Genomic DNA, 115,106 nt, shown 5'->3' on the forward strand with positions numbered 1-115,106 from the left:
CGCGATGTACGACGCGGTCCTGAAGCGGGCGAAGACGGATCCGGCGTTCGCCGCCCGCGTGGACGAGTCCGCGCGCCGCATCGCGCAGGCCAAGTCCGGGGACTGACCCGCGGGAGGGCCCGAACCGGCCGGATCCACCCGCGCGGCCGCGCCTTCCGAGGAGTCGTGCAGCGGGCCCGCGTCCGCCGCCGGCCGGATGTCGGGCAGACTCGGGGGATGGGTGATGCGGCGCGGCTGATGGACGCCATCCCGGCGCAGGCGTCGCCGGATGCCGTCTACGACGCGTTCGTCGGCTGGACGACGGGGCGCGGGCTGTCGCTGTACCCGGCCCAGGACGAGGCGATCATCGAGCTCGTGTCGGGGGCGAACGTGATCCTCGCCACCCCGACGGGCACCGGCAAATCGCTCGTGGCGGTCGCCGCGCACGCCGCCTCCCTCGCCGCGGGCGGCCGCTCGTACTACACGGCGCCGATCAAGGCCCTGGTGAGCGAGAAGTTCTTCGCGCTCGTCGAGATCTTCGGAGCCGACAAGGTGGGCATGGTCACCGGCGACTCCGCCGTCAATCCCGACGCGCCGATCGTGTGCTGCACGGCGGAGATCCTCGCCAACATCGCGCTGCGCCTGGGCGCCGACGCCCCGGTCGACCAGGTCGTGATGGACGAGTTCCACTACTACGGCGACCCCGATCGCGGGTGGGCGTGGCAGGTGCCGCTGCTCATGCTCCCGCGCGCGCAGTTCCTCCTCATGTCGGCGACGCTCGGCGACGTGACCCCCATCGCCGACGACCTCCGCCGCCGCACCGGCCGGGAGACCGCGCTCGTCACCGGCGTCGAGCGCCCGGTGCCGCTGCACTTCTCGTACGAGCGGCGGCCCGTCCACGACGTGCTCGAGGGCCTCATGGAATCCGGCGAGGCGCCGGTCTACATCGTCCACTTCTCGCAGGCCGCCGCCCTGGAGCGGGCCCAGGCGCTGACGAGCGCGCAGATCACGACGCGCGCGCAGCGGGATGCGATCGCCGCCGAGATCGGGGCGTTCCGCTTCACGACGGGCTTCGGCAAGACGCTCTCCCGCCTCGTGCGGGCCGGCGTCGGCGTGCACCACGCGGGGATGCTGCCGCGGTACCGCCGGCTGGTCGAGACGCTCGCGCAGAAGGGCCTGCTGCGGGTGATCTGCGGCACCGACACGCTCGGGGTCGGCATCAACGTGCCGATCCGCACCGTGGTCATCACGGCGTTGTCGAAGTACGACGGCACGAGGATGCGGCAGCTCACCGCGCGCGAGTTCCACCAGGTCGCCGGACGCGCGGGGCGTGCCGGCTACGACCCGTACGGCAACGTCGTCGGGATGGCCCCCGACTGGGAGATCGAGAACGCCGTCGCCCTCGCCAAGGCGGGCGACGACGCCGCCAAGCGCAAGAAGATCGTCCGAAAGAAGGCGCCCACCGGTGTCGTCAACTGGGGCGAGGGCTCCTTCGAGCGACTCGTCGCCGCGCCGCCCGAGCCGCTCGAGCCGCACCTGCAGCTGTCGGCGGCCATGCTCATCAACGTCATCGGGCGCGGGGGAGACGTCTTCGGCAACGTCCGCGCCCTGGTCTTCGACAACCACCAGACCCGCGCCCGCCAGTACGAGCTCGCCCGCCGGGCGATCGCGATCTTCCGCACGCTCGTGGTCGCGGGCGTCGTGGTCGCGGATGCCGACGGGATCCGCCTGACCGTCGACCTGCAGCCCAACTTCGCGCTCAACCAGCCGCTGTCGCCGTTCGCGCTGGCCGCCATCGATCTGCTCGACCCTGCCGCCGGCTCGGGGACCGGGGACGCCGACGGCGGGATCGGCACCGGCCACTACGCCCTCGACGTCGTCAGCGTCATCGAGGCGACGCTCGACGACCCCCGCGCGATCCTCGGCCAGCAGGAGTTCCGCGCGCGGGGCGAGGCGGTCGCCGCCATGAAGCGGGAGGGCATCGAGTACGAGGAGCGCATGGCGCTGCTCGAGCAGATCACCTGGCCGAAGCCGCTCGCCGAGCTGCTCGACCAGGCGTTCGAGACCTTCGCCTCGAGCCAGCCCTGGGTCCGGGACTTCGCGCTGAGCCCCAAATCGGTGGTCCGCGACATGTTCGAGCGGGCCATGTCGTTCGCGGAATACGTCTCGTTCTACCAGCTCGGTCGCAGCGAGGGGCTCGTGCTGCGCTACCTCAGCGACGCCTACCGCGCCATCCGTCAGACCGTTCCCGCCGACGCGCGCACCGACGAGCTGCTCGACATCATCGAGTGGCTCGGCGAGCTCGTCCGGCAGGTCGACTCGAGCCTCGTCGACGAGTGGGCGAGCCTGGTGAACCCCGCTGCCCAGCCCGACGCACCGGTCGTGCCGCCCGCGCCGCCGTCGGTGCTCACCAATCGCCGCGCCTTCACCGTGCTCGTGCGCAACGAGCTGTTCCGGCGGGTGCAGCTCGCCGCCCTCCAGGACGACGACGCCCTCACCGAGCTCGATCCCGGCGTCGACTGGCCGGCTGCGCTGGACCGCTACTACGACGAGCACGACGCGATCCTCACCGGCGGCCCCGCGCGGTCGCCGCGGCTGCTGTCGATCGAGGAGGAGCCCGACCTCTGGCGCGTCGAGCAGACCATCGACGACCCCGAGGGCCACCACGACTGGCGCATCCGGGCCGAGGTGGATCTGGCGGCCTCGGTCGAGGAGGGCGCCGCCGTGGTGCGGGTCACCGAGGTCCTGCGGCTGGGCTGAGGCCGCGGGCACCCGTGCGCGAGCGGTGGCGGACGGGCATGATGGGGCGATGGCCACTTTCCTCGCGTTCCTGCGCGCCATCAACCTCGGCAGGACGCGAGTGTTCCCCAAGGGCGACATCCAGCGGGTCGTCGCCGAGGCCGGCTTCGAGAACGTCGAGACGCACATCAACACCGGCAACGTGCGGTTCGACTCGCGGATGCGGTCGCGCGCCAAGATCGAGGCGACGCTGGAGCAGGCGTTCGCCCGCGACCGCGGGTTCGAGGTGCCCACGATCGTCTTCTCCACGGCGGAGTTCACCGAGATCGGCCGGCACGCCGACGAGCTCGCGGCCGCCCATCCCGGGCTCGCCCGTCACTACGTCTACCTCCTGAAGGACGAGCTCGACGCCGCCGCGCACGAGGCGGTGACGGCGGCCGCCACCGAGAAGGGCGAGATGATCGTGCGGGGCCGCGGTGCGCACGCCCTGCTGCGCCCGGGCTACCAGAACGGGCAGGTCGATCCGCTGGGTGCGGCCAAACGGCTGGGTGTGGCGACGAACCGCAACGTCACGGTCATCCGCACCCTCGTCGACAAGTGGTGCTGACGGCATCCCCCGGGCGACGCCCCGAGGCCCGCACTGTCGGACGGCGCGGCTATCGTTGTCCGGGTGAGTGACGGCGGCTGGAGCGACGACCCCTACGCCGACCTGGTGTGGGATCCCGACGAGCAGGCACCCCCGCCCGACCCCGATGCGCCGCTGCCGCCCGATCCCGCGTACGACGGCTATGCCGGAGCCCTCGCCCGCGCCACCCGCGCCGGGTCGGGGCCGGCGACCGCCGGGCGGAGCGCGGCCCCGGTGGCGGTGCAGCAGGCAGCCGTCCTCTCGCTGGAGCGGCGCGACCACACCGGCGCCGATCCGCGCGCCGTGCTCAAGGAGGTCTTCGGCTACGACGACTTCCGCGGCGACCAGGCCGACATCGTGGCGCAGGTCGTCGGCGGCGGCGACGCCGTCGTGCTCATGCCCACCGGCGGCGGCAAGTCGATCACCTATCAGGTGCCCGCTCTCGTGCGGCCGGGCACGGGACTGGTCATCAGCCCGCTCATCGCCCTCATGCACGACCAGGTCGATGCGCTGATCGCCAACGGCGTGCGCGCCGCCTTCCTCAACTCCACCCAGTCCCCGGGCGAGCGCGCGGGCGTGGAGCGCGCGTTCCTCGACGGCGAGCTCGACCTGCTCTACGTCGCTCCGGAGCGCCTCAGCGTGCCCGCGACCACGGCGCTGCTCCAGCGCGGGCGGCTGAGCGTCATCGCGATCGACGAGGCGCACTGCGTGAGCCAATGGGGCCACGACTTCCGTCCCGACTACCTGGCGCTCGGCGACCTCGCGGACCGCTTCCCGGGCGTGCCCCGCATGGCCCTCACCGCCACCGCCACCCGCGCCACCCACGCCGAGCTCACCGAGCGGCTGTCGCTGTCGACCGCGAAGCACTTCGTCGCGAGCTTCGACCGCCCGAACATCCAGTACCGCATCGAGCCGAAGGTCGATCCCCGGCGGCAGCTGCTCCAGTTCATCCGGCGCTTCGACGGCGACGGTGCGGCCGGGGCGGGCATCGTCTACGCGCTCAGCCGCAAGTCTGTCGAGCAGACCGCCGACTACCTGCGCGGGCAGGGTGTCGACGCGCTGCCCTATCACGCGGGCCTTCCCGCCGAGGTGCGCGCCGCGAACCAGTCGCGCTTCCTGCGCGACGACGGCGTCGTCATGGTCGCCACGATCGCCTTCGGCATGGGGATCGACAAGCCCGACGTCCGCTTCGTCGCGCACATCGACCTGCCGAAGTCGGTCGAGGGCTACTACCAGGAGACCGGTCGTGCCGGCCGTGACGGCGAGCCGGCGATCGCCTGGATGGTCTACGGGCTCGGCGACGTGGTGCAGCAGCGCCGCCTGATCGATCAGTCTCCCGGCGACCGCACGTTCAAGATGCGCCTCGGGCAGCACCTCGACGCGATGCTCGCCCTCTGCGAGACGGTGGCGTGCCGCCGTCAGAACCTGCTCGGCTATTTCGGCCAGGAGTCGGGTCCGTGCGGCAACTGCGACACCTGCCTCGAGGCGCCCGACACGTGGGAGGGTCTCATCCCCGCGCAGAAGCTCCTCTCGACGATCGTCCGCCTGCAGCGCGAGCGCGGTCAGGCGTTCGGCGCCGGCCATCTCATCGACATCCTCCGGGGCGGATCGACCGAGCGGATCGCCCAGCAGGGACATGACAAGCTCGCGACCTACGGCATCGGCGCCGACCTGTCGGATCAGGACTGGCGCTCGGTGGTCCGTCAGCTGCTGGCTCGCGGCATCCTCGTCGCGCAGGGGGAGTACGGCACGCTCGCGCCGGGGCCGGATGCGGCCGCCGTGCTCCGCGGCGAGCAGTCCGTCCCGCTGCGACGCGACGTGCTCGGCCGTGCCACGACCACGCGCGTCCGCAAGGGGAGTGTGCCCGAAGCGGTGGCGGAGGGCGACCGCGACCTGTTCGAGGCGCTCCGCGCCTGGCGCGCGGAGCAGGCGCGGGAGCAGGGCGTGCCCGCGTACATCGTGTTCGGCGACGCGACCCTGCGTGCCCTGGCCGACAAGCGTCCTCGCACCGCCGACGACCTGAGCGGCATCACGGGGATCGGTGCGAAGAAGCGCGAGGCCTACGGCGACGCGGTCCTCGCCGTGATCGCCTCGGCCTGACGGCATCCGTCCTCGGTCCATTCACCGGCCGTGGAACTGAGTCCCACACAGCGCGGGTGTGGGTTTCACACAATCGGCATCGGCCGGGTCGGGGACCGGCGTTGTGCGAGTCGTCCAACGCAGTTGGCCGGGCCTTGTGGACCTCCTACCGTCGACAGTGACCTTTTCTGTCCGCCGACGCCGAGAGGTACGCGATGACCGACGCCGCCGTCCGTCCCACCAAGCCCGCCACCAACACGCGCACGCCCGCCGGGGGCGCGCCCACCGCCGCGCACTCGGCGGCCGAGGCGCACGAGCCGCGCATCGACGTGGCCGCGGTGGAGAACGCGCTCCTCGGCACGTGGGCCGAGACCCGCCGCAGCGCGCGCGAGCTGATCAAGGACCCGGTCTTCTGGCGGATCGACGGCCAGCCGATGGCCGACCACCGCGAGCGCGTGCTCAGTCAGCTGCACCTTCTGGTCGACAACGACGGATCCCGCCGCGCGTTCCCCGCCGAGTACGGCGGGCTCGACGACAACGGCGCCAACCTCGCGGGCTTCATGGAGCTCGTCCTCGCCGATCCGAGCCTGCAGATCAAGTCGGGTGTGCAGTGGGGGCTGTTCGGCTCGGCCATCTACCAGCTGGGCACGAAGGTCCACCACGACCGCTGGCTGCGGGACGTCATCAGCCTCGAGCTGCCCGGGGCGTTCGCCATGACCGAGACCGGCCACGGATCCGACGTCGCCGCCATCGGCACGACCGCCACCTACGATCCCGCCACCGAGGAGTTCGTCATCCACACGCCCTTCCGCGGCGCGTGGAAGGACTACCTGGGCAACGCCGCCCTGCACGGCAAGGCCGCGACGGTGTTCGCGCAGCTGATCACCGGCGGCGTGAACTACGGCGTCCACTGCTTCTTCGTCCCCCTGCGGGATGAGACCGGCGCATTCCTCCCGGGGATCGGCGGCGAGGACGACGGCGTGAAGGGCGGGCTGAACGGGATCGACAACGGTCGTCTCCACTTCGACCACGTGCGCGTCCCGCGCGAGAACCTCCTCAACCGCTACGGCGACGTCGCCCCGGACGGCACGTACTCGAGCGAGATCCCGACGCCCGGCCGCCGCTTCTTCACGATGCTCGGCGCGCTCGTGCAGGGCCGCGTGTCGCTCGACGGTGCCGCGACCACGGGCACCGCCCTCGCCCTCCACATCGCGGTCACCTACGCCAACCAGCGCCGCCAGTTCGACTCCGGGTCGGGATCCGACGAGGTCGTGCTGCTGGACTACGGCAAGCACCAGCGCCGCCTGCTGCCGCGGCTCGCCCAGGTGTACGCCCAGTTCTTCGCGAACGACGAGCTGCTGCGGAAGTTCGACGGCGTCTTCGGCGGCACCGCCGACACCCCCGAGGAGCGCGAGGACCTCGAGACCCTCGCCGCCGCGCTGAAGCCGCTGTCGACCTGGAACGCGCTCGACACGATCCAGGAGTGCCGCGAGGCCTGCGGCGGTGCCGGCTTCCTCGCCGAGAACCGTCTCGTCGGCCTCCACCAGGACCTCGACGTGTACGTCACGTTCGAGGGCGACAACAACGTCCTCCTCCAGCTGGTGGGCAAGCGCCTGCTGTCGGACTACGCCCGTCAGTTCAAGGGCGCGGATGCCGCGAAGCTCGCCGGGTTCGCCGCCCGCCAGACCGCCGGCAAGCTGTTCCACGGAGCAGGTCTCCGCCAGCTCGGCCAGACCGTGGCCGACTTCGGCTCGACCGCCCGCTCGGTGGAGCTCGGCCTGCGCGCCGACCAGCAGCACGACCTGCTCGCCGGACGCGTCGAGCAGATGGTGTCCGACATCGCCGCGCGCCTGCGTCCCGCCGCCAAGGCCTCGCCGGCCGAGGCCGCCGTCATCTTCAACGCCAACCAGTCGGAGCTCATCGAGGCGGCGCGCGCGCACGGGGAGCTCCTGCAGTGGGAGGCGCTGACCGACGGCGTGAACCGCATCGAGGACGAGGGCACGCGCCAGGTGCTGACCTGGCTGCGCGACCTGTTCGGCCTGAGCCTCATCGAGAAGCACCTCGCCTGGCACCTGATCAACGGCAGGCTGTCCACCCAGCGCGCCGCCGCGGTCACCCGCTACATCGACCGCCTGTGCCTCCGGCTGCGGCCCCACGCGCAGGATCTGGTCGATGCGTTCGGCTTCGCCCCCGAGCACGTGCGCGCGCCCATCGCCTCCGGCGCCGAGCAGGCGCGTCAGGACGAGGCGCGCGCCCACTACGCGGCGCTCGCGGCCTCGGGCGAGGCCCCGGTGTCGGAGAAGTCGCTGAAGAAGAAGTAGGACGCGCGCGGGCAGCGCCGGGACGCGACGTGCCGTTGGTCACGGAGCGGTAACGATCGCGGTGCGGATGTACGTCGGCGGCCGTCCGCGGACACTTCACGGTGAAGGCAGTGCGCTGCCGGGCGCCCGTTCGGCTTCGAGGCGCCGGTGGCGGCCTTCACGGGGGACCGTCTCGGGTGGGCGGTCCCCCATCTTCGTGCTGTCGTCGACCCTCGCTACCCTGACGGGGTGACGCACGACCTCCGCACCGGCCCCGACGGCATCGACCGCTGCGCGTGGGTCGGTGACGACCCCGAGTACCGCCGGTACCACGACGAGGAGTGGGGGCGGCCGCTGCACGGCGACCGTCCGCTGTTCGAGAAGATGAGCCTCGAGGGGTTCCAGGCCGGGCTCAGCTGGATCACGATCCTGCGCAAGCGGCCCCGGTTCCGCGAGGTGTTCGCCGGGTTCGAGCCGGCCGTGGTGGCCGCCTTCACGGCCGACGACGTCGAGCGCCTCATGCAGGACGTCGGCATCATCCGCAACCGCGCCAAGATCGAGGCGACGATCTCCAACGCGCGCCTGGCGCTGGCGATGGCGCCGGGAGAGCTCGATGCGCTGATGTGGTCGTTCGCGCCCGCGACGCACGAGCGGCCGCGGAGCTTCGCCGAGGTGCCGGCGACGACCGCGGAGTCCGACGCGATGTCGAAGGCGCTGCGCAAGGCCGGCTTCCGCTTCGTCGGTTCGACGACGATGTACGCGCTCATGCAGTCCGCGGGGATGGTCGACGACCACGTCGTGGGGTGTCACCGCGCGGGGTGAGCGCCGCCGGCGCCGCGAGCTTGCCCGCGGCGCCGCGAGCTTGCCCCCGGCGCCGCGAGCTTGCCGGCAAGCTCGGCGCGCACGGGGCAAGGTCGGCGCGGGCGGGGCAAGCTCGGGGTGTGTCCGGGGTCGGTGCCAGGCTGTAAGGTCACACCGACCCGACGACCAGGACGGATGCCATGCCCACCACCGCGCACCCCGCCGACAGCCACGACCGCATCCGGGTCGTCGGCGCCCGCGAGAACAACCTCCAGGGCATCGACGTCGAGATCCCCAAGCGGAGGCTCACGGTCTTCACCGGCGTCAGCGGATCGGGCAAGTCGTCGCTCGTGTTCGGCACGATCGCCAACGAGTCCCAGCGCCTCATCAACGAGACCTACCCCACCTTCGTCCAGCAGTTCATGGGTCAGCTCAGCCGACCCGAGGTCGATGCGCTCGAGAACGTGAGCCCGGCCATCATCGTCGACCAGGAGCGGATGGGGGCCAACGCGCGCTCGACCGTGGGGACCGCGACCGACGTGCACGCGATGCTGCGCCTGTTGTTCAGCCGTCTGGGCCAGCCGCACGTCGGATCGCCGCAGGCGTTCTCGTTCAACGTGCCGTCGGTCTCAGGGGCGGGCGCGGTGACCATCGCGGTCGGCAAGGACAAGGGCAAGAAGGAGCGGCGCTCGTTCGAGATCACCGGCGGCATGTGCCCGCGATGCGAGGGTCTCGGTGAGACGAGCGAGGTCGACGTGGACGAGGTCGTCGACCGCTCGCTCTCCCTCAACGGCGGCGCGATCCGGGTGCCCGGCTACAGCGCCGACGGCTGGATGGTGCGCATCTTCGCGGAGTCGGGCTTCGTCGACGGCGACAAGCCCATCGCCGAGTACACCGAGCAGGAGCTGCACGACTTCCTCTACCGGGACCAGACGAAGGTCCGCGTCGCGAACACCAACATGACCTACGAGGGGCTCATCCCCAAGATCACGAAGTCGATGCTGCAGAAGGACCGGGAGTCGCTGCAGCCGCACGTGCGCGCCTTCGTCGAGCGCGCGGTCAAGTTCCTGCCGTGCCCGGACTGCGGCGGCACCCGCCTGAACGAGGGGGCCCGCTCCTCGCGCATCGCGGGCAAGAACATCGCCGAGGTCGCCGCGATGCAGATCACCGACCTCGCCGACTGGCTCGCCACCGTCGACGCCCCCGAGGTCGCACCGCTGATGGCGGGGCTCCGGCAGACGGTCGCCTCCTTCATCGACATCGGCCTCGGCTACCTCTCCCTCGACCGCTCCAGCGGCACGCTCTCGGGCGGCGAGGCGCAGCGCACCAAGATGATCCGCCACCTCGGGTCGAGCCTCACCGACGTCACCTACGTCTTCGACGAGCCGACGGCGGGACTCCACCCCCACGACATCCAGCGGATGAACGCCCTGCTCGGGCACCTGCGCGACAAGGGCAACACGGTGCTGGTCGTCGAGCACAAGCCGGAGGTCATCGAGATCGCCGATCACGTGGTGGACCTCGGACCGGGGGCCGGACGCAACGGCGGACGCATCATGTTCGAGGGCGACGTCGCGGGCCTGCGCGCATCGGACACGCTGACCGGCCGCCACCTCGATCACCGGGCTTCGCTCAAGCCCGCGACGCGGACCGCGACCTCGCACCTGCAGATCCGCGGGGCCACCCAGCACAACCTCAAGAGCGTCGACGTCGACATCCCGCTCGGCATCCTCACCGTCGTCACCGGTGTCGCCGGGTCGGGCAAATCCTCGCTCATCCACGGCAACGTCCCCGCCTTCGACGACGTCGTGGTGGTCGACCAGGCGCCGATCAAGGGATCGCGCCGCAGCAGCCCGGCAACGTACACCGGCATCCTCGACGCCATCCGCTCCGCGTTCGCCAAGGCGAACGGCGTCAAGCCCGGTCTGTTCAGCGCGAACTCCGAGGGAGCGTGCCCGGCCTGCAAGGGTCTCGGCGTCATCATCACGAACCTCGGCTTCACGCAGAGCGTCGAGACGCGCTGCGAGCTGTGCGAGGGCAGCGGCTTCAGCGACGACGTGCTCGAGTACACCCTGGAGGGCAGGAACATCGCGGAGGTGCTGGCGATGTCGGCCTCGGAGGCGGCGGAGTTCCTGCCCAAGAGCCCGGCGCACGCCACACTCGCGCGCATGGTCGACGTCGGGCTCGGCTACATCACGCTCGGCCAGGCCCTCAGCACCCTGTCGGGCGGTGAGCGCCAGCGACTGAAGCTCGCGATCTCGATGGCGAAGAAGGGCGCGGTGTACGTGCTCGACGAGCCGACCACCGGCCTGCACCTGGCCGACGTCGACAACCTCCTGAGCCTGCTCGACCGTCTGGTCGAGGCGGGCAACTCGGTGATCGTCATCGAGCACCATCAGGCGGTCATGGCGCACGCGGACTGGATCATCGACATCGGCCCCGGTGCCGGCCACGACGGCGGCACCGTGGTCTTCGAGGGGACCCCGGCCGACCTGGTCGCGGCGGGCTCGACCCTGACCGCTCAGCACCTGGCCGCGTACGTCGGCTCCTGACGCGCGAACCGACACGTTGCCGCCGAGCCGACACGCCCCGACCGCACGCGAGGTGTCGGCTCGGCAAGAGCGTGTCGGCTCGGCAGAGGACGCCTCGCAGACGGGCCGTGAAAAATGGGGAGTTCTCCCCTGCCTCCGGGCTCGGTGCATCGCGATCGCTGACGTAGGCTGACTCTGTCCGCCAACAGTGAGCGACTGATTCAGCGATCAGTTCCCGACGCCACGCCGAAGAACAGCCCGGGGGGAGCCGAGCCCGATGAAGTCCTTCGCGTGGCTTCGCGCGCGTCCGCGCACGCTCGCATCCGTCGGTGTCGTGGGCGCCGTCGCGGTGACCCTCGGCACCCTCGCGTTCGTCTACGAGGGCAATCCCACCACCGAGGTCGACCTCCACGACGGCGGCGTGTGGGTGACCAAGCAGTCGAGCATGCTCGTCGGTCACTTCAACCACGAGTCGCGCGTGCTCGACGGCGGGCTGCGGACGGCCACGGCGACCTACGACGTGCTCCAGTCCGGATCGCGCGTGCTGGTCGTCGACGAGACGACGGTCACGGCCGTCGACCCGGCGCGGGTCACCCTCGGCGGCAGCACCGACCTGCCGGCGGGTGCGCGGGTCGCCCTCGGCTCGGGATCGGTCGCCATCCTCGGCCCGGGCGGCCAGCTCTGGTCCACCGACTTCTCCGCCGTCTCCTCGTTCGCCCCCGAGACCGTGGATCCGATCGCGGAGCTCGGCGACGGCGCCGTCACGGCCGTCGCCACGGACGGGACCGTGTATGCGGCCTCGGCCGAGAAGGCCTCGCTGCTCGCCTTCGGCGACGCCGGCGACGGCACGGTCACCGTGTCGGGAGAACGCGAGCTCGAGGGTGTCGAGAAGGATCACACCCTCCAGCTGACCGCCGTGGGCCACGTGGCGTTCGCGCTGGACGCCGACACCGGCACGCTCTACGGCAGCGACGGCACCCGGGTCGAGGTGCCCGCCGACGCGGTGCTCCAGCAGGCCTCCGACGCGACCGACGCCGTCACGCTCGCGACCCCGACGTCGCTCCTGCGGGTGCCGCTCGGCGGCGGTGAGCCCACGACGGTCGAAGTCGACGCCGCCGAGGGCACCGCGGCCCAGCCGGTGTTCGTCGCAGGCTGCGCCTACGGCGCATGGTCGGGCACGGGGCAGTTCGTGCGCGACTGCCCGGGCGAGGCCGACGACCTCACCGAGACGATCTCCGGCCTCGACGAGACGAGCGTCCTGCAGTTCCGCGTGAACCGCGACGTCGTCGTGCTCAACGACGTCTTCGGCGGTGCGGCGTGGATGGCCAGCGACAGCATGCAGCGCGTCGACAACTGGCAGGACATCACCCCGCCCGAGGGCGAGGGCGAGGAAGAGGAGGAGACCACCGAGGAATCGGTGCAGACCACCCTCCCCGAGCGCACCGAGGACAACACGGCGCCGATCGCCAACGACGACCAGTACGGCGTGCGGCCGGGCCGCACCACCGTGCTCCCGGTGCTCGAGAACGACACGGACGCCGACGGCGACGTGCTCGTCGCGTCGGTCGAGCGCGAGCCGTCGTTCGGGACGATCGAGCCGATTCACAACGGCGCGGCCCTCCAGATCACCGTTCCCGAGGACGCCTCGGGGTCGACGACGTTCACGTACGAGGTCGACGACGGACGGCAGGGCACCGACACGGCGTCGGTGACCGTCACGGTGCGGCCGCTGGATCAGAACTCCCCGCCCGTGCAGCGCCGCAAGACCTCGGTGCCGGTCGAGACGGGCGGCACCGCGTCGTACAACGTGCTGTCGGACTGGATCGATCCCGACGGCGACGACATCTTCCTGCTCGCCGTCACCCCCGACGGCGGCGACGAGGCCGACTTCACCTCGGACGGGCAGATCACCTACCGGGCGATCGGCGGGGTGCAGGGCCGCAAGGAGGTGCCCGTCTCCGTCTCGGACGGCACCGACACCGGAACGGGCGTCGCCGTCTACGACATCCGCCCCCTCGGGACGACGCAGCCGATCACCAACGCCGACCACGTCGTGGTGCGCGCGGGGCAGTCGATCACCGTCACGCCGCTGGCCAACGACACCAGCTCGGGCAGCGAGCCGCTGCGCCTGACGCGCGTCGACGAGGTCGAGGACGCCCGGATCGTCGCCGACTTCCCCGACAAGACCTTCACCTTCACCTCGACGAAGGTGGGGACGCACTACGTGCAGTACCTCGTCTCGGCGGGCCCGAACTCGGTGCCCGGTCTCGTGCGCGTGGACGTGCTCCCCGACGAGGAGAACGACCTCCCGCCGGTCGCCGTCCGCGACATCGCGCTCCTGCCCCAGGGCGGCGACGTGCTCGTCAACGTGCTGGGCAACGACTCCGACCCCGGCGGGGGCATCCTCGTCGTGCAGTCGGTGAGCGTGGAGCCCGGCAGCGGCGTGGCCGCGGCCGTCCTCGGCCATGAGACGGTGCGCATCACCGACCAGAGCGGTCTGGATGGTCAGGTGCGCGTCGCGTACACCATCTCCAACGGCGTGGCCTCCGCCACCGGGGAGATCGTCGTCATCCCCGTGCCGGCGCCATCTCGGCTGCGGCCGCCGGTCGCCGAGCCCGACCAGGCGGTCGTGCGCGTGGGCGATGTCGTCACGATCCCCGTGCTCGACAACGACTACCACCCCAACGGCGACACCATCCACGTCGCCGACGAGCTCGTCGAGACGGTCGACCCGGAGGACGGCGAGGCCTTCGTGGCCGAGGACACCGTCCGCTTCCGTGCGGGGACCGAGGCCAAGACCGTCAACCTGACCTACGACGCGGTGGACTCGACGGGGCAGCGCGACGCCGGCTTCGTCCGCATCCAGATCCTCCCGATGAACGAGGACGGCAACGCGGCGCCGCGCCCGCGGGATCTCACGGCGCGCGTGCTCGGCGGGTCCAAGGTGGAGATCCCGGTGCCGCTGGACGGCATCGACGAGGACGGCGACTCCGTCGAGCTCGTCGGTCTCGCCTCCGCGCCCGCCAAGGGACGCATCGTGGAGACGAAGGTCGCCTCGTTCGTCTACGAGGCCTTCGAGGAGTCGATCGGCGTCGACACCTTCACGTACCGGGTGCGCGACCGCCTCGGCAAGGAGGCCACCGCCACCGTGCAGCTGGGGATCGCACCGGTCGCTTCGGCCAACCAGGCCCCCTACGCGGTCCGCGACGCCGTCATCATGCGGCCCGGGCGCCAGGTCGCCCTGCCGGTGCTCGACAACGACTCCGACCCGGACGGCGACCAGTTCGGCTTCGCCGCGAACGCCGTCGAGCTGCCCGAGGGCGTCTCGGGGCTCGACGCGGAGGTCTCGGGCCGCTACCTGCTGATCACCGCGCCCGACGAGCCGATGCAGACGAGCGTGAACTACACGATCGCCGACGAGCGCGGCCTGGAGGCCACCACCTCGGTGCAGATCACCGTCGACCCCGACGTGCCGCTCCTCCCGCCGATCGCGCGCGACGACCGCGTCCTGGCCGAGGACGTCACCGAGCAGGGCACGGCCGACATCGCGGTGCTCGAGAACGACGACGACCCCGACGGCACCCGCAGTGCGCTCGAGGTGACTCTGGGCACCGGCGGCGGATCGGCGCAGGTGCGTGCCGACGGCATCGTGCGCGTGACGCTCACCGACGAGCCGCAGCTGATCACCTACACCGTGACCGACGTCGACGATCAGTCGGCATCCGCCTTCCTCCGCGTGCCGTCGCTGGATGCGCTGCCGCCGAGCCTCCTCTCGACCGAGGCCCTCGTGGTGGACAGCGGCGAGACCGTCGAGCTCCCTCTGGCCGAGTACGTCACCGCGGCGGGCGGCAAGAAGGTCGTCATCACCGAGGCCGGAAAGGCCAAGGCCGCCCATTCCAACGGCGCCTCGCTCGTGAAGGACCAGACGACGCTCGTCTACACGTCGAAGGACCGCTACTTCGGCGCGGACGCCCTCACCTTCGAGGTGACGGACGGCACGGGTCCCGACGATCCCGACGGCCGCAAGGCCACGCTGACGATCCCGATCACCGTCCTTCCTCCCGAGAACCAGCCGCCGACGTTCGTGGGCGCCTCGCTCTCGGTGGCGCCCGGCGAGGACGCGGCGCGGCTGAACCTGCGCGAGCTCGTCACCGACCCCGATCCCGGCGACGAGGAGAACATCACCTTCGACCTCGCGAACGGTGCGCCGGCGGGTGTGCGGGCGACGATCGACGGCGGCTCGCTGCTGGTGGCCGCCGACGCCGATGTGGCCAAGGGGACGACGTTCTCGCTCCAGCTCCGTGCGACGGACGGGCAGACGACGCCCGTCGAGGCCGCCGTCACCGTGACGGTGACCGCTTCCACGCGCGAGCTCGCGAACGCGAACGACGACATCGTCGCCCAGGCCGACCAGGGCGTGATGGTGTCGGTGCCGGTGCTGAACAACGACGTGAACCCGTTCCCCGACACCCCGCTGAAGGTGGTCGGCGTCGAGCAGGAGTCCGGGCAGTTCCAGTCCGTCCAGGTGAACGGCGACCGCATCGAGGTCACGAGCGCTTCCGACTTCGTCGGCACGCTGGTGGCGCGCTACACGGTCGAGGACAAGACGCAGGATGCGGACCGCCGCGTGGAGGGTCGCGTCCGCGTCACCGTCCAGGGCCGCCCCGACGCTCCCGGCAAGCCCACCGTCACCGCGGTGGAGAGCCGCACCGTCGTTCTCTCCTGGACGCCGCCCATCGACAACGGGCGCCCCATCACCGGCTACACGGTGACCTCGGTCGCGGGTGGGTACTCCAAGGCGTGCCCGTCCACGACCTGCACCCTCGACGGGCTGACGAACAACGTCGAGTACAACTTCGTCGTCACGGCCACCAATAGCGTGGGCACCTCCGACCCTTCGGTGCCGTCCGAGACCGCGCGCCCCGACCAGCGTCCCGACCAGCCCAACCCGCCCACGCTCGCCTTCGGCGACCGCAGCCTCGACGTCTCGTGGACGGTGCCGCGCACCGAGGGCTCGCCGGTGGAGAGCTACACGCTCGAGATCTCCCCCGCCCCGCCCTCCGGGGTCACCCAGAAGACCGGCGTGACGCAGACCCGCATCACGTGGGACGGACTGGAGAACGGCGTCGCCTACCAGGTGCGCGTCCGCGCGCACAACCGCGCCCCCGAGCCGTCGGACTTCAGCGGCTGGTCGGCGACGGAGATCCCCGCCCGCCAGCCCGACGCGCCCGCCGCGCCGACGACCGAGCGGATCGACTCGGTCGGCTCGCAGAGCCAGATGCGGGTGTCGTGGAACCAGCCGGCCAACAACGGCGACGCGATCGCCGGGTACCAGCTGCGGGTCCTGCAGGGGTCCTCGGTGGTGCGCACGATCGACGTGGCCGCCGGTCAGACGAGCCAGGCCGTGACGGTGGACAACTCGACCAGTTCCTACACGTTCAGCGTGCGCGCCTCCAACAAGGCGGGCTGGGGCGAATGGAGCCCCGCCTCGGCGCCGCGTCAGGCCGCGGGCACGCCGTCCGCGCCGACCGCGGTCGCCGCCACCGAGGGCGACAACCGCGTCGGCGTCACGTGGACCGCGGGATCGCTCAACGGCGCGAACGCGAGCCAGGTGGCCTACCAGTACTCGGTGAACAACGGCGGCTGGCGCGGCGACTGGGTCGCCGGCGGGAACGGCGGCTCGGGGACGATCGGCAACGGGCAGGTCGACAACAACGGCACCTACTCGATCCGCGTGCGCGCCGTGTCCACCGTCGAGGGGGTCACGAACGAGGGCGACCCGTCGGCGGCGTCGAACCAGGTCCGCCCCTACGGGCAGATCGGCAACCCGACGGCCCGGGCGACCGCGAACGGCACGACCATCACGATGACCTGGTCGTCGCCGGCGCGCAACGGCCGCGACGTCACGACGGAGATCCGCACGGGCGACGGCCGCGGGTGGCGGACCGTGTCGGCCAGCGGCACCGAGAGCTACAACGTCGGCTACAGCACCACGCGCACGATCGACGTCCGCACGAGTGCCGCGGGCAGCACGACCACCACGGCTTCCGACTCTGCCCGGACGCAGGATGCGCCGCCGCCGCCGTCTCCGCGGGTGTGGGTCACGAAGGGCAGCGGCGGGCCGCAGGCGTGCGCGAACGGCTGCTACTACTTCCGGGTCAACACGGAGAACTTCCCCGGCGGGAGCTACCGCGTGGACTGCTACACGTCGAGTTCGAACAAGTTCAACTCGTACGACGGGCCGTTCAACATCCCCTCGAACGGGTCGGTGCAGCTGCAGTGCTGGCACGGCTCCGATGACGTCGACGTGTGGGTCGACATCAAGGGCTGGGGCGGCGCGGTCGACACCGAGAAGCGATTCTGGGCTCGATAGTCCGCACGAGAACGACGAACCGACGACACCGACGACACCGACGAGAAGGACGCAGACAGATGAGCATGACCCCCGAGCAGGCGGCCTGGTTCCGCGACACGTTCGTGCGACTGGTGGACAACGTCGACCAGGCCCTCATGGGCAAGCGCGAGGTGGTGGGGCTGGTCCTGTCCGCGATGCTCGCCGAGGGTCACGTGCTGCTCGAGGACGCCCCCGGCACCGGCAAGACCAGCCTGGCGAAGGCGCTGGCCGCGAGCGTGCAGGGCACGTCCAACCGCATCCAGTTCACGCCCGACCTGCTGCCCTCCGACGTCACCGGCGTGACGATCTACGACCAGCAGAACCACAAGTTCGAGTTCCACCGCGGACCCGTCTTCGCCTCGATCGTGCTCGCCGATGAGATCAACCGCGCCTCGCCGAAGACGCAGTCGGCGCTGCTGGAGGTCATGGAGGAGTCGCGGGTCACCGTCGACGGCGTCGCGCACGAGGTGGGTCGTCCGTTCCTGGTCATCGCGACCCAGAACCCCATCGAGCAGGCGGGGACGTACAAGCTGCCCGAGGCCCAGCTGGACCGCTTCATGGTCAAGACCTCGATCGGCTACCCGTCCCTGGCCGTCGCCGAGCGGATCCTCGCGGGGGCGGTGGACCGCAACCCCTCGGCGAGCCTGCGCCCCGTCATCACGACCAAGGCCGTCGCCGACATGGCCGATCTCGCCGCCACCGTCCACATCGACCCGGCGGTCGCCCGCTTCTCGGCGCAGCTGGTGGAGGCCACCCGGGCCGACGAGGGCGCGCGGCTGGGCGTCTCGGTGCGCGGATCGATCTCGATGATGCGCATCGCGAAGGTCTACGCGGCCGCCCAGGGCCGCCACTACGTGGTCCCCGACGACATCAAGGCGCTCGCGGTGCCCGTGTGGGCGCACCGCCTGGTGCTCGACGCCGAGGCGGAGTTCTCGGGCGTGACGGCGGATCGGATCGTCCAGAACGCGCTGGGCGCGGTCGAGGCGCCGCTGGCGAGGGCCACCGCCTGATGACGGTCACCCGGGACTCCGCCCTGCCGACGCGCGCCGCGCCTCGGCGGATCGGCGTGCCCGGAACGCCGCAGCCCCCCGCCCCGGCCGATGCGCCGGCGGCCACGACCTCCGTCACCGCCGAGCAGTCGCGCGCCGCCCGCTGGCGGGAGGATGCGCTCGTCTGGCTCGCCGTGGCGGGGCGTCACGGCGCGCGGGTCGCGGCCGTCGTGCGTCCGCTGGGCTGGGTGGCGCTCGCGCTGGCCGTCGTGCTCTGGTTCGCGGCGATCACCTACGGCTGGATCGAGGCGATGGTGGCCGCAGCGGTGGTGACCGCCGTCCTCGTGCTCAGCATCCCGTTCCTCTTCGGCCGCACCGCCTACGCTGTCGACCTCGACCTGACCCGCACCCGCGTGGTCGTCGGCGAGCGCGCCGTCGGCGCCCTCACCCTCACCAACGGCACCGGCCGTGCGCTGCTGCCGTCGGAGGTCGTGCTCCCCGTCGGCTCGGGCCGCGGCGTGTTCGACGTGCCGCGCCTGGCGGCGGGGGAGTCCCACGAGGAGCTGTTCGCCATCCCGACCTCCGCCCGCGGCGTGCTCGCGGTCGGACCGGTGAGCGTGCTGCGCGGCGACCCGCTGGGGATGTTCGAGCGCACGCACGACCGCCGGCAGGCGGTGGAGCTGTTCGTCCACCCGCGGACCACGTCCCTGGACGGGCTCTCCCTCGGGCAGATGCGCGACCTCGAGGGGCTGCCCGTCCAGCAGCTCGAGCGCGACGACGTCTCGTTCCACGCGCTGCGCGAGTACCAGCCGGGCGATGACCTGCGCCACGTGCACTGGAAGTCCACGGCGCGCACCGGCGACGTGATGGTGCGTCAGTACGAGCAGACGCGTCGGTCGCACTTCGTGGTCGGGCTCTCCAGCCACCCCGACGAGTACCGCGACCCCGAGGAGTTCGAGCTCGCGATCTCGGTGGCCGGCTCGGTGGGGCTGCGGGCGCTGCGCGATTCGCGCGTGCTCGACGCCCGCACGCAGCACGGGGCGCTGCGCGCCGACACGGGCCGGCGCTTCCTCGACGGCCTCGCGGCGCTCGAGCCGTCGCGACCGCGCGACGGCGGCGTGGTCGCCCTTGCCGGTGCGATGGCCGTCGGCGCGCCCCAGGCCGCCGTCGCCGTGCTCGTCTGCGGATCGGCCGTGGACGCCGCCGACCTCCGGCTCGCCTGCTCCCGCCTGCCCTATGGCGTGCGGGTGCTCGCGGTGATCGCGGACGCGCGGGCCGACGCGCCGTCCCTGCGCCGCGTGGGCGACGCCGACGTCGTCACGCTCGGCGCGCTCGACCAGCTGGGCCGCGCCGTCCGGAAGGTGCTGTCGTGAACCGTCCGATCGTGCGCCTCGGGATCGACCTGGCCGCCGTGGCCGCGCTGCTGGCTGTCGCCGTGATCGGGTTCGGACCGACCTTCGACGGGCCGCAGTACCTCGTCGCCGGCTTCGGGGCGATCGTCGTGGGCCTCGCGATCGCCTGGCTGGGGCAGTGGCGCCGCTGGGGCGTGCTGCCGGTGGCCGGCGTCACCCTGGCCGTGTACTTCCTGCTCGGCGGCGCCCTCGCGCTGCCGCACACCGCGTTCCTCGGGGTGATCCCGACGATCGAGACGTGGCGGCAGCTCGCCCTGGGCACCGTCACCTCGTTCAAGACCCTGCTGACCACGGTGCCGCCGGTGGCCGCCTCGGACGGCCACCTCATCGTCCCGTTCCTGCTCACCCTCGTGGCCGCCGTCCTCGCCGGGTCGCTGGCGCTGCGCGTGCGTCCCGCCGCGTGGGCGCTGCTTCCCGCCCTCGCGCTGACCGCGCTCCAGATCCTCCTCGGGGCCTCCCAGCCGGCCGCGCCGCTCGTGCAGGGTCTCGTGTTCGCGGCGATCGCGGTGGTGTGGCTCGCGCTGCGGCAGACGTGGGACGCCGACTCGGCCGCCCAGCGCATCGACAACCCCGCGGCGACCCCGTCGCGCCCGCTCCGCGCGCGCCGGCTGATCGCCGGAGGCGCCGTGCTCGCGATCGCCGCGGGCGTCGGCATCGGCACCGCCGCCTTCGCGACCCCGCCTGCGCAGCGCTACATCCTCCGCGACTTCGTCGTGCCGCCGTTCGACATCCACCAGTACCCGAGCCCGCTGCAGTCCTGGCGCGGGATCATCCGCGACGACGCGGACTCGACGCTGTTCACGGTGGGCGGTCTTCCCGACGAGGCCCGTGTGCGGCTGGCGACGATGGACGCCTACAACGGCATCGTCTACAACGTCTCCGACGACGGGGCGGGCTCCTCGAGCGCGTTCACGCCGGTCCGCTCGAACATGTCGCCGACGGCGACGGGCACCGAGACCACGGTGCGCATCGACATCGCCGACTACCGCGGCGTCTGGCTGCCCGATGTCGGCGCGGTCACCGAGATCGCCTTCGACGGCGACCGCGCGGGCGAGCTGCGTCGCAGCGCCCACTTCAACGACGCGACCGGCACCGGCATCGTGACCGCGGGTCTCACCGGCGGCGACGCCTACACGCTCCAGACGCGGGTGTCGGAGGTGCCGAGCGACAGCGCGCTCGCCGATGCGCAGTTCGCGCCGCTCACGATGCCCAAGCAGGAGGGCGTGCCGGAGTCGCTCTCCAAGCTGGCGGCCGAGAACCTCGGCGACGCGGAGACGCCGATCGAGCGCGTGCGTGCGCTGCAGGACTGGCTGAGCACCGACGGCTACTTCAGCCACGGTCTCGCCGACGACGTCTACTCGCCGTCCGGTCACGGCGCGGCGCGGATCTCGATGCTCTTCGGCAACGAGCAGATGATCGGCGACGACGAGCAGTACGCGGTCGCGATGGCCCTTCTCGCCCGGCAGCTGGGCATCCCCGCCCGTGTCGTCATGGGCTGGTATCCCGACGAGGACGAGGCCGATGCCGGCGTGTTCACCGCGACCGGCGACAACCTCCACGCCTGGGTCGAGGTCGCCTTCGACGGATTCGGCTGGGTGCCGTTCGATCCGACCCCCGACGAGGACAACGAGCCCAACGACCAGAACACGAAGCCGCAGGCAAACCCCAAGCCGCAGGTGCTGCAGCCGCCGCCGCCCGCGCAGGAGCCCGCCGACCTGCCGCCGACCATCGCCGACGACCGCGAGCAGGACGACGACAAGGAGCCGGGTGTCGACTGGCTCGGCCCGATCCTCCTCTACGGCGGGATCGGCCTCGGCCTCGCTGCCCTGATGATGGCGCCGTTCATCGTGCTCGGCCTCATCAAGGGCGCCCGCCGCGCGCGACGCCGCGCAGCGGAGCGGACCGCGGACCGCATCTCGGGCGGGTGGGACGAGCTGGTCGACAACGCCGTGGACCTGCGGACGCCGGTCGTCCCGGGGGCCACGCGCGCCGAGAGCGCGCAGATCGTCGTCACCCGCTTCGACGAGCCGCGCGTCGCCACCCTCGCCACCTGGGCGGACGCCGACGTCTACGGCCCCGGCGACCCGTCGCCGGAGGAGGTCGACGCGTTCTGGGCGCAGGTCGACGAGCTCGTCGGGGGCATGCGCCAGCAGACGCCGTGGTGGCGGCGCCTCGGAGCGCGCCTCAGCCTGCGCTCGCTGCGACGGGGTCGGCGGTCGTGACCGCCGTGCTGCCCTCCGACACCCGCCCCCGGGACGCGGTGCTGCGGGAGCTGCGCGGCGGCGACACGGTCGCCGACGTCATCGGCGGCGTGCCCGCGTTCGGACCTCGCGCCCTGGCGACGCTGGTGTGGGACGACGGCGTCCGTCACGCGGTGCGCACCCCCACGATCTTCGGGCGCAACCCGGGCGCGGTGCCGGGGTGGCAGGTGGCCGCCGTCCGGGACGAGACGCTGTCGCTGTCGCGCACGCACTTCGCGATCGGCGGTACCCTCGGCACCGTATGGATCGCCGACACGGGCTCGTTGAACGGCACCGACATCGTGCGGGACGGCGAGCAGCACCGCGTCGCCCCGGGCGAGCGGTGGATGCTGCGTGCAGGTGACATCCTGGAGGTCGGCGATCGTCGGGTGAGCATCGAGGGGGTGTGATGGCGGAGTCTCCCATCACGGTGCTCGTCGGCGCCGCCACCCACGCGGGCCTGCGGCGCGCGGTCAACGAGGATTCCCACCTCGCCGAGGCGCCGCTGTTCCTCGTCGCCGACGGGATGGGCGGGCACGACGCCGGGGCGGCTGCCAGCGCGCTGGTCGTCGAGGAGTTCGGCCGGCTCGCCGGGGCGACGAGCCTCGGCATCCAGGACATGCGCGAGGCGCTGCGGCGGGCGCGCACCCGCGTGCACGCCCTCGAGGCGGGCCAGCGCGCGGCGGGCACGACGCTCAGCGGCGTCGTGATCGCCGACGTGGGCGGCGTGGGCTACTGGCTCACGGTCAACGTCGGCGACTCCCGCACCTACCGGTACTCCGGCGGGGTCCTGGAGCAGATCAGCGTCGATCACTCCGTCGTGCAGGAGCTCATCGACGCCGGCGAGCTCGCCGCGGCCGATGCCGTCCACGACCGCCGGCGCAACGAGATCACCCGGGCGATCGGGGCGGGAAGCGATGGCGAGCCCGACTTCTGGCTCGTCCCGGCCGAGCCCGGCGACCGTATGCTCGTCTGCTCGGACGGGCTTTCGGGCGAGCTCGACGGCGAGCGGCTGCGCCGGGTGCTCGCCGAGACCGCCGATCCGCAGGAGGCCGCGACGCGTCTGGTCCACGAGGCGATGGTGCGCGGCGGGCGCGACAACATCACGGTCGTGGTCGTGGACGCCGTGACCGTCCGCGGGCACGACGAGGTCCCGGTCGACACCGCGCAGGCCGCGGCGCGCGACGAGGAGATCGACAGCGACACCCGGCCCAGCGGCCGGTCGCAGGGTTCGGGGAGGACCGATCATGGCTGAGGTCAGGTACGTTCCGGCGGCGGGGAGCGAGGGATGGCGTGCCGCCGTGTCGGCGCAGGCCATCGCGGTGCTCTCGCCGGCGGTCACGCCGCAGACCGCCGAGGCCGTGTGGCGGCGTCTCGACGGCGGCGGCATCGGCGCACTGGTGGAGGCCCTCACGGGCGCCTTCGGCACGTCGCTGACGGCGATCCCGCCCTTCGCGCTCGTCGTGGTGGAGGACGACGGGGTGCGCGTGGCCGTGCGCGGTCCGCTCGCTGTGGTGATCGAGAGCGGGTCGGGTGCGACCGAGGTGTCGGGACGCGGGGTGGCCACCTGGGCCGAGCGTCTCGTCCCGCGTCCGCATCGTGTGACGGTCGCGCCGGGGGTTCCGGACGGCGCGGACGGTGCCGGCGACGTCGACGACGCGCTGTCCCTGCCGATCGCCTCCGGCGTCGTCCCCGTGGACGGCATCGTGCTGACGATCGGCGTCCCGCGCGCGGCGGCGTCCCCGTCGGCCGCCGCTGCGGATCCGGCCGTCGTCGACGAGCCCGCTGTCGCCGCCGAGCCCGCTCCGCTCCCGGAGCCGTCGGGGCCCTTCGCCCCGTTCGCCGCGCAGCCCTCCGACCCGGCTCCCGCGGAGCCGGTCGTGCCCGCCGAGGCCCCGCCGGCGGCGCCGGCCGAGACGGAGACCACGGCCGCGGGCGAGCCCTCGGGCGCCGACACGTGGATCCCGTCCCTCACACAGCTCCCTGCCGACGACGTGCCGGCCGACGACAGCACGATCGCCACGCCGCGCCGCGGCGGAGCGGATGTGGCGGCGACGGTCGTGCGCGACGCCGTCTCGGTCGATGCGGCCGGCACGCCCCCGGCCGGCGATCACGACGGCGCCACCATCTCGGTCGCCGAGGCGCGCCGGCTCCGCGCCGCGCAGTCCCCGTTCGAGCCGGCACCGGCGGGCGCGAACCCGTTCGAGCCGGTGGGCGACGTCCCGCCGCGGTCCCCTGCGCGCGGCCGGGTGCGGCTGTCCACGGGGCGCGTGGTCGAGCTCGAGCATCCGGTGGTCATCGGCCGCCGCCCCCGCTCCACGCGCGCCTCGAGCACGGAGCTGCCGACGCTCATCGCCGTGGAGAGTCCCGAGGGCGACATCTCCCGCAGCCACATCGAGATCCGTGCGGAGGGCGAGCACGTGCTGGTCACCGACCTCGCGACCACCAACGGCACGGTCCTGCTGCGCGGCGGTCAGGATCCGGTGCGGCTGCACCCGAACGAGCCGACCATGGTCGTCACCGGCGACGTGCTCGACCTGGGCGACGGCGTCACCGTGACCTTCGAGGATCTTCCGTGAGCTCCAAGCGCACGCCCGCCCCGCCGCCGCAGCTGCCCGGGTTCACCTTCCTCGAGGTGCTCGGATCCGGCGGCTTCGCCGACGTCTACCTCTTCGAGCAGCATCTGCCCCGGCGCAAGATCGCCGTCAAGGTGCTGCTCCCCGAGAAGATGGCCGGCGCCTCCACCGAGCAGTTCACTGCCGAGGCCAACGTCATGGCGCTGCTGTCGACGCATCCGGCGATCGTCACGATCTATCAGGCGGGGGTCTCCGACGACCACCGGCCCTACCTCGCCATGGAGTACTGCCCGAAGCCGAACCTGCAGGTCCGGTCGCGGGCGGCCGCCCTCTCGGTGGCCGAGGCGCTGCGCATCGGCATCCAGGTGGCGGCTGCCGTCGAGACCGCGCACCGGGCCGGGATCCTCCACCGCGACATCAAGCCCGCGAACATTCTCGTGACGGAATACAACCGTCCGGCTCTGACGGACTTCGGCATCGCGACCACCGCGGGCAGCGTCGACCCGTCCTCGGGCATGTCGATCCCGTGGTCGCCGCCCGAGTCCTTCGCCGACGTCCCCGAGTTCGGCGTGCGGTCGGACGTCTGGGCCCTCGGGGCGACGCTGTTCACCCTGCTCGCCGGGCGGTCGCCGTTCGAGGTGCCGGGCGGCCGCAACGGCGGCGCCGAGCTGATCCAGCGGATCGAGGGACAGTCGCTCGCCCGGCTGGAGCGCGCCGACGCGCCCGAGTCGCTGCAGCTCGTGCTCGAGCGCTCGATGTCCAAGCGACCCGCCGATCGCTACGAGAGCGCGGTCGCGTTCGCCCGTGCGCTGCAGAAGGTCCAGATCGAGCTCGCGCACTCGGTGACGCCGATCGACATCCTCGACGACTCCCCGGACGCCGACGACGAGGACGACGACGACGGCGAGCTCACCCGGGTCCGCGGGATCGTGAGCATCGACCCGCAGACCACTCCGGCCGCGGGCCGCACCCGCGAGCGCATGGTGGACTTCGCCCCGCCGGCCGCGGGGACCAGCGCGGGGACCACCGCCACATCCCCCGACGAGACCGTCGCCCGCGTGGCGGTGCCGCGGTACGTCGAGCCCGATGTGGCCGCCACCGTCGTGCGGTCCTCGCCGCCCGCGATCGGCGCACCGCCGGTCGGGCCGGCACCGGTGGCCCCGGCGCCTACCGGCTCTGCTCCTGGCGGGGCGGCAGCGACCGCGGCCTTCGCCCCTCTCACCGCAGGTCCCGCGACCCCGGCCGCGCCGTCACCGGCGGAAGCGGGCACTCCCCGCTCCCGCGCCGGGCTCTGGATCGGGCTGGCCGCCGGTGCCACCGCGCTGGCGGTCGCCGGCGTCGTCGCCGGGGCGAGCCTGCTCGCCCCGCAGGCCGCGCCGACCCCGACGACTCCCGCCGTGGTCGACCCGCAGGATCCCGTCGACGGGTACGTGCCCCCGGTGGCCGACCTCACCGGCACCGTCGAGGGCGACCGGGCGGTCTTCACGTGGACCAACCCCGAACCGGCGGAGGGCGACGGCTACGTCTGGTACCCGTACACGCTGGAGGGCGAGGGGGAGCAGGGTCTCGTGGACACCGAGACCGTGTCGCTTCCCGTCGACGCGTCGGGTCGCACCTGCATCGCCGTCTCGCTCCGGCGCGAGGACGGCACGACCGGCGACGAGCTGCGCGCCTGCACCCCCTGACGGCTCCGTCCGCCGCAGCCGAGCCGACAAGTTCCTCCCCAAACCACACGCTTCAGCCGGTTCGCCGCGTGTCGGTTCGCGCGGAGCGTGTCGGTTCGGCGGGCGTCGTCGCAGCGCCGAGGTCGACGGGTCGGGTCAGCTCCGGCCGTGGCCGAGCACCTTCACGATCACGCCGCGGCGGCGGAGCTCGGTGAAGGTCCGCGTCTCCTCGTCGACGTCGCGGCCCAGCGCGTGCTTGTCGGCCACCACCACGACGTCACCGGACTCCAGACGGCCGAACAGGCGTGTGAGACGCTCCGACCAGCTCTCCCCGGTCTCGGGCGCGGGATGGCGGAAGCCCTCGATGGGAACGCCGAACTGGGCGAGCGCGTCGCGCTGCGCGATGACGCTGGGAAGGTCGTCGCGGGCGACGACGAGGCCGACCAGGCGCGATCCGGCGGGGCGGGCGGCCCACCAGTCGGCTCCGGAGATGATCACCGGCACCGCCTCGGTGGTCGCCGGCAGCGACACGGACTCGGCGTAGTCGGCGGGGGCGCGGTCAGCGGTGGACATCGACGCTCCTTTCGGCGGTGGGCTCCATCCTCGCAGGTCTCGCGCACATCCTCGTGCCCGCGTTCTCGCCGGGTATCCCCGCCGCCGGCTCAGTCGCCGTCGCGCAGGCGCAGCTCCAGGCTCAGCTGGTCGGCATCGAGCTCGGCGAGCGTGTGACGCAGCGAGCGCGTGCTGAACGCGCCTCCCGAGCTGAGCGCGGTGAGGCGCACCCGCATCGCCTCGATGAGCGCCAGCCGCAATTCCAGCATGTCGGCCATCAGCGCGCTGGACTCCTCCGAGGGCGGCTGGGCGTAGCGCCTGCCGACCTTCTCGATGAGCGACGGATCGAACGCCGAGCCGTCGCGGCGGCGCAGGGCCGGATCCTGCAGGGCCGCGGCGGCGGCCTCCCGCAGCTCGGCGTCGATCCGGTCCTGCTCCGCCGCGTCCATCGGGCCGTCGCCGGGCTTCTCGAGCCGGACGAGACGCACGACCCACGGCAGGGTGAACCCCTGCAGCATGAGGCTGACGAGGGCGACGACGAAAGCGATGTAGACGAGCTCGGGCCGCGTGTCGACGCTCTGCGGGATGGTCTGGGCGGCGGCCAGGGTGACGACGCCGCGCATGCCCGCCCACACGATCACGGTGCCGTGCTTCCACCCGAGCGGCGACGCCTGGTAGTAGTCGAAGTCGGCCAGGGCGCGCGAGACGCGCTCGCGCATGGAGTCCAGGCGCCGCTGCCGCCGCTCCGGCGACGACGGACGTCCCCGGCGCTGCGCTCTGCCGTCCTGTCCACGGCGCTCCGGCCACCCGTTCGCCTCGATCTGGTCGAGACGGGCGTCCATCGCCTCGAACTGCGTGCGGCTCATGCGCCGCGCGCGGCCGCGGCCCGCCCACAGCAGGAACGACACGTAGGCGGCGCGCACGAGCAGCACGATGAGCAGTGCGGCGAGCGCGACGAGCGTGGGCAGCGCGATGCCCTCGTGGCGGCTGATGACGTCGGTCACGATCTGCTTGAGCTCGAGGCCCATGATCAGGAAGATGGCGCCCTCGAGCACGAGCTCGACGGTGCGCCAGTTGACCTCGTCCGACAGACGCTGCTCGGGGGTGAACCACCTCTGCGCCCCCTGTCCCGCCACGATGCCCGCGACGACCGAGGCGACGAGGCCGGAGCCGCCCAGATGCTCGGTGGGAAGATACGCCAGGAACGGCACGGTGAAGCCGATGGCGGTGCTGGCGGCGGAGTTGCCGACCCAGGACCGCAGCCGCATGGCGAGGAGGCCGATGAGACCCCCGACGACCGCGGCCACCACGACCCCCCACGCGAAGCTCCCGACGGCGGAGCCGACCGAGAACGAGCCGGCGGCGACGGCGAGCAGCGCGGTGCGCAGGAGCACGAGCGCGGTGGCGTCGTTGAGCAGGCTCTCGCCCTCGAGCATGGTCGTCACGCGGGGGGAGATCCCGAGGCGCTTGGCGATGCCGGTCGCCACGGCGTCGGTGGGGCTCAGGATCGCGCCGAGGGCGACGCCGAGGGCGAATCCCACCCCGGGCAGCACCATCGAGAAGAACCACCCCAGCACCAGGGCGGTGATGACGACCAGCACGATCGCGAGCCCCGCGATGGGGGTGAAGTCGCGCCGGAACTCGATCGCGGGGAGGCGCACCGCCGACGCGTACAGGAGCGGGGGCAGCACGCCGACCAGGATCAGCTCGGGATCGATCTCGGGGACGTCGACGAAGGGCAGCAGCCCGACGGCCAGCCCGAGCGCCACCAGCAGGAGCGCGCCGGCGACACCGAGCTTCTGCGCGAGGGCGGTGACCACCGAGACGGCGACCACGCCGATCAGGATGACGAGCAGCAACTCCACAGCGCGAGACTACCCGCGCGCGGCGGTCAGATCACGCCGAGGGCGCGCACCGCATCGCGCTCGGCGACGAGCTCCGCCACCGACGCGTCGAGTCGCCGCCGGCCCCGCTCGTCGAGCTCCAGGCCCTCGATCACCCGGTAGCCGTCGCCGTCACTGGTCACGGGGAAGGAGCACACGAGCCCTTCCGGCACGTCGTACTCGCCGTGCGAGACGAGCGCGGCGGAGGTCCACTCCGTGCCGTGCACGGCGTCGCGGACGTGGGAGATCGCGGCGTTCGCGGCCGACGCGGCCGAGGAGGACCCGCGCACCCGGATGATCTCCGCGCCGCGCTGGGCCACGCGCGGGATGAACACGTCGTCCAGCCACGCGCGCGCCGCGTCCGCGCCGCCGAGGCGCTCGGCGAGGGCGTCGGGCACGGGACGCCCCGCGACGGTCGCATGCGCGACGTCGGGGAACTGCGTGGCGGAGTGGTTGCCCCAGATCGTGACCCCGTGGATGTCGGCGACGGGAGCGTCGAGGGCGACGGCGAGCTGGGCGAGCGCCCGGTCGTGATCGAGCCGCGTGAGGGCCGCGAAGCGCTCGGCGGGGATGTCGGGGGCCGACGCCGCCGCGATCAGCGCGTTGGTGTTCGCCGGGTTGCCGACCACGAGCACCTGCACGTCGTCGGCGGCCACGGCGTTCAGCGCGGCCCCCTGCGGTCCGAAGATGCCGGCGTTGGCGGCGAGGAGGTCGCCCCGCTCCATGCCCGCCGTGCGCGGACGCGCACCCACCAGCAGGGCGATGCTCGCGCCCTCGAACGCCGTGCGCGGGTCGTCGGTGACGTCCACGCCGCGCAGCAGCGGGAAGGCGCCGTCCTGCAGCTCCAGCGCGGTCCCCTCGGCCGAGGCCAGGCCCTGCGGGATCTCGAGGAGGCGCAGGCGCACCGGCCTGTCGGGTCCGAGCATCGCCCCTGACGCGATGCGGAAGAGGAGGGCGTAGCCGATCTGACCGCCTGCGCCCGTGACGGTGACGGTGGTCGTCGAGCCGGTCGTGGCATCCATGATGCGAGCCTATGCCCGCGCCCGCGCGTGTGTCTCCTGCGCTGTGCGGACCCCCGGTCCCGCGACGGGGACCTGGGCGGTACGGTGAACGGCATGACGTTCAACAGCAACGCGCAGGTCGGTCAGACCACCGCGCGGCGACGGGGCGGCGGCGCGATGGTCGCCGGAGGCGCGGGCGTGGCGGGCCTCGGCGGCATCGCCCTGCTGCTGCTGAGCCTGTTCACCGGCAACGACCTCACCGGGCTCCTGGGCGGCGGGGGCTCCGCCGCACCGGGCACCGAGACCGTCATCGAGGACTGCGACACCGGCGCCGACGCCAACGAGAACGACGACTGCCGGCTGGTCTTCGGCCAGGCGGCGCTCGACACGTACTGGGAGGGGCAGGTCGACGGCTACCGCGCGCCGCAGCTGATCGTCGTCGACCAGCAGACCTCGACGGCGTGCGGCACCGCCTCGAACGCGACCGGCCCCTTCTACTGCCCGCCGGAAGAGACCATCTACGTCGATCCGACCTTCTTCGGCATCCTGCGCGAGCAGTTCGGGGCGCAGGCCGGCTCCCTCGCGCAGCTCTACGTGCTGGCCCACGAGTACGGCCACCACATCCAGCAGCTGATCGGCGTCTTCGACCAGTACCCGAGCAACGGCTCCGGCCCGACGAGCAACGGGGTCCGCACCGAGCTGCAGGCGGACTGCTTCGCCGGGGCGTGGGTCGCGGCGATGGAGGACCAGAAGGACGAGAACGGCGTGCCGTATCTGAAGCCGGCGACCGATGCCGAGCTCCGCGACGCGCTGAATGCCGCGGCGACCGTCGGCGACGACCACATCCAGGAGCAGTCGGGCGGTCAGGTGAACCCCGAGAGCTGGACCCACGGGTCCAGCGAGCAGCGGCAGCGCTGGTTCACGAACGGCTACCGGGGCGGGCTGGAGCAGTGCGACACGTTCTCGGGGGACGACCTGTGAGCGACCCCGCCGAGGCGGCTCACGCCGGTCCGCCGCACCTCGACGGCATCCTCTATCCGCCGCTGCGGCCCTACGAGACGGGTGAGCTGCTGGTCGGCGACGGCCAGCGCGTGTACTGGGAGCAGTCCGGCAACCCCGAGGGCAAGCCGGTCGTGTTCCTGCACGGGGGTCCCGGGGCGGGCACCTCGCCGTGGCACCGGCGCTTCTTCGACCCGGACCGCTACCGGATCATCCTGTTCGACCAGCGCGGCTGCGGCCGCAGCACCCCCCACGCGAGCGCGCCCGACGCCGACCTCCGCTTCAACACGACCTGGCATCTGGTCGCCGACATGGAGCTCCTCCGCCGCAACCTCGGCATCGAGCGGTGGCAGGTGTTCGGCGGATCGTGGGGGAGCGCGCTGGCCCTCGCCTACGCGCAGGCCCACCCGGAGGCCGTCAGCGAGCTCGTGCTCCGCGGGATCTTCACTCTGCGGCGCCACGAGCTGGAGTGGTTCTACGAGGGCGGCGCCTCGGCGCTCTTCCCCGATCTGTGGGAGGCGTTCATCGCGCCGATCCCGCCGCTCGAGCGCTCCCGGCTGATCGAGGCGTACCACCGGCGGCTGACCGATCCCGATCCGGCGGTGCACGAGCCGGCCGGAGTCGCCTGGACCACCTGGGAGGCGTCGACCCTGACGCTGTACCCCGATCCGGATCTCGTGGCGTCGATGGCGGAGCCCGCGGCCGCTGTGGCGTTCGCCCGCATCGAGAACCACTACTTCGTCCACGAGGGGTGGTTCCGCGAGGGACAGCTCATCGACGACGCCGGACGCATCCGCCACATCCCCGCCGTCATCGTGCAGGGCCGCTACGACGTCTGCACCCCGATGATGACGGCGTGGGACCTCCACCGCGCCTGGCCCGAGGCCGAGCTGGTCGTCGTGCCGGACGCGTCGCACTCGGCGACCGAGCCCGGCATCGCCGCGGCGCTGCGGGCCGCGACCGACCGCTTCGCCGCCGGCGACTGACGGACCCTGCGTCTCGTCTCGTCTGCGTTTCGTCTCGTCTGCGTTTCGTCTCGTCGCTACGCTCCTCGCTCAACGACCTCGGAGTGCCGGTCGTTGAGCGAGCGCAGCGAGACGAGACGCCCGTGCCCCGTCGTCCGCTAGACTGGAGGAACTTGCAGCGCCGATCGTGGCGCTTCTCGCGTCGTAGAACGCTTCCCTCGCCGCCGGTCCCGTACCGAAGCCGGCCGACATTCTTCGTACGGCGAACCCGTTCGTGCAGCCGCACGACGGGCCACCGACCGGGCGCCTCCCCCTGACCACAGGACCCGTGCGCTCAGAAACCACTCCATGACTGACACTTCCTTCCGCACGCTCGGCGTGCCCGCCCCCCTGCTCGAGGTCCTGAAGGCCGAGGGCAAGACCGAGGCCTTCCCGATTCAGGTCGACACGCTCCCCGACACGCTCGGTGGACGCGACGTCCTCGGACGCGGCAAGACCGGCTCGGGCAAGACGCTCGCCTTCTCGATCCCGATGGCCGCCCGGCTCGGCGGCGCGCTCGCCGGCGGCGCTCGCCGTCGCGGCCGGATCCTCGGCCTCGTGCTCGCTCCCACCCGTGAGCTCGCCACGCAGATCAACGCCACGCTCGCCCCGCTCGCGGCCGCGTACGGCCTGAAGACGACGACCATCTTCGGCGGCGTCAACCAGAGCCGTCAGGTCGCAGCGCTCCAGGCCGGCGTCGACATCGTCGTGGCCTGCCCGGGCCGCCTCGAGGACCTGCTCCAGCAGCGTCACCTCACCCTCGACTCGGTCGAGATCACCGTCATCGACGAGGCCGACCACATGGCCGACCTCGGCTTCCTGCCGGCGGTCACGCGCATCCTCGACAAGACGCCGCGCGACGGTCAGCGGATGCTGTTCAGCGCCACGCTGGACAACGGCGTCGACAAGCTCGTCAACCGCTTCCTGCAGAACGAGGTGCTGCACTCGGTCGACGAGGCCAACTCGCCCGTCGCCGCGATGACGCACCACGTGTTCCACGTGGAGGGCGCCGACGCCAAGAAGGAGCTCGTCCGCACGCTCGCCTCGGGCACCGGCCGCCGCATCCTCTTCATGCGCACCAAGCACCACGCCAAGAAGCTCGCGCAGCAGCTGACGGCGCAGGGCATCCCCTCCGTCGACCTCCACGGCAACCTCTCGCAGCCGCAGCGCGACCGCAACCTCGCGGCGTTCTCGTCGGGCGACGCGAAGGTTCTCGTCGCCACCGACGTCGCCGCCCGCGGCGTGCACGTGGACGACGTCGAGCTCGTCATCCACGTCGACCCGCCCATGGAGCACAAGGCGTACCTCCACCGCTCGGGCCGCACCGCGCGTGCCGGCGCCGAGGGCTCGGTGGTCACGCTCGTGCTGCCCGGCCAGGAGAAGGACGTGAAGGACCTCCTGCGCAAGGCGGCGATCACGGTCACGCCGATCCGGGTCACCGCCGAGTCGGCCGAGGTGGCCGAGCTCGTCGGCGAGGTCGCGCCCTACGTCACCCCCGCGCCGAAGGTCGCCCCGCAGCGCGGCGGCGGACGCAGCCAGGGAGCCAACGCCCAGCGCAAGCGCGCGGCGCGCGACGGCCAGGGCCAGTCGGGCCAGGGCCAGTCCGGCCAGGGTCAGTCCGGCCAGGGTCGTCCGCGGCGGGATCGCGGCGGACGCCCCGCCGGCGGCCAGGCGGCGGCGCACACCGACCGCGCTCCCCGTCAGTCCGATCGGTCGCACGCCTCGGCCCGTCCGGCGCAGCAGCCGGCCGCCTCGGGCAACGCCCGCACCGCGGGACGCCGCGCCAGCCAGCAGGGCGGCAAGCTGACGGTCGGCTCGGTCGTCCGTCAGAACGGCGGCAACCGCCGCGGCGGCCACTGACCCCGGCGGGTCACGCATCCCGTCTCCGCGTTTCGTCTCTGCGTTTCGTCTCTGCGTTTCGTCTCGCTCCGCTCGCTCAACGACCGGTGTCATCCTCCCGGTCGTTGAGCGAGGAGCGCAGCGACGAGTCGAAACGCAGAGGAGCGCAGCGACGAGTCGAAACGCAGAGGAGCGCAGCGACGAGTCGAAACGCCGTCGCCGGCGGGTCAGGCCCGGAACGCGCGCAGCAGGGTGACGGCCATCTTCGCCCAGTCGCCGTCGATCCGGAACCGCGTGAAGCCCTCGCTCACCGCCGCGCCCGTGCGCGACGTGACGAACCACGGCGGCTTCGGCAGCACCGACAGTCCGCCCCGCAGCCGCTGCGCCCGCGCGGTCGACAGCGAACGCGGGAAGGGACGGAACGGCCCCCGCACGACCGTGCGCTCCACGCGATCGAGCAGGAACGCGTTGTGGACCACGCCGATGCCGCTCGGCGCGTCATCGACCGTGCCACCGGGGAACGCGCCCCACGTGGCGGTCGGGGTGAGGAAACCGAACGCGGTCCACGCGTTGATCGCCACGGTCCCGTAGCGCAGATCCGCCATCGCCCGCTCGAAGCCGTCGCCCAGGGCACGCTGCGTGACGGGATCGACGAGCACGTTGGCGCCGAGCGTCCCCATGAGGCGCTCGTTGGCGTGCGCGACGGCGGCGTCGACGAAGTCCTGCCCGAGCCCCGCCACCGAGACCACCCCGAGCACCGGGGCGAAGTACTCGGTCTGCTCGACCGCGGCCGCCTCGGCGGCGTCCGCGACCACGAGCGCCCGGGTGCCGTCACCGCACCACGCGGCGTCCGGATACGCCGCGCGGGCAGCGTCCATCCTCGCCTCGCTGCCCGGGTACCAGACCGTCCGCTGCGGGGCCCGGTCGTACGCGGTGCGCAGCTCACGGAGGAACGCGTCCCGCTGCGACCAGTCGGAGCTCACGATCACGACCTGTCCGGCGATGCAGTTGTGGCCCGCGTTCTGCAGGCGCATCGTCACGACGTGCTCCGCCTGGAAGCGCAGGTCGGCGTCGGACCAGTCGCCGGGCACGACGATGATCGGCGACACCCCGCCGAGCTCGGCGGTGATCGGCACGGTCAGTCCCGGGACGATCGCGCGGAAGGTCGCCTCCGAGCCGGTGACGTGCACGTGATCGATCGACGGATGCCGGGTCAGGTAGGCGCCGACGTCGCCGCCGCCGCGGACGATCCGCAGGAAGCCCGGCTCGATGAGCGGGGCGAGAGCGCGCTCGAACACCGGCACGAGCGCGTCCTGCGTGGGGTTCACCTTCAGGATCGCCGTGCGGTTGGCCGAGAGCAGCTCGTAGAGCACGTCGAGGAAGGGGATCGAGCTGACGTTCCCGGCGCCGAGCACCACGCCCACCCCGCCAGGCTCCTCGGGATGCCGCTGCGCGAGGCCGGCCGACCCCCGGGCGTCGGCGACCGACGTCCCGGGCTCCAGCCACACCTCGGTGGAGTAGCCCGACAGCAGGAGCCGGTCGGTCGCCGTCAGCGGCGAGGTGCGGACGGCCACGCGGCCGCCCGGGGCGCGACGGATCGCGGCACGGGCGATCGGGCTCTCTCCCCGGGCCAGTGCCCCCACCGTGTCGGCGTAGGCGTCGAGGGCGACCAGGGCGGCGTAGGGCCCCGAGAGCCATTCCTCGCCGCGCAGGGGGTGGCCGGGCCCGAGTCCCTTGGAGGTCGCCGCGACATCGGCCCACTCGTCGGCGACGGTGGCGACCGACGCCCGGATGCGCTGCAGCAGCGTGCGCCGCTGCCCGAGCGTCAGCAGCGCCCAGGTGCGCCCGCCGGCCGCGACCGCGGCGATCGCGAGGTCGAGCCCGGCCCGCACATCCTCGGCGAGTCCGTGGTCCGACGGCGATGTGGGCGTGGGCGGCGTCGTCGCGGGCGTGGACTTCGCGGGCGTGGTCACGGCGCACTCCTTCGGGGCGGAGACCCCAGCATACGGCGACGGCGCGGCATCCGGTCTCAGGGGGTCCGCGACTCGATGTCGCCGCGTCGCAGCCGGTAGCCGCCGAGCGTCACCAGGCTTGCCGCGACGAGCACCGCGGGTACGACGCTGAAGCTCAGGACGATGCCGGCGATCGCGCTGTCGGGCTGAGTCGCGGCGGCGCCGGCCATCCGCTCGACGTAGCCGGTGGAGGCCAGCACGACGGCCAGCGCCGTCGCGCCCAGCGCGAAGCCCGTGGTCTCGCCGGCGGTCCAGACGCCGCCGAAGGCGCCGGCCCGCCCGGGTCCGTGACGGGCCGCGTCGTGCGCGATGACGTCGGGGAGCATCGCCATCGGAAGGGACTGCATGCCGGCGTAGGCGATCCCCGCGAGGGCGACCGAGCCGTACAGCCACGGTCCCGGTGCCCACAGCGCGCCGACCGTCGTGAGGGCGGCGACGGCGAAGACGACGCTCGCCCCGGCGAACGCCCGCTCCTTGCCGATGCGGCGCGCGAGCACACCCCAGGCCGGCGCGGCGAGGAGCGCGGGGGCGATGAGGGCGACGAAGAGGAGCGTCACGGCATCCTCCGACCTCAGCACCCAGGTGGCCAGGTACTGCGCCCCGGCGAGCATGAGGCCCGTGGCGAGCGCCTGCAGGACGAAGGTGGCCAGCAGCGCGCGGAACGGGCGGCTGCGGCGCAGCGCCTCGCCGGCGGCGCGGAAGTTGTCGCGCGCCCCGCCCCCGGGGGTCGAGGCATCGGCCCCGAGCCGGCGCGGCGCCTCTTCGCCGACGCTGGTCGCGATGAGCTCGGCGGCCTCGGCCGCGCTCGTGCCGGCGGCTGCCATCGCCGATCGCGTGCGCGAGGTGCGCGCCGCGACGCCCGTCGCGATGAGCATGCCGAGTCCGATCACGACGCCGGCGACGATGCCCATCAGGAGGTAGCCCGTCGTCGGATCCCCGGTCAGGCGCCGCAGGACGGGCCCACCGGCCCCGAAGAGCAGGATCGCGACGGTGAGCACCACGACGCGCCAGGTGAGGAGCCGGGTGCGCGCGTCGTAGCCGTCGGTGAGCTCGGCGGGCAGGGCGATGTAGGGAACCTGGAACAGGCTGAACGCCGTCGCCGTCGCCATGAACGACAGCAGGACCCACACGGCGCCGGCCGCCGGGGCCAGTCCGGGCGGCACGGCGAAGGTCAGGGCGAACAGGACGGGGAGGGCGAGCGCTCCCACGAGCATGAGGCGACGCCGCGTGCCGTGGCGCGCCAGGTCGGTGTCGCTCCAGGCGCCGACGACGGGGTCGATGATGACGTCCCACACCTTGGCGGCCGTCACGATCACACCCGCCAGCAGCGCCGTCACGCCCAGGCTGTCGGTCAGGTAGTACGTCAGCACGAGGCCCGGCAGTGTGGCGAACCCGCCGGTGCCGATCGAGCCGAGCGCGTAGCGGGCGATCGTCGCGCGTCCGAGATCGGGCGAAGTCGGGCGGGGGGAGGCCGGGGGAGCAGCGTCGCTCATGGCGTCAGCCTAGAGGGCGCGGCGGGCGGGACGGCGATCCTGGAGGGCGAGGCCGCCGCCTCGGCGGGCGTGCGCCGCCGGCTCCTCCCCAGGTGAGGTCGCCGGGGCGTCATCCACGCGAGGGCCGTCGACCGGGTCTTCGCCGGTGCCGGCCTCGTGTTCACGCCCGCCCGGTGACGGTGTCCCAGGCATCGGCGACGGCGCGCATGCCCGTGACGACTTCGGTGAAGGAGGTGCTCAGCGGCGACAGGCCGATGCGCAGGCCGCCGGGATCGCGGTAGTCGGGCACCACGTCCTGGCGCCACAGGAGCGCGGTGACCTCCCGCATCGCGGGATGCTGGAGCGTGAGGTGTCCACCCCGCTCCGCGGCCTCACGCGGCGAGGCGACCGTCACCCCGCGCCCGGCGAGCAGCTCGTCCGCAGCCCGCAGCGCGAAGCCGGTGAGCGCGATCGACTTCTCGCGGATCGCGTCGATGCCCGCCTCCGCGATCATCTCCAGGGTGTCGCGCATCGCCAGCATCCCGACGATCGGCGGCGTGCCGGAGAGGAACCGCCTCATGCCCTGCGCGGGGACGTACTCCGGTCCCATGGCGAAGACGTCGGCCGCGCCCATCCAGCCCTGGATCGGCTGCGCCAGCGCCTCCTGGTGGCGCTCCGCCACATACGCGAACGCGGGCGAGCCCGGCCCGCCGTTGAGGTACTTGTAGGTGCAGCCCACGGCCACGTCGGCGCCCCACTCGTCGAGATGCACCGGCACGGAGCCCGCGGAATGACACAGGTCCCAGAGGATGAGCGCGCCGGCGTCGCGGGCGATGCGCGTGAGCGTCGCCGCGTCGGCCAGATGACCCGACCGGTAGGCGACGTGCGAGAGCAGCACGACCGCGGTGCGAGGCCCGACGGCGCCGCGCAGCAGATCGGGCGTGACCCCGGCGGAGAGGTCGACGTCGACCCATCGGACCGTTCGGCCGCGCTCCGCGGCGATCCCCTCGACGAGGTAGCGGTCGGTCGGGAAGTTGTCGCGATCGACCACGATCTCCACGCGTGCGGGATCGATCGAATGCTGCGCATCGAACGCGGCCCGCAGGAGCTTGTAGAGCAGCACCGTCGTCGAGTCGCCGACCACGGTCTGACCCGCCGCGGCGCCGAGCGCGATCCGCCCGATCTCATCGCCGATCGCGAAGGGCAGCTCCATCCACCCCTCGTCCCAGCCGCGGATCAGCCGCCCGCCCCACTCGTCGTCGACGAAGCGCGCCAGCCGGTCGGCCGTGGCCCGGGGAGGGCGCCCCAGGGAGTTGCCGTCGAAGTACACCAGCGGCGCCGCGGACGCCACGAAGCGATCGCGGAACCCGCCGAGCGGGTCGGCGGCATCGAGGGCGGCGGCCTCGGCGGTCAGCGTCGCGGCGGTCTTCACGCCGTCAGCCTAGAGGCCGGTCCGGGCGGGATCAGATGAGGGCGAGCTCGCGGAGCTTCGCGGCCACGTCGTCGTTGGTCGGCTCGACGTGGTGGGTCGCGTCGGGGTAGACGACCACCGGGATGTTCATCCGTCCCGAGATCTCGCGCGCCACCTCGGCAGCGGCGGGCTCCGCCTCGAGGTCGACATAGGTGTACGAGACACCGAGATCATCCAGCTGCGCCTTCGTGCGGCGGCAGTCACGGCACCAGTCGGCGCCGAACATCGTGAGGGTCTTGTCGTGCGAAGTCATCCCTCCATTCTCCCCGCTGTGCACAGGGTCGGGCGCGTTCGCCCGTCGTTCAGGTCGACGTGCGACGATAGACGGCACTGCATGTCGGCGCGGCCGCGGCAGCTCGACCGTTCCAGCACGACCACGGGGGAAAGCCATCGACCTGTCGATCATCGTGCCGACCTACAACGAAGCTCCGAACGTCGCGGAGCTGGTCCGTCGCGTCGCCGTCGCCGTCGAGCGCCTGGACGCGGTGCGCGACGCCGAGATCATCTTCGTCGACGACAGCACCGACGACACCCCCGACGTGATCCGCGAAGTTGCCGCCACCTCCTCCCTCCCGGTCCGTCTCATCCACCGCACCGTCCACACGGGCGGACTCGGCGGCGCGGTCATCGAGGGGATGCGCGCGGCCGCCTCGGACTCGTGCCTCGTGATGGACGGCGACCTGCAGCATCCGCCCGAGGAGATCCCCGCGCTCGTCGAGCGCTTCGGCGCCGGCGACGTCGACGTCGTCGTCGCCTCGCGCTACGCCGGCGGCGGCACCGCCCACGGGCTCGCCGACCGCACCCGGGTGCTGGTGTCCAAGGTCTCCACCGCGATCACCAAGTCGATGTTCCCCGTGCGGCTGCGCGACATCACCGACCCGATGACGGGGTTCTTCCTCATCTCGCGCTCGGCGATCGACCTCGACGGGCTTCGCCCGCGCGGCTTCAAGATCCTGCTCGAGATCCTCGTCCGCCGCGCCTACCGCGTCGCGGAGATCCCGTTCCACTTCGCCGACCGGCACGCCGGCGAGTCGAAGGCGTCGGTGCGCCAGGGAGTGCATTTCCTCACCCAGCTGACGGCGCTGCGCTTCGGGAAGATGTCCCTGTTCGCCGTCATCGGCGGACTCGGGGCGGTCGCCAACATCCTCATCGTCTGGGCGCTCACCCAGTGGGGCGTCGACTACATCGTCGCGGCGATCATCGCGGCCGAGGCCACGATCATCGGCAACTTCCTGCTCATCGAGCGGTTCGTCTTCTCCGACATGCGCGGCCAGGCCTCGGGGGTGTGGTCCCGGTTCGCGAAGTCGTTCGCCTTCAACAACGCCGAGGCGGTCATCCGCATCCCGATCGTCGCGCTCATGGTCGAGTCGGGACACATCTCCGCCGTCGTCGCCACCGCCATCACGCTCGTCGTGGCGTTCGTCGTGCGCTTCGTGTTCCACTCGCTCGTGGTCTACGCACCGCGCAAGGCGGGGCCGACGACCCCCGTGCGCGCCACGATGGAGAAGCTCGACGAGCAGGCGATGCAGCCGGGCGAGCTCTGATCAGGACGCCGTCGCGTCGGTCGCGGCGACGGCGCGCTTGACCCGCAGGGCCCGCCCCGAGATCGAGACCACACGGAAGACCGCGGCCTCCAGGGGCGTGTCGATGTCGAGGGGGTGGATGGACACCTCGATCTCGTTGCCGTCGAGGAGGAAGATCCCGCGGTGGGGCGCGAACGTCACCACCGAGTAGGTGCGGGTGCGGGCGCGACCCCGAGGGTCGTCGTCGGCGCCGGCGAGCGCGGCACGCAGCGCATCGTCGTCTTCGACCACGTCGGCCGCGCGGCGCGTGACCGGGAGAAGGGCGATGACCTGCCCGATGAAGAGCTCTTCACCGGGCAGGTCTGTGGCCATCATGCAGGCCGCTCGTCGACTCGGCCGTCAGGCCGAGGCCGCACGTTCGTCGTAGTCGTGCAGCGTCTCGGCCGTGACGACCTCGAGAGCGCGCCGCAGCTGCGAGCTGGACGTGTGGGCCGTGTACGGGAAGTACACGACCTCGACCCCCACCTCTGCGAACTCGCGCTCCAGACGCAGCCCCTTCTCGGTGCCACGCCAGTCGTCGCCCTTGAAGAAGTGCGTGAAGCCGACCTGACGCCAGACGTCGAGCTTGTCGGGCACGTCTTCGACGTGGACGTGATCGACGTAGCGGACCGAACGGACGATCTCCGCCCGCTCGGACGTCGGGATGAACGGCTGGACGCCCTTCACCTCGCGCAGCATCTCGTCGCTCACGACACCGGCGATCAGCAGATCGCACTGCTCCTTCGCATGGCGAAGGATATTGAGGTGCCCGACGTGGAACAGATCGAACGCCCCAGCGGCATAACCAATGCGTGTAGCCATGACTTCCCCCAAAGTCTCAGCGGTATCAACGCGCAGACCCCCCAGCCTGCACTACCCCGCGCTCAGTGTATCCACAAATCCCACTCGCGTGGGAGAGCGGATTCCCGCGGCCCTCAGCCGCGGACGGTGGCGTGGTGCTCGCGGTACCACGCGACGGTGCGCTCGAGCCCCTCGCGGAGGTCGATCTGCGACCGCCATCCGGCATCCGACAGCCGCGACACGTCGAGCAGCTTCTGCGGCGTGCCGTCGGGCTTCGAGGTGTCCCACTCCGTCTCGCCCTCGTAGCCGACGACCTCGGCGATCGTCTCCGCGATCTCGCGGATCGTCACGTCGCTGCCGGTTCCCACGTTCACGTGCTCCGGGCCGTCGTAGTGCTCCAGGAGGTGCAGCAGCGCGGCGGCGAGGTCGTCGGAGTGCAGGAACTCGCGTCGCGGCGTCCCGGTTCCCCAGTTCGTCACCGACGGAGTCCCGGCCGCAGCGGCCTCGTCGTACCGGCGGATGAGCGCGGGGAGCACGTGAGAGCCCAGCGGCGAGAAGTTGTCGTTCGGCCCGTAGAGGTTCGTCGGCATCGCCGAGATCCACGGCAGGCCGTCCTGACGGCGCACCGACTGGACGTGCATGATCCCGGCGATCTTCGCGATCGCGTAGGCGTCGTTGGTCGGCTCGAGGTGCCCCGTGAGCAGGGCGTCCTCGCGGATGGGCTGCGGCGCGAACTTCGGATAGATGCACGAGGACCCGAGGAACAGCAGCCGCTCGACGCCCACCTCCCGGGCGGCGTCCATCACGTTCGTCTGGATGCGCAGGTTGTCGCTGAGGAAGTCGACCGGATAGGTGCTGTTGGCGAGGATGCCCCCCACCTTCGCGGCGGCCAGCACGACGTAGCGCGGGGCGTTCTCGCGGAAGAACGCGAACACCGCATCGCGGTCCTTCAGATCCAGCTCGGCGGAGCGGCGCCCGATCAGGTTGCCGAACCCGGCGCCCTCGAGCGCCCGCCACACGGCGCTTCCGGCGAGGCCGGAGTGCCCGGCCACGTAGAAGGGCGCATCGCGGTCGAGGGGCCCCGGCGTGAACTCGACCCCGTCGCTCATGACAGCGGCCAGCCGGCCAGCGGCACGCGGTCGATCCACGGCGACCCGGCGTGCTCCAGGGCCTTGATGTCGGCGTCGACCATGAGGCGGGCGAGATCCAGCGGACCGACCGTCGCCTTCCAGCCGAGCTTCTCCTCGGCCTTCGACGGGTCGCCGATGAGGGCGTCCACCTCGGTCGGGCGCAGGTAGCGCTCGTCGAAGCGGACGTGGTCCTCCCAGTTGAGGCCCGCGTGCGAGAACGCCGTCTCGAGGAACTCCCGCACCGTGATGCCGACGCCGGTGGCCAGCACGAAGTCGTCGGGCTCGTCGACCTGCAGCATGCGCCACATGCCCTCGACGTACTCGGCGGCGTATCCCCAGTCGCGGATCGCGTCGAGGTTGCCCATGTAGACGTGGTCCTGGCGCCCGGCCTTGATCGCGGCGACCGCGCGGGTGATCTTGCGCGTCACGAACGTCTCGCCGCGGCGGGGCGACTCGTGGTTGAACAGGATGCCGTTGGTGGCGAACATCCCGTACGCCTCGCGGTAGTTCTTGGTGATCCAGAAGCTGTAGAGCTTCGCCGCCGCGTACGGCGAGCGCGGGTAGAACGGCGTGGTCTCGCTCTGCGGCGGCGGCGTCGCACCGTACAGCTCCGAGGACGACGCCTGGTAGAACCGCGTGTCGATGCCCGACATGCGCACCGCTTCGAGCACGCGGATCGAGCCGGTGCCCGTCGTGTCGGCGGTGTGCTCGGGCTCGTCGAACGAGACCCGCACGTGCGACTGGGCGGCGAGGTTGTAGACCTCGTCCGGGTTGATGCTGGCGAGCAGCGTCGTCAGCCGGGCGCCGTCGCTGAGGTCGCCGTAGTGCAGGAACAGCTTGGCCGACGGGTCGTGCGGGTCGACGTAGAGATGGTCGATGCGAGATGTGTTGAACGTCGAGGCGCGGCGGATGAGACCGTGCACCTCGTAGCCCTTGCCCAGCAGCAGCTCGGCCAGGTACGACCCGTCCTGCCCCGTGATGCCCGTGATGAATGCGCGTTTGGTCACGTGTGACCCTCCTGTGGATTCGATCGTGCAACGGTCGACCGGATGCGCGCCCCCTGCGCGGGCCGTCCCCGAAGCCCCCTGCAGGCGATACTAGCGGGCGTTCTTACCCGCTCGGAGCGGGAGCCCGCTCGCGCACCGAGATGAACAGCAGCGAACCGATGAGCATGACCAGGATGCCGGTGGCCTGCAGCCACGATCCGCGCAGCAGGATCAGCAGGTAGAACGGGAACACCGCGCCGGCGATCTCGACGATCGGCGAGGGGTTGCCCTCGCGGAAGCGCACATCCAGACGGCCGAGGAAGTACGCGAGAACGAGCGAGCCGACCACCACGCCGATAAACCCGAAGCTGAGCAGGAGCTCGGCCCAGATCGGTGCGGACAGGTTGGTGAAGCCGTACTCGCGGAACTCCGCCAGCAGCACCCCAGAGCCGGTGGGCTTGTCGCGCCAGATCGACCGCGGCACCCAGAAGAAGAGGATCCCCAGGAACTGCCGGGCGAAGCGGAAGGGCATGGTCGCGTCGTAGAGGATCGCGTTCGACAGCTGGCCGAACGCGTCGTAGTCGCCGTTGCCCTCGTACTCGGCGAGGAAGCCGGTGCGCTCGTTGTTGACGACGTTGAGGCGCCGGAACATGTCGGCGATCGGGAAGAGGAACAGCAGGCCGAAGACGATCCCGAGCATCATCACCGACGTCCGCACCCGGGTGCGGAACGCGCCCAGCGGGCCGAGGAAACTGCCCCACACGACGCCGAAATGGTAGCGGGCGCTGGAGATCGGGTTGGTGATGAACATCGCCACCAGCGTCGTGATCCACGCGATCCACCGGGGCCCCTTGCCGGTGGCCCCGCGTGCGAAGTGCCACCAGCCGTGGGCGGCGATGAGGATCGGGAAGCTCGACACCGCCCCGATCATGGCGTTGGTCGTGGGGTCGGGCCAGCGCGCGTTCTCGACGAGCGAGAACTCCGCGCGGCTCGAGAAGAGCACCCCCACCCCGAGGCTGGCCACGTAGTACGCGGATGCCGCGAGGGCGACGAGGGTGAGGATTCCCAGGCGCCCGCGGCTGATGCCCAGGCGCTCGGTCGAGGCCGCGAAGGCGACCTTCCGGCGATGCGCCAGGGCGAAGCCCACCGCGAACGACGCGATCCCGAGCACCCCCGTGGCCGCCGTGACCATGTCGAGCTGGGGATCGAGGCCCGCCGTGGTGGTCGCCATCGCGTCGGCGCGCAGCTGCACCGTCGGGGCGAGGCCGAAGAACACGTAGGCGAAGAGCCAGAAGATGAACTCGAACATGCGGCGCTCGCCGCGGGCGATCAGCACGGCCAGGCGGATGGCGGCGACGAACAGGACGCCGAAGGTGACCGTCCACGCCGAGCTGCGCCCCGAGTCCGGGCTCGTGAGCACGAAGATCGGGACGACGATCCCCAGCGCGATGAAGGCCAGGAATCCGAGCACGAGGACGAGCGTGCCCTCGCGGTGCTCCGCGGTGCGCGTCTCGGTGGTGGTCATCCGTGGTCCGTGTGGGGGGTGTCGTCCGGGCCCGGCGCGCCATCCGCATCGGGCCCGCGGCGCTGTTCGCGCCGTCGCGCCCGAGTCTCCCACACGAGGCCCACCACCACGCTCAGCGCGACGGCCGCGGCGAAGCCCCAGGCGGCGCCGGCGGCCGCCATCGCGAACGCGAGCGCCATCGGCAGCACCAGCGTCGCGCCGGCGAGGAACCCGCGCATCGCCGTCGAGGACGTGTGGCGGGCCGCGGCGCGGAAGTGCGCGAGGAGCGCCGTGTAGGCCACCATCGCCAGACCCTGCACGGCGTACGGCCAGCGGAGGTCGGCGGCGACGTCCCACGTCGCGCCGAGCACCAGGCGCCCGATCTCGTCGGGCAGCAGCAGCACGACGCCGCTCCAGACCACGCAGATCCCGGTGAGGATCAGCGCGGTCTCGCGCAGGCGCGACCGGTAGCGCCGGCTCCCGCGACTGCGCACGAGGTCGGGGACCACCGCGATGCGGACCGCGTTGAAGGCGGTGTTGAGCGGGGAGAACAGCAGCGACGCGCCGCGGAGGGCCGCGACCCCCGCGACTCCCAGGGGTCCCGCGAGGAGGAACCACACGACCGTGTTCGACAGGTTGAGGCTCGCGTACTCGCCCGAGAACCGCACCGCGATGTCCCGGTTGGCGACGATCCAGCGCGCCCCGGAGACCGGTCGCGGCAGGACCCGGGCGTAGGCGATCGCGACGATCATCGCCACCACGCCGCCGGCGGTCCAGGCGGCTGCGACGGTCCAGGCGGGGGCCGAGACGGCGACCAGCCACACCATGACCGGCAGGGCGACGACGGCCCAGACCGCATCGGAGACCAGCGCATGCCCGGACCGGGCCCGCGCGATGAGGATGTAGCGGACGATGTCCTGCACGAACACGAGCGGACCCGCGACGGCGAGCACCGTCCACATGAGGGGGTCGCCGCCCGCCAGCAGCCCGCACACCGCGAGCGCCACCGCCGAGACCACCCCGACGGCCACCGAGACCCCTGCCGCGGAGTCGTCGACGCCGGCGGGGCGCTCCCCGGCTTTCGAGAAGCGCACGAGCAGCACCTCGCCGACGAGCGCGCGCTGGAATCCGAGGAAGAACAGCAGCAGCACGTAGCCGAGGCTGAAGAGGCCGAACTCGGCGGTGGTCGCGACGCCGGCCACCAGCGCCACGAGGGCGAAGTTCGAGAGGCTCGAGACGATCTGGTCGAGGATCGTCACGTAGCGCGAGTGCGCGAAGCGCTTCACGGCTGCACGCGCCTCACGACGGGTTCGATCGGCGCTCGCGATCCTCCCGCCGCAGGGTGCGCCACCACTTGGCCAGCAGCATCGAGGTCGTGCCCACCTTGGCGAGCGCCGCCAGCGCGTAGATCACGACGAACACCGGGACGACGGCGGTCAGGAGGTACAGCCAGCACGTGACCCCGTAGTCGACCGGCAGCATGAGCGCCGAGCGCAGCCGCGAGCCGGAGGTCACCTGCGTGCGCGGGGCGCCCGTGGTGAGCTTCTCGAAGAGGCTTCCCGCGAAGAAGGTCGCCGAGGCGGCCACGACGAACACCGTGCACAGCGTGAAGGCCAGCCACGCCGGGACGGCCTCGGTCCGCAGCAGGAACGCGAGCGTCGCGATGTGCAGCAGGACGATCCGGATGCCGTCGATGACGTGGTCGAGCCACTCCCCGGCGGCCGACCCACCCCCGCGCAGCCGCGCGAGCTGGCCGTCGGCGGAGTCGAAGAAGAAGCCCACCACGAGCGCGACGCCCACCAGCGCGCTCGCCAGGCCGCCCTCCGCCCACACCAGGAGGTACAGGATGCCGGCGAAGGTGAACAGCGCGCCGATCGCGGTCAGGTGGTTCGGCGTGATGCCGTGCGGCGAGGCGGCGGCGATCACGCGCCCCACGGGGCGGTTGACGGCCAGCGTGTACAGCGGAACGCCGGTGCGGCGCTTCTGCGCGGCACGCAGCAGCTCGAATCGTTGGCGGAACGTGGACGCGGTCGTGTCGGTCATCTCGTGCTTCCCCTCAGCACTCGCTTCCCCCCGCTCGGCGGCGCTCGCTCACGCGGCGACCCCCTTCACGGAGAGGTGACGGGACGTCGCTCCCCGGCGGACGGCCCACCGGCATAGTATCCGTCGAGCAGGTCGCCGATGCGCGCGATCGAGAATCCCGTCTCGATCGCCCGTCGTCCGCGGGCGCCGAGGGCGCCCCGCGCGGACCCGTCGCGCACGAGCGCACCGATCGTCTCGGCGAGGGCCTCGGCCGTCTCGGGACCGGCCTCCGGCGACGGCGTCGCGGCCCCGGCGGCCGCCCCCCGCTCCGGGAAGGTGGCGACGGCGTCGCCCAGCCGGTCGGCGATGTGGCACGTCTCGGAGATCACCGTCGGCGTGCCCACCGACAGCGCCTCGAGCACCGACATGGGGAACGGCTCGCTGAAGCTCGGCAGGACGTAGACGTCGGCGCGCGCCATCCGGTCCCGCCCGGCGCCCGGGGGCACCGCGCCCTCGTAGCGGATGCGCTGTCCGTGCTCCCAGGCGGCGATGCGGCGCTGCAGCTCGGCGAGGTCTCCCTCGTCGGGCCCGACGACCACGAAGTCGGCGTCCACGCCCGCCGCCAGCAGCCGGTGCGCGGCCTCGGCGAACAGCAGCACGCGCTTGCGGGGCTGCAGGCGGGCAAGGAAGAGCACCTCCGGGCGGGCGGAGGCGTCGCGGGCGATCGGCGACGGCAGCGACACCCCGTTGGGCAGGTCGACGATCCTCACCCGGGGCTCGACGGCACGCAGGCGCCCGGCGTCGGTGTCGGTCAGGGCGAACGTGCCGGTCGCCCCGCGGAGCACGGGACGCACCCAGCGGTCGAAGATCCGCGCGCGCACGCGTCCGTCGGGCTTGACCATGCCGTGCGGCTGCAGGAACAGACGGGGGCCGCCGGCCGCGCCCCGCAGCGCGTGCGCGACGGGAAGCGTGATGAGGTCGCGCGCGAGGTGGACATGGACGACGTCGAACTCGCCGCGACGGCGCAGGAGCGCGCGGCGCAGTCCCGGGGCGACGAGGCCGCTGAAGCCCGCCCCGGGCACGACCTGGCGGGCGGGGAAGAGGTGGACGGTCACGCCCTCGGGGGCGAACCGCGCCTCGCCGTCCCATCCCGCGAAGACCTCCACGTGGTGGCCGCGCCGCGCGAGCTCGCGCGTCTGCTCGCTCATGACCGCCAGCGGACCGCCGAAGGCGCCGTCCGCGCTGATGTAGGTGAGGACGTGCGCGATCCTCATTCGGCGCCGGTCTCGACGTCGGACGCGGCGTCCGTCTCGAAGCGCTGACCGACGACCACGGCCGCGGGCGCCGAGACGATCGCGTTCTCGGGCACGTCGCCGCGCACCACGGTCAGGGGCGAGATCACGGCCGAGCGCCCGATGTGGGAGCCGCCCAGGACGACGCAGCGCGACGTGACCCACACGCCGTCCTCGATGACGATGGGCTTCGTGATGAGGCCCATGTCGGTGCGGAACGCGTGCGCTCCGGTCGTCATGTACGTCTCCTGCGAGATGGACACGTCGCTGCCGATGGTGATCCGGTCGCGGTTGTGGAACCACACCCCATCGCCGATCCAGCACCGGTCGCCGATCTCCAGGTTCCACGGCGACTTCACCCGCAGGCGGGGCCGCATGACGACGCCCGTGCCGATCTTCGCGCCGTAGCGGCGGAGTGCCCAGGCGCGCAGGGCGGAGCTGATCTGCAGCCGGTTGGAGACGAGCAGGAGCTCCACGAGCGACCAGCTGAACGTCACCCACTTCGGCTTTCGGAGGGGCTCGGGGGCGCCCGGCGCCAGCGAGAGGTCGATGACGCGTGTGGGTACCATCCCTCTTTTGTACCGACGCGTCGGCGTCGGCGCCAGCCGAGGGGCGGCTCCCGAGGCGGATCGGGAGCCGTGCGGCGAGGTCAGCCGCCCAGGCCGCGGAGCACGCGCACGGCGATCGCGCCCTGCCCGTCGGCGTCGATCCTGCCCTGGTCGTCGACCTCTTCGTCGGTGACGGCGGACGGGGAGAGCAGGCTCACGAAGCGGATGTCGGCGTCTGCGGCGGCGGCCTTCAGGATGCCCTCGATGGTCGTCACCTCCGGCGTCGCCGGGGAGGTGGCCGCCGGGCCCACGACGACGATCTGCGCCGACGGCAGTCCGACCTGGAGGGCGGTGAACACCGCGACGGCGCGGTCGCGCAGCTCGCTGCGGGAGACCGACGCGTCGGCGACGTCGGCCGAGATGATCACGAAGTCGGCGTCGGAGGCGACCGCGTCGGGCACGGCGTCGAGGATGCTCGGGCAGAAGTCGGTGTCGCAGGGGCTGACGTCGGCGCCGGTCGCGAAGCCCGCCCCGTCGACGGACAGGTCGACCAGCACCGCGTCGAGGTCCGAGGCGACGAGGTCCTGCCAGGTGCGGCTCACGCCCTCCTGCGCGCGGGCCGCGGGGTCGTCGCCGAGAAAGGCGACCGTGGTCACGGCGGGGTCGGGATTCACCGCGCTCGGCGGCGTGACGCCCGAGCCGTTGCCCTGCGCGGAGACCGAGTCCACGGCGTACACCGCGGCCGCGCCCGCGACCACGGCGAGGAGCAGCACCCCGCCATAGGCCCAGAGCCGGGACCGGCCCCGAGTTGAGAACGTCGCCATGGGCACTATCCTGACATAGCCCGCCACGGGTCTCAGGCGACGGGGATCGCTGAGACCGGGCCGGACACGAGGGAGGGGGTGCGGGGTGATCCGTACGGAGACACTCGCACTGTTGCGTTCACGCTGGCTGACGATCGTCGTCTTCGTGCTGGTCGCGATCATCGTGGCGGCCGCGTACGTCGCCTTCAGTCCCCGCGAGTACAGCGCGAGCACGCGCCTGGTCGTGAGCGCCTCCACCAGCAGCAACGGCTCCGACCTCGCGCAGGGCGGGACGTTCGCCCAGCAGCAGGCGCGCAACTACGCGAACATCGCGACGAGCGACGTGGTGCTGCAGCCGGTCGTCAACGCCCTGGACCTCGACATGACCGTCGCCGCGCTGGGGCGCAAGGTCTCGGCCACCATCCCGCTCCAGACCTCGATCATCACGATCGAGGTCACCGACTCCAGCCCGGAGCGCGCCGCGACGATCGCCAACTCGGTCACCACCAGCCTCGCCAACGCGGTGGGCAGCCTGGTGCCCGCCGACGCCGACGGCCGCGCCCCCGTGAAGACCGAGATCGTCCACCGGGCCACCGTGCCCTCGCGGCCCTCGTCGCCCAATGCGACGGTCGCCCTCGGCGCCGGGGCCCTCCTCGGGCTCGTCGCGGGGATCGCCTACGTGATCATCGCCCGCCGGGTCTCCTCGCGCGTGCGCACCGCCGGCGAGGTCCGCCGCCTCGCTCACGCACCGGTCATCGGCACCGTCCGCGAGGACGACCCCCGCGTGCGCGGCGTCATCACCGACTCGACGAGCCGTTCCGTGCGGGCGGAGGAGTTCCGGCAGATCCGCACCAACATCTCCTTCCTCCAGGCCGGCAACGCGCACAAGGCGTTCGTGGTCACCTCCTCGGTGCCCGGCGAGGGCAAGAGCACGGTCTCGTCCAACCTCGCCGCCAGCCTCGCGTCGATGGGTCGCTCGGTCTGCCTCGTCGAGGCCGATCTGCGCAAGCCGTCGCTGGCCGGGGTGCTCGACCTCGAGGGGAGCGTCGGCTTCACGACGGTGCTCGCCGGCGAGGCGACCCTCGACGACGCGCTGCAGCCGTGGGGGAGCTCGGGGCTGCAGGTGCTCCTGTCGGGGGAGCTGCCGCCCAACCCGAGCGAGCTGCTGAGCTCCGAGGCGGCGACGGAGATCATCGCCGAGCTGCACGAGCGCTTCGAGGTCGTCATCGTCGACTCGCCGCCCATCCTGCCGGTCACCGACGCGGCGATCCTGGGCAACCTCGTCGGCGGGGTCATCCTCGTCGTCGGGCTCGGCCGCGTGCGCGAGCGCGAGCTCGCCGGCACCGTCGAAGCGCTCGCCGTGGCTCACACGCCGCTGCTGGGCGTGGTCACCAACTTCGCGCCGGCCAGCGCCGGCGACGTCTACGGCTACGGCGCCCCGCCCGAGCCGCGTGCCGCGGTGACGGTGCCGGCCGCCGCGGCGGCGGAGACCGAGCGGTAGCCCGCCATGGCGGCCCGTGGCGGCATCCTCGTGGTGTGCACGGCGAACCGGGCCCGGTCGCCGATGGCGGAGCTGATGCTGGCGGCGACCTTCGCGCATGACCGCACCGACGTCGAGGTGCGCTCGGCGGGCACGCGCGCGGAGGAGGGCGAGCACGTCACGCGGCACACCCTGCAGCTGCTGGAGGGCCGCGGGATCGAAGCGGCCGCGTTCCGCTCGCAGCCGCTCACCGCGGAGCTGGTCGCCTGGGCCGACGTCGTGCTCTGCGCCGAGCGCGCCCACCGGGCCGACGTCGTCCGGCTCGTCCCCCGCGCCCACCGCAAGACGTTCACCCTGGCGCAGTCGGCGCGACTGCTGGCGGTCGCCGACGTCCCGCGCGGTGCGTCCGCGGCGGAGCTCGCCGACGCCCTCGCCTCGGCGCGAGGGGTCGTGCCGCAGAGCCCCGACGACGACATCGCCGATCCCGCCGGCGGCACGACGACCGACTACGGGCGTGCGGCCGACCGCATCGCGTCGGCCGTGCGGGCGCTGGGCGAGGCGCTGCGCGTCCGCGGCTGATCCCGCACCGACGAGGACCCCGGGACGACTTCCGCGCCCGCACGACGACGCCGCCCCGGGGATCCCCGAAGGGATCCGGGCCGGGGCGGCGTGCTCGTGCGGCGCGGCGCTCAGTCGCGGCTGGTCGCCGCCGCGTACAGCAGGTTGACGATCTCGGGCGACGAGACGACCGGCTCGTCGGTCGTGGCGGTGGCGAAGACCGAGCCGCCGCGCGCCGCCGAGGCGGACACCTTGCCCGTGCGCAGCGGCACGGTGTGGGCGCTCAGGCCGGCCGGCGCGTCGATGGTGTGCGTCGCCGAGCCGACACGCAGGGTGACGGTGGCCGGCTCAGTGAGCATCGTGACGACCTCGACGGTGTCGCGCGGTGCGGTGGTGTTGCCGCCGAGCGTCGCGTTCAGGGTCACCGGCGGAAGGAGCGCGGCCGCCTTGTACGACTGGGTGCGGTGGGTGACGATGATCTCGTCGCCGCGCAGGCCCGGAGCCTTGCCCGTCTTGAACCACGAGGCGTAGTACGCGCTCAGGTCGAGGAACGCGGAGCCGTGCATCTCGGACGCGGCGAAGCTCGTCGCCTCGCTGTAGTCGTTCCACGTGATCAGCTGCGCGAAGTCCGCGTCGTTCGAGATCGCGCGCTTCCAGGTCGCCCGCAGCGTCTCCGTGTTGGCGGCCTCGGCGTAGACGCCCGACTTGTGCCGCACGTCCTGCACGGCGATCGGCTCGATCCACTTCATGCCGAGCGCGTGCGCGAGGTCGGTGCGGTCCGTCGCCGTGGCGGCGGAGTCGGGGGAGCGCTTGCCCCAGTTGCTCGCCGCGTAGGTGAACGGCGCGAACGTGCGGAGGTTGGCCTCGGAGGAGTCGAGGAACACGGCCACGAACGCCGCGGAGACGCCGTGCGTGTTCTTCAGCGCCGCCATGATGTCCTTCCACCAGGACGCGGGCTTGCCCTCCGCCTTGAACGAGGACAGCAGCACGCGACCGTCGGACAGCTTGTACGCGGCCTTCGACTTCATGAGCGGGGCGATCGCGGCGGCGACCGTGGCCGGCGAGGCCTTCGCCACGCTCGAGGTCGCATCGATGTTCGGGATCACCGTGAAGCCGTCGGAGCGGCCGGCGGCGGCGTTGGTGAGTCCGACGGTGCGGTCCCAGTTGCCGCCGGACAGGCTCAGCACGTCGACCATGAAGCCGTCGACCCCGGCGGCCGCGGCGTCGTCGATCTCGGCGTTGAAGTCCTTGGTGCGCCAGTCGCCGCTCAGCGGCGCGCGGGTCTCGGGACGGTCGCGCAGCAGCCCGCTGTACGCCGCGTGCTTGCCGTTCTCGCCGCCGACGGTCAGGTAGTTGCGCGCGTAGTAGTCGCTGTCGGCCGACAGGTTGTCGAACGAGACCGGGTACGGCGGGAAGTAGTGCGCGAAGACCTTCTTGGCGCTGGCTCCGACCCCGGGCACCGAGAACGGCAGCTCGTCGCTGCCCGCGGAGGGCGGCGTCGTGGCGGTCGGCGTCGGCGTGGGCTTCGGCGTGGCCGTCGGGGTGGCGGTGGGCGTCGGCCGCGGCGAGGGCGTCGCCGTCGCGGTCGGCTTCGGCGTGGGCGTGGGCTTCGGCGTGGCCGTCGGGGTGGCCGTGGGCTTGGGCGTCGCCGTCGGCGTGGCGGTCGGGGTCGGCCCGGGGGTGGAGCTGCTCGTCGTGTAGGTGATCGTCAGCTTCGGCGGGGCGGAGCGCAGGTTGATGAGCGTGCCGACGGCCGGCTGCGAGTAGCGCAGCTCGAAGGAGGTCGCCCCCGTGGTCGACAGGGCGCCGGAGGTCGCGAGGGGGATCGAGATCGTGCGGCCCGCGACCGCCTTCACGGTGCTCGTGCTGACCGCCGCGCCCAGGCGCGCCGGACGGTTCGCGTTGGTGAGGGTCTTCGGCGACCAGGTCGTCGCCGCCGGGTAGACGAGCACCCCGCCCTTCGTGGCCTTGGTGGAGCGGATGTTCAGCGACAGCGTGGCGGCCGTGATCTTCGCTCCGTCGGGGAGGGAGGCGGTGGGGAACGTCAGGTAGCCGGCGTCGGCCGCGTACGTCGTGCTCAGCCAGTAGGCGTTGCTCTTGGCCGTCTTCGGCGCGCGCGTCGTCGTCCATCCGCCGGCGGTCGCGGTGAGCTCCACCGTCTGCGTCGTGGTGGCCGCCGAGGCCGGCGAGGTGATCTCGTTCACGACGGCGGGCGCGAGCAGCGCGGCGGCCGAGAGCACGGCCAGCACGCGCGCGGCGCGGCGACGGCGGCGGTCGCGGGCCGTGAGGCGTCGCGAGCGGTCGCGGAGGGTGTCGGTGGGTACGGTCGGGGTGGGGGTGTGGCTGGGGGCCATGGAGTCATCCGCTTCGAGCGTCTCGGCACCACGCGGTGTGGGATCGCGGTGCCGGAGGTGGGCAGGTTCGGGTTGCTGTAGCCATCGCTGCTGGGGGGCGGAGCATAGTGCATCGTGCGATGGTGTCCGATCAGTGTGGCTCGGCTCCGGAGCGCGGTCAAGTTCCTTTATGAGAGTCCTCTCACGAATTTCCTCCGCAACGACTTCTCGACGAGTGGTATACGGATGGCATCGAGGTGTGCTACGTTCTCCGGCGTACCGTTTGGTCACTCGACCACGCCGATCATGGGGAACGGCGGATACGGTGCACGTTCGCCGTACCGGTTAGGGGTAACCGAGGCGGACGGGGGGAATCTGGGGAATCGGGGAACCGATGCGTACACGCATCTTTGCCAGCGCTGTTGCTGTCTTCGCACTTGTCGTAGGGGTCGTCGTCGCCACGCCGGCGTCACCCGCACAGGCCATCACACCGGGTGTCACGTTCAGTGCGGACAATCTCGGCACATGGCAGACCAACGGCGTCGTGCGCGCCGTGGCCGCCTCCCAGGGGAAGGTGGTGGCGGTCGGCGAGTTCACGCAGATCCGCCCGGGCGCGGGGATGAGCGGAACCGCTCGGAACGTGGCCGGCGTCGCGATCTTCGAGGCCGACACGGGTGCACCGTCCACCTGCCAGCTGCCGGCGGCCCTCAGCGGCGGCACGGCACGCCTGTACACCGCCGAGGCGTCGCCCGACGGGTCGACCGTGTTCATCGGCGGCAACTTCAACAGCATCGGCGGCGTGTCCCGCACCCGCATCGCCGAGATCAACGTGCAGACCTGCGCGGTGACGAGCTTCAACGTCAGCGGTCTCTCCTCGTTCGTGTACTCGCTCGAGGTCACCGCCGACGCCGTGTACTTCGGCGGCCTCTTCCAGACCGTCGCCGGCCAGCCCCGTCGCAGCTTCGCCAAGGTGAACCGCGCCGGCGTGCTCGACCCGAACTGGGTCGCCGACGCCGTGGGCAACATGGAGACGCGTCCCGAGCCCGGCATCGAGTGCCGCACCACGGCCGACGCGAACTCGCGCGGCCTCGCCATCGCCGCCTCGCCGGACGGCTCGAAGATCGCGCTCGGCGGCTCCTTCTACACCGTCAACGGCACCAACACCCACAGCATCGCGATCGTCGACGCCGCCACCGGCGCCGTGACGCGGGCGTACCCGAGCAACCCGCTCAACTGGGGCGACGGCAGCAACTTCATCCACCCGTGCTCGATCACCAAGGCGATCGTCAGCGACGGCACCTCCTTCTACATCGGCAACGAGGGCAGCGGCGGCGGCGTCTTCGACGGCGCAGCCCGCCTGAGCTGGTCGACCGGCAACCAGGAGTGGCGCGACACCTGCCTCGGCGCGGTCCAGGCGCTCCAGCTCGACAACGGCAAGCTGTTCCAGGCGCACCACCACCACGACTGCTCCTCGATCGGCCTGTACCCGGACGGACGCCGCATCTACCTGAGCGTCACCGACACGCAGGATCCGCAGCAGAAGCAGCTGGGCTGGTTCCCGACGCTCAACGACGGCACCGGTGAGGGCATCGGCGGCCGCGGCCTCGCGGTGGCCACCAAGAACGGCCAGAAGTACCTGTGGGTCAGCGGCGAGTTCACGTCGGTCAACGGCGGCGCGCAGCAGGGCCTCACGCGCTTCGGCACGACCGACACCGGCAACCCGCCCACGCCGACCATCAACGTCCGCGCGGTCACACCCGGTGCGCTCCAGATCGTCGCGCGCTCGGTGTACGACCCGGACGACTCGCCGCTGCAGTACATCCTGTACCGCAACAACGTCCAGCTCGGCGACCCCGTCAGCGTGGAGACCAGCTGGTGGACGCGTCCCCAGGTGACCTTCGTCGACTCCACCGCGACTCCCGGTGTCAGCTACTCCTACCGCGTCCGCGCGGTGGACGCCGCCGGCAACCAGAGCGCCCTCTCGGCGGCGCAGAACGGCGTGGCATCCACGACGGCGTCGAGCTACGCGGCGACGGTGATCGAGGACCAGCCCGACCTGTACTGGCGCTACGACGACTCCGGAGCCTGGGTCATCGACCGCTCCGGCAAGGTGGGCTCCGCCAAGAACGGCATCGCGCAGAACGGCGTGACCTACGCCGCCGGCGCGATCCCCGGTGACGGCAGCAGCAGCGCGGTGTTCGACGGCGCGAGCCAGTACGTCTGGAACGACCAGATCGCGACCGGACCCTCGACGTACACGATCGAGACCTGGTTCAAGACGGCCTCCACCACCGGCGGCTCGATCGTCGGCTACGGCAACGGTCGTCCGCGCACCGACAACGGCAACGACACGATGAGCGGCAGCTACGACCGCATCGTGTACATGGAGAACGGCACGGGCCGCATCCGCTTCGGAATCTACAACGGCTCCGTGCGCACGCTGCGCTCCGACCTCGCCTACAACGACGACCAGTGGCACCACGTCGTGGCCACCCAGAGCAGCGCCGGCATGCGCCTCTACATCGACGGCGCCGAGGTCGGTCGCAACAACGTGACCAACGCGCAGGCGTACTACGGCACGTGGCGCGTCGGCGGCGACAACCTCAACTCGTGGCCCGACAACGGCGGCAGCAACAACACCGCGTCGCGCTTCTACGACGGTCAGCTCGACGAGACGGCGATCTACTCGACCGCGCTGAGCCAGAACCAGGCCATCGAGCACTTCCTCGCCGGCGGCGGGGAGATGGACCTCAACGAGGCACCCGCGGACGCCTACGGCGCCGCCGTGTTCGGCGACAACCCGACCTCGTACTGGCGCTTCGACGAGGCGAGCGGCTCGGTCGCGGAGGACTCCTCGTTCCTGGGCGCCCGCGACGGTGTCATCGGCTCCGGCGTGACCCGCTTCACCGAGGGGACGAAGATCCCCGGTGGCGCGGTCACGACGCCCGGCACCAACAACAGCGAGGGCAGCGGCCTCATCCGCACCGGGCTCGTCGCGGCACCGTCCGAGTACTCGGTCGAGTTCTGGGTGAACACCACCACGACCGTGGGCGGCAAGATCGTCGGCTTCGAGAACAGCCCGACGGTGAGCGGCAACTCGTACGACAAGCAGATCTACATGCTCAACGACGGGCGACTGCGGTTCGGCATCTACAACGGCGCCGTGCAGTCCGTGACGACCACCTCGGCCCTCAACAACGGGCAGTGGCACCACGTCGTGGCCACGCAGAGCTCCGCGGGTATGCGCATCTACGTCGACGGCGCCCTCCAGGGCTCCAACGGCGTGACAAACAGCGAGACCGGTGACGGCTACTGGCGCTTCGGCGGCGGCAACCTCGGCGGCTGGCCGGACGCCTCGAGCAGCCACTACTTCGCGGGCAAGCTCGACGAGGCGGCGATCTACCCGGCCGCGCTCACGTCGGACGCGGTGGTGAACCACTACGCGATCGCGCTGCAGGACTCGACGGCGCCGACGGTCCCGACCAACGTGACCCACACCGGCACCACGGCGGCCCAGCTCAGCTGGTCGGCATCGGCCGACGCCAACGGCGTCAGCGGCTACCGCATCTACCGCGGGTCGTCGGCGGGCTTCGAGATCGAGCCGAGCGCCCTCGTGGGCGACGTGACGACGACCTCGTGGACCGACCCGAACACCACGCCGGGGACGCGCTACTACAAGGTGACGGCCTACGACATCGCCGGCAACGAGAGCACCTCGGGCTCCGCCCTGCAGGTCGTCCTCGCCGACGTCACCGCGCCGTCCACGGTGTCGGGTCTCACGACCTCCGTCGCCGGCGTCGACGTCGCCCTCACCTGGAACGCGGCGACCGACGACGTCGCCGTCGACCACTACGAGGTGTACCGCTCCATCACGCCGGGCTTCGCCATCGCCGACGGCACCCTGATCGCCGAGCCCTCGACGGCGGGCTACACCGACGTCGCCGTGGGCGAGGGCCAGTGGTACTACCGCGTGGTCGCCCTCGATGCGGCAGGCAACGTCGGCGGCGCCAGTGCCGCGGTCGGCGCCCTCGTCGACGTCGACACCGACGCGCCGAGCGTGCCCACCGGCCTGGAGGGCACCGCGGCAGCCGACGGGACCGTCGCGCTCGAGTGGACCGCGTCGAGCGATGACGTGGGAGTCGTGGGCTACCGCGTCTACCGCGGCGCGACGGCCGGCTTCACGGCCGACGCCGACTCGCTCGTCGCCGACGGCGTCACCACGACCGAGTGGACCGACACGGCCACGACGATCGGCACGCGCCACTACAAGGTCGCCGCGTACGACCTCGCCGGCAACGTCAGCGCCGCCAGCGACTCGGTCTCGGTGACGGTGGCCGACACCGAGAACCCGACGACCCCGACGGGTCTGACGGTCACGGCGACCGGCTCCGACGCCACCCTGCAGTGGACCGCCGCCACCGACAACATCGCGGTGGACCACTACGCGGTGTACCGCGGCACCTCGGCCGGCTTCTCGATCTCGGGTCTCACCCCGATCGCCGAGCCGACCACGGCCACCTACACGGACGAGGACCTGGCCGACGGCCAGTACTTCTACCGCGTGGTCGCGGTCGACGGTGCGGGCAACCGCAGCGCCGCCACCGGTGCCCAGGGCGTCACGATCGACACCTCGGAGCCCGTGGAGCCGGTCACCCTGACGGCGAACGTCCTGGCCGACACGATGGTCGCCCAGAGCGCGGCCAACACGGTCTACGGCGCGAGCAACCAGATCTCGGCTCGCGGCGGGTCCACCGGTCAGATCGAGTCCTACCTGCGCTTCGCCATCCCGGCGGCTCCCGCGGGGACCACGCTCACCGGTGCGACGCTCCGCCTGACGACCTCGACGGACTCGACGGCCAACTCCACCGGCACGCACCAGCTCTCGATCCTGACCGGGTCGTGGGCCGAGGCGACGACGACCTGGAACAACCGTCCGACCTCCGGCTTCGGGGCGACGATCGGGCAGCTCAGCGGCGCCACCGCGCTCAACACGACCTACACGGTCACGCTGGACGCCGAGGCCCTGGCCTCACTCACCGGCTCGGAGGTCTCGCTGGCCCTGCGCACCACGTCGGCGGACAACGTGCGGCTCGTCTCGAAGGAGGGCACCGGCACCACCCGCCGTCCCGTCCTCGTCCTCGAGTACACCCCGGGCGAGGGCCCGGTGGAGCCGGAGCCCGACACCGCGGCTCCGAGCGTCCCGACGGGGCTCGAGGGGACCGCCACGTCGGCGGGCGCCGTGTCGCTGACCTGGTCGGCGTCGACGGACAACGTCGCAGTGACCGGCTACCGGGTCTACCGCGGAACGTCGGCCGGTTTCACCGCCGCCTCGGCGAACCAGGTGGGCACGCCCGGCGGCACCTCGTTCTCGCAGACCGGCGTCGCCGAGGGCACCTGGTACTACCGGGTGGCAGCGGTCGACGCGGCCGGGAACGTGAGCGCGGCCTCCGCTTCGGCGTCGGTCGTGGTCCCGCCGGCGCCCGAGGAGCCCCTCGAGCCGGTGACCACCTCGGTGGTGGCTCTGAAGGACGCACTGGTGGCGCAGTCGGCGACCGGCACCAACTACGGCGCCGCGACCTACCTGTCCACGCGCGGCGGAACCTCGGGGGCGCTGCAGAGCTACCTCGCGTTCGAGCTGCCCGCGGCCCCGGAGGGACGCGTGCTGACCTCGGCCGTGCTGCGACTGCGGACGACGTCGGACTCCACGTCGGGCTCGACGGACGCGCACGACGTGCGTCTCGTGGCCTCCGACTGGACCGAGGCGTCGCTCACCTGGGCGAACCGTCCCACCGAGGCCGGCGCGACCGTCGGAAGCCTCACCGGGCTCACGGCGATCAACACGACGTACGAGCGCGAGCTCACCGCGTCGACGCTGGCCCCGCTGAGCGGTACGACCGTCGGGTTCCTCGTGACCGACAACGGCACGGACAACCTGCGGTTCTGGTCCAAGGAAGCCGGCACCGCCGGCAACCGCCCCACTCTCGTGCTCACCTACACGGCCGCTCCGTGAGCTGAGCACACGACCCCCCATCGATGAGGGACGAGCCGCCCCGGGCTCCCCTCGTCGATGGGATCCGGACGGCCACGGCCGCCCGCGCGAGCACCCCCGGCTGCAGAAGGGGGTGCTCGCCCGTTTCTGCAGCAGAGTCCGGCGACCCTACGCGATCTCGACGGCGCGGCCCGTCACGGTGATGCCGCCGGCCACGGGGATGGCGACCTCGAGAACCCCGGGGCGGCCCACGTGGGCACCCTGGTGGATCGTGACCGATGCCGGAGGCGCCACGAGACCGCCGGCCCGCAGGTAGGCGCCCACGGACGCCGCTGCCGACCCCGTGGCGGGGTCCTCGGTGATGCGCCCGACGGGAAAGAGGTTCCGTGCCGTGATCTCCCGCAGCACGCCCGCACGCGGCGCATGCAGCACGGTGACGGTGCCCCGCCAGTCCTGCGCGTCCATGAGGGCGCGCACCCGCACGGGATCGAACGTGAAGGAGTCGAAGATCTCCGGATCCGCCAGCGCGATGACCGGATGCCGGTTGCCGGCGAACGCGAGCGCCGGCGGCATCCGAGGGTCGAGGTCGCCCCGGCCGATGCCGGGTTCGTCGAGGACCTCCGCCAGCACGTCGGCGGGGAGCTCTTCCACGTACGGGTCGACACTCGTGAACGACGCGGTCACGCCGTCGTCGACCCGGGCGGTGCGGATCGACACGGGGCCCACAGGGGTGCGGAAGGTGAGCTCGCCCGGCGCGGACAGCCCGCGCTCGACGAGGGCGACGGCCGTCGCCACCGTCGCGTGGCCGCAGAACGGCACCTCGGCGATCGGGGAGAAGTAGCGGATGGTGAGACCGTCGGCATCGCGGCCCGTCACGAACGCCGTCTCGGCGTAGTCGACCTCGGCCGCGATGCGCTGCATCGCGTCGTCGTCGAGCGCCTCCGCATCGAGCACCACCCCCGCCGGGTTCCCTCCCGAGGGGTCGGTGGAGAAGGCGGCGAGACGAAGAATCTGCGGCATGCGATCAGGATGCCCCATCCGCGCGCCCCCTGGACCGGACCGGAGGGGTCCGATCGTCTCCTGGTGGCCCTGGTGGCCCTGGTGGCCCTGGTGGCCCTGGTGGCCCTGGTGGCCTGCGGCGACCCGTGGCGACGGCGAGGACTACCGGCCGGTGGCGGTGACGGTGTCCAGCACCCGGGCGAAGCCGTCGATGGCGGCGTCCTCGGTGAGGACGCGCTGCCGATACGCCTGCCCGTTGCGACCGAAGCCCCGGGCGCGCTCCGGATCGGCGGCAAGGCTCTCGGCCGCGTCGACGAGGGCGCCGGGGTCGGCCGGCGGCACACAGGGACCCGCCTCGGCGGCGCGCATCTCGTCGTAGGTGGTGCTGCCCGTGTCGACGGCCGCGATCACCGGGAGTCCCGTCGCGAAGTACGTGGTCATCTTGCTCGGCACCGACATCTCGGTCAGCCCCGGCCGCTCGTTGACGAGCAGCGCGTCGGCCGACCCCAGCACGGCGAAGAAGTCGTCGTCGTCGAGCGGGTCGATGAACTGCAGGTGGGGATTGGGTCCCAGCGCCTCGAGGGCCGCCCGCTGGTTGCCGTCGCCCAGCAGGACGAACCGCACCGCCGATCCGCGGCGGTGCGCCTCCTGGGAGGCGAGCACGACGGCCTCGAGCCCCTGCTTGGCGCCCATGGCGCCCGCGTGCAGGACGACGATGTCGTCGTCGCTCCAGCCGTAGCCACGACGCACCTCGACGCTGCGGCGGTCGTGGAGATCGGGCACGTGCGACCAGTTGCGGACGACGTCGATCGGACGCTGCACGGCGAGGTCTTCGGCGAACATCCGGCGGAACCGGTCGTGGATGACGACGACGCGGTGCGAGGCATTGGCGAGCCCGCGCTCCCACCGCTCGATGAGGCCCGAGCCGAGCCCGCCGCCGGTCTCCTTGACCCCGAGCGTGTAGATGTCCTGCACCCACGTGACGACCGGCACGCGACGCGCCCGCGCGCGCACCGCGACGATGCGCGAGGCGAGCAGTGCCGGGCTCACGACGACGACGGCGTCGGGGTCGCCCCAGCGCGTGAACGCCGCCCGCAGGCCGAAGGTGACCTCGTGAAGCGCCCGGGTGAGCGCGTTGTGGCGGCGCGGCACGAAGTGGTGCACGCGGCGCAACCGCACCCCCTCGACGACGTCACGGCGCGGCAGCCCGCGGTGCTCCGCGGGAATGCGCCACCACGGGTAATGGGGGTGGCCGGTGACGGCCGAGACGTCCCAGCCGCGCGCCGCCAGCCCGGTCGCCATGCCGGCGGTGTAAGGACCGATCCCGGTCGGTTCCGGGGCGTAGTTCACCCCGACGAACAGGACGGAGCGTCGCGTCGAATCTGCCGGCATCGCCTCAGTATGCGCCATCGGGACGGATCATGACCTTGACGGTGCGCCACATGAGCACCAGGTCGGACATGACCGACCAGTTCTCGACGTAGCGCAGGTCGAGGCGCACGCTCTGCTCCCAGGACAGGTCGCTGCGACCGCCGACCTGCCAGGGGCCGGTGATGCCGGGCTTGATGTACAGGCGGCGGAACACGGTGCCGTCGTAGGCGGTGACCTCGGACGGCAGCGGCGGACGCGGTCCGACGACGCTCATGTCGCCGAACAGGACGTTGAGGAACTGCGGCACCTCGTCGAGCGAGTACTTGCGCAGGAAGGCGCCCACGCGGGTGACGCGCGGGTCGGAGCGCATCTTGAAGAGCGGTCCGGCGCCCTCGTTCTCCGAGACCAGCGCGGCCAGCTCCGCCTCGGCGGTGGTGCGCATCGAGCGGAACTTGACCATCTTGAACTCGCGCCCGTCGCGGCCTACGCGCGACTGGCGGAAGAACACCGGTCCCGGCGAGTCCAGCTTGATGGCGATCGCGATGACGAGGGCGAACGGTGCGAACAGCGCCAGCGCCGCGAACGAGCTGATGATGTCGAGCCCGCGCTTGATCACGTACGCGCCGCCCTGGAAGGTCGGGATGGTCACGTGCAGCATCGGCAGGCCCTCGACGGGGCTCAGCGACATGCGCGGCCCCGCGACGTCGGCGATCTGGCTCGTGAGCACCAGCTCTGCGGCGGTGCCCTCCAGCTCCCAGGCCAGGCGCTTCACGTACGTCGGATCGCCGGCCGGCTGGCTGGCGACGACGATCGTGTCGGCGTACAGCGCCGATGCGGCGCGCGTGACGGCGTCGGGCCCACGCGTGACGGAATACGACACGTCGCCCACGGTGAGGTGGTCGATGTCGTCGTCGAGCACGGCCGTCCCCACGACCTGGTACCCGAGCTTCCCGTCCGGGCCCAGCGCCCGGATCGTGTACTCGACGTCATCACGCGCGCCGACGATCAGCGTGCGCGACGCGTAGTGACCCTGTGCACGCTGGCGCATGAGCCACCGGCGCGCACGCCAGCGGCACAGGATCAGGGCGACGAGCCCCACGGGCAGCGCGAAGTACAGCTGCTCGCGGAGCCCGTCCCACTCGAACAGCACGAAGACGATCGCCAACGTGCCGAATGCGAGACCTGTGGCATGGGCGACGCGAGCGTACTCGGTCGCGCCTGTGCCCAGGATCGCGGACGCGCGGGTGTTGAAGAGGCTGAGAGTCAGCATCCAGAACACCGCGGTGCCTGCCGAGATCCGGGCGATGAGCCACGGATCGTCGGCGAGCGTGTTCGGTGCCGTGAACAGCAGCGGAGCCACCGTCGCGACGAAGCACGCCAGAGAGATGACGGTCGCGTCGATCACGCGGAGGCGCATGCGATAGCGACGCTCCCACTGCAACCGGCTGACGACCGCGGCGGACGCGCGTGGCGCCACCGATGCCTCCCGCCGCACCGACAGCGAACCGATGCTCGGCAGCTGAAAGAAGGGTGCGACGTCGTCGATCGCGCTCATCGCACGATCCCCATGGCGTTACCGAACTTGCGCATTGTGCCCCCCAGCAACATGCGACAACCACCGTCGACCCGAATCGACGAAGGTATCTTTCCCCCGGAACGCTGAAATCCCCCCGGATACGCGCGACGACCCCACTCGTTTCGCGCTGCGTTCGGTCTCACTCTAGCGCTATGACGGGGGCGATGCGAGGGACGAACGTAAACTCCGTGTAAACCCGTGTTCAGATTGGGGCCATCCGGTTCGCCCCGGTAGCCGCGCGCGGACGGGTCGTCAAGGCCCTCAACGGAGCGTGCCGGGCGACCTAGGTTCTCTAGAGCGCGGCCCACTCCGCGCGCGAGACGGGGGACGCCGATGACGGACACACTGCCGGGTCGGATTCCGCCGGTGCGCGGCCGCCGCACCCTCGCCCACCCGCCGGGCTCGTCGACGCCGGTGCCCGGAGTGATCTGGGAGCGCATCGACACCGAGGCGTATGCCGTGTCGGTCGACGGGTGCACCGTCGGGTTCATCGACGTGGTCGGGACCGTCTTCGTGTCCCTCGCCGGACATCGCTACGACCGCGCGGTCGAGGTCGCCCAGTCCCTCGTGTTCGAGAGGGCCGTCGCCTCGCTGGCCCCGCGGCGGGACTCGTCCTCCGCCCACCGCGCCGGCCGGGATTAGGCACCTGCGGAGTCGGAAGTCAATCCCCTCGCCCGCGCGCGAACCGTGTCGCATCCTTCTGGCTGGACGTCGATGACCGCCGTCCGGAAAGCACCGCCCATGAGACACCACCAGCTCGCCCTGGATCCGCTCACCGACACGACCTGGCGGCTCTGCGATCGCTCCTTCGCCGCGTGTGACGCCGACAACGTCGTCGCGTACATCGAGGCGCTCCCCGACGGCCGGTACGAGGCCGTCTGGGTCTCGCACGGCGCCGGCGTGGGGGTGTTCGCCACCCTCGACGACGTCGTCCAGCGCGCCGCCGAGATCGTCGCCCCGCGCCGGCCGCGCGGCCCGGTCAAGCCCGTCCCGATCGCCCATCGCCCGCCGCCGCTCGCGGCGACCTGAACGACTGTCCGTGAGTCACGCCCCGTCGACCTTCGGCATCGAGGAGGAGTTCGTCCTCGTCGACCCGCGCACGCTCGGCCCCGTCGACCTCGGCCTCGAGGCGGTCGCGCAGCTGCGCGGCTCGTGCCCCGGCGTCGTCGTGCGGGAGTTCTTCCCGTCGCAGATCGAGTACGCCACCCCGGTGTGCACCGATGTCGAGGGGGCCCTGCACGATCTCAGGGAGTTCCGCACGCGGCTCGCGGCGTGGGCGTCGGCGGCCGGCGCGCTGGTGGCCCCGTCGGGGACGCCTTTCACCACGGACCGCCGTGAGCCCGCGCACGAGGGGCGCTACGCCGCGATCGCCCGCGACATCGGGGGACTGACCGTCGAGCACCAGCTCAACGGGCTCCATGTGCACGTCGGCATCCCCGACCCCTCCGACGGAGTGCGGGCCTCGAACTTCCTGCGGCCCTGGTTCCCCGTCCTGCTCGCCCTCGCCGCCAACTCGCCGTTCTGGCTCGGGCAGGACACCGGATTCGGCAGCTGGCGCGCGATCCACAGCCGTCGGTGGACGACCCACGGCGTCCCCCCGTGGTTCGCCGACGCCGCCGACTACCACGCCGCCCTGGAGCGCCTGACGGGCGTCGGCGCCACGTCGGACCCGGGAACGATCAACTGGGTGGCGCGCCTGTCGGCTTCCCACCCCACCCTCGAGGTGCGGGTGTGCGACGTGCAGCTCGACCCGCGGGCCTCCGTCGCGCTGGCCGCCCTCATCCGCGCCCTCGTCGAGCTGGGGCGGCGGAGCGAGACGCCGCGGGCCGAGCACTACGAGGGCTGGGACGCCGCCCTCTGGCACGCGGCGCGTCACGGCACGTCGGGCACGCTCGTCGACCCGGCATCGGGTCGCCTCGTGCCGGCGGCGGCGGTGCTCGAGGCGCTGCAGGACATCGTGCGGCCGGTGCTCCCGGACGCGGATGCGCGCCTCGTGGAGTGCTTCCTCGCCGAGCACGGCCGGGTGGGCGGAGGGGCGCAGCAGCAGCGTCGTGCGCACTCCCGGGGACGGCTGGCGGCGCTCTACCGCGACCGGGTCGCCGGGTGACCGCCGCGTGACGACCCGGGGCTGACGGCGCTCAGCGCGGTTCGGGGTCGTCGTCGCGCGCCCAGGCGATCGCCACGAGGCGCCGGAGCACGCCCAGGTCGATGTCGTCGAGCTTCTTCACGTACACGCAGCCGGCTCCCTCCGTGTAGGCGCCGAGCTCCGGGAGGAGGCCGGCTCCCTCGGGCAGGTCCTTCAGTCCGTAGAGCGACAGCTGTGCCTTGCGCGGCGAGAAGGCCACCTTCGGCCAGCGGCCGCGCCGCCTCGGATCCGAGGGCGAGATGTAGCGGTAGCTGCCGTAGCCGACCATGGACGGGCCCCACAGCACGGGCTCGGTGCCGGTCACCTCGCGGAAGATCTCCGCGAGACGCAGTCCGTCCTCACGCCGGCGCGCGGGGGTGGCCGCATCGAGGAAGGCGTGCACGTCGGCATCGGTCGGTCCGGTCTTCGGTTCGCTCATACGCTCATCCTCGTCCAGCGCGGGCGCGCGGGGAACCCGTCAGCGCGGGGGCTGGAGCAGGGCGGCGAAGGTGCGCAGCGTCGACTCCAGGCCGAGCGAGGGTTCGAGCAGCCACTGGATCTGCAGACCGTCGGAGGCCGCGATCAGCAGTGCCGCCAGGTGCGCGGCCGGCACGTCGTCGCGGATGCGCCCGGCCTCCTGGTCGGCGGTGAACTCCGCGGTCAGTCGCGCCCGGATGCGCTCGAAGCGATCGGAGAAGAACCTCGTGCCCACGTGGTCGTCGCCGTCCAGGGCGGCGGCGACCAGGGTCGAGTACAGCTCGACCAGTCCCGGCACCTCCACGTTGGCCATGGCGGCGTGGACCATGCCGTCCACGCCCCGGTGCGGTTCGGGCTCCGCGGCGGAGCGCTGGGCCTCGGCGTGGGCGTAGACGGCCACCAGCAGCTGCTCCCGCGAGTCGAAGTAGTGCAGGAGGGCGGCGTGGGAGACCCCCAGCGCCTCGGCGATCCGGCGCAGCGACGTGCCGTAGGCGCCGCGTTCTCGGAACACGTCGATGGCGCGGTCGAGGATCTCCTGCCGGCGGGCGACGCCCTTGGGCTGAAGGCCCTGACGCCCGAGGGCCGGGTCGGGGACCGGCCGGTCGGGGTCGGGGGCGGACGCGCTCATGGACTCAATGTAACCCAGCCGCGGAGAAAAACCTCCAAGTGGAGGTTTTTCTGTTATCGTCGGACGCAACGCCGGCCCCGGCGCTCGACGACGACGTACGAAGGAACACCCATGGCCCTGCCCGCCGCTTCTGTGCAGCTCTATTCGCTGGCGAAGGAGTTCACCGCCGACCCGAACGGATCGCTCGACCGCCTGGCGGCGATCGGGTTCGCGTACGTCGAGGCCTTCGACTTCGTCCGCCGGCCGGCCGAGATCCGCGCCGCCCTCGACGCGAGCGGGCTCCGCGCGCCCACCGCTCACGCCCCGCTCCTCTCCGACGAGCTCTGGACGCCCGACGGGGCCATCCCGACGCCTTCGCCGGAGGTGGTGTTCGAGGCGGCCGCCACGATCGGCGTGCAGACCGTCATCGACCCCTTCGTCGCCCCCGAGCGCTGGCTCACCGAGGACGGCGTCGCCGACATCGCCGACCGCCTCAACCGGGTCGCGGAGACCGCCGCATCATTCGGACTCACCGTCGGCTACCACAACCACGCCCAGGAGTTCGTCGCGTCCTTCGGCGACCAGACCGCGTACGAGCGGTTCGTCGCCCTCACCGACGAGCGCGTGCAGCTCGAGCTCGACCTGTTCTGGGCCCTCACCGGCGGCCAGGACGTCCCGGCCCTCGTCGCGCGTCTGGGCGACCGGCTCACCGCGGTGCACGTGAAGGACGGCGTGGTGCCCGCCTCCAACCCGTGGGCGCCCGGCGCCCCCTCGTTCGGCTCCGACAGCCTCGACCAGCGCCACGCGGGCACCGGCGACGTCCCGCTCGCCGAGGCGCTGCGCGCCGGCACCGGCATCCGCTACGCCGTCGTGGAGTACGACCACGCGCCCGGCGACGTCTTCGCCGACATCGCCGCCAGCTACGCCTTCCTCCGCGACGGGGGGTTCGTCGCGTGAGCCGCCTCGGAGTCGGCGTCATCGGCGCCGGTGTCATCAGCCAGACGTACCTCGAGAACCTGACGTCGTTCCCCGACGTCGACGTCGTCGCGGTGGGGGACATCATCCCCGAGCGCGCGCAGGCCAAGGCCGAGGAGCACGGGGTTCCCGCGTGGGGCACCGCCGACGACGTGCTCGGCGACCCGCGCGTCGACCTCGTCGTGAACCTCACGATCCCGCAGGTGCACGTGGAGGTCTCCGCCGCCGCCGTCGCCGCCGGCAAGCACGTGTGGACCGAGAAGCCGCTGGGCCTCGACCGTGCCGGCACACAGGAGCTGCTGCGTGCCGCGGACGCCGCCGGCGTGCGGGTGGGGTCGGCCCCCGACACGATCCTCGGACCGGGGTTCCAGACCGCCAAGCGCGCGATCGCCGAGGGCGTCATCGGGACGCCGCTGTTCGTGCAGACGGCGTTCCAGACGCAGGGTCCCGACCTCTGGCACCCGGAGCCGGCGTTCCTGTTCGCCGAGGGCGCCGGTCCGCTGCTGGACATGGGCCCCTACTACTTCTCCGCGCTCGTCAGCCTGCTCGGGCCGATCGCCGGGGTCGCCGCCCGCGGGTCGCGCTGGCGCACCGAGCGGCACATCCACACCGGTCCCCGCGCGGGCGAGTCCTTCCCCGTCGAGGTGCCCTCGACCGTGCAGGTGCTCTCCTCGTTCGAGGGCGGCCAGCACGGCACCCACCTGCTGAGCTTCGACTCGGCGCTGGAGCGTCACGGGGTGATCGAGATCCACGGCAGCGAGGGCACGATGATCCTCCCCGACCCGAACCGCTTCGAGGGCCGGATCGCCTACGTGAAGCCGCTGGGCGTCTTCCGCGACGGCATGCGCACCGAGCAGGAGTGGATCGAGATCGAGCAGCAGGGGACCGTCGTCGGGCGGGGCCTCGGCGTGCTCGACATGGCTCGCGCCATCGCTGCCGGTCGCCCGCACGTCGCGACCGGGGAGCTCGGCTATCACGTCCTGGACGTGATGCTGTCGGCTCAGGAGTCCGCCTCGACCGGCCAGTACCTCGAGATCGCGAGCACCGTCGCCGACGTCCCGCTGCTGCCGGAGGGCTTCGACCCCTTCGCCGCCGAGCTGGGCTGACACCCGTGAGCGCGGCCGGGCGGGGGTGCGACCCGCCCGGCCGCGTCGGCCGGCGTTTGGGGACGGCGCTCGGGGATGCGCCGAAGCCGGCCGGAGAGGGGCCGGGCCGGAGCCCGGCGCCCACGACCGACGCTTACGGAATGGCTGTGTAGGTGAGCGTCAGCGTCGGACGGAACGACGCATTGGTGGCCTCGCGCGTCCAGAGACGCACGTTGTCGGTGCCGGCGCTGCTCGACAGCCGCAGCGACACCGAGGTGCCGGCGCGGTCGGCGAGCTGAGACGCCTGCAGGTCGACCGTGTACGCGGTGCTGACCGCCGTCGCGCCGGAGAGCTCGCCGAGAACGCTCGAGACCACCCCGGTGGTCGGACGGTTCGCCCACGTCAGCGTCGCCTCGTCCCACGTCGCGTCGATGATGCGCAGCTGGTGCGCGTCGGCCGACCCGGCGGTGGGATCGCTGGAGGTGCGCACCGACAGGGTCGCCCCCGTCAGCGCCATCCCCGCCGGCGCCGCAGGCAGCGGGAACCGGAGGAACGACTCGATCGCGGTGTCGAAGCGCGACGACAGCTGGGTGGAGGTCCCGTAGACGAACGCCGGGTTCACCGCCGCCGCCATCGTGTCGGCATCCGCGACGACCGTCCGCGTCGTCGTCGCCGGGGCGATGGTGGCGCTCACGGCGGCCGTCGGTGCGCTGACGTTGCCCGCCGCATCGATCGCGGTCACGCGGTAGTACCAGGTGCCCACCGCCAGCGAGGTGTCGGTGTATCCGGGCGTGCCGACCGTGGTGACTCGTGAGGACGCGTCGACGCTGAAGTCCGGCGTCGTGCCCCGATGCACGGCGTATCCGGAGACGCCCCCCGCGTCCGTCGACGCGCCCCACGAGAGCGCGATGTCGTCGCCGCCCTGCACCACGGCCGAGAGGCCGGTCGGCACGGTCGGCGCCGTGGTGTCGGGATCGATCGTCGCCGAGGCGGCGTCCGACGCCGGTGACCAGTTGCCCGCCGCGTCACGAGCACGGACGCGGTAGAACCACGTGCCCACGGCGACGTCGGACTGCGTGAACGACGTCGTCGTCACGTCCGAGGCGACGAGCGTCTCGGAGGACAGCGCGAAGTCGGCCGTCGTCCCACGGTGCACCTCGTAGCCGGTGACGCCGACGGCGTCGGTCGACGCCGACCACGAGACGGCCACGTCGTCGCCGTTCTGGACGGCGGCGGTCACGCCGGTGGGAGCGGTGGGCGCGGTCGTGTCGGGCGGGACCACCGAGGCGGTCGCGGCGACCGAGGGCGCCGAGACGTTGCCGGCCGCGTCCTTCGCGATCACGCGGTAGTACCAGGTGCCCACCGGCACCGACGAGTCCGCGTAGGTCGTCGCCGTCGCGGAACCGCGGAGCGTGGCCGCCGACGGGGTGAACGTCGCCGTCGTGCCGCGGTGCACCTCGTAGGACGTGACGCCCACGTTGTCCACCGCCGCGTTCCACGAGAGGTCGACCGTGCTCCCCGACACCGAGGCGGTCACGGACCCCGGGGCAGCCGGCGGCGTGGTGTCGCCCCCGGTGCCGGTGCCCGCCGCGTAGTGCGCGGAGATCCGGCTGGCGGGAAGGGCCGAGTGGTACACGGCCGTCTCGTCGAGCTGGCCGTGGAAGTAGCGACCGGCCTGCGTGCTGGCGGTGTTCTGGTAGCCGATGAGGTTGTCTCCGCCGGCGTGCCAGGTGCCGTAGTAGGTGCCGTTGGCGGTCGTCGTGTTCTGCCCCTGCAGCGCGCCGTCGATGTAGAGCCGCATGCCGGCCGCGGACTGCGTGGCCACGACATGGTGCCACTGTCCGTCGTTGAGCTGACGCGTGGACCGCAGCGTCGTCGTGCTGTTGTTCGGGTTGCGGACGCCGAAGCGGACGAAGCCCGAGCCGCTCTCCATGTAGAGCACGCGGTCCACGGTCGAGCTGACGCGGTCGGTGCCGTCGTCGCTGCGCGGGCGCCCGTTGGACGAGCCGTAGTTCACGAGCGCGCCGCCGGTGGTGGAGGTCGTCCGCAGCCAGGTCTCGACCGAGTACGTCGTCGGACCCTGCGCGATCACGTCGTTCCAGATGTACTGCGGAAGTCCCGCCGTCTCGCTGAAGGTGGCGCTGAGGCTCGGGTCGCCCGCGAGCGCTCCGGTCGCCGTGCGGTCCACGCCGTTCTGCGCGAGGCCGTTCAGCCCCGTCACCGTCTCGCCGGCGGAGTCGACGATCCACTGGGCGACGGCGGTGTCGTCGTAGCGCCAGTAGAGCCGCGGGGCGTCGGCGAGGACCGTCGACGCGTAGGCGGAGCCCGTCCCGGACGCCGTCACGCTCGCGCTCGCCGTGATGCCGCTGCGGTTGCCGGCGGCGTCGATCACCCGGGCGCGGTAGGAGTAGGTCTGCCCGGGCGTGACGTTGGTGTCCACGAACGTCACCTGGTTGCGGTACCAGTGCTGCGACTTCGCGACGCCGGTCCAGATGGGCGTCGTCGTGTTGGTGCCCTTGTAGACGGCGTAGGTGAGGTCGCTGTCGTCGGGGTCGACGACACCGCGGATGTTCACCTGCACGGTGCCGGGCGTCAGCGCCCGCACGGCGATGGTCGGCGTCGGCGGGTTGCCGGTGTCGGTGCTTCCGAACCGGGTGAGACCCTGCTGCGGCTCGCCGTTCACGCGCGTGAACTCGCCGGCGACCCAGAGGTACTCGTCGCCCGTGGCGGCGGTGCCGATCGCGAACGCCCGCGGGCCGAGCGCCTCGCCGGTGCCGTCGTTCAGCTCGGGCAGCCACCCGAGGTGCAGCTGGCCCGGGTCGTCGGCGCGCGTCGCGCTCAGGTAGGTGCGGCGGCCGTCGGGGAACATCCCCTGCCCGCTGCAGTCGTGGTGGTGGTGCGCCTCGAACAGGATGCCCTCGTGCAGCAGCATCGCCTGCGTCGCGCCGGCGCAGCTGTCGCGCCAGTACTGCGAGTAGTCGCTCCAGTTGTAGGCGAGGCTGCCGTCGAAGCCGTTGAAGCCCTCGTTGCCCACGTAGAAGCGCGTGCCGTCGGAGACGAGCGCCTTCGTCCGCGAGGTGTTGCCGACGGTCGAGGCCGGCCAGGTGCGGAGGTTCGCCCCGGTGGCGGCCGAGACGACCGCGAAGCTGTGGCTCGTCTGCCCGTTGACGGTGAAGAAGTCGCCGCCGATGACGACCCGGTCGCCCGTGGGCGACAGCGTGATCGCGGTGCCGCGGGCGTTCTTGTTCGGCTCCACCGTCTGGCTGTACGACGAGGTGGTCGCGCCATAGGCGTTCGCGACGAACGCGGTGTCGAGCGCTCCCGTGCGGCTGAGCTTCGCGAAGCTCCGGCGCGGCTGGCCGCCGACCGTCTGGAAGGCCCCGCCGATGTACACCGCGTCGGCGGTGACGGCCAGCGAGAGCACCGTGCTGGAGATCGCCGCCGGGTTGAAGGAGGTCACGCGGCAGGTGCGCAGGTCGATCTCGGCGAGGCGCGAGCGCGCGACTCCGCCGATGCGCGAGAAGTTGCCGCCCACGAAGACCGTGTTGCCGTCGGGCGCCGCCGCCACGGCGTAGACGGTGGCCGTGCCGCTGGCGAGCGTCGCCGGCAGCTGGCACGCATCCGGCTGGCCGGTCGCGGCATCCAGGATCGCCACGCCGGTGAGGCTCTGCACCGCTCCGGACTGCCCCGCTCCCGGACGCAGCTCGGTGAAGGCGCCGCCTGCGACCACGCGTCCCTGGGAGCCGGCGACGCCGAACACCTGGGCGTTGGTCTGCCACGTGGGCAGGTCGTCGGCGCTGAACGACAGCCCCGGCGACAGGGCCGAGGCCGGGTCGGTCGGACCGACTGCTGTGAGGCCCCCGGCGATGACGGCGACGATCGCCGCACCGATGAAAAGACGTGAACGCATGATGTCCCCCGCTCCGTTGCGCTACAGAGCGGACGCCCGCGTCGGTGAAGCCCCGACGAGGATCCCCATCCCCATGTGCCGAAGCGGCGGCGCGCGGTACCCCCCAGTAACCACGTCGAATAGATCTGCACGGAGTGTAGTACCTGACGGTCCCGGAGGGAAGGATCCATGTGGACGAATTCGATCGGCGCCCGTCCGCACCCATAGGGAACTGTCAGCCTGCGCGCTTCGCGTCCGGTCCGGCGGAGGCTAAAGTTGCAGCCACTGCACTAAATCGAGCAGAGACTGCAAGCAGAGAGGTCGCCATGTCCACCGCATCGTCCGCCGAGCCCGCGCGCGCCGCCGCGCCGCCCGTCCCGCCGCCTCCGGTGCTGAGGGCGCACGCGCTCACCCGCACCTACGGAAAGGGCGACACCGCCTTCCGCGCTCTCCGCGGCGTCGATCTCACGGTCGCCCGTGGCGAGTCCCTCGCGATCGTCGGCCGATCCGGCTCCGGGAAGTCGACCCTCATGCATCTGCTGGCGCTGCTCGACCGGCCCACCACGGGCCGGGTCGAGGTGCACGGCACCGACGCGTCGACGCTGTCGGCCAGGGAGCTGAACCGCGTGCGCAACAGCGAGTTCGGCTTCGTCTTCCAGCAGTTCTTCCTCACCGCCGGACAGACCGTGTTCGAGAACGTGAGCCTGCCGCTGGTCATCGCCGGCGTGGCCCCGAAGGAGCGACGACGGCGCACGCTGGAGGCCCTGGACTCCCTCGGCCTCGCCGACAAGGCGGGCAATCGCGCCACCGACCTCTCGGGCGGGCAGAAGCAGCGCGTCGTCGTCGCCCGCGCCCTCGTGGGAGAGCCGTCGGTGATCTTCGCCGACGAGCCCACCGGCAACCTCGACACCGCGACCGGCGGGCAGGTGGAGGACATCCTCTTCGGCCTGCGCCGCGACCGCGGCATCACCCTCGTCGTCGTCACCCACGATCACGAGCTCGCCGCGCGCTGCGACCGGTCCGTCACGATCGCCGACGGCCTCGTGGTCGCCGACCGCCCCGCGGAGGTGGCGGCATGAGGGCCGTCGACGTCGCCCGGTCGGCGACGCGCAACGCGTTCCGGAGCAAGCTGCGGACCACCCTGACCGTCCTGAGCCTCTTCGTCGGCGCGTTCACCCTGACCCTCACCACGGCGCTCGGCGCCGGGGTCAACGACTACGTGGAGCGGCAGGTCGCGACCGTCAGCACCGGCGACATCCTCCTCGTGAGCCCCGCCGCGTCCGTCGACACCGGCGACGGCCCCGCCGAGTACGACCCCGACGGCCGCCAGCAGGGCGGATCGGCGGGCCCGCTCGGCGCCGGGAGGCTCCTCAACCAGGACGACATCGACGCCGTGGCCGCGATCGACGGGGTCTCGCGGGTCGAAGCGGTCAGCCAGCTCACCGTCGACTGGATCGCCGCCTCCGGCGACGCCGGCGACACCCGGTTCGAGCTCACGGTCAACCCGACCTCGTCGATCGGGCGCAGCGACCTCGTCGCCGGGGCGCAGCTCGACCAGGACACTGCGCGGTTCGAGGTCGTCCTGCCCGAGGACTACGTCGCGGCCCTCGGCTTCGACGGGGCCGACGAGGCGATCGGCCGCATCGTCACCCTCGGCTACGCCGACGCCGAGCGCGTCGACCAGCAGGTCGAGGCGACGATCGTGGGGATCGCGCGGGCGAGCCTGCTCGCCTCCGGCGCGGGCGCCAACGCCGCTCTCGTCGACGAGGTGTCGGCGGCGCAGGCCGTGCCGGGCCAGCCCCGCGCCTGGCCGCTCGCGGTCGCCACGCTCGAGGGCTCGGGCACCGGCGGCGCCGTGACCGCCGACGACATCGCCACGGTCAAGGACGCGCTCGCCGGCGCCGACCTGGCAGGTCAGACCGTCGAGGACCAGCTCGGCGTCGTCCAGACCGTCATCAACGGCATCATCGGGGTGCTGAGCGCCTTCGCCGCCATCGCGCTGCTCGCGGCATCCTTCGGCATCGTCAACACCCTGCTGATGAGCGTGCAGGAGCGCACCCGTGAGATCGGGCTCATGAAGGCGATGGGGATGTCGAACGGGCGCGTCTTCGGACTCTTCAGCCTCGAGGCGGTCGTCATCGGACTCCTCGGCGCGGCGCTCGGCGCGCTCGCCGCCATCGGCGCGGGCACGGCCATCGCCGCCGGGGCCAGCCAGACGCTCCTGGCCGACCTGCCGGGGCTGCAGATCCTTCTGTTCGAGCCGGTCACGGTGGTGACCGTGATCCTCGTCATCATGGGCATCGCGTTCCTCTCCGGCGTGCTCCCGGCGCGCCGGGCGGCACGTCAGGACCCGATCGAGTCGCTACGGTACGAATGACGGCAAGGAGTCCGCAGATCATGTCCACCCCGCCCCCCGCACGCCGCCGAGACGCGGTCCAGAAGCGCCGCGCCATCGAGCGCGCCGCCACCGACCTCGTGCTGGAGCACGGCTACGACACGGTGACGGTGGACATGATCTGCGAACTCGCCGGCGTCAGCCCCCGCACCTTCTTCAACCACTTCAAGACGAAGGACGCCGCCCTCCTCGGCCCCGAGCCGCCCGTCGTCGACGAGCAGGCCGCGCGGGAGTTCATCGTGTCGACCGGGCCGCTGCTGGCCGGCCTCGCCCGCGTCATCCGCATCGACCCCGGCGCGATGGCCGCCGACCCCGCGCTGCTCGCCCGCCGCATCCACGCGGTCGGGACGACGCCCGTGCTGATGTCGCGACAGATGGAGCGCCTCTCGGCGATCGAGGCGGAGCTGCGCGAGATCGTGCTGCTGCGGCTGCGCACGCAGTGGCCGGGCGACGATCCGGCGGAGCGCGCGGAGCAGGCGGAGCTCATCACCCACCTGCTGGCGGGACTCATGCGCCACATCGGGCTCACGTGGGCGCGGCAGGTCGAGGCGGGGGAGACGCCGACGATCGACCCCGGCGCGATCGAGGACAAGCTCCAGCGCGTGCTCGGAAAGCTCGGCTGACCGGCGCGGGCCGTCGCGCGCCCGGGCGTCAGGCGATCCAGAACGGGACGGTGGCCACGGCCGCTCCGGAGACCATCAGCGCGATGGCGATCGGCACCGACCTCGGCACGGTCCCGGTGCCGAATCTCCGCACCAGCGACTCCAGACGCTCCCGCACTCGTCGACGTGCGATCAGGCCCACCGTCAGCAGGACGAGGCAGGGCAGGCAGTAGACCACCGTGTATCCGGCGATCACCGCGAGTCCCGCCGCCGCATCGACCTGATTCGCGACGAGGCGCTCGATCGCGATGAAGTACGGGAAGGCATTGGGCAGGTCGGCGGCGGTCACCATAACGCCGAAGGGGAGCGCCGTCCACGGGCCGAACCACGGCGGCAGGGCGATGGGACGGCGCGCCCGTTCGCGCAGGCGCCGGACGCCCGCGAGCACGAGGGCCGCGCCGGCGGCCCCGAAGGCCACGAAGCGCAGCGCGATCACGATCCCCTCCACGGCGCCGGCGGCGGCTCCGGCGGTGAGGAACAGGGCCGCGCCCACGACGAACACCGTGAGCGCGGCGCCCAGCACCGCCGCGCACGCGACGAGGGCGGGCCTGCGCGGCGCCGCGATGAGGATCAGCATGACCGAGATGATCGTCGCGGGATTCAGCGAGTCCAGCAGGGCGAGACCCACGATCCCCAGCAGGAGCGCGACGCTCACGCGGGCAGGTCCGGCTCCGGCCGGCCGACGAGGAGGAAGGCGGCCAGCTCGTCGACGAGGTCGGGCGCCGACTCCACGCCGGCGACGGCGTTGGCGACCAGCGCGTCACCGACCAGCCGGATGACCCGGGCGCGCACGGGATCGCCGACCTCGGCCTCGATCAGCGCCTCCCACCGCTGGATCGCGACGCGCGCCTCGTCGAGCATGCCCTGCATGGCGGGGTCCGCGGGGCGGAAGGCGGCCGCGAGGGCTCGCAGCAGCTCGCGCTCCTCGACCCCGGGGAGCGACAGTCGCAGCCAGGTCTCCGCCGCGGAGTTCGTCCGGGCGGCGGCGTCCATCGCCGCGTCGACGTCGCCGATCACCTCGTGCGCCAGTGCCGCGAGCAGCGCCGCGCGCGAGGGGAAGTGATGGATCAGCCCGCCCTTGGACACCCCGGCGGCCTCGGCCACGGCGTTCAGCGACGGCACGACACCGCGCGACAGCACGAGGCGTCGCGCGGCGCTCAGGATGACTTCTCGCATGCATCGATGATAACCGACCAACCGGTCGGTCGGTCGATCCCCAAGACATTTAGTGTCCTGCGCGACAGTAATTGTGATACTGTCCGTGAGGACGGTATCTACCGCAGACAAGGAGACATCATGAGCAAGGACCTGAGCAATGCAGACCTGCCGGCAGCGGCGCGCGGCTTCGTCGACGGATGGCAGGGAGGTGACGCCGAGAAGGTCGCGAGCCTGTTCGCTGAGGACGCGGTGGCTCACGACCAGGGGGAGACCCACCGGGGCCTCGCGGAGATCCGCAGCTGGATCGACCGGGACATCAACCTCTTCTCGACCACGCTGACATTCCTTCGGGCGCGCGAGGTCGACGGGATGGTGGGGGCCTCCTACCGCCTCGAGGGCGACTTCCCGGGCGGCGTGGTGGATCTCGAGTACCGGTTCCGGCTCGACGACGAGGGGCGGATCGTCGAGCTCGACTTCGCTCCGGCCCCGGCGTAGCCCTCCCGGACGACAGCGAAGAGGCCGCCTCCCCGCGATGGGGAAGGCGGCCTCTTCAACGCTCCGCAACCCCCGGAGTCAGGTGGTGCGGACCGTTCCGCCGTCGATGACGACCTCGGTGCTGACGATGGCCGAGGCCCGGTCGGAGACCAGGAACCCGACGAGATCCGCGACCTCCTCGGTCTCGGCGAACCGTCCCAGTGGAACGCCCCCGAGCGAGTCCATGACACGCTGTGCGGCGGCTTCGCGGCTGATCCCGTTGGCCTCGGCCAGCCGGTCGTAGAAGACCGCGGTCGCCTCGGTGCTGATGCCGCCGGGGCTGATCGCGTTCACGCGCACGCCCTTGGGCGCAAGTTCGGTCGCGAGGCCCTTGCTGTACGTGCGCAGCGCTGCCTTCGCGGCCGCGTAGGGAAGCGTCGACTCCCACTGCGGCTGCACCCGCTGGATCGAGGTGAAGTGGAGGACCACACCGGATCCCTTCGCGATCATGCCGGGGATGAGGGCGCGATCGAGGCGCACGGCGCCGAGGAAGTTGAGCTGGAGCTCGGTGATCCACTGCTCCTCGGGGACGGCCTCGAAGCCGCCCGCCGGCGTGGAGCTTCCCCCCACGACGTGCACGATGATGTCGACGCCGCCCGCCTTCTGCAGCTCCGCGGCGACGAGGTCCGTGCCCTCTTTCGTGGAGGTGTCGGCCGCGATGAAGCGATCGGGTCGCTCGTACCCGGGCGGCATGGACCGGGCGCTCACGTAGACGTCGGCGCCGAGCTCACGGAGCCTGGCGACCACCGCGGCGCCCGCGCCCTTCGTCCCTCCGGTGACCAGCGTCCTGCGACCGTCCAGGCGATCGCGATCGGGGTGTGCCATGTGTGCTCTCCGTCGCTCGATGGATCTCGGGACGGTCGCCTTCGTGGCGGCGCCCAAGATTATGTCTCACAGGACAGTAACATATTGCCGTCCCACAGGACATAAATATGCGAGCAGCGGGGCGCGTCAGGACTCGGCGGGGAGGAGGCCTCGCTCCAGCATCCGATCCGCCGAGGCGATCGCGTCCTTCACGAATCTCTGGGTCAGCTCGGTGTAGCGGCGGACGTCGGCCGGGGACCACCCCGCGAGCACCTCGGCGATCATCCGATCGCCGAGCGCGTAGACGCCGCGTGCGGCCTCTTCGCCGGCGGGGGTGAGGCTGATCAGGGTCGCGCGGCGGTCGGTCGGATCCTTCTTGCGCTCCACGAGCCCGTCGCTCTCGAGCCGCCGCACGATCTTGCTGACGTACGAGGCGCCGGTCGCCAGCACTTCGGAGAGCGCGGTGGGACGCATCGGTCCCCACGCGAGAAGGTGCCTGAGCGTCTGATGGGACGGCTGGTCGATCGTCTCGCCGCTCTTGGCGAGGATGTCGCCCTGGAGGGCGGGAGAGTCCCACAGGAGGATCAAGGCACTGAGGTTGGCAAGCAGTTCCGATCGGTAGGGGAAATCGCTCGCGCTCAGTGATCGCGAGCCGTCGCCTGTTCTGCTGTTCTCCACATCGCGACTCTATCGACAATGCTCCCCGCGACAGTTTCTCCCGGTCCGGCCAGCCGATGACGGGGAATATTGATGTCCGCTAGGACATTAATACAGCAGGGGCGATGAGGCCTCACGAGAAGAGAGGGAGGCTCATGGGCACGATGGACGAACTCATCGACCCCCGCGCCGTCCGGGGCCTGCGGGAGTCGCTGCGGGCTGTGGCGCCCGGGTTGCCGCTGCGGGCGCTCGCCGACGCCGAGCACGCTGTGCCGGGGAGGCGGCTGCGGGAACGCGTCGACATCGTGCGCGATGCGCTGAGGGAGGACGTGCCCGCCGGATTCGCCGCCGCTCGCCGCGTGGCCGTCGATGTCCAGACCGTCCCGCGATTCGGCGGGTGGGTGATCTGGCCCCTGAGCGAGTTCGTCGCGGCCCGTGCCCTCGAGAGCGGATCGGCGCTCGATTTCGATGCGGCGATGGACGCGCTTGCTCAGCTCACGATCGGACTCAGCAGCGAGTTCGCGGTGCGCGACCTCCTGATCGCTCGGCCGGAGCGTGCTCTGGCCACGATGCGTGGCTGGACCGGCCACGAGAACGAACACGTGCGCCGGCTGGCCACCGAAGGGTCGCGTGCGTATCTCCCGTGGGCCCGGCGCGTGCCCTGGCTCATCGCGCACCCCGGCGCGACACGCGAGATCATCGACGCCACCTATCGCGACGCGGCGGAGTACGTGCGCCGCTCCGCCGCCAACCACCTGAACGACCTCAGCCGCGTCGACCCGGCGTTCGTGGTGTCCGTCGGTCGAGGCTGGCACGCGGCCCCCGATGCGAACACGCCGCGAGTGCTGCGACACGGCTTGCGCACCCTCGTGAAGAAGGGCGATCCCGGAGCGCTGTCCCTCCTGGGGTACACGGGCGACGGGCTTCGAGTGAGCCGCCCCCGGCTCTCCCGTTCCCCGGTGTCCGCGGGCGGCGCGGTCGAGTTCTCCGCGACGGTGACCAACGGCGGCGGCGTCGCGGCCACGGTGGCGATCGACTACTCCATCGGGTTCGTGCGTGCCAACGGCACTCTGAGTCCGAAGACCTTCAAGCTCGCCTCGCGCACGCTCGCCCCGGGGGAGAGCGTCGCGGTGGCGAAGACGCACTCCTTCCGTCCGATCACGACCCGCACCTACTATCCCGGGCGGCATCACGTGACCGTCCAGGCGAACGGCATCGCATCGCCGCCGGCGGAGTTCACTCTGCTGGGCGACGACGCCGCGACGCCGGCCGAGGGTCGGCGAGGAGTGGACGGATGACCGAGCTGACCGACCGGATCGTCCGAATCGTGGCATCCATCCCCGCAGGGCGGGTGATGACCTATGGGGCGATCGCAGGTGAGGCGGGCACGAGCGCCCGGGTCGTCGCGCGGGCGCTGCACGGTGCGGGGCACGAGATCCCCTGGTGGCGCGTCGTCAACGCCGAGGGGCGACCCTATCCGGGTGCCGCACGTGCCGCACACGATCGGTTGATCGAGGAGGCGACGCCGCTCAGCGACGACAGTGAAGACCTGCGGGTGGATCTCACGCGCGCGTCGTGGGTTCCGGACTGACCCTTGGCATTCGACCTTTGATGGGTAATACTGTCCGACAGGACACTAAATAGTGTCCGACAGGAAACTATCGAAGGGTGAGAACAATGGCTGAGATCAATAATGTCGTGCTCGTGCACGGCGCGTTCGCAGACGGCTCGGGGTGGCGGCGCGTCTACGAGATCCTCGTCGCGCGGGGCTATCGGGTCTCGATCGTGCAGAACCCGCTGACCTCGTTCGCGGACGACGTCGCAGCGACGGTGCGTGTGCTGGACCTGCAGGACGGACCGGCGATCCTCGTCGGCCACTCCTGGGGTGGCACCGTCATCACCGAGGCGGGGGCGCACCCGAACGTCGCGGGACTCGTCTACGTGTCCGCGCTCATTCCGGACGCGGGCGAGACGAGCGGTCAGCAGTACGAGGGATTCGCGCCCACGCCCGACTTCGTGATCGACGTGACCGAGGACGGCTTCGGCTACCTCCGGCGCGACGCCTTCCGGGCCGGGTTCGCCGCCGATGTCGACGAAGCCGCTGCGGCCTTCCTGGCCGACAGCCAGGTGCCCGTCAACATGTCCGTCTTCAGCGAGCCGGTCACGGTGGCCGCGTGGCGCGACAAGCCGAGCTGGGCGGTCATCGCGACGGAGGACAAGGCGTTCGATCAGGCGATGCTGGAGCACATGGCCACCCGCATCGGCGCCGACATCACGCGCGTCCCGGGCAGCCACGCGCTGTTCATCACCCAGGCCGAGACCGTCGCCGACGTCATCGACGCGGCTGCGACCGAAGCGGTGGAGACACCGGCGAGCGCCGTTGCCGGGTGAGGTCCGGCCGCCGGCACCGGGGTGGGATGCCGGCGCCTGTCCTCCGGGCGCCGGCGATTTCCCGTACCGGTCGAAGCTGCTCTCCAGCCTCAGCGCCCTCATCCTGCTGTGGAACTCGCCCGTGCTGCAGGGCGAGATCCTCGCGAAGTCGGGAGAGGCGCTCGATCAGCCCGCTCATCAAGCCCTGCGTCACCTGCTCGCGTGGGGAGCGACGCGGCCGAGCGTCCTCGCCGAGGTCATCGGGACGAGCGCGTCGAACGTCAGCAAGATCATCGGACGACTCGATCGCGATGGCCTGATCGAGCGTGACACGGACGGGCAGGACCGGCGCGCCGCAGTCATCAGACTGACCGTGCGCGGCGAGGCTGCAGCGCGCGGTGTCTACGTGCTCGGCGATCGGATGATCGCGGAGGTGCTCGAAGGGTGGTCCCCCGGCGACGTGCGGCGGTACACCGTCCTCACCGACCGGTTCGTGACCGACGCGATCACCTCGGCTGCGCGCATGCGCGAACGCGGACTTCGACCGTAGCGCGAAGCCGCGCGACACGGGGAGGGCCGGCCGTCGCCGCCCCTCCCCGGGTCGCGTCAGGTCAGGAGGTGCAGACCCGACCGTTCAGCCGGAACTGCCACGGCACCTCGGCCGAGCCGATGCCGGTCACGACCAGCGCCGTCTTCTTGCCGGGCGCGAGGCTCTGCCGCACCTTCGGGGCGGTGATCGTGACAGCCGGGCCCGACTGCGTGAACGAGCCCCCGACGACCTTCTTCACGCGCTGGTCGCCGCTGAACTCCCACGACAGCTTCCACGGCTTGAGCGTCGTCGTTCCGCGGTTCTCGACGCTCACCGCGGCGACGAACCCGCGTCCGACCTTCGTGCCCACGACCTTCACGTGGCAGGTCAGCGCCGGCAGCGCCGGCGAGGCCAGCGCGATGAGCTCTCGCGCCTGCGCCGGGAACCACTGTCCGGCGGGCGGATCCACCACGCCGCGCGCGGGGTCGAGCGGTCCGGCCGTGCCGCGCAGGCACGTGCCGTCGGACTCGCCGGGGCGCTTGATCCACAGGTAGGCGTCGACGAGCGCGACGCCGGTCGACGTGGTCGGCACCACGCCGGCGCCGCGGTCGGGCGGGTTGCACCAGTCCTCGTGCGCGGGGTACACCCCGGCCGGGTACTGCCACGGGCCCAGGGCGTTGCGGCTCGTGTCGATGACGAAGCGCGTGGTGGGCTCGACGCCGCCGAGGATCGCCTCGTACCGCGAGTCGAGGCCCGCCGTGTTGGCGGTCGGGTCGGTCGCCTCCGCAGACCAGCGTCCGTACTGCGACATCGCCACGCCCTGCCAGTCGGTGGCCGGACCGCCGTTCCAGTACTGGTTGCCGCAGTTGGCGAGGTCGCCCGGGGCGACGTCGGTCACGTAGGCGATGCACGACGAGACCCACGTGCCGTAGGCGATGTTGTTCTCCGTGAACTGGTAGTTCGAGGCGTTGAGGAAGAATCCGGTCGCCCTTTCGACACCCGCCTTGATGAGGCGGTCGGAAATCTCGTCGACCGTCAGCCACGCCGACGACGTGCCGTCGAGGTACACCGACGTCCGCTCCAGGGCGGAGAACGCGTCGACCGCGTGGTTGAGCTGCGCGAAGCGCTCGGAGGTCGCGATCGAGGCGTCGATCTCGGCGGGCTGACACCACTCCACCGAACCCTCGAGGTTCGTGTAGTGCGGGATGATCCCGAGTCCGTCGGGCTCCACGAGCACCGTGGCCGCCCGATCGCCGATGCCCTCGGCGAACGCGTCGATCCACGCGGCGTACTCGGCCGTGTCGGCCGCGCCGCCGGACGAGTACTGCGCGCAGTCGCGGAACGGCAGGTTGTACGCGACGAGGACGGGCATCTGGCCGGCCGCGTCCGCGGCGGTCACGACCTTGTCGACGGCGGCGCGGATCTCGTCGGGCGTGCCCTTGGTGAACCAGTCCGCGGCGGGGATGCTGCCCAGCAGCTGCGCGTCGGCGCGGGCCTGGCCCGTGAGGGACTGCGCGGCCTCCAGCGTCGTGCTGTGCGGGTTGAGGTAGAGCGTCGAGCCGACGAGGTCGTCGGGCTCGGCGGCGTGCGCGGGGATCGCGGCGACGAGCGATGCCGCGAGAGCGCCGACAGCGGCCAGAGCACCCCAGCGTGTTGGGCGGTGCGTGGAATTCATGCTTCTCCCGGGTGGTGACGAAACCCCGCGCGCGGCGTTGCGGGCGAGGGCGTCCGCGGCGCTTGCGCTCCGCGCGACCTCCTCAGCCTGTCGTGAGAGCGCTTTCACGTCAAGGGGTTCGGTACTCCTGCAGCGGCGGAACATCGGCGGATTCTTTGCCGCGCCCGACCTGAGAGCGCTTTCGCATCCGGGTGAGGGCGCGGCGCTGTTACGCTGAGGGCCCGTGCCAGCACAGACCCGAGTGGAGCGCGCCGCGCCCAGACATCAGCCCACTCTCGACGAGGTCGCCCGCCTCGCCGGGGTATCGCGCGCGACCGTGTCGCGCGTGGTCAACAACTCCCCGCGGGTGACCGCCGCCAACCGCGAGGCGACGGAGCGGGCGATCCGCGAACTGGGCTACGTGCCGAACCAGAGCGCCCGGGCCCTCGCCAGCAGCAGCACGGGCGCGGTCATCCTCGCCGCCGCCGACCCGAGCCTCGACCTGTTCGCCGACCCGTTCTTCAGCGAGGTGATCCTCGGCGTCAGCTCGGTGCTGGAGAAGACGGAGCTCGAGCTCTCCCTGGTGCTGGCGTCCTCTCCCGAGGGTCGCGCCCGGCTCCAGCGCACCCTGACCTCGCCCCGCGCCGACGGCATCATGCTGGTGGCCCTCCGGACCGGGGATCCCCTCTACGGCCTCGCGCAAGCCACGCACCTTCCCCTCGTGCTGCTGGGCAGTCCGCCGGGAGGTGACGACGGATGGTACGTCGACGCCGACAACTACACGGGTGCGCGCCTGGCCGCCGAGCATCTCATCGGCTCCGGCCGCCGGCGCATCGCGCTCATCGCGGGGCCCGCCGACGTCCCGGCGTCGGCCGTCCGCCAGAAGGGGTTCTCCGACGCCCTGACGCTGGCCGGGCTCACGCCCGACCTCGTCGCCCACGCGGACTTCTCGGTCTCGGGCGGGAGCGATGCGATGCGCGAGCTGCTCGCGCGGGATGCCGCCATCGACGGCGTCTTCGCGGCATCCGACAACATGGCCGCCGGTGCGCTCGCCGCCCTGAAAGCCGCCGGTCGGTCCGTGCCGGCCGACGTCGCCGTCGTCGGGTTCGACGACATGCCGATCGCGACCTACACGCACCCCGCCCTCACGACCGTCAGCCAGCCGGTGCGTGCGATGGGCCGCGAGCTCGCCCGCATGCTGCTGAGCGCGATGGGCAAGGGCGAGCCGCATCCGGTCATCCTCCCGACGCGACTCGTCGTGCGGGAGTCCGCTCCCTGAGAGTCCGCGCCCTGAGAGTCCGCTCCCTGAGCGGTGCGGCGGTGTGAGATCGTTGCGGGGTGCCGTCGCGCTCCATCCCGCTCCTCACGCCCGGCCGGGCCATCACGGCGGGGTTCGCTCTCGTGCTCGCGGTCGGGACCGCCCTGCTGAGTCTCCCCATCGCTGTGCAGGGGCGCTCGGCGACGTTCATGGAGGCGCTGTTCACAGCGACGAGCGCACTGTGCGTGACGGGGCACATCGTCGTCGACACACCCGTCTTCTGGTCTCCGTTCGGACACGGGGTGATCCTCGTACTGATCCAGATCGGCGGATTCGGTGTGATGTCGCTCGCGACCCTCCTCGGGTTGCTCGTCGCCCGAAGGTTGGGGCTGCGCACGCGCCTGACGGCGGTGAGCGAGACCCACACGGTGGCGGTGGGCGACGTCCGCCGGGTCCTCCTCGGGGTCGCGGTGATCACGATCACGACCGAGGCCGTCGTGGCCTTCGTCCTCTTCCTGAGGTTCTGGCTCGGGTATGCCGAGGAGCCGGGTCGTGCCGTGTGGCTCGGCGTCTTCCACGCCGTCTCCTCCTTCAACAACGCCGGTTTCGCGCTCTTCAGCGACAACCTCATGTCCTTCGTCGCCGACGCGTGGATCTGCCTGCCGATCTGCGCGGCGATCATCCTCGGCGGACTGGGGTTCCCCGTGATCATGGAGCTCCGCCGGCGGATCCTCTTCCCGCGGCGATGGACGCTCAACACGCGGACCGTCGTGGTCGGCTCCGTCGTCCTGCTGGTGGGTGGCGCGATCGCCCTCACGGCGTTGGAGTGGTCGAACCCGGGCACGCTGGGTCCACTCGATCCGGCCGGCCGGCTCCTCGCAGGATTCACGATGTCGGTGATGCCGCGGACGGCCGGGTTCAACTCGATCGACGTGTCGCAGATGCACAGCGAGAGCTGGTTCGTCACCGACATCCTGATGTTCATCGGCGGCGGGCCCGCGGGCACGGCCGGCGGGCTGAAGATCACGACTTTCGCCGTCCTGTTCTTCATCATCGTGGCCGAGCTGCGCGGCGACACCGCGGTCAACATGTTCGGCAAGCGCCTGCCCCGATCCACCCATCGGGAGGCCCTGACGGTGGCGCTGCTCGCGGTCGCGCTCGTGGTCGGATCGACCCTCGCGATCATGCTGATGAGCCCCTTCGACTTCGATCGCGTCCTGTTCGAGGTGATCTCGGCCTTCGCTACCGTGGGCCTGTCGACGGGGATCACCGCCGACCTGCCCGAGCTGGCGCAGCTCGTGCTCATCGCCCTGATGTTCATCGGACGACTCGGGCCGGTTCTGCTTGGATCCGCCCTCGCACTGACCACCCAGAAGCGCATGTACGAACTCCCGAAGGAGCGTCCGATCATTGGATAACAGCACCCCCTTCTTCAGCCGTCGCCGCGCGAAGGACTCGTCCGCCACGAGCGTCGCCGTCATCGGACTCGGGCGATTCGGCCGAGCGCTGGCCACCGAGCTGGCGCGCTCGGGCACCGAGGTTCTCGGCATCGACACCGATGAGGACATCGTCCAGTCGCTCAACGGCGTCCTGACGCATGTCGTCCGCGCCGATTCCACGAAACAGGTCGCGCTCGAGCAGCTCGGCGTCGCACAGTTCGACCGCGTCGTCGTGGGGATCGGCACGGACATCCAGGCGAGCATCCTCACGACGTCGCTGCTGAAGCGGATGGGGGCGCGGTCCATCTGGGCGAAAGCCATCAGCGAGCAGCACGGCCTGATCCTCGAGCAGCTCGGCATCGAGCACGTCATCTTCCCCGAGGCGGACATGGGCCGCCGAGTGGCGCACCTCGTGCGGGGAGCGATGCTCGACTACGTCGAGTTCGATCGCGACCTCGTGGTGGCCAAGACCGTCGCGCCGTCCGAGATCGTCGGGAAGACGCTCGAGGAGGCCGCGGTCCGTCGCAAGCACGGGGTCACCATCGTCAAGGTGAGGGGCGCGGACGGCGAGTGGCACGCGGCCGGCGCGTCGTCCGTCATCTCGGCCGGCGATCTCCTGATCGTCATCGGCCCCGTCGATCGCACCGAGAGGTTCGCGGCTCTGCAGTAACTGCGGCGGTCGGCGGTCGGACGCGTGATGAGGACGTCCGCGCTCAGCCGCCGCGCCCGAGCCGCTCGGCCTGACGCAACAGGTGCTGCTGCTCGAGGATGCTCGTCGCCCGGCGCGCCGCCTCCGCATACTCGGATGCCGCGGCATCCGTCTCTCCCGACCGCTCGTGCAGGTAGGCGAGGGCCGCGTGATACCTCGGCACATCCGCATCCACGGCGGCGAGCGCCGCAAGGCCGGCGCGCGGACCGTCCGCCTCGCCGACGGCGACCGCGCGACCGAGGCGGACGACCGGCGAGTCGGCGAGGCGGACGAGCTCGTCGTACCACTCGACGATCTGCACCCAGTCGGTCTCCTCAGCGCTCGTGGCGTCCGCGTGCAGCGCGGCGATCGCGGCCTGCGCCTGGTACTGGCCCAGGGCGTCGCGGGCCAGCGCAGCCTGCAGGATGTCGACGCCCTCGGCGATCGCCTCGGTGTCCCAGAGCCCGCGGTCCTGCTCGGCGAGCGGAACGAGACGGCCGTCGATCACTCGGGCCGGTCGCCGCGCGTGGTGGAGGAGCATCAGAGCGAGCAGGCCGCGCACCTCGGGCTCGTCGGTGAGTGCGGCGAGCAGCCGCGTCAGGCGGATCGCCTCGGCGGCGAGGTCGATCTCGCCCGAATACCCCTCGTTGAACAGCAGGTAGAGCACGCGCAGCACCCGCGACAGGTCGCCGTGCTGGTCCAGCGGGATGCCGGCGAGTCGCTGCTTGGCGCGACTGATCCGCTGCGCCATCGTGGCCTCCGGCACCAGGAAGGCGTCGGCGATCTGGCGGGTCGTCAGCCCGCCGACCGCACGCAGGGTCAGGGCGACGGAGGACGTCGCCGTCAGCACCGGGTTCGTGCACAGGAAGTACAGCGCGAGCGTGTCGTCACGCTGTGGCACGGGGCCGGGCTCCGGCTCGGTCGCGAGGCGCTCCTCTCGCGCGGCGCGGGCCGTGTCGCTGCGCACCTGGTCGAGGAACGCCCGCCACGCGACGGCGACCAGCCACGCTCGGAGGTCTCGAACGTCGTCGAAGCCGCCTCGCTCCAGGGCTCGGGTCAGAGCGGTCTGGACGGCATCCTCGGCCGACGCGAAATCAGCGCCGCGCCGGACGAGGATGCCGGTGACCTCCGGGATCGCCCGGCGCAGCGCCGTGGCATCCGGGATCGTCATCCCGCGTCGGCCGGGGGCGCGCTCATCACCTCGCGCAGCTCGAGCCACTCACCGAGCGGCGTGCCGCCGGCCCACGGCGCCGCGGACAGCTCCGAGGCGAGCTCGAGCGCCCGATCGTACGAGTCGACCTCGATCAGCATCCACCCCGCGATGAGGTCCTTGGTCTCGGCGAAGGGACCGTCGACGACCGGCGGGCGTCCCTCGCCGTCGAAGCGCACCCATGCGCCGCCCATCGCGAGTCCCTCCGAAGAGACGAGTTCGCCGGACGCGAGCAGGCGCCGCTCCATGTCCGCCATGTACTGGATGTGCGCGCCCCACTCCTCCGGCGTGAGCTGGTCCATCGGGACCGAGTTCACCGACGGCCGGCCGCCTCGGTAGTGCTTGAGCATCAGGTACTTCGGCATGTCAGCCTCCCATTCGTGCGGCCCATTCTGGCCGCTTCACAAGGGAGACGGAACCGAACGCGCGTTCTCTACATCCGTCGGCGAAGTTGTTCGCGGCGAGTGACGCACGAGCACCGCCCGCGCACTGTCCGGGAAAGGCAAAACCCCCGCCATGTAGAAGCTAGGCGAGGGTTTCTGGGCTGATTGTAACGATCAGCCGTGTGGCTCCGACGGGCGTCGATCCCGTGACCTCACGATTTTCAGGCGAACTGCCGGTGTGGGCCCGCTATGGCGGAACACACTCCAGAGGACAAAGCGGCTCGCGCCGCGATCCTCGAACGCGGGTGCTCGACGCCGATCAAGACGGCGACGGGCGTGTGGGTGCGGTGCGGGTCGCGGATCAAGTCGCGCTGCGAGTCGTGCGCGGAGCTCTACCGGGGCGATTGGGCGGCGATTGCCCGCTCGGGTGTGTTCGATGGGCCGGTTGATCAGTACCGCTTCTACCTGCTGACGCTCACCGCGCCGTCTTTCGGTCGGGTGCATCGGGTGCCGCGTGAGGGAGGGCAGCAAGGGCGCTGCGGATGCGGCGTGACGCATACGACGAAAGACGCTGCGCTGCGGGGCATGCCGCTCAACCGTGCCACGTATGACTACGCGGGCCAGGTGGCGTGGAACCGGGATGCCGGGGTGCTGTGGGACCGGACGCGGCGACGGTTGCGTGACAGGTGGGAGTCGGTGGAGTACTTCATCGTCCGGGAGTGGCAGGACCGGGGCGTGCTGCATGTGCACGCGATCGTTCGCATTGCCCGGGGCGAGGCCCCGGCGGCGATCGAGTTGCGCGACGCGGCACGCACAGCGGTGGCGGTGTCGAAGGTCGACGGTTCGGTGGTCGAGTGGGGCGCGCAGGCGCAGTGTGACGCGTTTCGTGCGAACGGCGACGGCGCGAAGACGATCTGGTACATCTCCAAGGCTCTGAACTACGTCCTCAAGGACGTGGCCACGGACGCGGACGATGTGCCGGTGGCGGTCTGGCGGCATCAGGTCGCGCTCGGGGACGCGGCCAGGCGGATGCGCTGCGGCGTGGACTGTGTGCCGCAGGACTGTTCGAGCCTGGTGCATCAGCGGTACGGCTCGCGTTCGCAGGTGGTGTCCGCGTCGCGGCGCACGAAGTACCGGTCGGGCTGGTCGTTCACGGGGCTGACGCGGACGGTGCAGCGGCGGTTGCGGCGGGAGTGGTGGGAGTCGCAGCAGGCGGAGGCCGGCGCGGACACGTCGGCTGTGTCGCCGGCTCCGTTGGAAGACCTTGCGGCGCGGTCGCGTCGTGAGTTGGTCGCGCGCGGGTGGGCCGCGCCGTGAGAGAGGCGAAGCAATGGTGAAGTTCTTTATCCGGTATGGCGAGGACGTAGAGCCGATGCCCGATTGGGATATCTACGCGTGTGATGCGTTCGGGCGTCCGACGCACCTGATCGGGGGCGTGATGGGCGCGGCGAAGACGGATGAAGATGCGCTGGCGATCTTCATGTCGATGAACCCGGACTGGCCAGGCGGGTTCGTGCACGTGCGTCCGTCGACGATCGTGCCGCCGTGGCCGACAGTCCGGGACGCGTGAGCGGAGCCGGGGCGGGGCGCAGCGGAGTCCCGCATGCGGGACGCGCGCGCCCGCCCCGGCCCGCCACGCAACCCGATTGACGGGACGGATCACGCCGCCGAGGGCAACCGCAGCGCGCAGCGCGCAGGGCGGCAGTGCCAGCAGGTCTGCCTCTTTACGCCCAGTCCCCGGTATGGTCGCCACATGTCGGCATCTGTAGTCGTGAGGACGCTAACCATAAATGACGGGACGACCGTCGACGTTCCCGAGCAGGGCATCGTCTTGTTCGTGGGGCCCAACAACGCGGGCAAGAGCCAGGTGCTGCGCGACGTTGCGAAGATGACCACGAGCAAGAGCGATCGGGGCGTGGTCATATCGAGTGCTGACGTGGACTATCGGGGAACAGTTGACGATCTGATCGCACAATTCGAGGCGGACGACACCATCGTCAGGTCGGCAACGGGCGGCGACCGCGTCAACCTTGGGGACGGCTCGCTCCAGCAGGTCTCGAACATCCGGACCTGGTGGCGTGGCAGCGGGAGCATCGTTGGCGGCTATTTCGTCCTCCTTGCGGATACCGAATCGCGGTTAGGCGCGAGCCGCCCAACGGGCGCCCTCAACCTGTACGAGCGTGAGCCGTCGCATCCGCTGCACCGACTGTACGTGCGCCGCGATCTCGAACAACGCCTGGATCTGATAAGCAGAGAGTCGTTCGGGGAGGGGCTCATCCTCGACGTATGGGCAGGGGGTTCCGAGTGGGCTCTTCGGGTCGGTGACATTGCGCCGCCCGACGCACCTCGACCAGATCAGGCCTACCTGGATGCACTGAAGCAGCTGCCACTCCTGCATACCCAGGGTGACGGCGTACGCTCGATGATCGGCCTCTTGCTCAATCTGTTGACCGGACATCAATCAGTTTCTTTGATCGACGAGCCTGAAGCGTTCCTCCACCCGCCCCAAGCGCGCTTCCTCGCGCGCCTTCTTTCCGAGGATTCGTCCGCTGCATCGAGGGTCGCTTTGATCAGTACTCACTCGTCTGACATCGTTCACGGGGTGCTCGACGGTCCAGCCCAGACGACCGTCGTCCGACTGAGTCGGGTTGGGGATACCAACACGGCAGCAGTGCTCGACAATGACGCGGTTAGACGACTGTGGAGTGACCCGCTTCTCCGTTACTCGAACTTGCTTGAGGGTCTATTTACTGATGCAGTCGTGGTGTGCGAGTCGGACGCCGACTGCAAGTTCTTCGCATCTATACGGGACACTGTGAGGCAAGACGATGGTGGAGCTAGGAGGCCTGACATCCTGTTCACGAGCTGCGGCGGCAAGCATCGCATGCACGTGGGCGTGGAGGCGCTACGGGCGGCGAGCGTCCCCGTCGCCGTCATCGGAGATTTCGACGTGCTGAATGAGTGGACAACCCTCGCGCGTCTTGTAGTGAAGGCCGGAGGAGACCCCAGCGCGTTGGAAGCGGATTGGCGCGTGCTGAACTCCGCACTCACGTCCTCAGCGCGAACGCCGTCCGTCGCGGGGATGAAAGAGGCTGTCGCTGCCGCCTTCGAGTCGGTGACCGAGATAACTCCCAAGTCATTAGCCCCCGTTCGCGAGGCCCTGAAGGTTGAGTCAGGGTGGGATCGCGTTAAGAACGCCGGTCTGTCTGGAGTGCCGAAGGGTGAGCCGTTCGGCGCCGCCGTACGACTACTAGAGCAACTGAAGGAACTACATATCCATCTGATTCCGGTCGGCGAGATGGAGGACTTCGTGCCAGAGGTGGGCAATCATGGCCCGACCTGGTTGGCCGAGGTTCTCGAGAATTCTCTCCACACAAGCGCTTCTGGCGACGCAGCCCGCGTGTTTTTCGAGGAAGTGTCGAACTCGATAGTGCCCGCCCGAGACCTCGGCGGTGAGCACGGAGAGAGTGAAGGCCAACAGGCTGACACTTGATCCTGTGTAGAAGATTTCGGGAGCTACTGCTTCAGTAGCCGATCAGGAGGACGCCCTCAAAGGGGAGTCGTAGTCGCTGAGACGCATAGATCGCGCTGAGAAGATCGCGCGTCGAGCCATACGCGTCCTTCTGAGTCGAGCCGTATCTGTAGGTTCCTGGCATCAGGAGGAGCATGTACCGCGCATCCAGCAGCAGCGAGGTACGCACGATGTCGCGGTAGTCGGCGTTACCCATCGCGCCCCGTCCCGCTTCGACTTCAACCGCGATGCCTAGCTCGTCGTGAAACGCATCGATTTCGTAGTTGACCGCTGCCGCGCCATTGTCTCCGAAGAGGACGGGGCGCCGAATCTTCTCGCTGGCCTTCTTTCCGGTCTCCACGGAGAAACCCAGCGACTCTAGCCCTGGGCGCAGATGTGCCAGGACGACGTCGCTCGTCAGGCGATCTGCAGCGGATGCTGGCAAAGGCTCAGTGTCGATCTGACCGCGCGCGGCACGGACCGCTTCGACCACCTGCTCGGCCCACTGTGGTGCGCGTTCATTTCGCGGGAAGTAGCTCCAGCGCGGGTAGAGGCTCAATCGTCGTCCTCGTTCGAGACGGGATTCTGAGCCCACCGGTTGATCGTGCTCAGCCCCACTCCGAGTAGCTGTGCCGTGCGCCGCTGGGTGAAGCCGATAGCCAGCGCGTGCTCTACGGTCACCCGCTCCCAGTAGTAGTAGCTCCGTCGAAATGTTCGCAGGGCGCTCAGCGTCTTGGCGACACGTTCCTGTTGTTGCGCGTGTTCCAGGTCGCTTTCGATTAGGTCGTCTTCGATGTCGCGTTGATCGGCGAAGTAGTGCCTCTCGATCTCGCTCTTCGTGACTGGCCTATGTGCGATCGCTCCGATCTCGCGGAGCTGGTCACCGAGCACACTCAGGCTCGTCGCAATGTCGTTGAGCGTCACTCCTGGCCCCGCGAGCATGTCGGGGTCGTCGGGGCCTTCGGGGCGTGGTCCGGGCTTCGCGTGCATGCGGCTCACTTTAGCGCGCTAAATCGACACGCAATCTTGTTCGCGAACGTGAACAAGCATGTATAGTGGTGCATGTTCGCGAACGTGAACAGTCGGTTGGCGGGAGGTGAAGATGGTTACGGTGGGCGAGGTCTTCGAGCGCTATCAGGCGCTGATCCTTAGTCGAGTGTCGCAGGGTACTGGTCGCGCTTATTTAGCGGCCTGGCGGACGCGCGTGCGGGGTACGTTCGCGGAGCGCGACATCGCAGGTATCACCCCTCTCGACGTGGAGGCGGCCTTCGCGGCATGGTCGGGGTCGCGGTCGACTCGTGTCGATGCACTCGCGTGTCTGTCTGCGATCTGCCGTGTTGCCCAGAAGGGTGGCCTGATAGCTGTCAACCCATGTGTCGGTGTCGAGATACCGCGGGCGCGAGAATACGACCCAGGCTCTCGGGCTCTGAATCTCGACGAGGTTCGCAGGTTCCTGGAAGTGGTTGAAACCTTCCCGGCGCCGTATAGGCGGTTCCTGCTCGCGAAGCTCTACACCGGCTGCCGGTTCGGAGAAGTGGCTGGGCTTCGCGTCGCAGATATCGATCTCGCAGGGCGAACGATCCGCGTGGCGCGTACGGCGTCGCCGGGCATTACGGGGCAACTGAATGTTGGGCCGACGAAGGGTCGGAGATCGCGTAAGGTCCCGATTCCTGCGCCGCTCTTGCCAGTGCTTGCGGAAGCTGTCGAGGGCAAAGGTCAGCATGACCTTCTATTTCCGGGCCCACGCGGGGGGTTCCTCAATTCGAAGAATCTCAGTCGCGCGTTGGACTGGGCTCGCGTGCGGAGCGACATCAAGGTGTTTCCTCCGGGGGAGGCCCCTTTGCACTTCCACGACCTGCGCCACACTGCGGCAGACGTGCTCTTCCAGGCCGGAGTCTCAGCGCCCGATGTGCAAGCGATTCTGGGGCACTCGAATCTCGCCGTTACCCAGCTATACGCAGACACGCGGGCCGAGGCGGCCCGTCGTGGTGCCGAAGCGTTGTCGAACTTCTATGGCGCTCAGTCGAAAGGTCAACTTGGGGGAGGTGAAGCGCCCGCCATGACCGGCAGTGATTCGCCTGAGTAAAGGTCTGCTGGGAGCCCGGCGCGACCCCCGCGATCCCTGTGTTTCAGGACAAGGCAAAACCCCCGCCATGTAGAAGCTAGGCGAGGGTTTCTGGGACCGTTGTAACGACGGTCCGTGTGGCTCCGACGGGCGTCGATCCCGTGACCTCACGATTTTCAGTCGTGCGCTCTACCAACTGAGCTACAGAGCCGCATGGCATCCGAAGAGCCATGTCCGAGACGAAAGGCCCTGTGATCAATATCTGAACAAAGGGCCCGTCGCTTGGAGCGACCCTGACGGGACTTGAACCCGCGACCTCCGCCGTGACAGGGCGGCACGCTAACCAACTGCGCTACAGGGCCATGCGTATGAAGTTGTGTTGTCGGGAAGTGTGACCCCAACGGGATTCGAACCCGTGCTACCGCCGTGAAAGGGCGGCGTCCTAGGCCGCTAAACGATGGGGCCGAGCGAACCCGGAGGCTCACGCTTACCGACGCTCAAGCATACGCAATTCCCTACGGAATCGGAAATCGAGGGCGTGGCCGCTGGTGGACGGGGCCGCGGAGGGCGATGATGGCGGAAGCATGCGTCGTGCCCCCCGTCGATGCATCCGAATCCTCGGCAAATGTTGCGCGTGTTGTTAGTGTGGCACTTGTTGCTGGTGTGACTGAGGAGTGAGACGTGTCTGAGCTGTCCGGATCTCCGGAGGACTGCGGCTGCGCGCCGACCCCTCGCGAGCTGGCTGCCTTCGGCCGGGGACGCTCCGTCACGCGGCGCGGTGCGATCGGACTCGGGGTGGTCGGGATCGCCGCCGCCGGCCTGCTCGCCAGCGCGCCGGCGTTCGCCGCGACCTACCCCTCGTGGGACGACGTCGAGAAGGCGAAGGCCAACCAGTCCGCCAAGGCGCGACAGGTCACGCGCATCGAGGGACTGATCGCCTCGCTCGCCAACGACGTCGCCGTCAAGCAGGCCGAGGCCGAGCGCCTGGGTGCGGAGTACATCGCCGCGCAGGAGGCCTTCGAGGAGGCCGCCGACCGTGCCGCGTCGCTGCAGGAGCAGGCAGACGCCGAGGCCGCACGCGCCGCCGCGGCCGCCGACAAACTGGGACGCCTGGCCGCGCAGCAGTACCGGATGGGCGGCGATGACACGTCGCTCGAACTGTTCTTCTCGGGCTCCGCCGCCAGCGCCGACGACCTGCTCGCGCGCCTGGGCACGATGGACAAGCTCCTCGACGCCAACCGCAGCGTGTACGCCGATGCCGTGAGCGCCCGCGACAACGCGCAGAACCTCTCGAACCAGGCCGAAGTCGCCCGCACCGAGCGCGACCGCCTGCAGCAGGAGGCCGAAGCCAAGATGATCCGCGCGCAGGAGGCCGCAACGGCCGCGCAGGCGGCGCTCGACGCGCAGTCCGAGCACCTCGAGGTGCTCGAGGCGCAGCTGGCGGCCCTCAAGGACACGACCGCCGCGACCGTCGCCGACTACCGCGCGGGCGTCGTGGCCCGCCGCAAGGCCCGCGAAGCGCGGCTGCGCCGGGAGCGCGAGGAGGCGGCCCGCCGCGCCCGCGAGGAGGAGGAGCGCCGCAAGCGCGAGGAAGCCGCCAACGGCGGTGGCGGCGGCGGAAGCAGCGGCGGTGGCGGCGGCGAGGTGCAGCCCTCGGGCTGGGTGCGTCCCGCGTACGGCTACATCAGCGCGTGGTTCGGCTCGCGCGGCACGATCTGCTCCAACGGGTACTGCACCTCCAGCGGCCACCGCGGCATCGACTTCGCCGGCGGCTGCAGCTCGCCGATCTTCGCCGCCGCATCGGGCCGGGTCATCTTCGCCGGCTTCAGCGGTGCGTGGGGCAACTACATCAAGGTCGACCACGGCGGCGGCATCGTCACCGGCTACGCGCACATCAAGCCCGGCGGCTACAACGTCGGCTGGGGCGACACGGTGCGCGCGGGCCAGACGATCGCGTACGTCGGCAACACCGGCGCCAGCACCGGCTGCCACCTCCACTTCGAGGTCTACAGCGGCGGAGTCCGCATCAATCCCGCGCCGTTCCTGCGCGCCCGAGGCATCTCCGTCTAGTCCTCCCGGCGCAGACGGAAACGGGTCGGATGCCGTGGCATCCGACCCGTTCCGCACAGCGCGTCAGAGGGTGTTGGGCGCTTCGCCCTCACCCTGCGTCTTGGTCTGTCCCTCGTGCTCCTCGAAGCGCGCGAACGCCTCGGTCACCAGGCGCTCGGCCTCGGCGGCGTCGGCCCACTCGTCGACCTTGACCCACTTGCCGGGCTCGAGGTCCTTGTAGTGCTCGAAGAAGTGGTTGATCTCGTTCTTGGTCCACTCGTCGACGTCCGAGACGTCCTGCACGTGGCCCCAGCGGGGGTCCTTGGCGAGCACGGCCACGACCTTGTCGTCGCCGCCGGCCTCGTCCGTCATCTTCAGCACGCCGACGGGGCGCACCTTCGCGAGGATGCCGGGGGCCAGGTCGTGGTCGAGGAGCACGAGCACGTCGAGCGGGTCGCCGTCCTCGCCGAGCGTGTTCTCGAAGAAGCCGTAGTTGGCGGGGTATCCCATCGGGGTGAACAGGATGCGGTCGAGGAACACGCGGCCGGTGCCGTGGTCGACCTCGTACTTGATCTTGCTGTTGCGCGGGATCTCGATGACGGCGTCGTACGCGCCCATGCTGTGCTCCTTCGGAAAGTGCTGTGGATGCCGCCGACCAGCCTAGTCGCGGCCGGCCCCGCGTTCGGAACTCCGGAAGAGCGATGGCGATCGGGCCGGAAACCCGAGATCGGGGCCGCCGACGCGGGATCTTCCGGAGTTGTGAACACCGAGCGCCCGTGCCCGCCCGCGCCGCGCCGGCGGGAGCGGATACCGTGGCGATATGGAACACCGTCCGGGCCTCGATCCCGCCGTCGCCGACGTGCGCCGTGCGGTGCGGTCGGCCCTGACGGGACTCGCGGGACCGATCGTCGTCGGCCTCTCCGGCGGCGCCGACTCGCTCGCCCTCGCCGCGGCCGTCGCGTTCGAGGCGCCGAAGGCCGGTCTCTCCGCGTCGGCGGTGGTCATCGATCACGGGCTGCAGGCCGGGTCCGCGCAGGTGGCCGCCCGCGCCGCCGAGGCGGCTGCGTCCCTGGGGATCCCCGCCCGCACGATCCGGGTCGAGGTCGGCCGGGAGGGCGGGCCCGAGGCGGCCGCACGCGACGCCCGCCGCGAGGCGCTGCGCGGCGCCGCCCGCGACGCGGGGGCGACGGCCGTGCTGCTGGCGCACACTCTCGACGATCAGGCCGAGACCGTGCTGATCGGCTTGGCGAGAGGCTCCGGCGCGATGAGCCTCGGCGGCATGGCGCCGGTGCGCGAGGAGGACGGCATCCGCTGGATCCGGCCGCTGCTCGGCCTCCGCCGCGCGACCACGCGCGCCGCGTGCGCGGCCCAGGGCCTGCCGCCGTGGGACGATCCGCACAACCTCGACCGGCGGTTCCTGCGCGTGCGGGTGCGTCAGGACGTGCTCCCCCTGCTCGAGACGTCGCTGGGTCCGGGCGTGGCCGAGGCGCTCGCGCGGACCGCCGACCAGCTGCGCGAAGACGCCGAGGCGTTCGACGCGATGATCGCGGAGACCATCGAGGACATCGTGGAGCACGCCGAGGCGGGGATCGCGGTGTCGGTCGCCGCGCTGGCCGCCAACCCGCCGGCGCTGCGCCACCGGATCATCCGCCACGTCGTGGCCAGCGAGTTCGGGGTGAGCCTCACGCGCGTCCAGACGCTGGAGGTCGCGCGACTGGTGACCGAATGGGCCGGTCAGGGCGCGATCGATCTGCCCGGCTGCCGGGCGCTCCGTCGCGGAGACAGGATCGAATTCCGCGCTTCCGCGTCATAGCCGGCCCCCTCGTCGGTCTCATTCCCTGGCGGGTTCCCCGCCATGCGCGCCGCCGAACGCGGGCGCTCGACCTTGGGGGAGGTACGACGTGGGCCTGCGGATGCGCGTGCAACGGACGGCGGCGGTGGTGGCGGCGATGGTCGCCGGCGGGACTCTGGCGGTGGGGATGGCCGCGGTCGCGGCCGCCGCGCCGCCCTACGCGACCGAGGCCGAGATCACCGCGGTGACGTTCGTCGACGAGACGGTGCAGTCGGGTCGCTCGACCGAGCTCACGGGCGAGTGGGCGTTGCCCGACGACCCGGCGGTGCCGGCGGGGTTCACGGTGGGCCTCCCCGAGGGGCTGCGCGGGCTCGCCGACGCGTTCGACCTGCGGGCCCCGGACGGCTCGGCGATGGGCAGCTGCGTGGTGACCGCGACGCAGATCGTCTGCGACATCGATGCCGACTACATCGCCACGCACCCGCGCGACCTGCACGGGACGTTCGGGTTCTGGGCGCAGGTGACCACCCAGGTCACCGAGGCGACCGAGACGACCTACGACTTCGGCGACGTCGAGGGCACGATCACGGTCACCCCGCCGGCATCCGGCTGCCCGGACTGCACGTTCACCGGGCGCCCGAACAACAAGCACGGCGTGTACGACCGCGACGACGACACGATCGAGTGGACCATCGCCATCAAGGCGCCCGCGAGCGGGATGACCGCGGGGCAGGACGTCACGGTCGTCGAGCGCCTGGGCGCCGGACAGGAGTGGGTCCGCACCGGCGCCGGGACGCCGGCGCTGCGGGTGCTGGGGGCGGTGGAGCGCACGGCGACCGGCGGGCCGACCGGCTGGAGGAATGTCGGGGCGCGTGTCGGGGCGACCGTCACCGAGACCGCCGACGGCGTCGTGGTCGCCTTCACGGCCGAGGAGGGCTGGTTCTACGCGATCGTGGGGGCGGCGCGGGTGACCGACCGGGCGCTCACCACCTACACCAACGACGCGGACATCACCGTGGCCACGGAGTCGCCGGTCGGCGTGTCCGCCACGGTCATCCGCCAGGGTGGTGGCGGCACGGGCAGCGGCACGCCTACGCCGACACCGACCGCGACGCCGACGCCGACCGCGACGCCCACGCCGACCGCGACGCCGACGCCGACGCCGACGCCGACCGCGACGCCGACTGCGACGCCGACGCCGACCGCAACCCCGACACCCACCGCGACCGCGACACCCACGCCGACCGCCGGGGTGGGTTCCGAGTTCACGGCGACGCCGACCGCGGAGGCGACGCCGCCCCGCGGCGGGCTCGCCGTGACCGGCGGCGACGTGCCGTGGGGCCTCCTGTGGGCGGCGCCGGTGATGATCGCGCTCGGGGTGGGACTGCTCTCCCGCCGCCGCCGCGTCGCACAGGACTGATCCCGCCCGGGATCCCGCCCGCCCGGCACCCCGAGCGCCCGGGACCTCGAGACGGGGTCCCGGGCGGGGGCTCCCGGTCGGCCGGGTGCTGCGGGAATGCCTACACTCGAAGCATGCGCGCGGCCGACATCGCAGACCAGCTCACCAGCGTCCTCGTCACCGAGGAGCAGATCCACGAGAAGCTCGAGGAGCTCGCCGCGCGCGTGGTCGCCGACTACGAGGGCAAGGACCTGCTGCTCGTCGGCGTCCTCAAGGGCGCGGTCATGGTCATGGCCGACCTGGCCCGGGCGCTGCCGCGCGCGATCGCGATGGACTGGATGGCGGTCTCCTCCTACGGCGCGGGCACGAAGTCCAGCGGCGTCGTCCAGATCCGCAAGGACCTCGACACCGACCTCACCGGGAAGCACGTGCTGATCGTGGAGGACATCATCGACTCCGGGCTCACGCTCAGCTGGCTGCTCGAGAACTTCGCCTCCCGCGGCGCCGCGTCGATCGAGGTGCTCGCGCTGCTGCGCAAGCCCGACGCCGCCAAGGTCGAGATCGACTGCCGCTACGTCGGCTTCGACATCCCCAACGACTTCGTCGTCGGCTACGGCCTCGACTACGCCGAGGGATACCGCAATCTGCGCGACGTCGCCGTCCTCGCCCCTCACGTCTACAGCTGAGCGGCACCCGGCCCCGACGTACGGTACGCCGTGGGCGAATGCACAGACGCCCCATAGACGGCGCGCGATAGCCTGAGCGGACCATGGATCTCAAGAAGCTGACCCGCAACCCGTTGGTGTACGTGTTGCTCATCGGCGTGCTCCTGCTCATCGGGATGTCGCTGATCTCCGGGCTCACCGGCGCGAAGCGCATCACCACGCAGGAGGGGCTGGAGCTGCTGGGCGGTGACACCGTCAGCAAGGTCGTCATGACAGACGGCGACCAGCGCGTCGACATGACGCTCGCCAAGGAGTTCGAGGGCTCGACGAACGTGCAGTTCTACTACACGTCCGCCCGCGCCGACGAGGTGGTGGCGGCGATCGACTCCGCCGCCCCGGCCGACGGATTCGACGACGTCGTCCCGCAGCCGAGCTTCTGGGGCGGCATCCTCTCGCTCGTGATCCCGCTCCTGCTCCTGGGTCTGCTCTTCTGGTTCCTGCTCTCCAGCGCCCAGGGCGGCGGCAGCAAGGTCATGCAGTTCGGCAAGTCCCGCGCCAAGCTCGTCACTAAGGAGACCCCGACGGTCACGTTCGGCGATGTCGCCGGCGCCGAAGAGGCCATCGAGGAGATGCAGGAGATCAAGGACTTCCTGAAGGACCCGGCCAAGTTCCAGGCCGTCGGCGCACGGATTCCGAAGGGCGTGCTGCTGTACGGCCCTCCCGGAACCGGAAAGACGCTGCTCGCCCGCGCCGTCGCCGGCGAGGCGGGGGTCCCCTTCTACTCGATCTCCGGATCGGACTTCGTCGAGATGTTCGTCGGCGTGGGTGCCAGCCGCGTGCGCGACCTGTTCAATCAGGCCAAGGAGAACTCGCCGGCGATCATCTTCATCGACGAGATCGACGCCGTCGGCCGTCACCGCGGCGCCGGCATGGGCGGCGGGCACGACGAGCGCGAGCAGACGCTGAACCAGATGCTCGTGGAGATGGACGGCTTCGACCCCAAGGTCTCGGTCCTCGTGATCGCCGCCACCAACCGTCCCGACATCCTCGACCCGGCGCTGCTGCGCCCGGGCCGCTTCGACCGTCAGATCGGCGTCGACGCGCCCGACCTCAAGGGACGTCAGAAGATCCTCGAGGTCCACGGACGCGGCAAGCCGCTGTCGCCGTCGGTCGATCTGTCGGTCATCGCCCGCAAGACGCCCGGCTTCACGGGCGCCGATCTCGCGAACGTCATCAACGAGGCGGCGCTGCTCACGGCGCGCTCCAACGCGCAGCTCATCGACATGCGCGCCCTCGACGAGGCGATCGACCGCGTCATCGCCGGTCCGCAGCGCCGCACCCGGGTCATGAAGGACAAGGAGCGGCTCATCACGGCCTACCACGAGGGCGGCCACGCGCTCGTGGCGGCGGCGATGAACCACTCGGACCCGGTCACCAAGATCACGATCCTCCCGCGCGGCAAGGCCCTCGGCTACACGATGGTCATGCCGCTCGAGGACAAGTACTCCATCACCCGCAACGAGCTGCAGGACCAGCTCGCGTGGGCCATGGGCGGACGCGTCGCCGAGGAGGTCATCTTCCACGACCCGACCACCGGCGCGAGCAACGACATCGAGAAGGCGACCAACATCGCCCGCAAGATGGTGACCGAGTACGGCATGACCACCGACGTGGGACCGGTCAAGCTGGGGCAGTCCTCGGGCGAGGTGTTCATGGGCCGCGACATGGGTCACGGCCGCGACTTCAGCGAGCGCATCGCCGAGCGCGTCGACCAGCAGGTGCGCGAGCTCATCGAGCAGGCGCACAACGAGGCGTACGAGGTGATCAACGCGAACCGCGACATCCTCGACCGGCTCGCGACCGCGCTGCTGGAGAAGGAGACGCTCGACCACATCGAGATCGCCGAGATCTTCACGGACGTCCGCAAGCTGCCGCCGCGTCCGCAGTGGCTCTCGAGCCAGGAGCGCCCGGTCTCGATGCTGCCGCCGGTCGAGGTGCCGCGCACCCAGGACGAGGCGGGCCTGGCCGCACAGGTCGCCTCCGACGGGGAGCCCGCCGCGCAGAAGGCGCCGGCGCGACGCGCGACCGGGCAGGCACGTCCCGCGACCGCATAGGCTCGGGTCGTGGCTGTCGACCGTGACCGCGTCGCCGCACTGGTGCGCGACCTCCTCGAGGCGATCGGGGAGGACCCCGACCGTCCGGGCCTGCGGCTGACCCCGCAGCGGGTCGCCGACGCTTACGCCGAGTTCTTCTCGGGCGTGGGGGAGGATCCCGCGGCCCCGCTCGCGCACACCATCTCGGTGACCCGCGGTCCCGCTCCCGACACGCTGCCCTCGGGGGCGGTGATGCTCCGCGACATCCGCTTCCGGTCGGTGTGCGAGCACCACCTCCTGCCGTTCGCGGGTCATGCGCACATCGCCTACCTGCCGGGTGAGCAGGTGGTCGGGCTCGGCGCGCTGCCGCGCGTGGTCGACGTGCTCTCCGCGCGCCCGCAGGTGCAGGAGCGGCTCGGCGAGCAGATCGCCGACGTCATCGCCGGCTCGCTCGACACCCGCGGGGTGCTCGTCGTCCTCGATGCGACCCACGAATGCGTCACCATGCGCGGCGGACGTCAGCCCGACGCGTCGACGGTGACCGTCGCCGCCCGCGGCGAGCTGGCCGATCCCGCCGCCCGCGCGGAGATCATGCTGCTGCTGACGGGCCGCGCCCCGTGACGGGCACGACGCCATGACCCTCCTGATGGGAATCGTCAACGCGACGCCGGACTCGTTCAGCGACGGCGGGCGCTACCTCGGCGTCGACGACGCGGTCGCCCACGGGCGCGCGCTCGTGGCCGCCGGTGCCGACATCCTCGACGTCGGAGGCGAGTCCACGCGGCCGGGGGCGGAGCGGGTGCGTCCCGACGTGGAGCGCTCGCGGGCGCTGCCGGTCATCGAGGCGCTCGCCGCCACGGGCGCCATGATCAGCGTCGACACGATGAACGCGTCCACCGCGCAGGCGGCCATCGACGCCGGGGCGCTGATCGTCAACGACGTGTCGGGCGGACTGGCAGACCCCGAGATCCTCGAGGTCGTCGCCGACACCGAGGCGCACATCGCGCTGGGTCACTGGCGGGGTCCGTCCACCCAGATGTACGCGCGGGCGCAGTACGACGACGTGGTCGACGAGGTCGTCGCCGAGCTCGCCGAGCGCCGGCACGAGGCGATGGCAGCCGGGATCCCGCCGGGGCGCATCATCCTCGACCCCGGATTCGGCTTCGGCAAGCGCGGAGCGCAGAACTGGGCCCTGCTGCGCGGGCTCGAGCGCATCGTCGCGATGGAGTCCCGGGTGCTCGTGGGAACGAGCCGCAAGGGCTTCCTCGCCGAACTGCTGACGGACGCGACGGACGGCACGGCGGGCGGGGGCGAGGCGACACAGGATCGCCGCGACCTAGCGACCGCGGTCACGAGCGTCCGTGCGGCCGAGGCGGGCGTCTGGGCCGTGCGGGTGCACGACATCGCGACGACGCGCGACGCGCTCGCCGTCTGGACCCGGGGGAGGCGGCCATGACCACCGACGAGATCGCGATCACCGGCATCCGTGCCGTGGGATACCACGGCGTCTACGACCACGAGCGGCGCGACGGTCAGGAGTTCGTCGCCGACGTGGTGCTCGCGCTGTCGCTGCGCCGCGCCGCCGCGACCGACGACGTCGCCGACACCGTCCACTACGGCGAGCTCGCCGAGCAGGTGGCCGGCATCCTGTCGGGCGAGCCGGTCGACCTCCTCGAGACGCTCGCCGAGCGGATCGCCGGCGCGGCCCTCTCGTATCCGATCGTCGACGGCGTGACCGTGACGGTCCACAAGCCCCAGGCGCCGATCGCGGTGCCGTTCGGCGACGTGTCGGTGACCGTGCGGCGGCGCCGGGACGCGGCGGTGGGCGCATGAGCCGCGATCTGGCGCAGGGCGTCGAGGCCGGCTCGCGCCGGCGCGGTGGCCGTCCCGCGGTGCCGGCCGTCATCGCGCTGGGGGCGAACCTCGGCGACCGCGCCGACACGATCGAGGCGGCCCTGGCCGACCTCGCGCGGCTGCCCCTCACCGAGGTGATCGACGCGGCCGAGCCGATCGAGTCCGTCGCGCTGACTCCGACGGGACGGGACGAGTCGGCGCCCGGCTACCTCAACTCGGTCGCGCGGATCCGCACGCGGCTGGCACCGTCGGTGCTCCTGGACTATCTGCATGCGATCGAGGAGCGGCACGGCCGGGAGCGTCGCGCGGCGGGTCAGCCGCGCTGGCAGGACCGCACGCTCGATCTCGACCTGATCGTGTACGGCGAGGTCGTCTCCGACGACCCCGCCCTCACGCTGCCCCATCCGCGGGCCGCCGAGCGCGACTTCGTGCTGGCGCCGTGGCTCCTGCTCGACGGCGATGCCGTCCTGCCCGGACGGGGCCGCGTCGCCGACCTCCTCCGCGCCCTCGGCGACGAGGAGTCGCGATGAAGCGCACCGGTCCCGTCCCCCTCCTGATCGCCGTCGCGATCGGCGTCGTCGCCGGGTTCCTGATCGATCAGGTGCTGACCGCCGGCTCCCAGCCGACGTTCACGCCCTCGCTCATGCTTCCCGTGCTCCTGGTCCTGCTGAGCGTCGCGCTGGTGGCGCTGGCGCTCCCGATCCGCCGCGCGACCGCGGGTGCCGAGGGCCGCCGCGTCGACCCGTTCCACGCCGTGCGGATCGCCATGCTGGCGCGCGCGTCGAGCATCGTCGGCGCGCTCGTGACGGGCGTCGGCGGCGGACTCCTGCTCTTCCTCCTCACGAGACCCGTCACTCCCTCGTTAGGCTCGACGGGTGCGGTGCTGGCATCGGCGGCCGGAGGACTCGTCCTCGTGATCGCCGGTCTCGTGGCCGAGCACCTGTGCACCCTTCGGAAGGACGACGATGACGATCAGCCCGGATCAGCCGACCCCGGCTTCGGACTCTCCCACAGCGACTGACCCGGTCGCCGCCGCCCCCGCGGGCGGTGACGAGACGCTCGACGCCGGCACGTACGACGTCGTCGTCGAGCCGCGCAGCGAGAACCGGCTGCCGCTGGGCGACGGCACGTGGCACCAGATCTCGCGGAAGTACATCGTCGTCCAGCTCATCTCCAACGCGCTCTTCCTCGCGCTCGTGGTCGCGGCAGCCGTCGTGCTCGGGCTGGTCCTGAACCAGGCGTGGGTGTGGATCCCCGCGGCGGCCGTCGTCGCGGTGACGCTCGTCACGCTCATCGTGCTGCCGCGGCAGGCGCGCTCGATCGGCTACCAGCTCCGCGACGACGACCTCGTCTTCCGCCGCGGCATCCTCTGGCAGCGCATGGTGGCCGTGCCGTACGGGCGCATGCAGCTCGTCGACATCACCCACGGCCCGCTCGACCGCGGGTTCGGGATCGCCCAGCTCAAGCTCGTCACGGCCGCGGCGGCCACCGGCGTCACCATCCCGGGGCTCACCCAGGCAGCGGCCGAACGACTGCGCGACACGCTCATCGACGTCGCCGAGACGCGCCGGACCGGACTGTGAGCACGCCCGAGACACCCGCCGTCCCCGCGCCGGCCGCCGTGGCGGACGTGCGCTCGCCGCTGAGCGACGGCGAGTGGCACCGCCTCCACCCGCTGACGCCGCTGATGAAGGGCGGGCTCTTCCTCGTCGTCGTCATCGGCATCGTGGTCACCAATCTGCGGGACCGGCTGATCGCGCTGTTCCTGCCGGGCATGGCCGACGAGTACGAGTACGCGGGCGACCCGATCGACTTCATCGTCGCCAACGACCTCCTCATCGTCGCGGCGCTCGTCGTGCTGGGCGTGCTGATCGTGCTGCTGGCGCTGTTCTGGCTGTCGTGGCGGTTCCACACCTTCCGCATCACCGGCGACGACGTGGAGGTCCGCAGCGGCGTGCTCTTCCGCACCCATCGCCGGGCGCCGCTGGACCGGGTGCAGGGTGTGAACCTCACCCGGCCGATGATCGCCCGGATCCTCGGCATGGCCAAGCTGGAGGTCGTCGGCGCCGGCCTCGATGCCAACGTGAAGCTCGAGTACCTGTCGACGCCCAACGCCGAGGCGGTCCGCGGCGACATCCTGCGCCTGGCGTCGGGTCGCCAGCTCGCCGAGGGCCGCCGGGAGACCGGCGGGTCGCCGCGCGGACGCGCGGCCGCGGTGGTCAGCGCGGGGATCACGGGACTCATCGAGGGCGAGGAGGGCGCGGACGACCATCCGGCCTCCGTGGTCCACCTTCCCCCGGGGCGGCTGATCGGCGCGCACCTGATGTCGGGATCGACCATCTGGCTGATCCTGCTGGTCATCGGCGTCGTGATCGGCTCGATCGTCGGGACGCCGTGGGTGCTGTTCTCGATCGTGCCGGCCCTCATCGGTTTCGGGGCCTACTGGTTCCGTCAGATCACACGGTCGCTGCGGTACTCGATCGCACCGACGCCGGCGGGCGTCCGCATCACCTTCGGCCTGTTCACGACCATCACCGAGACGCTGCCGCCGGGCCGCATCCACGCCGTCGAGGTCGCCCAGCCCCTGCTGTGGCGCCGCCTGGGGTGGTTCCGCATCCGGGTGAACCGGCTCTCGGGTCGCGCGGCGACCGATACCTCGTCGCAGCAGTTCTCCGACGTGCTCCCGGTGGGAACGCTCGCCGACGTCGACCGCGTGCTCCGGCTCATCCTGCCGGGACTCCCCGACGACGCGCTGTCCGCGGTGCTGGAGCGCGGGATCCTCGGCCCCGTCGCAGGCGACCCCTACTCGAACACGCCCCGCCGCGCGCGCTGGCTGCGCCCGCTGTCCTGGCGGCGCAACGGGTTCCTCCTCACCGCCGACGCCCTGCTGCTGCGCAGCGGCGTGCTGCGCCGGGCGCTGGTCGTGCTGCCGCTCGCGCGGCTCCAGTCGATCCGGCTGTCGCAGGGTCCCGTGGCGCGGGCCCTGGATGTCGCCGACATCACCGGGCACACGGTGCTCGGCCAGGTCTCGGGCTCGCTCGGGATCCTCGACCGCGCCGCAGCGGTGACCCTGTGGGCCGACGCCGCCGCCGCGGTGATCGACGCCTCGTCGCGCGACCACTCCCACCGCTGGGGGACGACGCCCGCCGAGCCGGTCGCGCCCGAGGCGGCCCCGGCGACGCCGGGCCCGATCGACGCGGCGTCGGCGGAGCTGTCGCCGTGATCCGCAGCGGGCGCCTCGGCGTGGGCATCATCGGCGCCGGCCGCGTGGGACCGGTGATCGGTGCGGCGCTGGGCGGCGCGGGCCACGCGGTGACCGGCATCACGGCCGGCTCCGACCCCGACCGCGTCGAGGCGGTGCTCCCGGGCGTGCCGGTGCTGCCCGCCGACGAGGTGGTGCGCCGCAGCGAGCTGGTGGTGCTGGCCGTGCCGCATGCGGAGCTTCCCGCGCTCGTCGAGGGTCTCGCCGAGCTCGGAGCGTGGCAGGTCGGTCAGCTCGTGCTGCACACCGACCCGTCCTACGGCGTCGACGTGCTCGCGCCGGCCTCGGCTCGCGGCGCGATCCCGCTGGCCGTGCATCCGGCGATCGCCTTCACCGGCACCTCGATCGATCTGCGGCAGCTGCGGGACTCCTACGCCGCCGTGACCGCCCCCGGCGCCGTGCTCCCGATCGCCCAGGCGCTCGCCGTCGAGCTGGGATGCGAGCCCGTCGTCGTCTCCGAGGAGGCCCGCTCCGCGTACGGCGAGGCGATCGCGACGGCGACCGAGTTCTCGGCCTCGCTCCTGCGCCAGTCCTCGGAGCTGCTCGCCGCAGCCGGCGTGGAGGAGCCCGGACGGTACCTGTCCACACTCGTCCATTCGACCGTCGATCGCGCCCTGCAGGGCCTCGACGCCTCCTGACGCGCGGCGGAAGTGCGCGGCGGCGCGCGTGAGAGAATCGAGGGTCTACTTCTGAGGAGCCTGCAATGACCGACGCGCCCGTGCCCGCCGCCGAGCCAGCCGAAGACGACGTCTTCGAGCAGAAGGCGGTCCGCCTGGCCAAGCGCGAGCGACTGATCGCCGACCGCGCGGACGCAGCCGGCGGCGCCTACCCGGTGGCCGTCCCCGTCACGGACACGATCCCTCAGCTGCGGGAGCGCTTCGCCGACCTCGAGGCCGGCGCCGAGACGGGCGTCGTCGCATCGGTCGCGGGCAGGGTCGTGTTCAGCCGGAACACCGGCAAGCTGTGCTTCGCCTCGCTGCAGTCCGGCGACGGCAGCCGGATCCAGGCCATGGTCTCCCTCGCCGAGGTCGGCGAGGAGTCGCTCCAGTCCTGGAAGGAGCTCGTCGACCTGGGCGACCACGTGTCGGTCACGGGTCAGGTGATCTCCAGCCGCCGCGGCGAGCTGTCGATCATGGTCACCGACTGGGCGATCGCCGCGAAGGCGCTGCTTCCGCTGCCGAACCTCTACACCGAGCTCAGCGAGGAGAGTCGTGTGCGCTCCCGCTTCCTCGATCTGATCGTGCGCGACCTCGCCCGTGACACCGTCGTCGCCCGCGCCAAGGTCAACGCGAGCCTGCGCAGCACCTTCGCCGCGCACGGCTTCCTCGAGGTCGAGACGCCGATGCTCCAGGTGCAGCACGGCGGCGCCGCCGCCCGTCCCTTCGTCACGCACTCGAACGCGTTCGACGCCGACCTGTTCCTGCGGATCGCCCCGGAGCTGTTCCTGAAGCGCGCCGTCGTCGGCGGCATCGACCGGGTGTTCGAGATCAACCGCAACTTCCGCAACGAGGGGGCCGACTCCACCCACAGCCCCGAGTTCGCGATGCTGGAGGCCTATCAGGCCTACAGCGACTACCACGGGATCGCCGACCTCACACAGGAGCTCGTCCAGAACGCGGCGGTCGCCGTGGCCGGTTCGACCACCGTGACCTGGGCCGACGGCACCGCGTTCGACCTGGGCGGGCAGTGGGACCGCATCTCGATGTACGACTCGCTCTCGGAGGCCGCGGGTCGCGCCATCACGCCGCAGACGCCGCTGACCGACCTGCAGGCATTGGCTGCCGAGGTGGGCGTCGAGGTGCCCGCGAAGATCGCCACCCACGGGAAGCTCGTCGAGGAGCTGTGGGAGCACTTCGTCAAGGGCGGTCTGGAGCGTCCGACCTTCGTGATGGACTTCCCGCTCGACACCAGCCCGCTCGTGCGCGAGCATCGCTCCATCGCGGGCGTCGTGGAGAAGTGGGACCTGTACGTGCGCGGCTTCGAGCTCGCCACCGGGTACTCCGAGCTCGTCGACCCCGTCATCCAGCGCGAGCGCTTCGTCGAGCAGGCTGCGCTCGCCGCACGCGGAGACGACGAGGCCATGCGCGTGGACGAGGAGTTCCTGCGCGCCCTCGAGCACGGCATGCCGCCCACCGGGGGCATGGGCATGGGCATCGACCGGCTGATGATGGCGATCACCGGCCTCGGGATCCGCGAGACGATCCTCTTCCCGCTGGTGAAGTAGGCCCCGTCCTCCGGGCGGACCGGTCGTCGTCCTCGCCCCGGCGGAACGCCCAGTCCGGAAGGTGGGCCGACGCCACGAACGAGCGGACGATGTCGGCCAGGCCGTGCTCGCGATCGCTGTCGAGCGCCGCGTCGGCGTAGTGCGCGGCGTGGGTCGAGCGACCGAGCGCCCACGACAGCCAGCCGCACACCGCCAGCGGACCGGCGCGCCTGCCCGCGGCCGTGAGCGCCGCGACCTGGCGGACGAGCGCGAGCGCGCTCTCGAGCCGGGCGGGATCCGGACTCGCGCCCTCCCCCCACATCACCGCGGCGAGATCGGCGGGATACTCCTCCCCGTCCTCCCAGCGGCGCTGCGCGTCCATCGCGCCGGCCCCGCCCGCGGCGTCGCTGGCCCATTGCACGAGCGCCACATCGCGCAGCGCCGGGCGCGACAGGCACCACCCGAGGAGGGCGGCCTGCAGGGGGGACAGGTTATCCGGGTCCCACTGGAGCGCCCGCTCGTACAGCTGCGGCAGGTCGTCGAGCTCGCACGCGGCGGCCAGGGCCGCCGGATCGACACGATCGGCGCGCGGGGACTCGGGTGGCAGCCCGCAGAGCACCGACAGCGCGGCGGAGAGCGAGCGGTGAGCCGCACCGACGCGGCGCCGGTCGGCGGCGGAGCGCTCGGGCAGCTGCGCACCGGTGGACTGGTCGCCATGGACCTCCGGGAGGCCGGCGCCCGCGTCGGGCCCAGCGGGCAGGGGATGGGCGACCAGCTCGGACAGCGCGCGCACGCGCGCGGGTCCGACGCGCTGCGACCCCCACCCGTCGGCGGCGACGACGAGGGCGTCGATGAGGTCGAGCCCGCTCGCATCGGCGGTGCGGCGCAGGCCGTCGACGAGGTCGCGGTGCGGCAGGCCCTCGCCGGTGGGAGCATCGCTGTAGACGACGACCACCAGGCCGTCGGCGACCTCGACACGGCAGACCATGCCGATGACGGTCGCGGCGAAGCCGTCGTCGACCATCGCCTCCTGCGGCGGCAGATCGAGCCGCATCGCGCCGAGACTGCGCCCCCGCCGCATGGGCACGACCACGAGGCTGCGGGTCGGCGTGTAGCCGAGCATCCGCGGGATCAGGGACAGGAACTGCGCCGCGTCGGCGGCCTTCACGGTGGTGGTCATCCCCCGAGCGTGCCGCGCCGGATGCGGCCCGACACCGTCGTCCACAGGCGCTCCGCACCCTCGTCGCGCACCCGCCCGATGGGGAGGAGGCGGCGGCGTACGATGGATGCCATGGACACCGACTACTGGGCAGCCGTCGTCTGGTCGCTCGCGCCCACCGTGGTCGTGCTGGGGCTGTTCATCTTCGTGCTGCGCTCGATCCTGCGGATGGACCGCAACGAGCGCCGGGTCTTCACGCGGATCGAGGCGGAGGAGCGGGCCAAGCGCGGTCTCCCGCCCGCCGCCGACGATCGGCCCTGACCCCGCGCGCGACACCCGCCCGATACGCTGAGCGCATCCGAAACCTGGGAGCGCGAACGTGCTGAGCATCACCATCGACTGGCACTGGACCTGGTGGGTCGTCGTGGTCCTCGTCTTCGACATCACCGTCCGCGTGCTCGCGATCATCGTGATCCCGCGCAACCGCCGCCCCACCGCGGCGATGGCCTGGCTGCTCGCGATCTACTTCATCCCGATCATCGGCATCCTGCTGTTCCTGCTCATCGGCAACCCGCGCCTGCCGCGCAAGCGTCGCAAGAAGCAGGAGCAGATCAACCAGTACATCCGCGACACCAGCCGCGGGCTGGACTTCGGGACCCTCCGCCCGAACGCCCCCGAGTGGTTCCGCTCGCTCGTGACGCTCAACCGCAACCTCGGCGCCCTCCCGATCGCGGGAGACAACGGCGCGACCATGATCGCGGGCTACCAGGACAGTCTCGACGCGATGGCCGAGGCGATCCGCGGTGCGCGCAGCTACGTCCACGTGGAGTTCTACATCCTCCAGGCAGACGCATCGACCGACAACTTCTTCCGCGCGCTCGAGGAGGTCGCCGAGCGCGGCGTCGTCGTCCGCGTGCTCATGGACCACTGGGCCAACCGCAGCAAGCCCTTCTACAAGGAGACGCTCCGCCGCCTCGACACGATGGGGGCGCACTGGCGCCTCATGCTCCCCGTCCAGCCCCTCAAGGGGAAGTATCAGCGTCCCGACCTCCGCAACCACCGCAAGCTCCTCGTGGTCGACGGCGCGGTCGCGTTCATGGGATCGCAGAACGTCACCGACTCCACCTACAACCTGAAGAAGAACATCAAGCGCGGGCTGCACTGGGTGGACATGATGGCCCGCATCGACGGTCCCGTCGTGGCCTCCGTCAACGCGGTGTTCCTCAGCGACTGGTACAGCGAGACCGACGAGATCGTCCAGGGCATCGAGCTGTTCGACGTGAGCGCCGGCACCGGCGATCTCGACTGCCAGGTCATCCCGTCGGGCCCCGGGTTCGAGTTCCAGAACAACCTGAAGCTGTTCATGGGGCTGCTGTTCGCCGCGCAGCGGAAGATCATCATCGTCAGCCCCTACTTCGTCCCCGACGAGGGACTGCTCCTCGCCATCCAGACGGCCTGCCAGCGCGGCATCCACGTCGAGCTCTTCGTCTCCGAGGAGGGCGACCAGGCGATGGTCTACCACGCGCAGCGCAGCTACTACGAAGCCCTCCTGCGCTCCGGGGTGAAGATCTGGATGTACAAGCGGCCCTACATCCTCCACTCCAAGTCGATGTCCATCGATGACGAGGTGGCCGTGGTCGGATCGAGCAACATGGACATGCGCTCGTTCGGTCTCAACCTCGAGATGTCGCTCCTCGTGCGCGGCGAGGAGTTCGTGCAGCAGCTGCGCGCCGTCGAGGACCGCTACCGCGAGGACTCCCGTGAGCTGACGCTGGAGGAATGGCGCCAGCAGCCGCTGCGCTCCACCGTGCTCGACAACCTGGCGCGCCTCACCTCGGCTCTGCAGTGAGACGGATCCCCACGGGCCGACACTCGGGGAGTGGATGCCGTCGCATCCGCGCGATCGAAAGGACCCTCATGCCTCGCCGTCCCGTCTCCGCCCTCGTGGGGCTTGCGCTCGCCGCCCTCGCCCTGTCCGGCTGCGCGACCGGCGGCGTGAACGGCGGCGCGGGCGGCCCCGGCGGCGACGAGCAGCCGGGCGCGGGCGGCCTCTCGGTCGGTGCCGCGTGGCTCGCGGGCGGATCGATGATCGCGGTCGTGACCGAGGGCAGCTCGACGTGCACGCCGTCCGTCGAGGACGCCGTGCTCGACGAGGGCGTCCTCGTCGTGACGCTCACCGAGGACACCGGCGAGGACCGGCCGTGCACCGACGACCTCGTGAAGCGCGGCACCGTCGTCGGCGTGCCCGAGGGCGTCGAGCCCGGTAGCGGCATCGACATCCAGGTGACGATGGACGGCGGCTTCGGCGAGACCTCGCTCGAGGGCTACTCCGGCGGCGCGGTCGACGAGTACACGCCCTCCGCCGGCTGGGTGGACGACCAGACGTTCGCCATGCTGACCTGGGGATCGTCCTCCTGCGCGCCGCAGGTCGAGTCGGCGACCGCCGCCAGCCCCGACGCGATCGAGCTGACCTTCGTCGATCCCCCCGCCGACCAGGTGTGCACCATGGATATGGCGCCGCGCGTGACGGTCGTCACCGTCGACGGCGAGGTCTCGCGGGATGCGGCGATCACCGTCTCCGGCGGCGGTGCCGATCGCCCGTCGCCGTCCATCCCCATCGACTGACGCGACGGGCGCCCGGGCCGGCCCGATGCCGCGGCGGGATCAGTCCACGCGGACGAGGAGGTCGCCGACCTCGCAGTCCAGGGCCCGGCAGATCGCCGACAGCGTCGAGTAGCGGATCGCTCGGGCGCGGTCGTTCTTCAGGATCGACAGGTTCACCACCGACACCCCGACCAGCTCCGACAGGCGCGTGAGGGTCATCCCGCGCTCGGCGAGCAGCTCGTCGAGGCGGCAGTGGATGCCGGTGAGCTCGTCGTCGTCGGCGGGGGTCACACGAGTCCCTCGGTGTCGCGCTCGAGCTGCGCTCCGGCCCGGAACACGAACGCGAGCGCCATGATCCCGAACCCGACGACGATCGGCAGGGGCGCGAACTCGAACTGCACGAGCGCCACGCCCCCCAGGCCGTCGCCGAGGTCGGTCGCCGCCATCATCTGCCCGAGTCCGCCGAGACCCTGCGAGAGAAGGCTGCCGAGGGCGACCGCGCTGCCGGTCACGAGGATCGCGGTCTGCATGCTGCGGTGGAAGGGGCGCCGCTGGGCGACGCGCCAGAGCACGTACCCGAAGCTCGCCGTCACCACTCCGACCGTGAGGGCGGCGAGGGCGTCGCCGCCGGCGAGAGCCCAGACGGCGCCGCCGCCGAGCCCGTCCGCCGTGGCGAGGAGCCGGTCGCCGTGGGCCGTCACCACGCCCTCGCCCGCGGGCAGGGGGATGTCGGCGAACAGCTGCACCGGGTAGCGCTCGGGCGCGATCAGGCGGAACAGTGCGCCGATGAGGCCCGTGCCGGCGATGAACGCGCCCGCGAAGACACCGGCCGCGAGGATCAACACGATCGCGGTGCGATCCGCTCTTCCGGGAACGGCGGGTGTCTGCGTGCTCATACCTGTCTCCATATCGAGAATCGTTGTTATCGAAAAACGATATGGATGCCCGTCGTCGGTGTCAAGCGCCGTCACGCCCCCAGCGAACACGGGCATACCGGCATCCGACGGTGGTTATCGTCTTTCGTAAGCGCCAGAACACTCGGCGCGTGGAGGAGTGGACGATGTTCGAGAGATTCACGGACCGTGCCCGTCGCGTGGTTGTGCTCGCCCAAGAAGAGGCGAAGATGCTCAACCACAACTACATCGGCACCGAGCACATTCTGCTGGGCCTGATCCACGAGGGGGAGGGCGTCGCAGCCAAGGCCCTCGAGAGCCTCGGCATCTCGCTGGATGCCGTGCGCGAGCAGGTGCAGGACATCATCGGCCAGGGCCAGCAGCAGCCGACCGGCCACATCCCGTTCACGCCGCGCGCCAAGAAGGTGCTCGAGCTCTCGCTGCGCGAGGCGCTGCAGCTCGGCCACAACTACATCGGCACGGAGCACATCCTGCTCGGGCTCATCCGCGAGGGCGAGGGCGTCGCCGCCCAGGTGCTCGTCAAGCTCGGGGCCGACCTCAACAAGGTCCGCCAGCAGGTCATCCAGCTCCTGAGCGGCTACCAGGGCAAGGAGCCCGCGGGCGTCGCCGCCGGCGCCGGCGAGCAGAACCAGCCGGCCGCCCAGGGCGGATCGGCCGTGCTCGACCAGTTCGGCCGCAACCTCACGCAGGCCGCGCGCGACAACAAGCTCGACCCGGTGATCGGACGCGAGAAGGAGATCGAGCGCGTCATGCAGATCCTGTCGCGCCGCTCCAAGAACAACCCGGTCCTCATCGGCGAGCCCGGCGTCGGCAAGACGGCCGTCGTCGAGGGGCTGGCCCAGGCGATCGTCAAGGGCGATGTGCCCGAGACGCTCAAGGACAAGCAGGTCTACTCGCTCGACCTCGGCTCGCTCATCGCGGGCTCCCGCTACCGCGGCGACTTCGAGGAGCGCCTGAAGAAGGTCACCAAGGAGATCCGCACGCGCGGCGACATCATCGTCTTCATCGACGAGATCCACACGCTCGTGGGCGCCGGTGCCGCGGAAGGCGCGATCGACGCCGCGTCGATCCTCAAGCCGCTCCTGGCCCGCGGCGAGCTGCAGACGATCGGTGCGACCACG

The 115,106-nt window shown here is 71.6% G+C and carries 97 protein-coding genes and 3 tRNA genes (2 of these 100 cut by a window edge); 60 read left to right on the forward strand and 40 right to left on the reverse strand.

Annotated features, from left to right (window positions below):
- The 15 genes from ACPWUT_RS00810 to ACPWUT_RS00880 form a co-directional block, all read left to right on the forward strand.
- Positions 1-106 carry the final stretch of a glycoside hydrolase family 3 N-terminal domain-containing protein gene (locus ACPWUT_RS00810; protein ID WP_425839612.1) on the forward strand. It extends 1,088 nt beyond the left edge of the window, so only the last 106 of its 1,194 coding nucleotides appear in the window; its start codon lies beyond the left edge, outside the window; the stop codon is at positions 104-106.
- A 110-nt stretch (positions 107-216) separates the two neighbouring features.
- On the forward strand, positions 217-2,739 hold the full coding sequence (locus tag ACPWUT_RS00815; protein WP_425839615.1) for a DEAD/DEAH box helicase: 2,523 nt from the start codon (positions 217-219) through the stop codon (positions 2,737-2,739).
- Between the two features lie 49 nt (positions 2,740-2,788).
- Positions 2,789-3,325 (forward strand): DUF1697 domain-containing protein, encoded by a 537-nt coding sequence (locus tag ACPWUT_RS00820; RefSeq protein WP_284528585.1) that lies wholly within the window; start codon positions 2,789-2,791, stop codon positions 3,323-3,325.
- A gap of 63 nt (positions 3,326-3,388) precedes the next feature.
- Positions 3,389-5,443 (forward strand): DNA helicase RecQ, encoded by a 2,055-nt coding sequence (gene recQ, locus ACPWUT_RS00825; protein WP_425839619.1) that lies wholly within the window; start codon positions 3,389-3,391, stop codon positions 5,441-5,443.
- 194 nt (positions 5,444-5,637) lie between these two features.
- Positions 5,638-7,743 carry an acyl-CoA dehydrogenase gene (locus tag ACPWUT_RS00830; protein ID WP_425839622.1) on the forward strand — a complete coding sequence of 702 codons (2,106 nt, stop codon included), beginning with the start codon at positions 5,638-5,640 and terminating at the stop codon, positions 7,741-7,743.
- Positions 7,744-7,971: 228 nt separating this feature from the next.
- Entirely contained in the window at positions 7,972-8,544 is a 573-nt protein-coding gene (locus tag ACPWUT_RS00835; protein WP_284528588.1) for a DNA-3-methyladenine glycosylase I, read from the forward strand.
- Positions 8,545-8,723: 179 nt separating this feature from the next.
- The gene (locus ACPWUT_RS00840; protein WP_425839626.1) at positions 8,724-11,075 is read left to right on the forward strand and encodes an ATP-binding cassette domain-containing protein; all 2,352 of its coding nucleotides are present in this window, start codon (positions 8,724-8,726) and stop codon (positions 11,073-11,075) included.
- A 256-nt stretch (positions 11,076-11,331) separates the two neighbouring features.
- Positions 11,332-17,427, forward strand: a complete 6,096-nt coding sequence (locus ACPWUT_RS00845) for an Ig-like domain-containing protein (protein ID WP_425839629.1) — start codon at positions 11,332-11,334, stop codon at positions 17,425-17,427.
- 59 nt (positions 17,428-17,486) lie between these two features.
- Complete coding sequence (locus tag ACPWUT_RS00850; protein WP_425839632.1) at positions 17,487-18,458, forward strand: AAA family ATPase; 972 nt, start codon at positions 17,487-17,489, stop codon at positions 18,456-18,458.
- Positions 18,458-19,810, forward strand: a complete 1,353-nt coding sequence (locus ACPWUT_RS00855) for a DUF58 domain-containing protein (RefSeq protein WP_425839635.1) — start codon at positions 18,458-18,460, stop codon at positions 19,808-19,810. The genes ACPWUT_RS00850 and ACPWUT_RS00855 overlap by 1 nt, the downstream gene beginning before the upstream one ends.
- Complete coding sequence (locus tag ACPWUT_RS00860) at positions 19,807-22,071, forward strand: transglutaminase-like domain-containing protein (RefSeq protein WP_425839638.1); 2,265 nt, start codon at positions 19,807-19,809, stop codon at positions 22,069-22,071. Before ACPWUT_RS00855 ends, ACPWUT_RS00860 begins: the two co-directional genes overlap by 4 nt.
- Positions 22,068-22,499: an FHA domain-containing protein gene (locus ACPWUT_RS00865; protein WP_425839641.1), complete on the forward strand. Its 432-nt coding sequence runs from the start codon at positions 22,068-22,070 to the stop codon at positions 22,497-22,499. The genes ACPWUT_RS00860 and ACPWUT_RS00865 overlap by 4 nt, the downstream gene beginning before the upstream one ends.
- A complete protein-coding gene (locus ACPWUT_RS00870; protein ID WP_284528599.1) occupies positions 22,499-23,344 on the forward strand; it encodes a PP2C family protein-serine/threonine phosphatase in 846 nt (281 codons plus the stop codon). Before ACPWUT_RS00865 ends, ACPWUT_RS00870 begins: the two co-directional genes overlap by 1 nt.
- Entirely contained in the window at positions 23,337-24,668 is a 1,332-nt protein-coding gene (locus ACPWUT_RS00875) for an FHA domain-containing protein (RefSeq protein ID WP_425839645.1), read from the forward strand. Before ACPWUT_RS00870 ends, ACPWUT_RS00875 begins: the two co-directional genes overlap by 8 nt.
- The gene (locus tag ACPWUT_RS00880) at positions 24,665-26,350 is read left to right on the forward strand and encodes a serine/threonine-protein kinase (protein ID WP_425839648.1); all 1,686 of its coding nucleotides are present in this window, start codon (positions 24,665-24,667) and stop codon (positions 26,348-26,350) included. Before ACPWUT_RS00875 ends, ACPWUT_RS00880 begins: the two co-directional genes overlap by 4 nt.
- 135 nt (positions 26,351-26,485) lie before the next feature.
- Here the strand turns inward: ACPWUT_RS00880 and ACPWUT_RS00885 are convergent, their stop codons facing one another.
- The 3 genes from ACPWUT_RS00885 to ACPWUT_RS00895 all read right to left on the reverse strand — a co-directional run bounded on the left by ACPWUT_RS00885 (position 26,486) and on the right by ACPWUT_RS00895 (position 29,786).
- Positions 26,486-26,902: a recombinase family protein gene (locus ACPWUT_RS00885; protein ID WP_284528602.1), complete on the reverse strand. Its 417-nt coding sequence runs from the start codon at positions 26,900-26,902 to the stop codon at positions 26,486-26,488.
- Positions 26,903-26,991: 89 nt separating this feature from the next.
- A complete protein-coding gene (locus ACPWUT_RS00890; RefSeq protein WP_284528603.1) occupies positions 26,992-28,746 on the reverse strand; it encodes a cation:proton antiporter in 1,755 nt (584 codons plus the stop codon).
- A gap of 26 nt (positions 28,747-28,772) precedes the next feature.
- On the reverse strand, positions 28,773-29,786 hold the full coding sequence (locus ACPWUT_RS00895) for a malate dehydrogenase (protein WP_425839652.1): 1,014 nt from the start codon (positions 29,784-29,786) through the stop codon (positions 28,773-28,775).
- A 93-nt stretch (positions 29,787-29,879) separates the two neighbouring features.
- Between ACPWUT_RS00895 and ypfJ the strand changes: the two genes are divergently transcribed.
- The 3 genes from ypfJ to ACPWUT_RS00910 all read left to right on the forward strand — a co-directional run bounded on the left by ypfJ (position 29,880) and on the right by ACPWUT_RS00910 (position 33,628).
- Positions 29,880-30,746: a KPN_02809 family neutral zinc metallopeptidase gene (gene ypfJ / locus ACPWUT_RS00900; protein WP_284528605.1), complete on the forward strand. Its 867-nt coding sequence runs from the start codon at positions 29,880-29,882 to the stop codon at positions 30,744-30,746.
- A complete protein-coding gene (gene pip / locus ACPWUT_RS00905) occupies positions 30,743-31,750 on the forward strand; it encodes a prolyl aminopeptidase (protein ID WP_425839655.1) in 1,008 nt (335 codons plus the stop codon). The genes ypfJ and pip overlap by 4 nt, the downstream gene beginning before the upstream one ends.
- A gap of 327 nt (positions 31,751-32,077) precedes the next feature.
- A complete protein-coding gene (locus tag ACPWUT_RS00910; protein WP_284528607.1) occupies positions 32,078-33,628 on the forward strand; it encodes a DEAD/DEAH box helicase in 1,551 nt (516 codons plus the stop codon).
- Between the two features lie 206 nt (positions 33,629-33,834).
- Here the strand turns inward: ACPWUT_RS00910 and ACPWUT_RS00915 are convergent, their stop codons facing one another.
- From ACPWUT_RS00915 to ACPWUT_RS00930, 4 genes are all read right to left on the reverse strand, one after another.
- Positions 33,835-35,580, reverse strand: coding sequence for an aldehyde dehydrogenase family protein (locus ACPWUT_RS00915; RefSeq protein WP_425839658.1), 1,746 nt, complete (start codon positions 35,578-35,580; stop codon positions 33,835-33,837).
- A gap of 56 nt (positions 35,581-35,636) precedes the next feature.
- Positions 35,637-37,112, reverse strand: coding sequence for an MFS transporter (locus tag ACPWUT_RS00920; RefSeq protein ID WP_425839661.1), 1,476 nt, complete (start codon positions 37,110-37,112; stop codon positions 35,637-35,639).
- Positions 37,113-37,272: 160 nt separating this feature from the next.
- Positions 37,273-38,523 (reverse strand): kynureninase, encoded by a 1,251-nt coding sequence (locus ACPWUT_RS00925; protein ID WP_425839664.1) that lies wholly within the window; start codon positions 38,521-38,523, stop codon positions 37,273-37,275.
- 31 nt (positions 38,524-38,554) lie between these two features.
- Positions 38,555-38,815 (reverse strand): glutaredoxin family protein, encoded by a 261-nt coding sequence (locus tag ACPWUT_RS00930; protein WP_284528611.1) that lies wholly within the window; start codon positions 38,813-38,815, stop codon positions 38,555-38,557.
- Between the two features lie 136 nt (positions 38,816-38,951).
- On the opposite strand from ACPWUT_RS00930, the gene ACPWUT_RS00935 reads away from it, so the two are divergent.
- Positions 38,952-40,106, forward strand: coding sequence for a glycosyltransferase (locus tag ACPWUT_RS00935; protein ID WP_284528814.1), 1,155 nt, complete (start codon positions 38,952-38,954; stop codon positions 40,104-40,106).
- Here ACPWUT_RS00935 and ACPWUT_RS00940 read toward each other — a convergent pair whose 3' ends face one another.
- The 10 genes from ACPWUT_RS00940 to ACPWUT_RS00985 form a co-directional block, all read right to left on the reverse strand.
- A complete protein-coding gene (locus tag ACPWUT_RS00940) occupies positions 40,107-40,460 on the reverse strand; it encodes a hypothetical protein (protein WP_284528612.1) in 354 nt (117 codons plus the stop codon).
- Positions 40,461-40,484: 24 nt separating this feature from the next.
- A complete protein-coding gene (locus ACPWUT_RS00945) occupies positions 40,485-40,946 on the reverse strand; it encodes an adenylyltransferase/cytidyltransferase family protein (protein WP_284528613.1) in 462 nt (153 codons plus the stop codon).
- A 113-nt stretch (positions 40,947-41,059) separates the two neighbouring features.
- The gene (locus tag ACPWUT_RS00950) at positions 41,060-42,034 is read right to left on the reverse strand and encodes a GDP-L-fucose synthase family protein (RefSeq protein ID WP_284528614.1); all 975 of its coding nucleotides are present in this window, start codon (positions 42,032-42,034) and stop codon (positions 41,060-41,062) included.
- Complete coding sequence (gene gmd, locus ACPWUT_RS00955) at positions 42,031-43,062, reverse strand: GDP-mannose 4,6-dehydratase (RefSeq protein WP_425839669.1); 1,032 nt, start codon at positions 43,060-43,062, stop codon at positions 42,031-42,033. The genes ACPWUT_RS00950 and gmd overlap by 4 nt, the downstream gene beginning before the upstream one ends.
- Before the next feature lie 103 nt (positions 43,063-43,165).
- Positions 43,166-44,566, reverse strand: a complete 1,401-nt coding sequence (locus ACPWUT_RS00960) for a hypothetical protein (protein ID WP_425839672.1) — start codon at positions 44,564-44,566, stop codon at positions 43,166-43,168.
- The gene (locus tag ACPWUT_RS00965; protein WP_425839675.1) at positions 44,563-45,831 is read right to left on the reverse strand and encodes a hypothetical protein; all 1,269 of its coding nucleotides are present in this window, start codon (positions 45,829-45,831) and stop codon (positions 44,563-44,565) included. The genes ACPWUT_RS00960 and ACPWUT_RS00965 overlap by 4 nt, the downstream gene beginning before the upstream one ends.
- 13 nt (positions 45,832-45,844) lie before the next feature.
- The gene (locus tag ACPWUT_RS00970; RefSeq protein ID WP_425839678.1) at positions 45,845-46,588 is read right to left on the reverse strand and encodes a CDP-alcohol phosphatidyltransferase family protein; all 744 of its coding nucleotides are present in this window, start codon (positions 46,586-46,588) and stop codon (positions 45,845-45,847) included.
- 65 nt (positions 46,589-46,653) lie between these two features.
- Complete coding sequence (locus tag ACPWUT_RS00975; protein WP_425839681.1) at positions 46,654-47,841, reverse strand: glycosyltransferase; 1,188 nt, start codon at positions 47,839-47,841, stop codon at positions 46,654-46,656.
- Positions 47,838-48,428 carry an acetyltransferase gene (locus ACPWUT_RS00980; RefSeq protein ID WP_284528620.1) on the reverse strand — a complete coding sequence of 197 codons (591 nt, stop codon included), beginning with the start codon at positions 48,426-48,428 and terminating at the stop codon, positions 47,838-47,840. Before ACPWUT_RS00980 ends, ACPWUT_RS00975 begins: the two co-directional genes overlap by 4 nt.
- An 80-nt stretch (positions 48,429-48,508) precedes the next feature.
- The gene (locus ACPWUT_RS00985; RefSeq protein WP_284528621.1) at positions 48,509-49,231 is read right to left on the reverse strand and encodes a hypothetical protein; all 723 of its coding nucleotides are present in this window, start codon (positions 49,229-49,231) and stop codon (positions 48,509-48,511) included.
- A 112-nt stretch (positions 49,232-49,343) separates the two neighbouring features.
- On the opposite strand from ACPWUT_RS00985, the gene ACPWUT_RS00990 reads away from it, so the two are divergent.
- Together ACPWUT_RS00990 and ACPWUT_RS00995 are read left to right on the forward strand one after the other, a co-directional pair.
- A complete protein-coding gene (locus ACPWUT_RS00990; RefSeq protein ID WP_425839685.1) occupies positions 49,344-50,711 on the forward strand; it encodes a polysaccharide biosynthesis tyrosine autokinase in 1,368 nt (455 codons plus the stop codon).
- 6 nt (positions 50,712-50,717) lie between these two features.
- On the forward strand, positions 50,718-51,269 hold the full coding sequence (locus ACPWUT_RS00995; RefSeq protein ID WP_425839688.1) for a low molecular weight phosphatase family protein: 552 nt from the start codon (positions 50,718-50,720) through the stop codon (positions 51,267-51,269).
- A gap of 110 nt (positions 51,270-51,379) precedes the next feature.
- Here the strand turns inward: ACPWUT_RS00995 and ACPWUT_RS01000 are convergent, their stop codons facing one another.
- Complete coding sequence (locus ACPWUT_RS01000) at positions 51,380-53,602, reverse strand: endo-1,3-alpha-glucanase family glycosylhydrolase (RefSeq protein WP_425839691.1); 2,223 nt, start codon at positions 53,600-53,602, stop codon at positions 51,380-51,382.
- Between the two features lie 523 nt (positions 53,603-54,125).
- Between ACPWUT_RS01000 and ACPWUT_RS01005 the strand changes: the two genes are divergently transcribed.
- The gene (locus tag ACPWUT_RS01005) at positions 54,126-59,591 is read left to right on the forward strand and encodes a DNRLRE domain-containing protein (RefSeq protein ID WP_425839694.1); all 5,466 of its coding nucleotides are present in this window, start codon (positions 54,126-54,128) and stop codon (positions 59,589-59,591) included.
- Positions 59,592-59,738: 147 nt separating this feature from the next.
- On the opposite strand, the gene ACPWUT_RS01010 is transcribed toward ACPWUT_RS01005, so the two are convergent.
- The 3 genes from ACPWUT_RS01010 to ACPWUT_RS01020 form a co-directional block, all read right to left on the reverse strand.
- Positions 59,739-60,590, reverse strand: coding sequence for a PhzF family phenazine biosynthesis protein (locus tag ACPWUT_RS01010; RefSeq protein WP_425839697.1), 852 nt, complete (start codon positions 60,588-60,590; stop codon positions 59,739-59,741).
- Between the two features lie 141 nt (positions 60,591-60,731).
- Complete coding sequence (locus ACPWUT_RS01015) at positions 60,732-61,961, reverse strand: glycosyltransferase (protein WP_425839700.1); 1,230 nt, start codon at positions 61,959-61,961, stop codon at positions 60,732-60,734.
- 4 nt (positions 61,962-61,965) lie between these two features.
- The gene (locus tag ACPWUT_RS01020) at positions 61,966-63,495 is read right to left on the reverse strand and encodes a sugar transferase (protein ID WP_284528628.1); all 1,530 of its coding nucleotides are present in this window, start codon (positions 63,493-63,495) and stop codon (positions 61,966-61,968) included.
- A 354-nt stretch (positions 63,496-63,849) separates the two neighbouring features.
- Between ACPWUT_RS01020 and ACPWUT_RS01025 the strand changes: the two genes are divergently transcribed.
- The 3 genes from ACPWUT_RS01025 (at position 63,850) to ACPWUT_RS01035 (ending at position 65,623) form a co-directional block, all read left to right on the forward strand.
- On the forward strand, positions 63,850-64,158 hold the full coding sequence (locus ACPWUT_RS01025; RefSeq protein ID WP_425839703.1) for a hypothetical protein: 309 nt from the start codon (positions 63,850-63,852) through the stop codon (positions 64,156-64,158).
- Positions 64,159-64,257: 99 nt separating this feature from the next.
- The gene (locus ACPWUT_RS01030; protein WP_284528630.1) at positions 64,258-64,545 is read left to right on the forward strand and encodes a hypothetical protein; all 288 of its coding nucleotides are present in this window, start codon (positions 64,258-64,260) and stop codon (positions 64,543-64,545) included.
- Positions 64,546-64,555: 10 nt separating this feature from the next.
- Complete coding sequence (locus tag ACPWUT_RS01035) at positions 64,556-65,623, forward strand: carboxylate-amine ligase (RefSeq protein ID WP_425839706.1); 1,068 nt, start codon at positions 64,556-64,558, stop codon at positions 65,621-65,623.
- Between the two features lie 31 nt (positions 65,624-65,654).
- Here the strand turns inward: ACPWUT_RS01035 and ACPWUT_RS01040 are convergent, their stop codons facing one another.
- Positions 65,655-66,080 (reverse strand): DUF1801 domain-containing protein, encoded by a 426-nt coding sequence (locus ACPWUT_RS01040; RefSeq protein ID WP_284528632.1) that lies wholly within the window; start codon positions 66,078-66,080, stop codon positions 65,655-65,657.
- Between the two features lie 39 nt (positions 66,081-66,119).
- Positions 66,120-66,746 carry a TetR/AcrR family transcriptional regulator gene (locus ACPWUT_RS01045; RefSeq protein WP_284528633.1) on the reverse strand — a complete coding sequence of 209 codons (627 nt, stop codon included), beginning with the start codon at positions 66,744-66,746 and terminating at the stop codon, positions 66,120-66,122.
- Positions 66,747-66,857: 111 nt separating this feature from the next.
- Here ACPWUT_RS01045 and ACPWUT_RS01050 point away from each other — a divergent pair, with 111 nt between their 5' ends.
- Together ACPWUT_RS01050 and ACPWUT_RS01055 are read left to right on the forward strand one after the other, a co-directional pair.
- Positions 66,858-67,682 carry a sugar phosphate isomerase/epimerase family protein gene (locus ACPWUT_RS01050; RefSeq protein ID WP_284528634.1) on the forward strand — a complete coding sequence of 275 codons (825 nt, stop codon included), beginning with the start codon at positions 66,858-66,860 and terminating at the stop codon, positions 67,680-67,682.
- Positions 67,679-68,806, forward strand: coding sequence for a Gfo/Idh/MocA family protein (locus tag ACPWUT_RS01055; protein ID WP_284528635.1), 1,128 nt, complete (start codon positions 67,679-67,681; stop codon positions 68,804-68,806). Before ACPWUT_RS01050 ends, ACPWUT_RS01055 begins: the two co-directional genes overlap by 4 nt.
- Positions 68,807-68,939: 133 nt before the next feature.
- On the opposite strand, the gene ACPWUT_RS01060 is transcribed toward ACPWUT_RS01055, so the two are convergent.
- Complete coding sequence (locus ACPWUT_RS01060; protein WP_425839711.1) at positions 68,940-72,695, reverse strand: LamG-like jellyroll fold domain-containing protein; 3,756 nt, start codon at positions 72,693-72,695, stop codon at positions 68,940-68,942.
- A 305-nt stretch (positions 72,696-73,000) separates the two neighbouring features.
- On the opposite strand from ACPWUT_RS01060, the gene ACPWUT_RS01065 reads away from it, so the two are divergent.
- Genes ACPWUT_RS01065 through ACPWUT_RS01075 form a run of 3 tightly spaced genes read left to right on the forward strand, consistent with a single transcriptional unit; the run spans position 73,001 to position 75,692 of the window.
- The gene (locus tag ACPWUT_RS01065; protein WP_284528637.1) at positions 73,001-73,753 is read left to right on the forward strand and encodes an ABC transporter ATP-binding protein; all 753 of its coding nucleotides are present in this window, start codon (positions 73,001-73,003) and stop codon (positions 73,751-73,753) included.
- A complete protein-coding gene (locus ACPWUT_RS01070) occupies positions 73,750-75,051 on the forward strand; it encodes an ABC transporter permease (RefSeq protein ID WP_284528638.1) in 1,302 nt (433 codons plus the stop codon). The genes ACPWUT_RS01065 and ACPWUT_RS01070 overlap by 4 nt, the downstream gene beginning before the upstream one ends.
- A gap of 20 nt (positions 75,052-75,071) precedes the next feature.
- A complete protein-coding gene (locus ACPWUT_RS01075) occupies positions 75,072-75,692 on the forward strand; it encodes a TetR/AcrR family transcriptional regulator (protein ID WP_425839716.1) in 621 nt (206 codons plus the stop codon).
- Positions 75,693-75,720: 28 nt separating this feature from the next.
- Here ACPWUT_RS01075 and ACPWUT_RS01080 read toward each other — a convergent pair whose 3' ends face one another.
- A complete protein-coding gene (locus ACPWUT_RS01080; protein ID WP_425839719.1) occupies positions 75,721-76,386 on the reverse strand; it encodes a GAP family protein in 666 nt (221 codons plus the stop codon).
- Entirely contained in the window at positions 76,383-76,907 is a 525-nt protein-coding gene (locus ACPWUT_RS01085) for a TetR/AcrR family transcriptional regulator (RefSeq protein ID WP_425839722.1), read from the reverse strand. The genes ACPWUT_RS01080 and ACPWUT_RS01085 overlap by 4 nt, the downstream gene beginning before the upstream one ends.
- A gap of 120 nt (positions 76,908-77,027) precedes the next feature.
- Here ACPWUT_RS01085 and ACPWUT_RS01090 point away from each other — a divergent pair, with 120 nt between their 5' ends.
- Positions 77,028-77,384: a nuclear transport factor 2 family protein gene (locus ACPWUT_RS01090; RefSeq protein WP_425839725.1), complete on the forward strand. Its 357-nt coding sequence runs from the start codon at positions 77,028-77,030 to the stop codon at positions 77,382-77,384.
- Positions 77,385-77,462: 78 nt separating this feature from the next.
- On the opposite strand, the gene ACPWUT_RS01095 is transcribed toward ACPWUT_RS01090, so the two are convergent.
- Together ACPWUT_RS01095 and ACPWUT_RS01100 are read right to left on the reverse strand one after the other, a co-directional pair.
- On the reverse strand, positions 77,463-78,248 hold the full coding sequence (locus tag ACPWUT_RS01095; protein ID WP_284528643.1) for an SDR family oxidoreductase: 786 nt from the start codon (positions 78,246-78,248) through the stop codon (positions 77,463-77,465).
- A gap of 126 nt (positions 78,249-78,374) precedes the next feature.
- A complete protein-coding gene (locus ACPWUT_RS01100; RefSeq protein ID WP_284528644.1) occupies positions 78,375-78,815 on the reverse strand; it encodes a MarR family winged helix-turn-helix transcriptional regulator in 441 nt (146 codons plus the stop codon).
- A gap of 233 nt (positions 78,816-79,048) precedes the next feature.
- Here ACPWUT_RS01100 and ACPWUT_RS01105 point away from each other — a divergent pair, with 233 nt between their 5' ends.
- The 4 genes from ACPWUT_RS01105 (at position 79,049) to ACPWUT_RS01120 (ending at position 81,804) form a co-directional block, all read left to right on the forward strand.
- The gene (locus tag ACPWUT_RS01105) at positions 79,049-80,182 is read left to right on the forward strand and encodes a hypothetical protein (protein ID WP_425839729.1); all 1,134 of its coding nucleotides are present in this window, start codon (positions 79,049-79,051) and stop codon (positions 80,180-80,182) included.
- Complete coding sequence (locus tag ACPWUT_RS01110; protein WP_425839732.1) at positions 80,179-80,475, forward strand: MGMT family protein; 297 nt, start codon at positions 80,179-80,181, stop codon at positions 80,473-80,475. Before ACPWUT_RS01105 ends, ACPWUT_RS01110 begins: the two co-directional genes overlap by 4 nt.
- Before the next feature lie 86 nt (positions 80,476-80,561).
- Positions 80,562-81,275 carry an alpha/beta fold hydrolase gene (locus ACPWUT_RS01115; RefSeq protein ID WP_425839735.1) on the forward strand — a complete coding sequence of 238 codons (714 nt, stop codon included), beginning with the start codon at positions 80,562-80,564 and terminating at the stop codon, positions 81,273-81,275.
- Complete coding sequence (locus ACPWUT_RS01120; RefSeq protein WP_425839738.1) at positions 81,265-81,804, forward strand: MarR family winged helix-turn-helix transcriptional regulator; 540 nt, start codon at positions 81,265-81,267, stop codon at positions 81,802-81,804. Before ACPWUT_RS01115 ends, ACPWUT_RS01120 begins: the two co-directional genes overlap by 11 nt.
- Before the next feature lie 61 nt (positions 81,805-81,865).
- Here the strand turns inward: ACPWUT_RS01120 and ACPWUT_RS01125 are convergent, their stop codons facing one another.
- Positions 81,866-83,458, reverse strand: coding sequence for a glycoside hydrolase family 6 protein (locus tag ACPWUT_RS01125; RefSeq protein ID WP_284528649.1), 1,593 nt, complete (start codon positions 83,456-83,458; stop codon positions 81,866-81,868).
- A 223-nt stretch (positions 83,459-83,681) separates the two neighbouring features.
- On the opposite strand from ACPWUT_RS01125, the gene ACPWUT_RS01130 reads away from it, so the two are divergent.
- Genes ACPWUT_RS01130 through ACPWUT_RS01140 form a run of 3 tightly spaced genes read left to right on the forward strand, consistent with a single transcriptional unit; the run spans position 83,682 to position 86,804 of the window.
- Positions 83,682-84,716, forward strand: a complete 1,035-nt coding sequence (locus ACPWUT_RS01130; RefSeq protein ID WP_284528650.1) for a LacI family DNA-binding transcriptional regulator — start codon at positions 83,682-83,684, stop codon at positions 84,714-84,716.
- Between the two features lie 59 nt (positions 84,717-84,775).
- Positions 84,776-86,113 carry a TrkH family potassium uptake protein gene (locus tag ACPWUT_RS01135; RefSeq protein ID WP_425839742.1) on the forward strand — a complete coding sequence of 446 codons (1,338 nt, stop codon included), beginning with the start codon at positions 84,776-84,778 and terminating at the stop codon, positions 86,111-86,113.
- Positions 86,106-86,804 (forward strand): potassium channel family protein, encoded by a 699-nt coding sequence (locus ACPWUT_RS01140; RefSeq protein WP_425839745.1) that lies wholly within the window; start codon positions 86,106-86,108, stop codon positions 86,802-86,804. The genes ACPWUT_RS01135 and ACPWUT_RS01140 overlap by 8 nt, the downstream gene beginning before the upstream one ends.
- 43 nt (positions 86,805-86,847) lie before the next feature.
- Here ACPWUT_RS01140 and ACPWUT_RS01145 read toward each other — a convergent pair whose 3' ends face one another.
- Together ACPWUT_RS01145 and ACPWUT_RS01150 are read right to left on the reverse strand one after the other, a co-directional pair.
- A complete protein-coding gene (locus ACPWUT_RS01145; RefSeq protein ID WP_425839748.1) occupies positions 86,848-87,993 on the reverse strand; it encodes an RNA polymerase sigma factor in 1,146 nt (381 codons plus the stop codon).
- The gene (locus ACPWUT_RS01150; protein ID WP_425839751.1) at positions 87,990-88,397 is read right to left on the reverse strand and encodes a YciI family protein; all 408 of its coding nucleotides are present in this window, start codon (positions 88,395-88,397) and stop codon (positions 87,990-87,992) included. Before ACPWUT_RS01150 ends, ACPWUT_RS01145 begins: the two co-directional genes overlap by 4 nt.
- Before the next feature lie 267 nt (positions 88,398-88,664).
- Between ACPWUT_RS01150 and ACPWUT_RS01155 the strand changes: the two genes are divergently transcribed.
- The 3 genes from ACPWUT_RS01155 to ACPWUT_RS01165 all read left to right on the forward strand — a co-directional run bounded on the left by ACPWUT_RS01155 (position 88,665) and on the right by ACPWUT_RS01165 (position 91,908).
- Positions 88,665-89,732 carry a replication initiator gene (locus tag ACPWUT_RS01155; RefSeq protein ID WP_425839754.1) on the forward strand — a complete coding sequence of 356 codons (1,068 nt, stop codon included), beginning with the start codon at positions 88,665-88,667 and terminating at the stop codon, positions 89,730-89,732.
- Positions 89,733-89,745: 13 nt separating this feature from the next.
- The gene (locus ACPWUT_RS01160; protein ID WP_425839757.1) at positions 89,746-89,985 is read left to right on the forward strand and encodes a hypothetical protein; all 240 of its coding nucleotides are present in this window, start codon (positions 89,746-89,748) and stop codon (positions 89,983-89,985) included.
- A gap of 183 nt (positions 89,986-90,168) precedes the next feature.
- Positions 90,169-91,908, forward strand: coding sequence for an AAA family ATPase (locus ACPWUT_RS01165; protein WP_425839760.1), 1,740 nt, complete (start codon positions 90,169-90,171; stop codon positions 91,906-91,908).
- 31 nt (positions 91,909-91,939) lie between these two features.
- Here ACPWUT_RS01165 and ACPWUT_RS01170 read toward each other — a convergent pair whose 3' ends face one another.
- Entirely contained in the window at positions 91,940-92,485 is a 546-nt protein-coding gene (locus ACPWUT_RS01170; RefSeq protein WP_425839763.1) for a hypothetical protein, read from the reverse strand.
- Positions 92,482-92,916: a hypothetical protein gene (locus tag ACPWUT_RS01175; protein ID WP_425839766.1), complete on the reverse strand. Its 435-nt coding sequence runs from the start codon at positions 92,914-92,916 to the stop codon at positions 92,482-92,484. The genes ACPWUT_RS01170 and ACPWUT_RS01175 overlap by 4 nt, the downstream gene beginning before the upstream one ends.
- Before the next feature lie 121 nt (positions 92,917-93,037).
- On the opposite strand from ACPWUT_RS01175, the gene ACPWUT_RS01180 reads away from it, so the two are divergent.
- Positions 93,038-94,012, forward strand: a complete 975-nt coding sequence (locus ACPWUT_RS01180; RefSeq protein ID WP_425839769.1) for a tyrosine-type recombinase/integrase — start codon at positions 93,038-93,040, stop codon at positions 94,010-94,012.
- Positions 94,013-94,129: 117 nt separating this feature from the next.
- Here ACPWUT_RS01180 and ACPWUT_RS01185 read toward each other — a convergent pair.
- From ACPWUT_RS01185 to ACPWUT_RS01195, 3 genes are all read right to left on the reverse strand, one after another.
- Positions 94,130-94,202: transfer RNA gene (locus ACPWUT_RS01185), tRNA-Phe, on the reverse strand.
- A gap of 77 nt (positions 94,203-94,279) precedes the next feature.
- Positions 94,280-94,353: transfer RNA gene (locus ACPWUT_RS01190), tRNA-Asp, on the reverse strand.
- A 30-nt stretch (positions 94,354-94,383) separates the two neighbouring features.
- Positions 94,384-94,456, reverse strand: a tRNA-Glu gene (locus ACPWUT_RS01195).
- A gap of 216 nt (positions 94,457-94,672) precedes the next feature.
- On the opposite strand from ACPWUT_RS01195, the gene ACPWUT_RS01200 reads away from it, so the two are divergent.
- Entirely contained in the window at positions 94,673-96,061 is a 1,389-nt protein-coding gene (locus ACPWUT_RS01200) for a peptidoglycan DD-metalloendopeptidase family protein (RefSeq protein WP_425839772.1), read from the forward strand.
- A 63-nt stretch (positions 96,062-96,124) separates the two neighbouring features.
- Here the strand turns inward: ACPWUT_RS01200 and ppa are convergent, their stop codons facing one another.
- A complete protein-coding gene (gene ppa, locus ACPWUT_RS01205; protein ID WP_284528654.1) occupies positions 96,125-96,658 on the reverse strand; it encodes an inorganic diphosphatase in 534 nt (177 codons plus the stop codon).
- Positions 96,659-96,860: 202 nt separating this feature from the next.
- Between ppa and tilS the strand changes: the two genes are divergently transcribed.
- The 13 genes from tilS (at position 96,861) to lysS (ending at position 109,329) form a co-directional block, all read left to right on the forward strand.
- Complete coding sequence (gene tilS, locus ACPWUT_RS01210; protein ID WP_425839775.1) at positions 96,861-97,853, forward strand: tRNA lysidine(34) synthetase TilS; 993 nt, start codon at positions 96,861-96,863, stop codon at positions 97,851-97,853.
- A gap of 88 nt (positions 97,854-97,941) precedes the next feature.
- The gene (locus ACPWUT_RS01215; protein WP_425839778.1) at positions 97,942-99,252 is read left to right on the forward strand and encodes a hypothetical protein; all 1,311 of its coding nucleotides are present in this window, start codon (positions 97,942-97,944) and stop codon (positions 99,250-99,252) included.
- Positions 99,253-99,365: 113 nt separating this feature from the next.
- Positions 99,366-99,917, forward strand: coding sequence for a hypoxanthine phosphoribosyltransferase (gene hpt, locus ACPWUT_RS01220; protein ID WP_425839781.1), 552 nt, complete (start codon positions 99,366-99,368; stop codon positions 99,915-99,917).
- 83 nt (positions 99,918-100,000) lie between these two features.
- Positions 100,001-102,010, forward strand: a complete 2,010-nt coding sequence (gene ftsH, locus ACPWUT_RS01225; RefSeq protein WP_284528658.1) for an ATP-dependent zinc metalloprotease FtsH — start codon at positions 100,001-100,003, stop codon at positions 102,008-102,010.
- A gap of 9 nt (positions 102,011-102,019) precedes the next feature.
- The gene (gene folE / locus ACPWUT_RS01230; RefSeq protein ID WP_284528659.1) at positions 102,020-102,610 is read left to right on the forward strand and encodes a GTP cyclohydrolase I; all 591 of its coding nucleotides are present in this window, start codon (positions 102,020-102,022) and stop codon (positions 102,608-102,610) included.
- Positions 102,611-102,623: 13 nt separating this feature from the next.
- The gene (gene folP, locus ACPWUT_RS01235; RefSeq protein WP_425839786.1) at positions 102,624-103,445 is read left to right on the forward strand and encodes a dihydropteroate synthase; all 822 of its coding nucleotides are present in this window, start codon (positions 102,624-102,626) and stop codon (positions 103,443-103,445) included.
- On the forward strand, positions 103,442-103,822 hold the full coding sequence (gene folB / locus ACPWUT_RS01240) for a dihydroneopterin aldolase (protein WP_284528661.1): 381 nt from the start codon (positions 103,442-103,444) through the stop codon (positions 103,820-103,822). The genes folP and folB overlap by 4 nt, the downstream gene beginning before the upstream one ends.
- Complete coding sequence (folK, locus tag ACPWUT_RS01245) at positions 103,819-104,373, forward strand: 2-amino-4-hydroxy-6-hydroxymethyldihydropteridine diphosphokinase (RefSeq protein WP_284528662.1); 555 nt, start codon at positions 103,819-103,821, stop codon at positions 104,371-104,373. Before folB ends, folK begins: the two co-directional genes overlap by 4 nt.
- Positions 104,370-104,864 (forward strand): DUF3180 domain-containing protein, encoded by a 495-nt coding sequence (locus ACPWUT_RS01250; protein WP_284528663.1) that lies wholly within the window; start codon positions 104,370-104,372, stop codon positions 104,862-104,864. The genes folK and ACPWUT_RS01250 overlap by 4 nt, the downstream gene beginning before the upstream one ends.
- A complete protein-coding gene (locus ACPWUT_RS01255; RefSeq protein WP_284528664.1) occupies positions 104,809-105,426 on the forward strand; it encodes a PH domain-containing protein in 618 nt (205 codons plus the stop codon). Before ACPWUT_RS01250 ends, ACPWUT_RS01255 begins: the two co-directional genes overlap by 56 nt.
- Positions 105,423-107,066, forward strand: a complete 1,644-nt coding sequence (locus ACPWUT_RS01260) for a PH domain-containing protein (protein ID WP_425839792.1) — start codon at positions 105,423-105,425, stop codon at positions 107,064-107,066. The genes ACPWUT_RS01255 and ACPWUT_RS01260 overlap by 4 nt, the downstream gene beginning before the upstream one ends.
- On the forward strand, positions 107,063-107,743 hold the full coding sequence (locus tag ACPWUT_RS01265; protein ID WP_284528665.1) for a Rossmann-like and DUF2520 domain-containing protein: 681 nt from the start codon (positions 107,063-107,065) through the stop codon (positions 107,741-107,743). The genes ACPWUT_RS01260 and ACPWUT_RS01265 overlap by 4 nt, the downstream gene beginning before the upstream one ends.
- Positions 107,744-107,808: 65 nt before the next feature.
- Positions 107,809-109,329, forward strand: a complete 1,521-nt coding sequence (gene lysS, locus ACPWUT_RS01270; RefSeq protein ID WP_284528666.1) for a lysine--tRNA ligase — start codon at positions 107,809-107,811, stop codon at positions 109,327-109,329.
- On the opposite strand, the gene ACPWUT_RS01275 is transcribed toward lysS, so the two are convergent.
- Positions 109,280-110,488: a DUF4192 family protein gene (locus ACPWUT_RS01275; RefSeq protein ID WP_425839797.1), complete on the reverse strand. Its 1,209-nt coding sequence runs from the start codon at positions 110,486-110,488 to the stop codon at positions 109,280-109,282. The genes lysS and ACPWUT_RS01275 overlap by 50 nt on opposite strands.
- A 111-nt stretch (positions 110,489-110,599) precedes the next feature.
- Here ACPWUT_RS01275 and ACPWUT_RS01280 point away from each other — a divergent pair, with 111 nt between their 5' ends.
- The 3 genes from ACPWUT_RS01280 (at position 110,600) to ACPWUT_RS01290 (ending at position 113,092) form a co-directional block, all read left to right on the forward strand.
- Positions 110,600-110,788 (forward strand): hypothetical protein, encoded by a 189-nt coding sequence (locus tag ACPWUT_RS01280; RefSeq protein WP_425839800.1) that lies wholly within the window; start codon positions 110,600-110,602, stop codon positions 110,786-110,788.
- 58 nt (positions 110,789-110,846) lie between these two features.
- A complete protein-coding gene (gene cls / locus ACPWUT_RS01285; RefSeq protein ID WP_425839803.1) occupies positions 110,847-112,316 on the forward strand; it encodes a cardiolipin synthase in 1,470 nt (489 codons plus the stop codon).
- Positions 112,317-112,384: 68 nt separating this feature from the next.
- A complete protein-coding gene (locus ACPWUT_RS01290) occupies positions 112,385-113,092 on the forward strand; it encodes a hypothetical protein (RefSeq protein ID WP_425839806.1) in 708 nt (235 codons plus the stop codon).
- 39 nt (positions 113,093-113,131) lie between these two features.
- On the opposite strand, the gene ACPWUT_RS01295 is transcribed toward ACPWUT_RS01290, so the two are convergent.
- Together ACPWUT_RS01295 and ACPWUT_RS01300 are read right to left on the reverse strand one after the other, a co-directional pair.
- The gene (locus ACPWUT_RS01295) at positions 113,132-113,362 is read right to left on the reverse strand and encodes a helix-turn-helix domain-containing protein (protein ID WP_284528671.1); all 231 of its coding nucleotides are present in this window, start codon (positions 113,360-113,362) and stop codon (positions 113,132-113,134) included.
- Entirely contained in the window at positions 113,359-113,967 is a 609-nt protein-coding gene (locus tag ACPWUT_RS01300) for a hypothetical protein (protein ID WP_425839809.1), read from the reverse strand. The genes ACPWUT_RS01295 and ACPWUT_RS01300 overlap by 4 nt, the downstream gene beginning before the upstream one ends.
- Before the next feature lie 164 nt (positions 113,968-114,131).
- On the opposite strand from ACPWUT_RS01300, the gene ACPWUT_RS01305 reads away from it, so the two are divergent.
- Positions 114,132-115,106, forward strand: partial view of an ATP-dependent Clp protease ATP-binding subunit gene (locus ACPWUT_RS01305; protein ID WP_284528673.1) — the 5' end (the start) only. 1,551 nt of this gene lie beyond the right edge of the window; only the first 975 of its 2,526 coding nucleotides appear in the window; the start codon lies at positions 114,132-114,134; the stop codon falls past the right edge of the window.

It is taken from the genome of Microbacterium sp. PA5 (assembly GCF_049860775.1).
Lineage (GTDB): Bacteria > Actinomycetota > Actinomycetes > Actinomycetales > Microbacteriaceae > Microbacterium.

What these genes read in the sequence shown, in the direction of transcription:
- ACPWUT_RS01065 (WP_284528637.1), top strand. Translation starts at nt 73,001, where the DNA reads ATGTCCACCGCATCGTCCGCCGAGCCCGCGCGCGCCGCCGCGCCGCCC.
- ACPWUT_RS01145 (WP_425839748.1), bottom strand. Translation starts at nt 87,993, where the DNA reads ATGACGATCCCGGATGCCACGGCGCTGCGCCGGGCGATCCCGGAGGTC.
- ACPWUT_RS01125 (WP_284528649.1), bottom strand. Translation starts at nt 83,458, where the DNA reads ATGAATTCCACGCACCGCCCAACACGCTGGGGTGCTCTGGCCGCTGTC.
- ACPWUT_RS01105 (WP_425839729.1), top strand. Translation starts at nt 79,049, where the DNA reads ATGGACGAACTCATCGACCCCCGCGCCGTCCGGGGCCTGCGGGAGTCG.
- lysS (WP_284528666.1), top strand. Translation starts at nt 107,809, where the DNA reads ATGACCGACGCGCCCGTGCCCGCCGCCGAGCCAGCCGAAGACGACGTC.
- ACPWUT_RS01075 (WP_425839716.1), top strand. Translation starts at nt 75,072, where the DNA reads ATGTCCACCCCGCCCCCCGCACGCCGCCGAGACGCGGTCCAGAAGCGC.
- ACPWUT_RS00930 (WP_284528611.1), bottom strand. Translation starts at nt 38,815, where the DNA reads ATGACTTCGCACGACAAGACCCTCACGATGTTCGGCGCCGACTGGTGC.
- ACPWUT_RS01115 (WP_425839735.1), top strand. Translation starts at nt 80,562, where the DNA reads ATGGCTGAGATCAATAATGTCGTGCTCGTGCACGGCGCGTTCGCAGAC.
- ACPWUT_RS01290 (WP_425839806.1), top strand. Translation starts at nt 112,385, where the DNA reads ATGCCTCGCCGTCCCGTCTCCGCCCTCGTGGGGCTTGCGCTCGCCGCC.
- ACPWUT_RS00820 (WP_284528585.1), top strand. Translation starts at nt 2,789, where the DNA reads ATGGCCACTTTCCTCGCGTTCCTGCGCGCCATCAACCTCGGCAGGACG.
- ACPWUT_RS01165 (WP_425839760.1), top strand. Translation starts at nt 90,169, where the DNA reads ATGTCGGCATCTGTAGTCGTGAGGACGCTAACCATAAATGACGGGACG.
- ACPWUT_RS00950 (WP_284528614.1), bottom strand. Translation starts at nt 42,034, where the DNA reads ATGAGCGACGGGGTCGAGTTCACGCCGGGGCCCCTCGACCGCGATGCG.
- ACPWUT_RS01085 (WP_425839722.1), bottom strand. Translation starts at nt 76,907, where the DNA reads ATGCGAGAAGTCATCCTGAGCGCCGCGCGACGCCTCGTGCTGTCGCGC.
- ACPWUT_RS00840 (WP_425839626.1), top strand. Translation starts at nt 8,724, where the DNA reads ATGCCCACCACCGCGCACCCCGCCGACAGCCACGACCGCATCCGGGTC.
- ACPWUT_RS01155 (WP_425839754.1), top strand. Translation starts at nt 88,665, where the DNA reads ATGGCGGAACACACTCCAGAGGACAAAGCGGCTCGCGCCGCGATCCTC.
- ACPWUT_RS00870 (WP_284528599.1), top strand. Translation starts at nt 22,499, where the DNA reads ATGGCGGAGTCTCCCATCACGGTGCTCGTCGGCGCCGCCACCCACGCG.
- ACPWUT_RS01250 (WP_284528663.1), top strand. Translation starts at nt 104,370, where the DNA reads ATGAAGCGCACCGGTCCCGTCCCCCTCCTGATCGCCGTCGCGATCGGC.
- ACPWUT_RS00975 (WP_425839681.1), bottom strand. Translation starts at nt 47,841, where the DNA reads ATGAGGATCGCGCACGTCCTCACCTACATCAGCGCGGACGGCGCCTTC.
- ACPWUT_RS00960 (WP_425839672.1), bottom strand. Translation starts at nt 44,566, where the DNA reads ATGACCACCACCGAGACGCGCACCGCGGAGCACCGCGAGGGCACGCTC.
- ACPWUT_RS01160 (WP_425839757.1), top strand. Translation starts at nt 89,746, where the DNA reads ATGGTGAAGTTCTTTATCCGGTATGGCGAGGACGTAGAGCCGATGCCC.
- ACPWUT_RS00995 (WP_425839688.1), top strand. Translation starts at nt 50,718, where the DNA reads ATGGCGGCCCGTGGCGGCATCCTCGTGGTGTGCACGGCGAACCGGGCC.
- ACPWUT_RS00845 (WP_425839629.1), top strand. Translation starts at nt 11,332, where the DNA reads ATGAAGTCCTTCGCGTGGCTTCGCGCGCGTCCGCGCACGCTCGCATCC.
- ACPWUT_RS01090 (WP_425839725.1), top strand. Translation starts at nt 77,028, where the DNA reads ATGAGCAAGGACCTGAGCAATGCAGACCTGCCGGCAGCGGCGCGCGGC.
- ACPWUT_RS01040 (WP_284528632.1), bottom strand. Translation starts at nt 66,080, where the DNA reads ATGAGCGAACCGAAGACCGGACCGACCGATGCCGACGTGCACGCCTTC.
- ACPWUT_RS01030 (WP_284528630.1), top strand. Translation starts at nt 64,258, where the DNA reads ATGAGACACCACCAGCTCGCCCTGGATCCGCTCACCGACACGACCTGG.
- ACPWUT_RS01020 (WP_284528628.1), bottom strand. Translation starts at nt 63,495, where the DNA reads ATGAGCGCGATCGACGACGTCGCACCCTTCTTTCAGCTGCCGAGCATC.
- ACPWUT_RS01000 (WP_425839691.1), bottom strand. Translation starts at nt 53,602, where the DNA reads ATGGCCCCCAGCCACACCCCCACCCCGACCGTACCCACCGACACCCTC.
- ACPWUT_RS00885 (WP_284528602.1), bottom strand. Translation starts at nt 26,902, where the DNA reads ATGTCCACCGCTGACCGCGCCCCCGCCGACTACGCCGAGTCCGTGTCG.
- ACPWUT_RS00855 (WP_425839635.1), top strand. Translation starts at nt 18,458, where the DNA reads ATGACGGTCACCCGGGACTCCGCCCTGCCGACGCGCGCCGCGCCTCGG.
- hpt (WP_425839781.1), top strand. Translation starts at nt 99,366, where the DNA reads ATGCGCGCGGCCGACATCGCAGACCAGCTCACCAGCGTCCTCGTCACC.
- ACPWUT_RS01300 (WP_425839809.1), bottom strand. Translation starts at nt 113,967, where the DNA reads ATGAGCACGCAGACACCCGCCGTTCCCGGAAGAGCGGATCGCACCGCG.
- ACPWUT_RS01060 (WP_425839711.1), bottom strand. Translation starts at nt 72,695, where the DNA reads ATGCGTTCACGTCTTTTCATCGGTGCGGCGATCGTCGCCGTCATCGCC.
- ACPWUT_RS00875 (WP_425839645.1), top strand. Translation starts at nt 23,337, where the DNA reads ATGGCTGAGGTCAGGTACGTTCCGGCGGCGGGGAGCGAGGGATGGCGT.
- tilS (WP_425839775.1), top strand. Translation starts at nt 96,861, where the DNA reads ATGGAACACCGTCCGGGCCTCGATCCCGCCGTCGCCGACGTGCGCCGT.
- ACPWUT_RS01045 (WP_284528633.1), bottom strand. Translation starts at nt 66,746, where the DNA reads ATGAGCGCGTCCGCCCCCGACCCCGACCGGCCGGTCCCCGACCCGGCC.
- ACPWUT_RS01015 (WP_425839700.1), bottom strand. Translation starts at nt 61,961, where the DNA reads ATGCCGGCAGATTCGACGCGACGCTCCGTCCTGTTCGTCGGGGTGAAC.
- ACPWUT_RS01280 (WP_425839800.1), top strand. Translation starts at nt 110,600, where the DNA reads ATGGACACCGACTACTGGGCAGCCGTCGTCTGGTCGCTCGCGCCCACC.
- ACPWUT_RS01110 (WP_425839732.1), top strand. Translation starts at nt 80,179, where the DNA reads ATGACCGAGCTGACCGACCGGATCGTCCGAATCGTGGCATCCATCCCC.
- ACPWUT_RS00940 (WP_284528612.1), bottom strand. Translation starts at nt 40,460, where the DNA reads ATGATGGCCACAGACCTGCCCGGTGAAGAGCTCTTCATCGGGCAGGTC.
- ppa (WP_284528654.1), bottom strand. Translation starts at nt 96,658, where the DNA reads ATGGGCGCGTACGACGCCGTCATCGAGATCCCGCGCAACAGCAAGATC.
- folK (WP_284528662.1), top strand. Translation starts at nt 103,819, where the DNA reads ATGAGCCGCGATCTGGCGCAGGGCGTCGAGGCCGGCTCGCGCCGGCGC.
- ACPWUT_RS01095 (WP_284528643.1), bottom strand. Translation starts at nt 78,248, where the DNA reads ATGGCACACCCCGATCGCGATCGCCTGGACGGTCGCAGGACGCTGGTC.
- ACPWUT_RS00830 (WP_425839622.1), top strand. Translation starts at nt 5,638, where the DNA reads ATGACCGACGCCGCCGTCCGTCCCACCAAGCCCGCCACCAACACGCGC.
- ACPWUT_RS01175 (WP_425839766.1), bottom strand. Translation starts at nt 92,916, where the DNA reads ATGCACGCGAAGCCCGGACCACGCCCCGAAGGCCCCGACGACCCCGAC.
- ACPWUT_RS00850 (WP_425839632.1), top strand. Translation starts at nt 17,487, where the DNA reads ATGAGCATGACCCCCGAGCAGGCGGCCTGGTTCCGCGACACGTTCGTG.
- ACPWUT_RS01050 (WP_284528634.1), top strand. Translation starts at nt 66,858, where the DNA reads ATGGCCCTGCCCGCCGCTTCTGTGCAGCTCTATTCGCTGGCGAAGGAG.
- ftsH (WP_284528658.1), top strand. Translation starts at nt 100,001, where the DNA reads ATGGATCTCAAGAAGCTGACCCGCAACCCGTTGGTGTACGTGTTGCTC.
- ACPWUT_RS01010 (WP_425839697.1), bottom strand. Translation starts at nt 60,590, where the DNA reads ATGCCGCAGATTCTTCGTCTCGCCGCCTTCTCCACCGACCCCTCGGGA.
- ACPWUT_RS00895 (WP_425839652.1), bottom strand. Translation starts at nt 29,786, where the DNA reads ATGGATGCCACGACCGGCTCGACGACCACCGTCACCGTCACGGGCGCA.
- ACPWUT_RS01150 (WP_425839751.1), bottom strand. Translation starts at nt 88,397, where the DNA reads ATGCCGAAGTACCTGATGCTCAAGCACTACCGAGGCGGCCGGCCGTCG.
- ACPWUT_RS01025 (WP_425839703.1), top strand. Translation starts at nt 63,850, where the DNA reads ATGACGGACACACTGCCGGGTCGGATTCCGCCGGTGCGCGGCCGCCGC.
- ACPWUT_RS01275 (WP_425839797.1), bottom strand. Translation starts at nt 110,488, where the DNA reads ATGACCACCACCGTGAAGGCCGCCGACGCGGCGCAGTTCCTGTCCCTG.
- ypfJ (WP_284528605.1), top strand. Translation starts at nt 29,880, where the DNA reads ATGACGTTCAACAGCAACGCGCAGGTCGGTCAGACCACCGCGCGGCGA.
- ACPWUT_RS00945 (WP_284528613.1), bottom strand. Translation starts at nt 40,946, where the DNA reads ATGGCTACACGCATTGGTTATGCCGCTGGGGCGTTCGATCTGTTCCAC.
- ACPWUT_RS01070 (WP_284528638.1), top strand. Translation starts at nt 73,750, where the DNA reads ATGAGGGCCGTCGACGTCGCCCGGTCGGCGACGCGCAACGCGTTCCGG.
- ACPWUT_RS00920 (WP_425839661.1), bottom strand. Translation starts at nt 37,112, where the DNA reads ATGAGCGACGCTGCTCCCCCGGCCTCCCCCCGCCCGACTTCGCCCGAT.
- ACPWUT_RS00910 (WP_284528607.1), top strand. Translation starts at nt 32,078, where the DNA reads ATGACTGACACTTCCTTCCGCACGCTCGGCGTGCCCGCCCCCCTGCTC.
- folB (WP_284528661.1), top strand. Translation starts at nt 103,442, where the DNA reads ATGACCACCGACGAGATCGCGATCACCGGCATCCGTGCCGTGGGATAC.
- ACPWUT_RS00970 (WP_425839678.1), bottom strand. Translation starts at nt 46,588, where the DNA reads ATGACCGACACGACCGCGTCCACGTTCCGCCAACGATTCGAGCTGCTG.
- folP (WP_425839786.1), top strand. Translation starts at nt 102,624, where the DNA reads ATGACCCTCCTGATGGGAATCGTCAACGCGACGCCGGACTCGTTCAGC.
- ACPWUT_RS00980 (WP_284528620.1), bottom strand. Translation starts at nt 48,428, where the DNA reads ATGGTACCCACACGCGTCATCGACCTCTCGCTGGCGCCGGGCGCCCCC.
- ACPWUT_RS01255 (WP_284528664.1), top strand. Translation starts at nt 104,809, where the DNA reads ATGACGATCAGCCCGGATCAGCCGACCCCGGCTTCGGACTCTCCCACA.
- ACPWUT_RS00985 (WP_284528621.1), bottom strand. Translation starts at nt 49,231, where the DNA reads ATGGCGACGTTCTCAACTCGGGGCCGGTCCCGGCTCTGGGCCTATGGC.
- ACPWUT_RS00815 (WP_425839615.1), top strand. Translation starts at nt 217, where the DNA reads ATGGGTGATGCGGCGCGGCTGATGGACGCCATCCCGGCGCAGGCGTCG.